The organism is Ketobacter sp. (assembly GCF_003671495.1).
Lineage (GTDB): Bacteria > Pseudomonadota > Gammaproteobacteria > Pseudomonadales > Ketobacteraceae > Ketobacter.
The window spans coordinates 57,672-173,014 of sequence record NZ_RCHN01000013.1; the positions used below are offsets into that span (position 1 = coordinate 57,672).

The window sequence follows — 115,343 nt, forward strand, 5'->3', positions numbered from 1 at the left end:
CAACAGCTCGGTGTCGCCGGGGCGGTCCTCGCCCGCGTGATCCAGAATCACCACCACCGGTTGTTCAGACAACAGCGGCAGGCGGCGATGATATTCGTTCCCATACCACCATTGCAATGACGGTTGCGCCTGGGCGGGTTCCACCGTCACCGCGGTTCCGGCCTGGTGTGCCATCCAACCCCACAGACGAACGACGTTATCAGCCCCGCCACCCTGCCAGTAACTGCGGGCCGTCAGCCAGGCCTGCTGTTGGGGATACTGCTTCAACAGCGGTGCCAGCCAGGCGCCGAGATCCTCATCCGCCCGCAAGGCCGAAAGGGTTTCCACCAACTCGCGGTCCTCAAACAAAAGTGCACCTTGATGACGGCTCAGGCGCACCAGCCGGTGGTCGCTGTTGAACACCAGCAGCGTGGTCGGCTGCACGCGCTGCACGTCGCTGGCAAACTCGCTGACGATGGCACCGAATAATCCCGCCGCCACAATCACCTGGGAACTGCTCATCAACTCACGACGCTGCTGCGCGGTCATGTCCAGCCATTGGGTATCGGTACGCGCCTGCAGCGCTATTCCCGGATACTGTTGCAGAAAGCGCTGGCTTGCCGCGGCGACGGTTTCCGCATTGCGCTGCGAAACCAGCATCAACAAGTGGCTATCGGCGGTTGCTGCCAACAGGCTGCTGGCGTGAAAGAGCATGCCGGCCAGCATACTGAGGTAGAAAAAAATGCGCATGGTTGTGCCTCAAGGAAACCAATTCAGACCTTAAGGGATTGCCGTACTGAAGCCGGAAGGGGGGAGTGCGAAAATTCGGCTGTCCAGTACCAGGTTTTCCCGCCCGGTGATGTAACAGTTATCGATCTGGCTCCAAGTATCTGGCTTATGCAGCGTTGACTCTGCAATAACAGTTGCGGGTACAGCCCCGGATTCACACCGGGTTCCTTGGTCGGGTCAGACAGTGATAGTCCAACCAGCCGAGATCGTGGACCACGTTATAGAGGTTTGCCGATGCGCTGTCAATGCATTAGCGGTTGGCCGGTATGGGTAGCAGGGGAAAGACTACGATGCACTAAAGCAGCGCTCGCACAAGCAATGCAGTTCAATCTGAGGTTGGGTGAGATGGTAACCGGCGCGCTCAATTTCGTCCGCCAGGGCAGCAATGATACTGGGTTCAATGCCAACCTCCTTAACATTCTGACAACGCTCACAAATCAGGAACTGAGGAACTTCATGTTGATGATCACAGGCTATGTGCTCACAGGCCGTGTATTTGTTGGCAGAATTCAGCTTATGCACCAGCGTTTCAGCCATCAAAAAGTCCAAAATACGATACACAGACATGGCCGGTATCGTTTCGCCGAAGGCACTCTGGTAATGTGTTGCCAGTTCATAGGCAGACAACGGCACCTCAGATTGCAATAACAACTGCAAAATGTGTTTGCGCTTTTCGGTAAATCGCGTCCCATGCTCCCGACAATGTTCTTCAGCACGATTCAGTGTTTTTTTTAACTTGGCCTTATTCATTCCTCATTCCCATCTACAAGCAGGGCTACCCATTGCGAGGATGCTCCAGTTCACGATATAGCGTATCGTTCATGGCGATAATATAGCTCACATCTGGGTGAAACGAAACTTTCCAGAAGCACTTGAACCGGCCTAAATAAGGCAATCCAACAACGCTCGCTCCCACTCCGCATCAAGCGTATCGTTGATGATTTCAACACGACTTTCGGTACACCCATCCAGCTGATGCTGAGACAGCGCGTCCAGAGTGAGATTGAAGCCAAACTGTCCTCTGTCAGTAATGAACACCGCCTTCATGCGCTCGACTTTCATTCCACTTAATAACAAGTATAACTTCTTGTAATCAAACCTAAGCTCCTGTGGGAAACGCCAACCGATGCTCCTATATCCCGCGCCTTCATTGATGGCAGAAGCGATTTGAAATGCCGGGAAGATCTTCTTGGGCAGAAGGTCATCCTCATTTCCTGCGTGCCTGGTACTCGGGCCAGGCTCAGCATGAAGATGAATTTCGGCGTTATGGCTGTGACCACAGGATGTCAACGACCTGGACGCGCGCCCCTCCAACCAGGACAGATCCATTACTCCCTGTTCAGTAAACAACACAGTTACGCCATGCTTTCCAACCTGCCTGGCGTATCGTTCCAATGCCGCCTCATCCTCAGGCTGATAGAGATCGCGCTTGTTGCCGACGATCAGGTCTGCGATGGAAATTTGCTGATTGAAGGTTTCATGCCCGGTGTAGCGCTCGTCCTTGAGCTTGCGTGCATCCACCAGAGTGACCACCTTCTGCAGGGCCAAGACCTCGTGATAATGATCCTCTGTAAGCACTTCAACCACCTCTGCCGGATGCCCCAATCCCGTAGGTTCAATCAGCAATCGATCCGGCCTGGCACGCGCCAGCAGCTGGTTGAGTACCACCTGCATGGGCACGCCCGCCGCGCAGCACATGCAACCGCCTGGCAACTCGCGAATAAATACACCGCCCTGCTCCGTGTACTGCCCCTGGAACAACTCACCATCGACCCCGATCTCACCAAATTCGTTAACCAACACGGCCCAACGTTCCGAGGCAGGTTTGTTTCTCAGCAAGTGAAGTATCGCGGAGGTTTTGCCAACCCCCAGAAAGCCGGTAATCACATGAGTGGGAACCCGCACGATCTGCGGGTTCCCGGTTGAACTTGTCATGGCTGGGGTGGCTCCTTTACTAACAATACTGCCTGGACACCTATGGTACCGCCAATAATTGAGTCAGTACATCATCGTAAAGGGTGAACAAATCCGTTGATGTTTCGCTACCGCCTACAGTAAAGGGCAAACTGACGACAGGAATCCCAGCACGATCACGTAGCCACAATGCACCTTTGTCGTCCTGGTAGTTAGCGATCAGCGTCATCATCGGAGCACTGTGCTTGTACGTGTTGAGTAACCTGGACAAGTGGGCACCGGTCGGGGGAATACCGGGTTTGGGTTCCAGGTCACCTACCGCCTCCACCTTGAGCCAATCCAACAGATAGCTCCAGTTTTTATGATGAACGAAGACCTTGACGCCTTGCAGAGATGCTGCCCTAGCCTCCCATCCGGTGATCGCATCGCTCCAGCGAGACGCAAACGCTTCGTAGCGACGCTGATAGTAATCGTCATTCTCAGGGTCGATCACTTGCAGGCGATCCCGGAATGCCACAGCGATCGTCAGCAAACGGTAAGGGTCCCAGTGCACATGTGGGTTACCGTCTGCATGCACGTCGCCCTGACTACGGTCAACACTGACAGGCTTTTCGATGAGGTCGACTTGCTCTGCCGCCAGAAAATAACCTGGTTGATCAGGTTGGATTTTTGCGTTGGTAGACTTCTGTAATAGCAGGGGCAGCCAACCCACCTCCAGTTCAGCGCCTGTACAGAACAACATATCCGCTCGGCGCGCCTTGACAATCAGGGACGGGCGCGCCTCGATATGGTGCGGGTCCTGAAACGCAGTGGTAGCCGATTCAGCCTTCACTTTATCACCCCCCAACGCCTGGGCCAATGCTGCCCATTCCGGTTCGCAGGCCAGCACCTCAACGTTGGCCGCAGCGGGGGCGACACCCAGCCAGGATATGAAAAACAACAGCACTGGCATTGCTTTAAAATTCATGAGCACCGTGCGCTCCTAATGACATTACATACTGTAGCGTGATGGCATCGTTGAGCTCATCGAACCCCTTGCCCTGTTGATTGGTGTATTGCAAACGAACCGTAGAGAAATGGGATGGCGACCACGCCAGCATCACGTTGCCCTCCTCCAATTGCTGATCATGAAAGTGATCTCCATGGACTTCTTTCAACTCCACATTGCCGTAGCGCACACCAGCGGACCATCGAGGATTGAAACGATACACCACCGACGCGTACCAACCTTCATTGAAATCATCATCGGTGGCATACTCATTCAAGTCATCCACATAAAAATATTCACCTGCCAAGATCAGTTGACCAAGTTGGGCATTGCCATGGGGCGCCCATTTCCAAACAGCATCGGCTATGAACATGTTCTCACCACTGTAGGCTGCGTCATGAGAGTGAGCGTGCCCGTCATGATCATGCCCATCCTCGCCGTCATCATGATCCTCGGCTTCTTCCACCGGATCGAGCCGGTTTTTGAGCCATGACACCCCCAACTGCCAACTGTTCGACCCCAAAAAATCTCCACCCCAACGTGAGTTAAGCGTATATACTCCGATGTCATCAGTGCTTTCGCCACCAGTCAACAGACGGCCATTGAACGCTTCCACACCCATACGCCAGTAGAACGGTGTCGGCAACAGCACGTTCATACGGACGCCATCATCAAAATAGTGCGCCCCCAGCAACGCTCGATACACCGCTGGTCGTTCGGTAAACAGATCACTATGGGTATGATGGGAATTCAGATAGCCAATCTGGGAGAGAAAACGACCAGCTCGAATATCCAGGCCCGCAGGCAATCCGATGGTATTGATATAGACTTCCTCCAACTCTACTTCTGTTGCGCCGGCATGACTTTCCAACACGGCGGATAAGCTCCCATAAAACTGATCATCCACTGCGCCCCGCATCGACAGCTCTGTATGACCGAGGCCAAAGCCACTTTCATACTCCGACAGCGCAGTATTTTCAGTTTTGTAGATGCCATCCAGAATCAGACTAATGTCCGGATTGAACGGGTTTGCGCATACACAACAAACCCACCCCGACAACAAAACGCCGGACAACCACCTCGTGTTTTGGCCCGACAAGGGCTTGCAAATTGTCATATCAATGCTGCTCAGGGAGCCCTAACCAGACCAGGTTTGAAGCTGTGAAATCCAGGGCCAGCGTTCTGATGGTAGCGCCGGTGACGCTGTTTACCTCAGCAACGGACTCGCCATGGGTGTTGAGCACATAGAGCCGGTTATCATTGAACGCTACGGCTACCACCGGGTTGATCACATCAGTGGTAACTGCCTCAGTCACCGCCACTGCTGGAGCAGCCGTCCAATCGGACTGGACGTCATACAGATAGAGATTGCCGTCGTTACCAAGAATGTAGAAAGCCGTTCCCGTCGCATTGAAGCCCTGGGACACACGCGAGACGCCGACCGGCAGCACCAATTCCTGATAGGGATCAGCCGCGTTAGTCATATCCATGACATAAAACTGGCTTCCGGCGACGCCGACAAACTCATCCACATCATGGTGTGAGTAGACTGAACCAATACGAGCGTCCGGCAACAAAGACGTGGGATTACCCAACTTACTGGCGGGATAACCCGGCTGAGACAGGTCCATCATCAACACACCATCACTGCAGCCAAAGACCACATAACGGTCGGTGGCAGCACTGCCGTGAAGCCCGGGACAGGGTTCTTCATAGCGCTGTTCATAACTGAAAACACCGCCAGCATACTGATACCGTTCCACAGCAGCAGGCAATGTAGTGTCAATTATGGAAGGATCACGATAGGTTACAAACAAGCGGTCTCCAACCAGCTTGGCCACACCGTGCATGTTATTCGTCAAACCCAGCTCTGCATCCATCTGACCTGCAGAGATGCCCGCCTCAGACAGCAACATAACGGACGACGCAAGGCCCGCTTGCGCATCGTTGAAAATCGCTGCATGGTCAGCGTGCACGGTGTAATGGGTGGGCCTGCTACCGTTAAGAGAAAAATTCAACATCGACGGGTCCTCTGCGTACTCATGCATATGGTCGCCGTGGTCTTCCACATAGAGTCCGCTGTCTAAAAAGGACACCAGCCCTTCTGTGCGCTGTAGAATAACAGCAAAACGCTGCCCCGGACTGGCGTAAAGCCGCGGCGCCTCCCCGGTTATCGGGTAACTGTCCAATACCCTGCCGCTGCTCAGATCCAGCACTTTGAGAGCAGCATTGTCTTGATCATAAAGCACCAGCCTTCCGGCGGACTCCACCTCGGTATCCGTATGCCGATGATCTGACCCTTCTCCGTTTGATGAAGAGCCGCCGCCGCAACCAGTGAGCAGCAGACCCGATGTTGATACCAGCAGGGCCATTTTCCCCAAGAATTTGTACTTACTCATATTTGGTCTCGCAATTGACATGAAAGTGTTGATTGACTTTGCTGATGCAGCATCAGGCCACGACTTTATTTAAGATATGTTATATTGTATCTTTTGCAAAAGTAAATACACTTATATCACTTACCTTGGTTTGCGAGTAGCCACTACTCAATGGAGTTCACCCCATGACTCAACTGCCTGTGACCGTGCTTTCCGGTTTTCTTGGCGCCGGAAAAACAACGGTTCTCAGCCATATCCTCAATAATCGACAGGGCAAACGGGTAGCGGTTATTGTTAACGATATGAGCGAAATCAATATCGATGCCGCCATTGTTCAGAACGAGGTTGCGTTAAGCCATAAAGAGGAAAAATTGGTGGAAATGAGCAATGGCTGCATCTGTTGTACCCTGCGCGAAGATCTACTGCTGGAGATCAACAAGCTGGCCAAAGACGGCAGGTTTGACTACCTGGTAATTGAATCGACGGGCATCTCTGAGCCCTTACCGGTTGCAGAGACCTTCACCTTTGCTGATGAAAACGGGGTATCACTCTCGGATGTGGCAACGCTGGACACCATGGTCACCGTGGTAGATGCCGTCAACTTCTTGCAGGATTACTACGGCGCCAAGCACTTGCGGGAAACCGGGGAATCTCTGGGTGAAGAAGACGAACGCAGTGTAGCGGACCTGCTGGTTGATCAGGTTGAGTTCGCGGATGTGCTTCTGATCAGTAAAACGGATTTGGTAGAAACGTCTGATATCGAGCACTTGATCGCCGTTCTCAAAACGCTCAACACCCATGCCGATATCATTCCCATCAGCCAGGGCAAAGTGGATGTTGACGATGTACTCAATACCGGCCGTTTCAATTTTGCTCGAGCGCAACAAGCCCCAGGATGGCTCAAAGAAATGCGTGGGGAACACGTGCCAGAAACCGAAGAATACGGAATTGGCAGTTTCAGTTACCTGGCCCGGCGCCCGTTCCATCCGGAAAAGTTCTATCAGTTTCTCCACAACACCCAGGCGTATGGAAAATTGATCCGCTCCAAGGGTTATTTTTGGCTGGCCTCGCGCCCGGAGTTCGCCGGCCAGTGGAGCCAGGCCGGAGGCATCGCACGCCATGGTTTCGCGGGTATGTTCTGGAAATCCGTTCCCAGAAAACACTGGCCGGCCGATGAAGAACACCTGGCCTCGATCCAAAAGCACTGGGTCGAGCCGTTTGGTGACATGCGGCAGGAATTGGTGTTCATCGGTCAGGGCCTGGATCGAGCGGCAATAACGCAAGCCCTTGATGATTGTCTATTATCAGAAAACGAGTTATTGAAAGGTAGGGATTATTGGGCAACCCTGAGTGATCCGTTTCCTCCATGGAATGATGCGACGTGATTTTGCACACCAGCCTCGGCATCAATCCGTTACCCTGACTGCCCCGGCGACCGGTACCAGGCAATCGAATCGAGCACGGCATTGAACGTAATGCGCCCCAGCACTTCACCAAAGAGAACGTGCTTGCCACAATAATGCACCCGCTCCTGGCCACGCCCGGACACCACGACCACCGCGTCCGTACCGGTACCGGTGGCCAGCGCCCCGGACACGGGACTGCTGATGCCCGCCGTCACCAGGGCGGCGGTTTTTGCCTCGGTGATCATCTGCACGGCCTCCACCATGGCGGAGGTGGACAAGGCAACAGAACACAGCAATATAGTATTAATGGTGCCGATTTCGATGCTGCCAACGCCATGCGGTTCAGCCGCCGTCAACATCGCGCGATGCTCAGCAGCGTCGCCAACCCGGCGCGCATTATCCAGACCACAGGTCACCAGCACCGCCAGTTCAACCCCTTGCACCACCTCCCGGCGGTAACGCATGGAATCCATGGACGCCGCCGTCATCATGCCCACCCACTGGCCACTGTCTCCGTTACTGTCACTGTCACCGCCAGCCAGCCTGGAAGCAACCCCGCGCAGGGTATCGGCCGGGGACTCATCACCTCCGAAATGGCGCGGCACCTTGAAGTTCAACACATGTTCCGCCTCAACCAGGCCTCCGTTCAGAACAGCGGAACTCAACACCCGGTGCCGGCCATCCAGCAGCTCCACCCACAGGTAGTCCGCAGTGTGGTTCACGCGATACCAGGTTGGTGGGTCGAATTCAGACATGAATACGCTATTCCTTATGTACAGCAAATCGGGGCATCGCTACGCCAACAATGAGCACGCGCAGGGTTAAGGTTCAAGAAAGGATAAAGCTTACCGGGAAAGGCCCGCGGAGTCTTGCGATACCTTCCCCGGTATTGATGCCCGTCAGAAGGAAGGGCCGGATTCGTACTGCAAGCCTTTGCTGCCGGCCTGGGAACGAATGGCTTCATAGATCTTGCCATCCAGGGATTGTGCCACGTCATCGGATTTCAATTGAGCCGCGATATAGGCCTGCCGCTGCTTGCCCAGCTCGGCGATTTCAGCCTGCAGCTGCTGACGTTTCTCTGCGGTTTGCTGCACCTGCTTTTTCCGTTCATCCTTATCCAACCCAAGCAGAGGCTCCGGCAGGGATTGCTCGGGCACTGCATCCAACTCCACCCGCCCGCTGGCAACATCCTCCACCAGTTCGCTGTCGGCAAACAGGTTGTCGGCGCCCGCGGCCTTGGTATTATACTCTGCCCGCTTGGCCTGCACTGACGCCGGAACCGAAGCGAACAGTTGCCGGGAGGCCTTCTCTTTTTCTTGCAGGCGCTGACGCTTTTCCTCGCTGCCGTAGAACAGTTTGGTAGCATCCAGCTCCCGTGACAGCCGGGCGATTTGCTCATCAAATGGGGTGGTCACAGCGATCGCGTTACCTCCCTGCTCCACCTGGAAGAATTCGCCCTGATTCAAACTGGCAATCTGCTGCCACACTTTGCGGGTATCGGCCTGATTCCCCGCCTGAATACAGTTCACCACGATGCCTTTGGCTCTGGCCTGCTCAATGATCGCCGGGTACTGGGGCTCGTCGGCGTAATCCATGTGGGGCGGCGCATCCCCCACCAGAAAAATCACTTTGTAGGTTTGTTCATCCTGGCTCCAGGCCATGTTGTTCACCGCCGCGTGCAGTGCCGCGTTCACACTTTCCGGGCCATCGCCACCGCCCTGGGCCTTGAAGTTGGACAGGGCAAGGTACATGGCGTCCAGATCCTGGGACAGATCCAATGCCCAGGTGACATACGCATCACCCCGGTCGCGAAACGCCACCAACCCCATCCGCATGTCCGGCTCGGGGTCGGCGGACGCCATGGAGGAGGCAATAGACCAGATGTTGTTTTTGGCGGCGTCGATAAGTCCGCTCATGCTGCTGGTGGTGTCCAGCACAAACACCACTTCCACCTGGGGCCGCTGGTTTGGGTGAAGGATGTGGCCATGGGGCTGGTGAACAGTAACCGGATCTGCCGGCAGTGACTGGGGCGGATTAGCCATCGGCGTATGAGGTATGGGCTCAACCACCAGGTTCATGGCGACGGCAGCCGCCGTGCCGAGCCCAAACAGACCGGCCAGAAGTAGAGGTTTCATGGTAATAGGCATGGTAATTCTCCTTGTATCGATTTCGAGTGAAGTGATTACGAGTGACGTGATTGCAGTTGACGCAGTGCCAGTTCCGCGTTGCCCCTGGCCAGGTCGAAGCGATTTACAGCCTGGGCACCGTGGCCAGGAGAACCCGCGGCGGGAACCAGGAACAACAGGGCCTGAATAAAGAAGTAGGTCCACAGGGTGAGGGCCAGGGAGTGGGTTTGTTGTGCAACCCACAGGGACAGCATCAGCGCTGCCAGACTGGTGCCACCGTCCAGCAGGGCTTTCACCACCCGATACGGCCCCTGGGAATAACGCAGACCGCTGCGGGTAAGCCACACCACCATCGTAAACGCCAGTGCTGCAGCCAGGGCTCCACCGCCCAACAGCAGCAACAACAGAGTGACGGCACTCCAACTCAGCACCACCCAGGCGATTCCGCGACGGCTGCCGTGGCAATACAGCAACCAAACCAGATAGCAACCCGCCAATACCACCAGCACCGCCAGCAATGCCATCCAGGACAATAGCCAGGTTGCGGCCAGATAGAACAGGCCGCATCCCAGGCCACTCATCAGGAGGGCGAACCCGATGTTCGCCAGAAGGCCATTGCGGTTCATTGGGCACCTTCCTGATCAGTTGTGTTTGAGTGGGGCTCATCAGGGTGCGACTGCGCGGCTCGCGTTTGGAATTGCGCTTTGGCCCGCAACAGTGCCACCTCCACCTCAGCGTCGGTGACGGTGTCCGAAGCCGTTGTCACACTCGGGCCCACTCCGCGTTTATTGACATCCAGTTGCTGCGCCTGTAGCCGAATCCGTTCCAGCTCCGAACGTTGTTGCTCAACCTGCGTGGCAACGCGTTGGTGCTGTTTCTGGTTGGCTTCCAGCTGCAGCACACCGTCTTCCAGGTTGCGCTGCAGCACCAGCTGTTTGCGCAACAGCGCTCGGGCCAGATCGTCATTGTGCTGGGCCAGGCACAACGCCAGATCATCCTGCAGTTGTGCCAATTCCTGTTGCTGCCGCTGCCTGGATTGCTGCAACCGGGCATTCTGCCGTTGCAGTGTGTCGGCCTGATCCATCAGCACCCGGTGTTCCGCCTCCATTTCCCGCAACGCCTGTTTCAACAACAGGTCCGGTTCTTCGATCTGATCCAACAGGCCATGCAGATCGGCTCTGAACAGTCTTGCCATCCGGCTTAATACGGTCATGTAAATTCTCCCTGCGCCAGTTTGTGTTGTTGAGATGTTGTGAGTTAAGTGTTTCGGCATAGAGACATCCTAGGCGTTGTCCAGCGCAGACATCAGGCACAGTTTGGTAAAACCTGTGGCCCGTGGGTTTACAAAAAGTTTACGTGCAGGCATCGGGCTGGCTTGCTAGGATGATGAGAAGATTTGCAATGGAGAACAGCAGTGCCGCACAAGCCCAGATTACTGGTGGTGGAGGACGAACCGGCCATCCGCACCGGGCTGGTGGACGTATTCACCTTTCATGGCTTTGACGTGGACTATGCCGAAGACGGTGACAGCGGTCTGCACAAAGCCTTGAGCGGAGCCTTTGACATGATCCTGCTGGACGTCATGCTGCCCAAACAGGACGGTTACAGCCTCTGCGCCGCCATTCGGGAACAGGACCGCAAACAGCCGGTGATCATGCTCACTGCCCGCAATACCGATGAAGACATTATCCATGGCCTGTCCCTGGGCGCGGATGACTATGTGGCCAAGCCCTTTTCCATCACACAGCTGGTGCTGCGAGTACAGGCGGTGTTGCGGCGTTCCGGCTTTGAAGAACAGACTGATCATTTAATTCATCTGGCCAACGGCACCACCATCGACAGCGTTAATTTGTGCTGCCAGCAGAACGATACCACCACCGCTTTCACCAAACGCGAAATGGAAATTCTGCAGTACCTGCATCGACACAATGAGCGGCCGGTGCCACGGGAGGAGTTACTGCACAAAGTCTGGGGCTACGATCAGACCCTCAACATTGAAACCCGCACGGTGGATATTCACATCGCCAAACTGCGGCGCAAACTGGAAGCCGAGCCCAAGCATCCGCAATGCCTGATCACCGTACGCGGCGGCGGTTATAAACTGCTGTCCACCACAGGTCCGGTTTAATGCCCAAACCCCGCGCCCATCCATTCCGGCACTGGAGTATCGGCCGCTTACGGTGGGTACTGGGCATCTCGTTTATTCTGTTGGTGATTCCCACCATTGTACTCAGTCTTAAAGCCCGTCAGCAGATCAAGTGGGAAGCCCTGTATCAACAACGGCAGTTGGCCGAGGAGCTGGCCCGCAGCATCGACGGTGCCCTGCAACGTTGGCTTCGAACCGAGCTGCAGAGAGCGGCGGATGAATACCAGTACCTGTTGGATCAAAAGCAAGCTGGCGCCACCCGCTACCTGCAACGCTCGCCCCTATCACAAACACCCCAGTCACAGTGGCCAGACGGCGACGCCGCCCCCGGATTGCTGGGCTATTTTCAGGTCAACAGCGAAGGCCAGCTCAGTACCCCTCTGTTACCTGACAGTGAGACCGAAGGGCTTTCCAGTGGCTTGACCCGGGAGGACCTGCAGCAACGCCAGCTGGTGAAACAGCGGATTGAATCCGTGCTGGGAGAAAACCACCTGGTAGCCCCCAGCGACAGCGATGCCCCGGCCCCACAACAGGCGGTTCCACCCGCATCCGCTGCAGCGCTTTATTCCCAAACGTATCAGTCCCAAGGAAGCAATTCCCAGACCCCATTTGACCAGCTGAATCAAAAACAGGATGCATCCCGCCAGGCTAAGACCCTGAGCAAACGCTCCAACCTGGGCAACATTGCTGAACTGGAGCTGGAGCGCGCTTTTGCAGACCAAGAGTCGGACGCCGTGCCCGCCCAACGGGCGCGCAAGAAAGCGTTGGCAGAGGAAACCAAAACCGAGTCACTATCCGAACCGCTATCGGCCAACGCCGATCTGGCGGAAGCCGTACCATCCGCAACGCCCATCACACTGTTCAACAACACCACCTCCAACTTCAATCTTGCCCTGCTGGAAAGCGGACACCTGATCCTGTTTCGCAACGCCTGGGTCAATAATCAACGTCTGATCCAGGGCCTGCTGATTGACCAGCAGGCGTTTATCCAGGCCGCTATTCAACAGGCCTTTGAACAAAGCCGGCTTTCTGACACCACCAACCTGGTGATCGCCTATCAGGGCACGGTGCTGAAAATTCTGTCGTCGGAGCAGTACCGTCGCCGCACTTTGAACTATACCTCTCTGGCGGCTCAGGATGTGAAAGGCACACTGCTGCTGCAGAGTGCACTGTCGGGCCCACTGGCGGAGCTGGAGCTGGTGTTCAGCGTCAACCGCTTACCGGATGGTCCAGGCGGCACCATCATCACCTGGGCCAGCCTGCTGCTGTTGGGTCTGCTGTGTGTGATTTTTGCATTGCTCCACCACTTTGGTGTGCGCCAGATTCGCCTGCTGCAACAGCAGCAGAATTTTATCGCCTCCGTCAGCCACGAACTTAAAACGCCGCTTACCTCCATCCGCATGTTCAGTGAGATGTTGCGGGAGGGATGGGCACCGGCGGAAAAACAGCAGGAATATTTCAGCTTCATCTCAGACGAAAGCGAGCGCCTCAGTCGCCTGATCAACAATGTTTTGCAACTGGCACGCATGGAGCGGCAGGAATTACAGCTGGACATCAAACCGGTTTCCGTAACTCAGGTGATCGACCTGTTGCGTTCACGCCTGCAATCTCAGGTGGCGGCCACGCCCTTCAGCCTTAACCTGCACACCCAAGCCATCACCGGGCAGACCCAGCTTGCCCTGGATATGGACGCCATGATGCAGATCATGATGAACCTGGTGGACAACAGCCTGAAGTTCTGCAAACACGCCGCCCACAAAAGTATCGACTTGACGGTGCGCCAACAACGCCAGGAGGTGATATTCGAAATCCGGGATTACGGGCCCGGCATTGCGGCTGCCGAGCAACACCGCATCTTTGACCTGTTCTACCGCATCGGCGATGAGCTGACCCGTTCGGCCCAGGGCACCGGCATTGGTCTGGCCCTGGTGCAGCAACTGGTGCAGGAAATGGGTGGCCGGATCACCTATTACCAACCGGAGCAGGGCGCCGGTTTCCGACTCAGTTTTCCCTGCCTGGCCGCTCATCCAATGCCATGAACCAATAAAAAAGCCCCGTACCATAACGGTACGGGGCCACGCCTAAACCACACACTGGTGGTTAAAAAACGCTAGGGCTCTAGGGTAGAGTATTGCCCAGCACTTCCCGGTTGTAGATCAGTTCGCCGTTGCTGTCGGTGCCAATGATGCGGTAGCGGATGGCAGTGGCTTCACACTCCGGCTCCAGGCAGTAAGCATCGTAGAAACCGCCAGTGATGGAGCCGCCGGTCAGATTCAGGCGCATCACGATGTAACCGGATTTGCCGTTGCACTGGAACTGGATGGGCGATCCGGTGTTGAGCGGGCCGGTGGCGCTGGAGTTCAACACGCCGGACGCCGAACCATTACCCAGGCAACCGTCCAGCACAGCATTGGTTGCGGTAAAGGTCATCAACGCGGTGGGCGGGAAGAAGGAATTCACGGTGGCTTTCCAATTGGCCGAGCCGGATTCCAGATCAGAATTGGCGGCATTGATGGTCCAGTTGAAGGTGCCATCCGGCTGCTGACAGCCGTTGAACTGGCACTGCATGATTTCCATCAATTGGTCCAGCAAATCCAGGTAATCGTGGAAGAAGCGGTCGGTCCCCACATACTCCGGATCATCACAGGCATCGCCTATGCCGTCGCCATCCGTGTCAGCCTGGTCTGCGTTGGCCACAGCAGGACAGTTGTCCACATCGTCTTCCACGCCATCGCCATCGGAGTCAAACAGCGAGTCGCAGGCATCACCGATGCCATCGCCATCACCGTCTGCCTGACCGGGATTAGGCGCAACGGGGCAATTATCCAGTTCGTTGTCCACACCGTCGTTGTCCAGATCCGGATCACAGGCGTCACCAACATCATCACCGTCGCCATCGGCCTGGTCGGTGTTGGCCACCGCCGGACAGTTGTCCACATCGTCTTCGATGCCATCGTTATCCAGGTCCACATCACACACATCGCCCTGGCCGTCGTCATCGCTGTCCGCCTGATCCGGGTTGTAATCCAGGGGGCAGTTATCATTCAGGTCCACCACGCCGTCACCGTCAGAATCGGCGCCGCCGGGGCCACCCTCACAATTGAGGAAGAACAGTGCATCACGATTATGCAGAGTGGCACCCCCCAAAGGGGACTCCTGCCATTCAAACGCCAGGCTCACCTGACGCAGCACTTCAGTGCCGCTTTCACCGTTCGCACAGGACAGATCAATGCTGCCGGAATAGGTTTGCGTGGTACCACCACTGCAGTCACCGCCGGCAAAACTGACTGCGCTGCCATCGGTGGTGTAACACACCGTGCGGCCGCCAAGTTTGCTCAAGGTAACGGAACCAGTGTCGCCTTCGAATTGTGTATTGGCCGGAGGATTAACAAAAATGTCTTCGTTGGTGGGCGCCTTTTCACAAGCCGCCATAAACACGGACACAAGCATTAAACCGGAAACGCGCAGCGCCCGGTTTCCCCCTAATCCTTCAGGAATTGGAAATTTCATTTGCAGATCCTTTCGTTGTGTAATCGTTAAAGTGTGAAATCGTCGAACTGGAAAAGTATTATGATTATGGTGACACCCCAAGGATGCGATTCGATTCTGGCACAGCCTTTCTGCCGGGCGTTACTACTTAAGTTGCATTGACACTGCGGCACCGGCTATGGTTTAAACACAGCTATAAAAGCCCTTTTAAATAGATAAATACACGTGACTGAAAATCTGACTTGCACCTTTCTGGTGATCGACGATCACCCGGTATTCCAGGATGGGATTGCCGTTATTCTGAGTACCCTGCGCCCGGATGCCACCATTGTTTCTGCCCTCAACGGGGCCGACGGTGTCCACCAGGCTGAACAGCGGCCGGATCTGGACTGGATTTTTGTCGACTATCAACTGCCGGATTGCGACGGCCTCAGTATTCTGGAGAAACTGAACCGCCTGATGGTGACCGCCCCCATTGTGATGATGTCCGGTGTCGATGACCTGGAACTGGTGGCCAAGGCTATGCAGCTGGGGGTAAGTGGTTTCATCCACAAGTCCGGCGGCAAGCAGGTGTTCAAGGATTGCCTGGAGACCATTGAGCAGGGCAAAGTGTATCTTCCCGCCGAAACTCAGGTGCGATTGGAACATTACCGGCATACGGTGGGGCGTCAGACCGAATCCATTCGTAAGCAACTGAGCAGCCGCCGCATGGATGTGTTGCTGTTGGTGGCGGAAGGCTATTCCAACCAGGAGATTGCCAACTCACTGTCCATCACCGAAGCCACGGTAAAATCCCACGTATCCGCATTGATGAGCATTCTCGATGCCGACAGCCGCTACCACTGTGTGGCGGAAGCGCGCAAGTTAGGCCTGATCAAATAGGCTAAGCGTGCAGCAGTTGCCGCATCACTTTGCGCAGGTGCACCGGTTTCACCGGCTTTTGCAGCAGAAACAGACTGTGTTCGCGAATGCGCTGAATCAGTTCCGGGCTGGTGTCACCGCTCATCAACAACGCCGGCACCGGTTGTTGCAGGCACTGCTGCACCGACCGGATCACCGACAGCCCGGTGCTGCCACCCAAATGGTAATCCGATAACACAATGTGCGGCGGCGCGCTGGCATCCACATGGGCCAGGGCCGCTTGCTCGCTGTCCGCCATCAGCACTTCACAACCCCACTCCCGCAGCAGACTGCAGGTGGCTTCCAGCAACGCGGGCTCGTCGTCCACCACCAGCACCCGGCACCCTTGCAGGGAAACACCGGACAACTCCTCTTTCTTCGGCAACGCCGCCGGGTTACCCCGCGGCACCACCAGGGTGAAGGTACTGCCCTGCTGCGGCACGGATTCCAGCTGCAAATCCAGATGCAGCAGCTCCACCAAGCGCTTGACCACCGCCAATCCCAGACCCACCCCCTGCTGACGCAAGCGGTGGCGGTTGGAAACCTGATGATACTCGTCAAAAATCCGGGCCTGCTCTTCCAGCGGAATGCCAACACCGGTGTCCTGTACCAGAATCATCACTTTGTCCTGCAGCAACTGCAGCCGCAGTTCAACGCTGCCAGTTTCCGTGAACTTGACCGCATTGGAAATCAAATTACGCAGAATCCGCCCCAGAATCAGCGGGTCGGTATGCACCACACAAGGGGCAGACTGCAGGTGCAGACCGATGCCTTTGGCTTCCGCCGCCGACTGAAACTCCCGCACCAGGGATTGCAGTATGTCGTTGAGTTCCACATGCCCCAGGCTCACATTCAGGTCATTGGCTTCCAGGCGTGACAAATCCATCAGTGAGTTGAACATATCACTCAGGGCGTCGTGGCAATGCACCCCCTGCTGAATCAGGCTTTGTTGCTCCGGCGCCTGCTGCCGGGCTTTCAGCTTCATGCTTTCCAGAATCAGGCCCAGCGCCTGCAGGGGTTGCCGCAAATCATGACTGGCCACCGCCAGGAAACGGGACTTGGCCCGATTGGCCGCCTCGGCTTTTTCCTTAGCCACCGTCACCTGCTCCAACAATTCCCGATTCTGGAAATCCATGGTGATGGACATGGAAATAATCTGGTTGATCTTGGCGCTGATCATCACAAACGCCGTCAGGCAGGCGACGCCGAGCAACGCCGTGGCATTCAACCCCAGCAGAAACAGTTTGACGATGAGCAGGGCCAGCGCCGGCACGATAAATGCCAGGTACGCCGGCAGATAGGCCGCCAGCGCCGGCAACGTGGAGGCACACATCCCGGCCAGGGCAATGGAGACAAAAATAACGGATTCGGTCTGGGGCTCATTCATAAACCAGATGGGCACCAGCCCCCAGAGTGCACCGGCATAGGCCATGCCCATCACCAGCAATGGTTTCATGCGGCGGTAGTCACCGTGTTGACGGGCCTGCATCCAGAGTCGGTCCAGGGTCACCAGGCGCACCCCGTGACTGAACAGCACAAGCGCCATCCAGGCCACCGAGAGCAGGGAGTGGGTGGCGAACCAGAGCACTCCGGTGGTCACCACCACAGCGGCCGTATGGGGCCAGGCGGTGACCCTCAACTGATCAAAGACGTAATCGATTTGCGCTTCTTTAACGGCGGATTTCGCGTACTGCATGGTTTTGCTGTTGGTGTATACCCCGGGAATGGGCCCATGCTAGCACGAAGCAGGGTTTATGTATCCAGCGGCTTCCGCTCCCGGCGCAACGCCTCCCGCTGACGGCGCAAACGGGGGTTATCCGGCTCGATTTCCATGGCGGTGGCAAGGATTTCCAACGCCTCCAGGTGACGCTGGTGTTTCCCCAGCGCTGTGGCCAGCGCCATCAGGGCCGCCACACAGCGGGGCTTGTGGGACAGGCAACGCTGGGCCGCCCGCGATAACATGACGTAGTCCTCCAACGCTTCACAGGCCTCGAACAACGCCAGCCAACCGTCCAGATAATCCGGCAATTGCTCCGTCAGCTGCTGGGTAATCACTTTCGCTACCGGCCACTGCTGTTGTTGACCCATCATCTTGGCGAATGCCACGGCCTGCAGCGCCGACATGACCTTGCTGCCGCGACCGGGGAGGCTGAATTCGATGGGCTTGCTGTCGTTTTTATCGTTACTGCTCACGGGTTTCACTTCGCTTATGGGTCTGGCTCAAGGGTCTGATGAGCCAGTATACCCCCAATATGAAACTAAGTGCGTTCGGCCTGCGTGACCGGAGCCGCTTGATTCAGCGCTCATATCCGATAAAATGCCCGCCCTTGGTCCGCTTACTTGACCAAAAACCCCAACACAACGCCCTGGATTTACGCTCCAGACAGCGAGGACAATATGAATCAAATCCCATCGGGCGCCACCATTGTGGTGTGCGCACTGTATAAATTCGTCACCCTGGAGCAGTTCGAGCAACTGCGCCAACCCCTGCTGGACGTCATGCTGGAACAGGATGTAAAAGGCACCCTGCTGCTGGCCAGTGAGGGCATCAACGGCACCATCGCCGGCACCCGCCAGGGCATTGATGCCGTATTGCAGCACCTGCGCAGCGACCCCCGGCTGCAGGACCTGGACACCAAGGAATCCTTTGACGAGGAACAACCGTTCTATCGCACCAAGGTGAAACTGAAGAAAGAAATCGTCACCATGGGTGTGGAGGGCATCGACCCCCAGCGCGTAGTGGGCACCTACGTCAAGCCCCGGGACTGGAACGCCCTCATCAGTGACCCGGACGTTCTGCTGGTGGATACCCGCAACGACTACGAAGTGGAAATCGGCACCTTCAAGGGCGCCATCGACCCGCACACCAAAACCTTCCGCGAGTTTCCCCAGTACGTGGCCGAGAACCTGGACCCCACCCGGCATAAAAAAGTCGCCATGTTCTGCACTGGCGGCATTCGCTGTGAAAAGTCCACCGCCTATCTGAAGGAACAGGGTTTTGACGAGGTCTATCACCTGGAAGGGGGCATCCTCAAATACCTGGAAGAGGTGCCCGAAGCCGAGTCCCTGTGGCAGGGTGAATGCTTCGTATTCGATAATCGCGTGACCGTGGATCACCAGTTACGCAAAGGCAACTTCGACCAGTGCCACGCCTGCCGTCGCCCCATTACCGAAGCAGACAAACTCTCCCGCTACTACCAGGCCGGGGTCAGCTGCCACCACTGCTATGACGAATACTCAGAAGAGCAGAAGCGTCGTTTTGCCCAGCGAGAAAAGCAGATCAAACTGGCGGAGAAACGGGGGCAGCAGCACATCGGTGGCGACCAGCGCTCCCTCATCGCGGAACGCCGGCAACAGAAGCTGGCAGAAAAAAATGCGCAACGGGAACTGGATCGCGAGCGGGATCAACCCTGAGCGCAGTGCCGGGCGATCCCGGCACGGTTAACGGATACGGGCCATCATGGAATCCGGCGGTACAAAATCGCCGGTCACCGGAAAATGCACAATGGCTTCCAGGCCGCCGCCGTCCCGGTTGCGCAATTGCACCCGGCCGTGGTGCATGTCCACGATCCGCTTCACGATGGCCAGGCCCAGGCCGGAGCCTTTGCTGGTCCGGCTTTGATCCCCACGGGCGAAGGGTTGGAATAATTCGTACATTTCTTTTTCTGTAAGCCCACGGCCGCGGTCCGCCACCACCACGCAGATCTCACCGTCCTCCATGCCGCTGCGCACTTCCACTTCACCACCACCATGACGGATCGCGTTGCCGATCAGGTTGGCGAACATGCGCTTCAGCGACAACCGTTTCAGGGAGATGCCCGGCAACTCATGCAACAGGGTCCGGATGGCACGGCCTTCTGATTCAAACTGCGACACCACCTCCACGATCACCTCGTTGAGGTCGCCCACTTCCGTTTGCTCATCACTGCCATCCCGCACGAACAGAATGAACTGGTCGAGGATGGCGTTCATGTCCTCAATGTCGCGCACCATGCCTTCGGTAAATTCCGATTCCCCCAACAATTCGGCCGTCAGGCGCATGCGGGTCAGGGGGGTGCGCAGGTCATGGGAAATGCCCGCCAGCAACAACGCCCGCTCCCGGTCCACCCGCTGCAGGTTGTCACTCATCTGCAGAAACGCCTTGTTCACCGCCCGAATCTCCCGCGAGGTGTTCTCCAGCAAATGGCTTTTCAACGGCTCACCACGACCAATACGCCGGGCTGCCGTTTCCAGGTTTTTCAGGGGGCGGTTCAACTGCCGCACAAAGAACGTGCCCAGCACAAAGGCCAGGGCCGGTGTGCCGATCAGCCAGGCCAGAAAGGCAATGGCCTCATAGCGCCCGACATTCTCCAATGGAAAGCGCACCCACAGGTCACCCAGCTGCTGGGTGCTCACCCACAGCCCGGGTGTGGGATCAAACCCCAACCGCACTTCACCGCCCTCACCGATGCGGCTGCGCATGGGGTCCACAAACAGGCGCCCGAACAGGCCTTCGCTCTCCGGTGGAATCAGCTCGGGATCGGCGGTTATGTCGATTTTATGCTGCTGTTGCAGCCGCTGCAGCAGTTCGATGCGGCGTTCACCATCCACCAGGTAACGGATGGTGTCCATCTCCAGGGCCACCAGTTTGGCGTTCTGCTTGATGCCCGGCAGGTACAGGTAATACACCGCAAACAGCAATGTGGAAATCTGGCTCAGCAGAATCACCAGCCACACCAGCCAGATGGTGCGCCAGAAGGAGGAACGGGGAATGAGTTTCATAGTGGACCCAGAATAATACCAGCAGGATATTATCCTGAATTCCCCCGCCTCTGACCAGTTTAGCGACCACGCAGAGATCAGAGACGCGCCACATTCAACGGCCGCAGGGTGGCGCGACGCTTGTGGTAATGCTGGTCCATGCGCGCCAGGATGTCCCGCAGCATGTGCACCGTTTCCACAATATAGGGACCTTTGTTGAGCATCACGCATTCCGCCAGCACCGCCATGGCGGCGTCGGTCACCTCCGCCCGGGACGGCATCCCCTTTTTGGCCATGGATTCCAGAATCTGGGTGGCCCAGATCACCGGCACATGGGCCGCCTCGCACAGCCAGAGAATTTCCTGCTGCACTTCGGACAAACGCTCAAACCCCATTTCCACCGCCAGGTCACCGCGGGCGATCATCACCCCCAGCGGCCGCCCCAGGCGCAGTCCGGTCAACAGGATGCGGGGCAGGTTCTCAAACGCCTGCCGGTTTTCGATCTTGAGGACGATGCCGGTCTCCGGCCGTTGCAAACGGTTCAGGGCCTGGTGCAGCGCGTCCAGATCCGCCGCCTGCCGTACGAACGACAGCGCCACAATGTCAGCAAACTCCGCCACCTGTTCCAGGTCCACCAGGTCCTTGTCGGTGAGCGCTGGAATGGTTAACTGGGTATCGGGAAAATTGATGCCTTTCTCTGAACGCAGTTTACTGCCCCGCGGGTCCGCCATGGTAATGCGCAGCTGCATCTCGGCCCCGTCACAGGCTTCCACCCGGGCGCCAATGCGGCCATCGTCAAACCACACCCGTTGCCCGGGCTGCACCTGATCAAAGGCTTGCTCCACCGTGCAGTGAATGCGGGCCGGGTGCAGCAGATCCCCCATTTGATCCCGCTGCTCCGGCTGGGCCGGTTGCGGTTCCCGAGTCAGGATCAGGCGGTCCCCCTGCAGCAGCAGAATGGGCAGCACCACGTCCTCCAGGCCCTGGGGGTAAGTGGACAGCACAGTGGCTTCACCCCGTTTCAGATCCAGCCGGGTATCGTCGGTGATGTAGGCGGTGTGTTTCAGTTCGGCAATACCACTGCCGGGTTGTACCTGCACAATATTGAGTTTGCGCCGCTGGCCGCGACTGTCCACCAGCTGAATCCGGTCCCCCACTTCGCAGGCGGCCAGAAATTCCGGCAGCACCTGCAACGGCCGGTGCAAACCGGGGGGCATCGTTTCGCCCGCGCCACTGTGCAGCCAGACCCGGCAGGGTTCCAGCACCAGGCCGTACAGATCCCGGCGCGGCTTCAGCTTCAGCAAGCGCCCGCTGCTGGGGATTTCGCCGGTACGCAATTTCGGGCCCGCCAGATCCACCTGCACCCGGCAGGGCACTCCCAACTCCGCCGATGCCGCCCGGGCATGCTCTGCCATGGCACGCCAGTCCTGGGCCCCATCATGGGCACAATTGATGCGCACCACATTCATTCCCGCCTGCAACAGATCCCGGGTGATGCCGGGCTCCCGGGCCGCTTCCGAGGGCATGGTCACCATGATGTGGGCCAGGGGCTGACGGGGAATCTCCCCCAACAGGCGTCGGGCATGCTCGTGCAGTAAATGGGGTCCGGTCAGGTAATCCACCGGCGGCTCCGGCGTCTCACACTGACGCCCGGTGAGGGCCTGCAGCAGGCTGATCACGGCGTTCAGGTGAGCCAGGGTGAAGGGTTCCAGGGCCGTCAGGGCCGAAAAGCCAAACCGGGACAGGGCATGCTGCAGGGGGCGGATGTCCCGCTGACGCACGCTGAGATAATGTAGCAGGTTGCGGGCGCTGCCCTGCAGTTCCGCATTGCAGTCGAGGATGTCCGCTTCATGGCGCTGGGCCATGGCCAGGGCCTCTTCCCGCAGCTGGATCAATTGTTCCTGCAGATCCAGCAACGCGTCCATATTGGATGCAATCACTCCTGTCTCCCCTCTGCACAACATTTCCAGAACAATACTTCCAGAACAACATTTCCAGAACAACACTTCCAGCACAGCGTCTGGCATGCAACCCGGTTGCAGAGGGACAGTTTACGACCGCTTTATGACCGTTTGGGGAACCCGGAGATCAACCGGCGCTGCCGTCCGGCACAAACACATAGCCCACGCCCCACACAGTCTGGATATAGCGGGAGTTGGAAGGGTCGTCCTCGATCAGGCGCCGCAGGCGGGACACCTGCACGTCAATGCTGCGCTCCATGGCACTCCATTCCCGCCCGCGGGCCAGGTTCATCAGCTTGTCCCGGGTCAGGGGCTCGCGGGGGTGCTGCACCAGCGCTTTCATGACCGCAAACTCGCCGGTGGTGAGGGACACCACCTGGCCGTCCTTGGTGAGGGTACGGGTGGACAGATCCAGGGAAAACGGGCCGAAGGTCACCACGGTCTCCTGCTGGGAAGGGGCCCCCGGCAACTCTTTCACCTGGCGCCGTAACACCGCTTTGACCCGGGCCAGCAACTCGCGGGGATTAAAGGGCTTGGGCAGGTAATCGTCGGCACCCGCCTCCAGGCCGTTGATGCGGTCCGCATCATCCCCTTTTGCTGTCAGCATGATGATGGGCAGGTTATTGTCGGAATCCCGCATCCGCTTGCAGATGGACATGCCATCCTCACCGGGCAACATCAGGTCCAGCACCATCAGGGAATAGATCTCCCGCGACAGGGCCCGATCCATCTGCTCGCCATCGGCCACGGCTTTCACCAGATAACCCTGCTCCTCCAGATAGCGCTGCAACAACGCCCGCAAGCGGGAGTCATCATCCACTACCAGAATCTTCTGTTGCTGTTCCTGTTCGCGGGGACTGTCTACCATGATGAATACCTGTGAATGACCGTTGCTTCGTTACTGCTGGGGAACCAATGGGGTTTGATTTGCCTCAAAGCCAGCATCATGCGTAACCGGTTAAGGTATCCGGAAGCCGCCCCAAAGTCATGCCCGGAATTTGTTACAAGCCATGACCCAGGCGCTAAGATGCTAAAATTGAACTAATTTCGGTCACATTCGCCCCTTGCATCCTGGTGGAGCTTACCCACATTATGCAGAAAACAATTCCAATAACTCCGATAACGCGTCCAATCACGCGACAACCTGGATGAACACATTGCGCGCAGCCCTTACTACCCTACGCACCAAGACGCCTTTGCCCCTGATCATCTTAGCCGGTACCATGCTGGTCATCACCCTGCTGGTGCTCAAACCCTCTGCCCCACCGAAAAAGCCGGCGCTGGACCTGCTGCCCCTGGTACAGACGCTGCCGGCGGCGCCCCAAGCCCATCGCCCCACGGTCACCCTTTATGGCCGTCTGGAATCCCCCCGGGAGTCGAACCTGTCCAGCACCATCAACGCCTACGTAGCCAGGGTGCTGGTGGAAGAAGGCCATTGGGTCCGGGCCGGGGACATCATCGTAGAACTGGAAGACAGCGATGTGCGCCTGATCTACCAACAACGGCAGGCGGAGCTGGAGGACCTGGAGGCCCAACTGGCCTCGGAACAGGCCCGCTACCAGACCGACATCAAAGCCCTGGAAGTGGAGCAGGAACTGGTGGCCCTGTCCCAGAAGTCCGCCGCCCGCTATGAAAAGCTGGTGGAACGCAACGTGGGCTCCGACCTGAACCGGGATGAAGCCCTGCAACAGGCCCGAGCCCAGGCCCTCAGCTTGTACAACCGGGAATACGCCGTGGCCGATCACCCCAACCGCCTTAAACGCCTGCAGGCGCAACTGGCGAGAGCCCAGGCCGTGCGGGATCAGGCAGCACTGGACCTGGCCCGCACCCGCATCACCGCACCCTTCGATGGCCGGGTTACCGCCATCAACGCCTCTCCCGGCAACCGGGTACGGCCGGGGGACGTGCTGGCATCCCTGTTCGACGCAGCGCATGTGGAGGTGCGCGCCCAGATTCCCTCCCGCTACCTGAACCAGGTGGAGGCAGCGCTGCAGCAGGGCATCGAACTGGACGCGGTCTTCGCCCTCAACGACAAGCGGGTTGCGCTGCGACTGGAGCGCCTGGCAGGGGCCATTGGGCTGGGGCAGGGGGGCGTGGATGGCTTGTTTGCCCTGCAGCAACCGGACCGCAACCTGACCCTGGGCCGCGCCGGGGAAGTGTATCTGCATATGCCGCCCATTGCCGACAGCATCGCCCTGCCCCCCACCGCCCTCTATGGCCAGCAACGGATTTACGCCGTGCGGGAAGGCCTGCTGCACACCATCATGATCCAGCGCCTGGGGGAAGTATTGCAGGCCAACGGCGAACGCTGGCAACTGGTGCAGGCAGCGGTGGAACCCGGGGAACCCATCCTCATCACCCAGCTTTCCAACGCTGTGGGGGGCTTGCGGGTCAAACTGGATACGGCCACCGCCGAGCCCGCTGCTGAGTCCTCCTCCCATGAGTGAGCACAAAGGCATCCTGGCCACCTTTGCCACCCACCGGGTGGCCTCCAACCTGCTGATGTTCCTGTTCATCCTGGCGGGACTGTGGGCGCTGAAAATGATCAACACCCAGTTCTTCCCCAGCTTTGAACTGGAATACATCACCATCTCCGTGCCCTGGAGCGGGGCCAGCGCCGAGGACGTGGAAAGCTCCATCATCATCCCCATGGAGCAGGAGCTGAAAACCCTCACCGAAGTGAAGAAAATGACCTCCACCGCCAATTCCGGGTCCGGCAGCATCACCCTGGAACTGGAGGAAGGGGTGGACGTGGGCAACGTGCTGGACCGGGTCAAGCAGCGGGTGGAATCCATCCGCAATCTGCCGGACGAAGCCGAACGCCCGGTGATTCAGCAGGTGGAAAGTTTCCAGCCGATCGCCAACATCGTCATCATGGGTTCCGAGTCACTGCCGGAACTGGCCCAACTGGCCCGTCAGTTCGAAAGTGAACTGCTGGCACGGGGCATCCGCAAAATCAATTTCGTCGGCATGCCGGCGGAGGAGATCGCCATTAAGGTGCCCTCCGCCACCCTCCATGAAACCGGCCTGTCCCTCAGCGGCATCGCCGCCCTGGTGGGCCAGAACAGCACCGACCTGCCCGCCGGCACCGCCGCCAAAGATGAAGTGTCAAAACAGGTGCGCAGCCTGAGCCAGCAACGCACAGTGCAGGGCTTCGAGCAGATGCCCCTGTTTACCGACAGCCGCGGCCGACTGCTGCGGGTGGGGGATATCGCCGAAGTGGAACGCCGCCCCCAGGAAGATGAACCCTACATCACCGTGGACGGCCAGCCCGCCATCGAGTTGCTGATGATGCGGACGGATTCGGAAGACACCCTGAAAACCGCCCGCATCTTCACCCAGTGGGTGGATGACGTACGCCCCCGCCTGCCGGAAGGGGTACACATCAAAGTTTACAACGAGCGCTGGAAACACCTGCGCGACCGTATTCAGCTGTTGCTGGAAAACGGCATCAGCGGACTGCTGCTGGTGATCGCCACCCTGTTCCTGTTCCTGAATGTGCGGGTGGCGTTCTGGGTGACCGTGGGCATCCCGGTGTCGTTCCTGGCCACCCTGGCGGTACTGCACCTGACTGGCGGCACCATCAACATGATCAGCCTGTTTGCCCTGATCATGGCACTGGGCATCATCGTGGACGACGCCATTGTGGTGGGGGAAGACACCCTCACCCACCTGGAGATGGGGGAATCCGCCGAGCGGGCCTCGGTGGGCGGCGCCCGGCGCATGTTCGCGCCGGTGCTGGCGTCCTCCATGACCACCATTGCCGCCTTCCTGCCCCTGGCATTGCTGCACGGCGTCATGGGCAAGATCGCCTTCGACCTGCCGGTGGTGATCATCTGTGTCATCATCGCCTCGGTGGTGGAATGTTTCCTGATCCTGCCGGGCCACCTCAACCACAGCCTGCGCAAGCAGAAGCCGGCCAAGACCACCGGTTTCAAAGCCAACTTTGACCGCAAGTTCGTGGCGTTTCGGGAACAGCGCCTGCGACCGGCGGTGGACGTGGCCATCCGCAACCGGGGCAGCGTGGTGGTGGGCGGCTTCTGCGCCTTCGCCCTGATGCTGAGCCTGGTATTCACCGGCGTCATCAAAACCACCTTTTTCCCCGCCGTGGACGGCAATGAGGTCCACGCCAATGTGGAATTCCATTTCGGCACGGCCCCCAAAACCGTTGATGCCTTCCTGCAGCACCTGGAGGACAGCCTGCAGCAAACCGCCGCTGAGGTCGAAGAGGAGTATGGCAACAACATCCTCAATGCCGTCATAACCTACCATGGCCGCTCGTTCTTCAACGCCATCGGCCGTGAAGTGGCCCCGGAACTGGGGGCCGTGCGCATCGACCTGGTCAGTGGCCAGCGCCCCATCAGCAATGCGGAGTTTATGGAACGCTGGCGCGAAAACATTCGCATGCCCCCGGGCATCAACCGCTTTGCCATGACCCAGCGGGACACGGGGCCCAGCGGCAAGCCCATCGCCATCCGCCTGATCGGGGCGGACGTCAACGTGCTCAAACAGGCCAGCACCGAGCTGCAGAAAGCCCTCTCCCAATACCGCGGGGTCAGCAACATTGACGATGACCTGCCCTGGGGCAAGGAGCAGCTGATCTATGACCTGACCCCCACCGGCCGCCAGCTGGGCCTGGACACCGTGGCCGTCGGTCGTCAGCTGCGGGCCGCCTTCGACGGCCACCTGGCCCAGATCTTCAACCAGAACGACGAGGAGATCGAAGTCCGGGTCACCCTGCCGGACCACGAACGCAACACCACCCAGACCCTGGAGTACTTCCCGGTGACCCTGGCCAACGGCACCACCGTGCCCCTGAGCGACGTGGTGCAGTTCCGCTCCCGCAAGGGCATCGAACGCCTCAACCACACCAACGGCCAGCTGAACGTGACCGTTTCCGCCGACCTGGATGACCGCATCGGCAACGCCAACGAGATCTTCGCCGATCTCAATGCTGGCCTGTTCCCGGAATTGAAACGCCGCTACGGGGTGGAAATGGGGCTGGAGGGCAAAGCCCAGGACCAGCAGGAAACCATCAGCGAAATGGGCATGGGCATGCTCATCGGCCTGGCCCTGATCTTCATCGTGCTGAGCTGGGTGTTCGCCTCCTATGTCTGGCCCATTGCAGTGATGACCGCCATTCCCCTGGGGCTGACCGGCTCCCTCATCGGCCATCTGCTGATGGGCAAAGACCTGTCCATGTTCTCCATGATGGGGCTGTTTGGTTTATCCGGCATTGTGGTCAACGACTCCATTGTCCTGATTACCTTCTTCGGGCAACTTCGGGCGCGGGGCATGGACGTCCACACCGCCATTGTGGAGGCGATCTGTGCCCGCTTCCGGGCCGTGGTGCTGACCTCTCTCACCACCGTGGCGGGACTGCTGCCGATCCTGTTTGAGACCTCCCTGCAGGCGCAGTTCCTCATCCCCATGGCCATTTCCATCGTCTTCGGACTGGCCTATGGCACCTTTCTGATCCTGTTTTTTGTGCCCGCCATGATCACCTACCTGGAAGGGGGCAAACGCTGGATCCGCCAGCTCATCGCTCGGATCCGCCCCCCACAGCCCACCTGAAGCGGTTGAAACTGTAGGCTTTTTAACCAGAATCATGCCGTCCAGAGGCGCCAAAAACCGGTCACCCATAAAACTAACAAGGTTCGTTGTTGCATTTTTCCAACACTTTTCCGTCAATTTGCGATGGAAAGGTTGTCCAGTTTTTGAAACAATCGACTGATTCACTTTTAAGTTTGAAACGCTTTTTCCCGGGTCTGACACTGCCAAATGGGGTTCAGGGATACGATGTCTCCTTCAGATCAGTCATCTTTTACCAATGGGTTCTCTGTGCATAACCAGCACAGTCGCGACCAGCAACGCTCGCTTCTGGTGACCGTCCAGAGCCGGGTGCTGGCGAACCTGTCTGATCTGCTCACCGAATTTTTCCACCAGATGGATGACGCTTTTTTCAGCCTGGCGGAACATGCCCCCACCAATAACGAACAGAACCAGTATTTTGAGGCCATGCGGGAACTGCGCCTGCACGCCCGCGACGTGGACAACCAGTTGCGCAAGGAACTGGCCTACCACTTCGACCTGCTGGAGAAGAAGCGCAAGGATGCGGTACCGGAAAAGCACGACGACGGCCTCTCCCTGGTGGACAAGGAACGCATGGAAGTGGATGTGGCCCTCACCAACATCCGCAACAAGATCCGCACCACGTACCCGGAACTGTTGCTGCAGTTCAGCCGCCGCCTGAACCGTTACCTGGAAACCGACTGGATTAACGAGGCCAACAACCCCCTGGGCTCCGACACCCTGGTCAACGCCTTCAGCAGCGCCGTGGACAAACTGGAACTGCCGCTCAAGGTCCGCCTCATCGTGTTGAAACACTTTGAGCGCCAGCTGGTGCAGAACCTGGGACACATCCTGCTGGAAGCCGACAAGATTCTGGAACAGGAAGGCGTAAGCGCCGACCGCAAGTCCGCCACCAAGCCGACCCCGAACAATCCAGCAGCGGGCGCCCAGCCGCCGGGAAGCGCGCATCCGGCGGCCGCTGCCAAAGCCGACGCGGCCATCGAACAGGCAGTGGAAGGCCTGCTGCCACCGCTGCAAAGCGCCGTTCGCAACCATTACGAAACCGTCGTGCCGTTTGAGCAGGTGCAGGCACTGATGGCCAATTTCTACCGGGACAGCCTCAACAACCGGCTGTTCGCGGTCAAGCAGGGGCAAAACGCACCGGAGCTGAAACGCAACGATCTGTTTGGCGTGTTGAACCGCCTGCAGACGGCGGAGCGGGATTCCCTGGCGGACGAAGACCCCGCCAACAACGAGCACGATCACCAGGATGTACGCCTGCTGCTGGAACACCAGTTGGCGCACACTGTACGCCAGCAGGGTGCCCGCAAGCTGAATCAGGACGACGACGATGTCATCAACCTGGTGAGCATGATCTTTGAGTCCATTCTGGAGGACGACAACATTCCGCCGGAAGTGGCCCTGCTGTTGGGTCGCCTGCAGATTCCCATGATCAAGATCGCCCTGGCGGACAAGCACCTGTTCAGCAACGCCCATCACCCCGCCCGCCGCCTGCTGAAACAGCTGTCTGAAGCGGCCATCGGCTGGGAAAAGGAATCGGTGTTGCAGCGGGACCTGCTGATGGAAGAGATCCGCAACGTAGTGACCCGGATTCTCAACGAATTTGACGAAGACAACCTGTTCCTGTTCTCGGAGCTGGAGAAAAGCTTTGACCGTTTCCTGTCGGAAGAAAAACGCAAATCCGACACCATCGAGAAACGGGTGCTGGAAACCGCCCAGGGCCAGGCCAAGATGGAGCAGGCCCGCAACACCATCAACCAATTGATCGGCGACCGCATGCAGGGCAAAACCCTGCCTTCGGTGGTCATCGACATGGTGGACGGCCCCTGGCGGGTGCTGATGCTGCAGAAACTGATGCGCCATGGCCGCGATTCCGACGAGTGGAAACAATGCCTGCGTTCAGTGGATGACCTGATCTGGAGCATCCAACCCGCCAACGCCGCTGCCGACCGACCACGCTGGGTCAAACTGATCCCCGGCCTGCTGAAAGAAATCTGCGCCGGCCTGGAAAGCATCAAGCACCCCGGCCTGGAAGTGGACAAGTTCCTCTCTGCCCTGTGGGAAATCCACGGCCAGATTCTGGAGACCCCGCCGGACCAGCAGCTGCCCAACAGTCGCACCGTGGATCACACCATCACCGAGCCCAAAGGCAGCCAGGCGGAAAAAGAACGTCTGCGGGCCCTGCAGCGCAAAGCCCTGCTGGACCCCAAAAACCGCGCCCTGGCCAATCTGCGCAAGGAACTGCTGATCATGAAAGAAGGTCAGTGGATCGAAATTCATACGCCGGAGGGCAAACACCGCCGCTGCAAGCTGGCCTGGCGCGACACCGGCAGCGACCTCTACATCTTCGTCTCCCGTCGCGGCAACAAAGTACTGGAAACCAACCTCGACAGCATGCTGCGTATGGCCAGCACCGGCGAACTGCGGATGCTGGAAAACGTCTCCATGTGGGACCGCGCACTCGCCACCGTCATGGGCCGCCTCAAGAAAGCCAGCGAACGCCCGCCGGAAGCCAACCCCATCGCCTGAGCCTGAGCCTGAGCCCGGCATTGGGCCTCCCTTCCTATCGATTTTCACACTCATAGGTTTATAATCCCCCTCCACCTCAGGTAGTGACCACGAGAAAGATTACAAAATGATCAACATCGCTGACATGATTGCCAACGAGCTTGGCGTCAACCCCCTCCAAGTTAAAGCTGCCGTCGCCCTGCTGGACGAAGGCGCCACCGTCCCCTTCATCGCCCGCTATCGGAAAGAAGCCACCGGCGGTCTGGACGACACCCAACTGCGTAACCTGGAAGAGCGCCTGCGCTACCTGCGGGAGATGGAAGAACGGCGTGAAGCCATCCTCAAGAGCATCGCCGAACAGGACAAACTGACACCGGAACTGGAACAGGCCATTAAAGCGGCGGACACCAAAACCCGCCTGGAAGACCTGTACCTGCCCTACAAGCCCAAACGTCGCACCAAAGGCCAGATCGCCATCGAAGCCGGCCTGGAACCCCTGGCCCTGGCCCTGCGTGCTGACCCCAGCCTGAGCCCGGAACAGGAAGCGGAAAAATTCATCGACGCCGACAAAGGCGTTGCCGACGTCAAAGCCGCCCTGGACGGGGCCAAGTACATTCTCATGGAGCAGTTCAGCGAAGACGCGGACCTGCTGGCCAAGCTGCGCAGCTTCCTGTTCCAGAACGGCGTGCTCACTTCCAAGATGGTGGACGGCAAGGAAGAGGAAGGGGCCAAGTTCCGCGATTATTTCGAGCACTCCGAGCCCCTGAAAAGCACACCGTCCCATCGCGCCCTGGCCATTTTTCGCGGTCGCAACGAAGGCATTCTGCAGGCCAGCATCATCATTGAGCAGGAAGAAGGCGCCGTTGGCCATCCCTGTGAGGACATGATCGCCCAGCATCTGGACATTCGCGACGAAGGCCGCGCCGCCGACAAGTGGCTGGGTGAGGTGGTGCGCTGGACCTGGCGTATCAAGCTGCTCACCCACCTGGAAACCGAACTGCTGGGCGACCTGCGGGAAAAGGCCGAAGAAGAAGCTATCAAAGTGTTTGCCCACAACCTGAAAGACCTGTTGATGGCGGCACCGGCCGGCCCCCGCGCCACCATGGGCCTGGACCCGGGCCTGCGCACCGGGGTGAAGGTGGCCATCGTCGACGCCACCGGTCAATTGGTGGAGCACGGCACGATCTTCCCCCATGCGCCGCGCAACCAGTGGGATGAATCCATCGCGGTGATCGCGGCCCTGTGCAAAAAATACAACGTGGAGCTGATCAGCATCGGCAACGGCACCGCCTCCCGGGAAACCGACAAGCTGGCCGCTGAGATGCTGAAGAAGCACCCGGACCTGAACGCCCAGAAAATCATGGTGAGCGAGGCCGGTGCCTCGGTGTATTCCGCCTCCGAATTTGCCGCCCGGGAATTCCCCAAACTGGACGTATCCTATCGCGGCGCCGTGTCCATCGCCCGCCGCCTGCAGGACCCGCTGGCAGAGCTGGTGAAAATCGAACCCAAGGCCATCGGCGTGGGCCAATACCAGCACGACGTGAGCCAAACCAAAATGGCCCGCAGCCTGGACGCCGTGGTGGAAGACTGTGTGAACGCCGTGGGGGTGGACGTGAACACTGCGTCTGAACCCCTGCTGGCGCGCATCTCCGGTCTGAACAAAACCATCGCCGGCAACATCGTCTCCTTCCGCAACCAGAACGGTGCCTTCAACAGCCGCGATGATCTGAAACAGGTGCCGCGCCTGGGGGACAAAACCTTCGAACAGGCCGCCGGATTCCTGCGCATCATGAACGGCACCAATCCCCTCGACCGCTCCGCCGTGCACCCGGAAGCCTATCCGGTGGTGATGAAAATCGCCGAGAAAAACAGTCGGGACATCGGCCAGATCGTAGGGGACAGCGGCTTCCTGAAAAAACTGGCGGCCAACGATTATGTGGATGACACCTTCGGCCTCCCCACCGTCACCGACATCATCAAAGAACTGGAAAAACCCGGCCGCGATCCCCGCCCGGAATTCAAGACGGCGGAGTTCAAGGAAGGGGTCGAAACCATGGATGACCTCAAGCCCGGCATGATCCTGGAAGGGGTGGTGACCAACGTCACCAACTTCGGCGCCTTTGTGGACATCGGCGTACATCAGGACGGTCTGGTACACATTTCGGTTTTGTCGAACACCTTTGTGTCCGACCCCCGCGAAGTGGTCAAAGCCGGCGACATCGTCAAGGTGAAAGTGGTGGAGATTGACCTGCCCCGCAAGCGCATCGGCCTCAGCATGAAACTGGACGAAGCCGCCGGGGAAAAGATCGATGGACCACGGGCGCCCAAAGGCAAGCATGGCGGCAAAAGCAAACCCCGCGCCGCCCAGCAACCCCAGCGCAGCAGCCGCGGCCCCAGTCAGGCCCCCGGCAAGACCGGCACCTTCGCCGACCTGTTCGCCAACGCGAAAAAACTGCGCTGAGCCAATGGGAGTGCTGTTATAGGAGCAGTGCTTTAGTCAAATGGTTAAACAACTGTCGTAAAAAATTCACTCCCCCATCAGCAGACTGACACTGGTCTCACGGAACATGCATCACAGCCATCGCGACGATGGCTGTTTTCTTTGACCAGGAGTTAGTCACAATGAATAACACAGAAAAGCTTCGAACCTGGCTTCCGTTGGCGCTGGGATTGGTGGTGCTGCCGACGCTGAACGCCAACGCGGCCTTTGTTATGAGCCTGGATGATTTGAGTGATGCCGCAGGCCCCACCATCATTTATGACGGCTCGGGGAGCGATTTCGGGGGTCCCCTGGGTGTCATTACCTATTCCGGCGCCATCGGCTCGTTCAACGTCAACGTCACCACCGGGGTGAGCAAGCCCATTGTCGGCCCCACCACGCTGGACCTCAACAGCATCAATGTCACCGGAGCCAGCGGCGGTACGCTGGTGGTCAAAATCACCGATACCGACTTTACCGGTGACTATGAGGCGCTGGCGGCGGCTTTCGGGGGCACCACCAATGGCGCCATCGACATCGACTTCCTGTACGACCTCAACAATGGCGAGTTCACTGGCACCTCCTTCGCTGGCGGTTCCCATGTGGCCTCCACCGGCAATCTGAGTTTCTCCAATGATCTGTGGGGAACGGTGTTGCCGGGTGAACCGTTCTCGCTCAGCATCGTCGCCACCATCCATCACAACAACGGCGGCGAGCTCACCAGTTTTGACGCCACCATTGCCCCGGTGCCGTTGCCCGCCAGCGCCTTGCTGTTTGGCTCGGCCCTGGCCGGGTTGGGGTTAGGCTGGGGTGCGAAAAAGCGTCGCCCCGGTCGCTGATCCATCGACGCCTGGCCTGGCCTTTCGGGATCGATTCAGTTCACCTGATCCAGAAAGGCCACCACATCCTGCAATGCCGTCTGCCATTTGGCTTCCAGCAGCACGGCATGGGGGCTGTCGTACACCACCATACGCTTGCGTACGCTGTCGATTTCATCGTAGACCTCCTGACTGGAGGACAGTGGTACCAGGATGTCGTCTTTGCCGTGCAACAGTAAAACCGGGACGGTCACGTGCCGCAGGCGGGGTTCAATAAAATCGATCGCCTTCAGGGTGGTGCTGAGATACGCACCGGGCAGCCAATCATGACAGACTTCAGGGTCGCTCATCAGGCGGTCCTGTAACTGCTGATCTTCCACCGCCATGCGCAAGCCGGTGTCCGACTCGACGGCGGGTACGCTGCCAAAGCCGGACCAGAACCATTTAACCGAACTCATCGTGATGTCGTTGACGAACTCCGGTGCCCGCACCCCCATCACTTTCAGGCTGGGCTTGTAGCCCACGCCACTGGTGATCACCCCGTCCAGCAGAAACTCAAACCGCACTGAGCCATACATGGCCACCGTGCCCCCCAGGCTCTCGCCCATGACATAGTTTTTCACGTCCGGATAACGCTGACGCAACAGCTGCAGCACCTGCTTGAGATCCTGGCCATAGTCATCAAAATCCGCCACATAGCCACAGCCTTTCAGGCCCTGGGAGTGCCCCCAGCTCTGCATATCAAATGCGAACACGCGATAGCCGTGGGCAGACAGATAGCGGGCCGGGTCCGCATAGACTCCGCCGTGCAGGGAGGTTCCGTGCAGAATCACCACATTGGCCTTGGCACTGCCCTGGGGCTCCCAGGTGCGGGCAAACAGTTGCAAACCCGCCTGGTTGGTAATCACCTCTTCAAAATAATCCGCCCGCTGCTCCAGTTGCTGCGGGGGCGCGCTGGGACGGGAACTGCAGCCCGCCAACCACAACAGACTCAGGGACAGCACGCCAACCAGGAAAACGCAAGCCATGGGACACCTCGATTTATTGTTCTTGGAATACATTGTGAAGCGACTATACGGGCCACCCCAACCCGAGTCAATTGCCGAAGTTTGTATCAATGCGCTGCCGGGGCCCGGCAATAATGGCCATTTCCTTGCGTCCACAATTCACGCATAATCACGCAAAACCGCACAGGAATTATGCGTGAAAAATACTCTACTGCACCGATTGGAATCGATCCTCGAAGTGCAACTCCACCAGAGCCTGACTCACATGCAACGGGGCCTGGAAAAAGAGAGCCTGCGGGTCACGCCGAAAGGTGAGCTGGCGCAAACCAAGCATCCCGAAGCCCTGGGCTCCGCCCTCACCCACCAGTGGATTACCACGGACTATTCCGAAGCCCTGCTGGAGTTCATCACGCCGGTGTTCCAGGACACCCGCCGGCCGCTGTCGTTTCTCACCGACCTGCACCGTTTCACTTACCAGCAGCTGGGGGACGAGTTGCTGTGGGTCAACAGCATGCCCTGCCTGATGGGGGATGAACTGTCTATCCCCATCGCGGAATACGGCAGCTCCAACGTCGGGTTAATGAAGCACTACTACCGCCATGGCCTGTGGCACCGCTACGGCCGCTATATGCAGACCATCGCCGGCATTCATTACAATGTTTCGATTCCGGAAAATTTCTGGTCTGTGTATCACCAGCTGGAGAACAGCAACGAGTCGTTGCAGGATTTCATCTCCGAATCCTATTTCGGGCTGATCCGGAATTTTCTGCGTAATGTGGGCCTGGTGGTGTACCTGTACGGCGCCTCGCCGGCGGTGTGTGCCTCCTTCCTGCAGGGGCGCGCCCATCAGCTGGAAACCTTCCGCGAGCACACCTGTTATATGCCCTATGGCACCTCTCTGCGGATGAGTGACCTGGGCTATCACAATGATGCCCAGGCGGGCCTCAACATTTCCTACAATTCGCTGGCGGAATACGTGCAATCCCTGCAGCACGCCATCCGCACCCCCTACGCGCCCTACGCCGCCATCGGGGTCAAGCCCAACGGCCAGTACCACCAGCTGAACACCAATATTCTGCAGATCGAAAACGAGTTCTACAGCAGCATCCGCCCCAAACGGGTCACCCAAAGCGGCGAACGCCCCACCTGTGCGCTGGCCGATCGCGGTGTGGAATACGTTGAATTGCGCTGTGTGGACCTGAACCCGTTCGATCCCATCGGCATCACCGAAGCCCAGATCCGCTTTATGGATGTGTTCGTGCTGTACTGCCTGCTGGAGGACAGCCCCCCCATCAGTGAACAGGAGCAGCAGTGCAACATCGAGAACCTGCAGTCCATTGTCACCCAGGGCCGGGACCCGGATCTGCGACTGACCTCCCGCTGCACCCAGGCCCCGTTCCGGCAGTGGGCACAGGCGCACCTGGACAAGATGCTGCAGGTGGCAGGGCTGTTTGACCGCGCCTACGGGCACCAGGCCCACTCCGAGGTGGTGAAAGCGCAGATGGAAAAGCTGGTGCATCCGGAGCGAACCCCATCGGCCCGGGTCATGGAGACCATTTTTGAAGGTGAACAGTCCTTTTTCGAGTTCGCCATGGCCAGCGCCGAGCACACCGCGAATCACTTCCGACAACACCCCCTCAGCGCGACTGAGGCCGCTGCCTTCCTGAAAGAGGCGCGCCGTTCCATTACCGCACAACACCGGATCGAAGCCGAAGACGACATTACTTTCGAGCAATATTTGAGCAATTTCTTCTCCCAGGATGCCTGTTGCTGATATTGCGTTACAATTTTTCAAGAACTTAGCATGACTTTCTAGAATTCACTGCTAATCTTGATCCTAGGTGCAGGATGTATGCGGCACTGCGTGCAGTAACACAAAACAGATGACAGCGCATAAGAGGCTCGGAGCCATGAGCATCAACGACATCGACCAGCAGAATTGGAGCATCGAAACCCTGAACAAAGCCTACCGCCAGGGCTACATGTTCGGTTTGAGCGGGGAACCCCAGCAAGCCTGCCCCTATCATTCTGATGTGATCGCCGCCGCCTGGGAGGCTGGCTGGACCGACGGGGCCGCCCAGGCCCAGCAGATCGGTTTCAAAACCCGGCAGCAGGCCATCGCCTGATGCGGACCCCGTAATCACCCACAGGGCCACCGGGGAACCAAGTACCGGGGCCCGGGTCGAAAGTCTCAGACTATTCTCCGGTTTTGCTTATAATCGGAGCGGGGCCTCTCCCCCACAGCAAACCAACAACTCACGTTGAAAGAGACCAAGACCTTGCCTTTCTATCAAATCCTGAGTGCGCGGCGACTGAACGCGCTGGGTGTCATCGGCGCCATCGTCTCCATCTGCTTTGCCTACTTCTACCTGCAGCAACACCTGGGTCTGGACGCCTGCCCCCTGTGCCTGATTGACCGGGGCATTGTGATCAGCATCGGCACGGTGTTCCTGCTGGCGTTTCTGCACAACCCCAAACCCCTGGGTCAGCGCATTTACGCCGCCATCGCCCTGTTGTTCAGCGCACTGGGCATCGCCGTGTGTTGGCGTCACCTTTGGTTACAGAACCTGCCCAAAGATCAGGTGCCGGAATGCAGCCCGGGCCTGGAATACATGCTGGAAACCTTTCCCATTGGTGAAACCATTCGCACCATTTTCAACAGTGCCGGTGAATGTGCCGAGATCCAGTGGACCTTTATGGGACTGTCCATTCCGGCCCAAACCATGCTGGTATTCATCGGTTTTGCGCTGTTGTCCCTGCTGCAAATTCTGCGTAAAAACGGCTAACGGACCGTTTTTACGCGGGTTTGTCCCACGGCAATTTAGATCGAGTTTTCATAAAAATTATTTGAACCATTACTGAACTTCGTTTTTTTAACGCAAATCCACACCAAGCCAAGAATCGTTTTTTGTCAACGTGATATTGCGGGTTTTTGGCCCCCCCTAAATGTCTTGCCCAGCCAATCCAATTTGCATATTCTCGATAGTCCGCGCTCAGGAAGAATGCTTGAACGCGGGAGATTTCCCAGTGGAATCAATGACAATTTGCTGCAACACCAATCGAGAGTTGGGCCATCTGAGCCCGCAAAAATAGGGAGCGTTTTTCAACGCTTCGTTGTGTAAAAGGGTAACAGTGCAAGTACGTCACGACCCGACACCAACCACCATGCGAATGGGGAGTACCAGAACATGCTGACCGAAGCAAAAAACACGACAGAACAATGGGGCAACATCGACCGGATGATCAGCCGCTGGCTGAAGGAACGACAGGAACTGATCGTTCTTTATTGCAAAGTGGATGGTCTCAAACAGTTTTCCACTCAGGACACACCCATCACCGTCCGCGTCCAGGCACTGTGTGATGTTCTGATTGACTACGTCTCGGCAGGCCACTTCGAAATCTATCAAGTGCTGATGAAAGAAGCCGAACAATTCAACGACGACTACCAACACACCATCGACCGCATCCTCCCCCTGATCCAACAATCCACCGAACTCGCCCTCGACTTCAACGACCAGTACAGCTCCGCTGAACTCTGCGCAAGCAATCTGGACAAGCTGGCCCGCGACCTGAACCAGCTCGGCGAAAAAATGGTGGAACGTTTCGATCTGGAAGACAAACTGATCGACAGCCTGCACACCTGTCATCGTGACATGGTCGCCTGATCGGGTGGCCTGATCCGCTGGCTTGATCAGTTCGCACAGGCGAATCGCCAGCGTCGAAAAAAAGAGAGCCCTTGGCTCTCTTTTTTCATTATTGTCTACACTGTTTTTATAACCCTTTTCTGTTGCGGATTGAAACGGATTCATGCGCGTTCTGTTGACCTGTCTGATAAGCCTGTCGCTGGCGGCCTGCGGTGACACCCCCACCCGTTATTGGGAAACCACTGCCAACGGTGCCTATTCCGCGTCGTTAAGCCCGAATGGGGAATTTGCGCTGGTGGGCTCCCTGGAACATGGCGGCAGCCTGTGGCGATTGAAGGACGGGGAACGCCTGTTCAACTGGAATCACGCCGCCGGGGAATACTCCAAGCTGGTGGCCACCACCTTTTCCACTGACAGCCAATTTGCACTGACGGCCGAATCCAAGCGTTTCGTGCTGTGGGATGTGGCCAGTGGCCGGGCCGCAGGGTTCTGGCCAGCGGCCGGCGGGGTGCTGGCCATGGCGTTGTCCGACCAGGGGCGCTACGCCCTCATCGGCCAGGAAAATTACAGTGCGCTCTATGTGGATACCGCCACCGGCTCAATCCTGAGCACCCTGTCCCACTCTGGCGACATCAACACCGTGGCCATCAGCGCCAATGGTCTGGTGGGGGTCACCGGGTCGGAAGACGGTATCATGAAAGTATGGGATCTGCCGGCGGGCAAGGAAACCTTCTCGTATCGCCTGGGGGATGACGTCAGCGCCGTGGCCATCAGCGGCGACGCCAGCCTGGTGTTCGCCAGTCTGTATTACGGCAAAGGCAAAATCTGGGAAGTGAAAACCGGCCGCGAGGTCAGCAGCATCGGCCATAACCGCACCACCATCACCTCCGCCCGCTTCAGTCAGGATAACCGGACCCTGCTCACCGGCTTCACTGCACGCCGGGTGGTGCTCTGGAACGTCAGTGACGGCAGCACCCTGCAAAGCTGGCGGGCAGTGGCGCCGCTGTTCTGGCGCCCCTCCGGGCTGGTGGTGAACGACGTGGCCTTCGGCCCCAGCCCCAATCAATACCTCAGCGTGTTTTCCAATGGCCTGGTGAATCAGTGGCAATAAACGCCCGCTACAGCAGGCTGCCCACCGCCACCACTCCGGCAAATCCCACACTGTAGGCCACCAGCAGATAGCCTGAATAGCGCAGGTACGTGCCAAAGGTCAGGCCCTCCACTTTGCTCATGGCCACCACCCCCGCCGCCGAGCCGATGGCCAGCAGGGAACCACCCACACCGACCGCGTAGGTGAGGGTCAACCATTCGCGCACGCTCATGCTGATACCGGATTTCAACAGCGCCGCCGTCAGCGGGACGTTGTCAAACAATGCCGACAACAACCCCACCACAAAATTGGCCGCCATGGCCGGCAGGTATTGGTACAGGTCAGGGAAATAGGCCAGCACACCCAGCTCCTTGAGCATGCCCACCAACAGCAGCACCCCGAGGAAGAACAACAGGGTGTCGAATTCAATGCGGCGCACATAATCCAGGATGGGCTCGTCGCGGTTCATAAACTGCACCACCATAAACATCAGGGACAGGCCGAACAGGAACGACAGCACCGGCGGAATGCCGAACGCCACATTGCCGCCGATGGTGGACACAATGGTGAGGAAGAACAATCCGCCGATTAACAGGTCGCCGCGATTGAACGGGGCCTCCTGTTTTTCGAAATGCAGTTCGGACTTCAACGGCAGGGACAGCATCCACGCCAACAGCAACACGGCGGACATCGCCGGCAACACCAGCAACAGCAAATGGGGAATGGCCACTTTACCGGCCAGGAAGATCATCAAGGTAGTCACATCACCGGTGATGAGGGCGGCACCACCGGCGTTGGTGGCAAACACCACCAGCACCACGTAACGCATCAACTTGTCGCGGGGCAGCTTCAGGCTCAGCAACACGGTGATGCACACCAGGGTACAGGTCACGTTGTCCGCCATGGACGAGAATACGAAGGCGAACAGGCCGGTGATCATCATCAACGAACGTTCACCCAGTTGGGCCGGCAACAGGCGGTTGACGATGCCGTCAATCAGGCCCTTGCTGGACAGGTAGGCCACAAAGGTCATGGCCGCCATCAGGAACAGCCACAGGGTGGCGATATCCAGCAGGTTTTCGTTCAGCGCCGCCATCAGCTCCGGGGTCTCCAGATGCCCCGGCGGCGCAATGAAAAACAGCACCCAAACCAACGACCCGAAAAACAGGGTGGTTTTGGCTTTATCAATATGGACGATATCTTCGATGACGATGGAAAGAAATCCCAGGGCCACCAGGACAAGCAAGACAGCTGACATGGCATATTCCTGATAGAGTGGAGAGGTGGAGACTGCGCGGATTCTATACCAAGCCAGCCCGCGAATCGAGCCGGCGCCGGTGTCCTTTTGCGAATGCTTGTGCCCTGGCTGCAGGGAGGAAAGGACTCATCCCCAAGATTTTTACACTATACTCAAGAATTCAATAGGTTATCCATTCTTGTCAGCCCAGGGGTCCAACCAGAACGATGCTGCGCTTTGTTTCGTCCGCCGTTATCCTCACCGTCCTGTTAGTGGTGTTTGTGGGGCGCTGTCACTACAACACCGTGTCGGTAGGCGCGCTGGGTTCAGTGTACGACGCCGTATCGACGGTGGCCCACGTCAAACAATTAATTGACCGCTACTACTACGATCACCAGCAACTGCCGGGCAGCAACCTGGAGCTGCGCCAGCCGGACCCGCTGCAGTTCGGTCGGCGTGCCGCGCTGCTGAAACAGGTGGAGGTATTGCCGGGGGGCATTCTTTACGCGGTGTTCACAGCGGAAAACAAAGAGCGCAACGTGGAGCTGGTATTCACCCCCGAAACCGACGGCAAATACCGCCTCAAGTGGCAGTGCACCAGTTATAACCTGACGGAGGCACTGCGGGAGGCCCTGTTGACGCCCTGCGCCGACAGCGATGCACCGTTCGACCGGGAACATTTCGCCCGCCAGGAAGCCATAGCCCGATCCGCCGATACCTATCTGGAGCAGGTCACCGCCGCCCAGCGCCAGATCACCCCCACTCAAGTGGAAACCGTGGATTGCTCGCCCCTGCAAACGGCGGCGGACGACTTCCTGCACATCACCGCAGACCAGCTGTCATACTGGACGCTGTCCCCACAGCCTGAACTGCAATACCAGTTGCCGCGGCCAGAAGGCAGCCCGGCCACCGCCTACTGGGCGGTGCGGGGTAAGCTGTACCTGTACCAAGGCAGCCGCCTGGCGCAATTTGACGCCGACCGCCCTGCCGGAATCAGCTCGCGGGTGAATCTGCTGCAGCCCCATCGCTTCCGGCGCCAGGGTGAATTGTTGCTGGCGGATTCCGGCATCGGCATCACCCGCATCGACCTGTGCCCACCCCAGCCCAAAATCCGCGACAACTATCTGCTGGAGCTGGGTGCCTACAACCAGATCCGGGATTTTATCTTGGACAACGGCCTGGTATATCTCACTGCCCAGGAGGCACAACGCACCGATGCCAGCGCCGCGCTGCAGGTGGTAAGCCTGCGTTCCAACCGCCCGCTGGGCTTTCTCAAACTGGAAGGCCAGGGCGGGGGCATCGCCCTCTCCGGACGTCGGGCCTTCGTGGCCAACGGCAGTCACGGCATCGCCCTGGTGGATGTGTTTGATCCCACCATTCCCCGGCTGCTGAAGCGGGTGGCCACCATGGATTTTGCCAGCGACCTGCTGCTGCATGAGCAGCACTTGCTGGTGGCGGATCGCCTGGCGGGGCTGCGCGTCTATCGTTTGACCGAAGACAGCCTGGTGGAAACCCAGGTGCTGACCACCGACGGCGCCGCCATTCAATTGCAGGAATTTGATCACAGTTACGTGGGCGTGCGCTTCAAGGACGGCACCAGCGCCCTGTACCAATGGCAGGATAACAAGGTGACCCCCGTTGCACTCCATCGCTAAACCCATTCAAATTGGCGCTGCCGTTATCCTGATTCTGCTGCTGGTGTGGTTTGTGATGGCCTACAGTCGCTACCAGGAAGGTCTTGAACAGGCGGCGGACATCTTGGGCGGCCTCAACAAGATGCGTCAGGAATACATCATCGCCTTTCAAAGCCAGGGCCACTTTCCGCGCAGCAATACCGAAGCCCGACTGCCGGCCCCGGAAGCGGCCCGCTTCGGCGCCATCGAAGCGGCCGTGGTCATGAAAGACGAGCGTCTGTACCTGCGCATCCTGGACCACACCGGCGCCCGCAGCCAGCTGTTCCTGACGCCAGAAATGAACTCCAATAATCAGTTCAGCTGGTTCTGCCGCTCCCCCGACCTGAGTGAATTCCTGCAGGAAAACCTGTTCCAGGGTTGCCAGCGCACCACCGAAACCCTCACGTTGGAACAGGCCGCCGCCTTGCAGGGCAAGCCCAGACCCAAACGCGGGCAGCCGCAACCGGCGAAACTGGACATCAAGCTGCCACCACCGCCCCCGGCTCCGGAACCCGAGCCCATCAAGCCCTGCGAGGTTTCCGCCCCGAGGGAGCTGCTGATCCACGACCACGGCATCGGGATCTGGGATTTCAGCGCCACACCGGTGCTGGAAGACTACATCCCCATCGAGCTGGCCAACCCCACGGCCATCGCCGCCCGCATCGGCAGTGTGCTGTTCATCGCCAAGGGCAACTACATTCACTACGCCGACACCCGCAAGCAGCCGGTTGCATTGCAAAAGAGCAGTGTCTGGATCAAACCCGGCACCCGCATTTACAGCGTCGGCCAGCAACTGCTATGGATCACACCGGAGAATCAACTGTTTGTGGGGGATGTCTGCTACCCGCCCAACATCCGCATCATCCACAACACCAAGCTGCGCATGTCCGGGCGGGATCTGGCCAGCCTGAAAGTGGCGGAGGGCAAACTGCACCTGTTGAGCCGCTACCCCTCCGACTGGTCCAACCGCAGCAAACTCGACATTTATGGCATCAAGAACAACGGCACCCTGGTGCACGCTTTCAGCTTCAGTTTCACCGGCTTTGCCAGCAGCATGTATCGGGAGGAACCGTACCTGCTCATTGCCAATGGGCGGGACGGGCTGTCCATCAAGCAACGCACCTCCGATTTCCGTTGGATGGAAACCGAAGCCATTTCCGCCATGGATTTTGTGATGGATGCGGTGATCAAGGACAACACCCTGTGGGTGGCGGACCGCAGCGCCGGTTTGATTATCTATCGCCGCCGCTCTGGCAAAGAACCCTGGGAACAGGTGGACCAGCGGGAGTTCGAGTTTCCCGCGTTCGAATTACGCTGGTTTGAACACGGTATTCTGGTGAGCAGCGCCACCCGTCACGCCTGGGTGGCCCATGACGGCAGCAAGGCGCTGCCGTTACAGCCGCCTAGCGCCCCGGAATCTCGCTGACCTTGTATTCCAGGTCGTAGAGTTCATCCTGGAACTGGTAGTAGCAATCTCGCCAGCGTTGCCACAGCACTTCGGTGCCGGGCTGGTTGGGGTCCCGATAGGGCTCACTGCCGCATTGCTTGTCGCGCTTGGCCTTGAGGCGGGCAATCTGCTGGTTCAGCTGGTTGGCTTCTTCCTGCAATGAGGAGCGGACCTTTTCCACCTCCCCGTTCTGCTTGTCCACCCATTGAATGGCACACTGCAGATCACGTTTGCGCTGCCCGGCTTCAGAGGGATCACGGGACAGGTTGTAGCGCCCCATGTACATGCGAAAGCGCACATTGTTCAGGTCTGTATCGCCTTCCATTTCACTCTGCCAGGCCTGGCGCAGATCCGGCAGTTCCAGATAGCCCTCCGGTTCCTTCGGGTTGAGGGAGGGCAGCATGATCTCACCACAATACTGCTTGTTGCCTACACTGCGCACCTGGGACGCGCTTTCACCACTAACGCTCATCTCATCCACTTTTACCCCCTGTTGCTCTTGCGCCGGCTGGGGCGGAGGAGGAAACTGGCTGTAAGTGACATTACCCTCTTCGTCGACAATTTTATAGAACTTGCCCGCCTGGGCCTGGAAAGATGCCAATAGAAACAAACAGATACACAGGATGAAACGCAGACTCATGCTAACCCTACCCCAAAACCAGCCAACTGAAAAAAACCCAATATGACCCCAAGTCTAGTTCAAAACCGCCTGGCCGTAGTGTTGATTAGGATGGTGTCGATTGGACTGGTGGCAATGGGAGTGACAGGCTGCAGCACCCGGCCGCCGCTGCCGGAAGCGCTCCAGGGCCAGTCGTTGATTGTGCTGGGGTTTACCACCAACCACGCCGAGCCGTATCAGGGTGGTACGCTCTACAAAGGCTTTGTGATGGAGGCCCTGGATGGCGCGCCGGCAGGCCCCCTGAGCCGCGATCAATACCTGTTGGTGGCACCGGGGGAACACCGGATCAGCGGCCATTGCTACTGGCGCTTGCGGGGTGTGCTCAGCTTTGACGAAGACGATTTCACCGAGCCGGGCACGCTGACGCTCATCACCCGGCCCGACACCCGCTACACGATTCAGTCGGACATCGATGAATACAAATACCAGTGCCGGCTGACGGTGGTGGAAACGGCCCATTGACGGGGGCCAGGTTTACCCCTCGCTGGACAACAGCTCAAACACGTAGCCGGGCAACTTGCTGTTGATTTCATCCCGCAAGCGCTGGGGCAACAGATTGGCTTCCGTGGAGGACACCTTCACCGGCCAGCGCTGCTTACCCAACACCTGGTTGCCATCCCGGAATACCAGTTCATAGGAACCGCGCAACCAGAACCAGCCCTGCTTCTGCTCCACCGGCGCTACGTCCAGGCTGCCCTGCAACTGCAGATTGGACTGTTCCGCCAACGGCACCCCCAGGGTGGCCAGGGCCTGTTCGATCTCCGCCCGCAGGGAGTCGTCTTCGGCACTGACCTGGACCCGGAGCGACGTCAGGGCATTGCGAATCAGGGTTTCCACCGCCGCAGTATCATACTGGCCCTGCAGGCCGCGGCCGTCGGCCACGATCATCAGATTCTGATTGGCCTGATCCCGCTGGATCTGCGCCAGGCGGGCGCGTTTCAGGGCATTGAGAGCCGCCAGCGGACTCTGCGCCTGTTCACTGGCGTAGTTGATCAGATCCCGCACTTCCCGGTCCAACGACTGAATACTGTGCTGAAAACGGGTGGCGGCCGGCTGCTTGGCCAGTATCGCCAGGGCATAAACCCGGCCCTGCTCCGTCTGCCACGATTCCACCACCTGGGCGCCGCTCAACACCTGGCGGGCCTCGGTGGTCACGGTACGGGTGATCTCGTGCTGGTTGCTGACCACCGGCTGACCCTGGGCCGCGCTCACGGTGGCACTGCTGAAATCCATACTGGAATCCTGCACCGCCACTTCAAAAATCTTGGCCAGATTGGCCGTGGCCCGGTCTGCCGCCGTGTTGCGGTCATCGGCCGATCCCACCGCCGTGAGGTGGGTGGCGGCGGGATAAGCGGATTCCGGTTGATCGATCCATTGCGGTTTGCCGCCGGTACTGCTGCAGCTCGCCAGCAGCCACAGTAAGGGCAGCGCCAGGCCGCAGGCTACAGCCCTGAGCGCGCGTGGCTGGCTGGAAACGGGGCGGGTGGTTTTATCATTGCGCAGCATGGGTTTCTCCTGATTCTGGGGGCTCCGGTAACGCGGGCCAGACATAGACCTGATCCGTCAGACTGCTGGCCAGCACCACAGCGCGACCGCGACGGCTGAATTCCGCCAGGGGCGGCAGCGCCTGCCCCTTTTCCAGTACCTGCACCGGGCCCTGCAGTGAGGTGGTGATGCGGGCCACCTGGATACTGGCGGGCAGCATGTTCCAACTGCGCACATCCGCCTGCTCCGACACCACAGTGGCAATGTTCATCAATATCCCGGAAAAATCATTCTTGCTCTGGGCTTCCTGCACCATTTTGTACTTGGCCACCGCGCGCACGGTGGCCGCCGCCAGAATCTTGGCCCGTTCTGCCTCCAGATCCTCCCGCGCCCGCACTTCCAGGTTCTCCAGAATGTTGCTGCGCTGGCGTTGCACCTCTCCCGCCAGGGTCAGCTCCCGGGGCAGATAGGTAGAATTGCGATAGTGTGGCATGACCACGCTCACCATGGTGTCCACCTCCGCATCAAACACCGAAATGCGGGTCTCGGTCTTGCTGCTCACCACCCCATCCAGATACACCAGGAACCATTCCCCTTCGTCGGCAGCGGGCAATTGTGCTTCGCGTCCGAATTGCTGGCTGAACTGCTGGTACTCCTGCTGGAAACCCTGCCGGCGGGTGAGGTTCAGCAGGCTGGTTTGCAGTGCCTGCGGAATGGGCTCGCCGCGGTCACGCAGAATGCTGTAACAGCGGCGATAACTGATCAGGGCATCGTCCCGTTCCCCGTTCAATTCGTAGATCAGCCCAGCCATAAAGCGGGCGCTCGCCAGTTGCCCGGCGGTGCTGTCTTCCTTGGCCAATTGCTGCATGGTGACATTGGCCTGCAACATTTCCACCCGGGCGCCGTCCAGATCACCCTCCAGCAGATACCCCAGGGCCAGCATTACATGCACTAACACCTGATCGGTGGGCGTGCCGTTGTAAGTGCGCAGGGTTTCGTTGGCCGTCAGCGCCGCCAGGTTCTCGGTAACGCTCACGGCCTGCGCAAACTGCAGGATGGATTTGGCCTCGTTCAGGTCCTGGCGACTGCCCTGCCAATCCCCCAGGTACAGTTTCAGTACCCCGGTGTTCAACCTGTACTGGGCCAGATCCCGGTCCGCCGGCACCAGGGTCTGCAGGCGATCCAATGTCGCCTGGGGGCCTGCCACCGCAAGGGAGGCCGCCGCCTGGTTCACCTGCCAGGCACTGCATCCCTGCAAAACCAAAACGGCGCTGCACAGCAGTGTCAGCGCCAGAGATTGCAACATCATCGACGGTGATCAGTAACGCAATTTGGCGTTCTTCACGTATTTCTTGATTTTCTTCTGACCCAGCCAGACTTTGCGGTTATCCGCCATGCTGATCAGGGTCAGGTCCACCTGGTAATACCGCACCTGTTCCTTGCCTTCCACGTCGATGATGGTATTGATCTGGCCCTGCATCATGAAATCAGCCCCCAGCTCCTGGCCGGCTGCGTTGCGGGTATCCTCCCGTGCGTTCAGATCCTGGTCCATGCGTTCATCACGAACTTCGCCGCGGTCGTCGCGGGAGGCTACAAAATCCACCCGGCCGGAATTGATCAGGGCCCGTTCCATGTCCGCCACAAAGGTTTTCACGTTGATGTGCTCGTGACTCAGGTTACGCACGGTGCCCACGATCACCACCGGCCGCTTGCCGGTGCGACCGGCGAACTCACCAATCCAGGGACGGGACAAGGCATCCTGGATCATTTCCTCCGCCACCAGGCGGGAATCGGTGTCGTTCCAGGCGCCACTCAGGTCGATGGTGCTGTCCGGTGCAACCCGCTCCACCGAAGTGGCACAGGCGGCAAGGAACAGGGCGGCACAGAGGAGAATCCAATGCTTCATTATTCGGTTTCCTTCATGAATCGGTCAAAGTTGGCGTTGGCTTTTTGCTGATAGTACTGCTTGAAATTCTGGGACAGTTTGCCGGCGGTGGTGATGGCATCATCCAGCGCTTTCATGTCCATTTCGGCAAAGGAGTAAATGTTGCCGGAGTTCTTGTCCTTCCAGCGGCCCTTGATCTTGGCGCCGTTCAGCACCGTCTGGGTGCTGCTGCTCAGGGTCTGCTGGATGCTGCTGGTGGCGGTGTCACCGGTGCTGGCGGCGTAATCATCCAGGGTATGATCAATGTAGGTGGACACCATACGTGCCACCTCGGCCCGGGCCCGGGTATCCGCCGTGGAGGTCTGCAGGGATTCGTCATTCAGGGGTGGTGCAAAGGCCACGCCGAAAACAAAGCGACCGTCGTCATTGTCCACGGCCTGGGTGCCTTCGTTGACCCAGTCCGGGGCGCCACTGATCCCGAGGTCACTTTCAATGGTGGGGGAGCTGCTGCAGGCAGCCAGAATCGAAACCAGCAACAGAGCGGACAAACCGCGGCATGCGCGCACCATGGTGATTACTCCTTAATCAAAGTCGTTATTATGATTCTAATACCTGTTCAAGCTTAATGGATTACGTCGCGCTAATCGAACAAGTTGCATAAAAGCGGACAAATATCACAAACCGTGGACCGACTTCACGCTATAGGTGCGACCGTCACCGTGGCACAGCTCACACTGCTCCAGCACCGAACCCAGGTCGGCCTCGCTGGTGGCAAAGTCGGCACCATTGCTTTCCATGTGGCTCTGGGCAACCGCATCATCATGGCAGGAGGCACACACCGCTGCCTGGGGGGACACCAGGGTGTCATCACTGCGATCCGCCAGATCCGCGCCGGAATCGACGCTGGTGGCCAGCACGCTGGCATGCAACGGTAATTCATAGCTGTTATTCACATGACAGGCGTTACAGTTATTAAGTTCCCCGGGGAAGTGCACGCTGCTCTCGTCATAAACGTGTTCGGTACCACCAAACCCCACCACCACCAATGGGCGGGCACGGAATCCCGCCCCATGGATGGCGTGGATCATGGTCTTGAAGTCAATGGACTCTTCTGTCTTGCCATCGCTGTATGGGGGCGCCGTGCGCCGCACCCGGTCGGTGTTCCTGGGGTTGTGACAGGTCACGCAACTGTCGATGCTGTCGGTACGGTTATCACCATGGAGCGACAAGCTGCCGTGACAGGCCAGGCAATTGTCCAGCGCCACCACCTGGCGGCGGGCGGCGGGACTGCTGTCGGTGATGGCAAACGCTTTCACCACGTTGGTAAGCGGCACACGCTGGATATCCGGGCTGCCGGCGCTGCCAATATCCACCGCCATGCGGCCCTCCAGCACCACCGAGCCACTGCCGGAGGCCGCTACATTGGGCGCCAGGCTGCCATCCGGAATGGCACTGCCAAAGGTCACGCTGAAGCTGCCGTCACCATTGGCCACCGCACTGCTGAGCCCGTTCACAGACAGGGTGCTGGCCACTCCGCTGCCACTGCCGGTATTGGTGTAGTCGGTGGTTGACCAGGCCAGTTTCAGGCTGAGACTGGCGCCGCTCTGGGTGAACGGCGGATCGGTCTGGATATGGTAGGGCGCATCCCCCTGCAACGGATTCACCACGGCAAAACGCACCGTAGGAAACTCCCCCTGGCCAGTGTTTTCCACCGCCAGGATTCGCCCCTCGAAGGCGGCCCTGGCCTGTTGCACCGGATCCACATGCACGCTGGCGATGCTGCCCGCCACACCAGACACCGAGTGACAACTCATGCAGTTGTCGTCGTTATCCTGCCCACCATAATGCTGACTGAAATCCAGGTCATCATGACAGGCGCCGCAGGTGTCCTGACCGGCGTATTCGTTCCAGTTGTCCCCCTGGTGGGTGAGGGTCTGGCCGGCAGCGCCGGTGGCCGAGCCGGCGTGGCAGAGGTGACAATCCCGGATGTCCCTGGGAAAGCGCACGGCCGAGTAATCGTGTGGGGTATCGCCAAAGCCATAGAGGGTGTAACTGCCCCCCGCCTGCACCGAGGGCAGATCGGCGCCCCGATGAATTTTGTGGATCATGACTTTGAAATCCACACTGTGCCCGCTGTTGGCGTCGGAGCTGCCGGGGTTATGACAGGTGACGCAATATTCCACCTCGGTGCGCCCTCCACCATGGAACGCCAGCGAACTGTGGCAACTATTGCAGTTCTCTGTGGCCACCACTCGGTAGTGCAAAATGTCCGTGCTCTTGCCGGTGGCGGGAACCCAGTCAAAATAGGGATTGGCGGGCACCCGGCCGTTATCGAACTGCAGCGCCACCCGATGGGTTCGCGCTGCCTCAAACACCAGGCTCAACCCTTGCCGCGCCGCCTGTGCCTGCACATCAGCGGGGGGCTGCGTCAGGCTGGCGGCCGTCACATATCGATAGGTGCCGTCCCCATTATTGGTGAAGCTGCCACTGGTGGCGCGCTCCGCCGTGGCCTGCAGGCGAGCTTCCAGGCCAGGCCCCACGCCGGGCTGTTCAATGCGGTTGATATAGGATTGCCAGTGGCCGGTGAGATTGCCAATGGGATTGCCCTGTAATTTCGCCACACTGAGCCTGAAGTCCGCAGCGGTCAGATCCAGGATTGCATTGTAATCCTCATCGGTGAGCTGGAAATCCACCACCAGTACACCTCCGTTGCCCAGACGGGCGCGGCTGATGATCGGTAACAGCGTCGGACTTTGGGCATAGAGCACCGGGGAGCCGGTGTTGGGCAAGGTCAACCCGCTGTTGTCCGGGGCACGGCTGCTGCTGGAACCGGACGAGCCGCCCCCACCGCCACAGGCAGCCAGGATCAGGGCCAGGGTGAGGGTGAGGAACCGCCCGGAAAGACAGTTTAACCACCGCGGCGCCGGTAATGTCATGATGTTACCCTTCATTGAGCGCACCCCTTCATTGACCGCCCCCTCATCGACTGTGCACCGCTTCCACATCCGCACTGGCGCCAGCGCCATGACAGACCGAGCAGGTTTCGGGGTTAGTGTTCATATCCGGCCGTGTCACCACATTGAATTGGGCTGCCCCCTGACTTTCCATATGAGCCCGGGCCAAGGCGGAATCGTGGCAGGAGCTGCACACCGCCGCCACCGGAGTGGTATAGGTTCCGCTGCTGTTGTCGGCGAGCACTGCCGCGCGCACCAGGGGCAGGGGCAGTCCGTAGCTGTCCTCTGTATGACAACGTTCACAATCACTCAGATCACCGGGGTACTGCAGGCGCTCACTGTCCCAGGTGCCTTTGAAGGGAGTCTCGCGGAAGCCCCCGGCATGCACCGCGTGCACGGTGACACTCAGGTCGTGGCTACTGGCAGTGGTACCCCGGTTCGGGTTGTGGCAGGCCGTGCACACCAGCGGATTGTTCACGCCCCGGGTGGGATGGGAATCGCTGATGTAGCGACCGTGGCACTGGTTGCAGCGCGCCACCTCCACAATGTCCCGGCGTGCCGTGGCCGCACCACCGGCCGTGGCCACGAACTGCACCACGCTGTCCAGATAAACCGTGTCTCCTGCGCATTCGGCACCACTGCCATCAGCCCCCGGATAACGGACATCAATCATCACCGCAAAACTGCTGATACCCGTGGGAATGACCGCGGTATTGCTGAAGGTGGCCGTATCGATGCGGAACACATTATCCCCCAGGGCCAGCAGGGCAGCCGGGGCTACCGCCTGACGGATGCGGGGGGAAGACGCGCCCACCGCGCTGTCGTTTTCATTGAGGAATTCCGTCGCCCCATCCCAGGGAATGCGCACATCCAATACGGCACTGTCACAGAACACTGCACTGTCTTTCAGATCCAGGGCCAGGCCATCCGCATCCCGCACGCTGATGTCCACCAGGGGCGTTTCACCGGCACTCACCTGGGTTACGTTTTCAATATTCAACGTCAGGCTGCGGCCTGCTTCCTGCAGCAGATCCCGATGGGCCTGATCGGCCTGCAGACCGCCCGGGTTGGCCGGATCCCCGGATTCGGCGTGACAGCCGGCGCAATTGGTGCCCTGGGTAAAGCTGCCGTGGTTGTAGCCAATGGGGTCCCCGTTCAGTTTGGTGCCCGCCAACAACCCTTCGTGACAGGACTCACACACCGCCAGGGTGGGATTGCTCACCCAGCTGTGCCCGTCGGCTGTGAGTTCCGCCTCCGGCGTCGGCAACCCCTGGGCTTCGGCAAAGGCCACGTCTTCCGCCCCGGCATGGCAACGGGTGCAGTTCAGCATCGACTGGGGATAGGTGGTGCCACTGTAATCATGGGCGGAATTGCGGTAACCCCAAATGGTGTACGCCCCGCCGGGCAGGTGGCGCCCGTTGTGGATCTTGTGCACCATGGTGGCCAGGTCCAGCACGTTGCCGCTGTTGGCGTCTGACGTGCCCGGGTTATGGCAGGTCACACAGTAATCCAGCTGGGTGCGGCCGCCACCGTGGATGGCCAGCTGATCGTGACAGGAATTGCAGGTGGCCTCGGTGGCAATGCGGCGGGCACTTTGGGTGTCGTAAAACAGCGGCGACAGTGAACTCCCCAGCGCCGCCGTGCTGCTGTCCGCCAGCAGGGCCGGCACAAAGTCCACACAGAGATTGTCCACCGGTGCATTGAGGGAAAACTGGATGCAGGCGCGATGCACTTCCGAGCGGGCACCGGGATCACCGATGTCAGTGCTGAATTCATAACGCCACACCCCCTCCGCCAGCGCGGTCAGGGTGCCATTGTTTTCGGTGGTGGCCTGGGCCAACGCCACCTTGCCCTGGGCCAGGGGATCACTGACTTTCAGATCCGACGCCAGGATATTGTCGGGGTCGGTTTCTGCGGTGAAGGTGGTGCACTGGTTCTGGCTGTTACTGACGTCCCCGGCACTGCGGCACACCGGGTCTTCATTGCGTTCAATGTAAGACACCCACTGCTGGCCCACGGCACTGCCGGTATTCGACGCCAACCGGGCCAGGCTGAAGCGCACCTCGGCGCTGGTGAGCCCGGCCACCGTCTGCACCTGATTTGCAGTGAGGGAAAATTCCAGCACCGGTGGCGAGTTCACGCTGATGGAATGCAAGGTAGCCAGTACCAGGTCGTCGGCCTCCAGGTCCGCGGCCGACACGCTATCCGCCGGTACCACCGGCGCCGGCGGGTCCACCGGCTGCCCCGGCTCCGTGGGCCCACTGGTGACTCCGGAGGCACGATCCCCCCCACCGCCGCCACAGGCCGCCAGCCCGAACAGCAGGAGCAGGATTATCGCCCACGGCAGCAGCCCCGGGTTGTCTGTTTTGCTTGCTGGCCATCCCATAACCTTCACCTCGCCCTTGCTCATGGCAGGTTGTAGTGCACCGTGACACCCACGGCATTGACGGATTCATTGGCGGATGCGATGCCGGTCCACAACACTTTATCCAGTGTATCCACCTGCAGATCGTCCACCGCCCAGTTGTCTTCCTGGAAACGGAAATACTGATAATTCAGTCCCAGCCTCAGATCCCGGTTCACCTGGTAATCCCCTTTCAGGATCAGGTGATGCTGGCGGGTGCGAAGGGTGGGCAGGTCTTCACTGCTCATGCCGGTGCCGCCGGCATCAAACAAACTGTGCTCGCCGCTGCCGTAGCTGAAGCGATAATCCAACGCCAGCGCCAGTACGTCCTTTTGCACCTGCCATTGGGCGGTGGCGCCCAGCGAGTGAACGGTATCCGTGGGCGATGCGCTCCAGTCCCGCTCCGGATCACTGGCCTGGGGGTAAGGTGGGATGGTCACGAACGCGTTTTTCTCCTGGCCGCCACGGAAGGCCCGACCCCGCTGCTGTAACTGCAGATAGTCGAACGCATAGTAGCCAGTGAACGAAAACGCGGCGGAGTGCAGATAGGTGGTGGATAACGTCAGATTGGAATGTTCCTCCCATTCCAACCCCAGCTCGGTGGCATCGTAATCGTCATCCCGCCACATAAGGTCCAGGTTGTATTGCCACTGCTGGAAACCACCCAACGCCATATTGAGCCTGGCTTCAGTGCGCTGGCGATTGGCCAGGTAGTATTGACTGAGCAGCGGATGATTGATGTAACGCTGGCTGGCGGGGGTCTGGTTGATCAACTCCGCATCCAGCAGGGAATAGTAGGATTGATCCCAGTGATAGGTGTCAGCGGCACGATCATGGTAGGCCAGGCTGAAGCCCAGCCCCAGTCCCCGCGCGCCCCCGTTTCTCACCTTGAGCATGAAGCGGTCTTCCTGGGTGGTTTCCACCGCCGCGTTATAACGATCCACCTGCTCGAATTCATAACCCAGGGTCATGCGGGTCCGGTTGGGAAAGCGATACTGTCCCTCCAGGGAAAAGGTGTTGCGGGTATGGCTGGTGGGGCGGTTATAAAGGGTGTATTCGCTGGCCGGTTGATCCCCGCTGTCGCCACGGACATAAAGGTAGCCGTCCCGGGGCGTTTGGTTGTCGCGATCCTCGTACCGATATTCACCCTGCAATGTGAAGCGCGCCGTCATCAGGTAACGCACCATGGCCTGCAAGGTTGTGGTATGCACCTCACCCTCCAGACTGTCCCGGGGCAGCGCCACCGGAACCTGCAAGGCATCGTTGACGGTGTAAGGCAGAAAGTCATCATCCTGCAGCGCCAGACTGTACGACGCGCTGCCCTGGGCGAGCCATTGCTCCGAGAACCGATAGTTGCCGGACACCTGCCACTGATGCATCTGATTATCCGGCGCCAGCGCCATCTGGCCATCACCGGCCGGATAGTCCACCGCCGGCCCGAACACGGCCCCATAGGGGTTCTGCCACTGCAATCCACGATCCCCGTTTTCGAAATGGGAATACAGGTAACGGAAGGCCAGGTTGCCCTGCTCTGCAGTCAGGTACGCCGCCAGATCCAATTCCCGCGTGGTGTAATCCAGATCCTGGGGCAACAGCGCAGCATGCGGATTGGACGCATCCAGGTAGAAGGCCGCACCCATGGTCTGGCGGCCGGTTTTTTGCTCGTTGCGGAACGCGGTTTCAAAGGACCACATTTCATCGAACCGTTTGCGGAACAGAAAATGGAAGCGATCCCGTTGCTTGTCCAGTTGCAGGTTATCGGTGGGCTGGAGGGCACTCATACTGCCGGTGTCCGGCCCGGCCACCCAGTTTGCAGGCAAGTGCAGTGCCGCACCATCGCCCCCGGCAAAGGGCGAATAGGCCAGGCCGTTATACTGATACAGTTGCTGGAAATCAAACTCGAACCGGTAATCGCCGCTCTGCCCCAGGAACAGGTTGAATTGGCGGGTTTTGAGCCCCAGATCGCGACCGGAGAATCCGAAGTAGCGGTCCCCTTCGGTGTCATCCCAACGCTGGTAATCCAGATCCAGATTGAAGTATCCACCGGCCTCGTCCATGCCGTTATAACGGCCAAACTGCTGATTGTCGGAACTCACATACCAGAATGACGGCGCCACGTAACCGTCGTACTCCAAAGCCTCGAAGGTGGCCTGGGGTAACGGCTCCTCCAGCAAGAACGCGAACGGGTCCGCTTCCGCCAGGGCCAGGGGCGAACTGAAACATAAGCTGGCGATCAGCCAAGGGCGCATGTCTGCCTCCTCACCGTGTCAGCCGTCCACCGGACGGATGATTGCTGCCGTGGACCTGGGAATGGCAATTCAGGCAATTCCCCCCCAACAGATTCATGTTGGCGCTGCCAGCGGGCAAACCACTGCCGTCCAGCAACTGGCTGGGGTGAAACGCCGCGGAATGACACTGCTGACACAGGAACGGGGTTCGATTGGTCAGCAGGTCACGATTGATCGAGCCATGGGGATCGTGGCACAGCCCGCAGTCCTCTGCCGCCGGGGCGTGCTCAAACAGGAATGGCCCGCGCTTTTCCGCATGGCAACCAAAGCAGGTGTCATTCAGGGTCACTCCGGTGAGGCTGGCGGGGGTGGGACTGCCGTGGGGATTGTGGCAGTCGCTGCACTGCATCTGGCCCGCCGCCGTGGGATGGGTGGAGGGCAACTGAGTTTTTGCCTGTACACTGCGATGGCAATCAAAGCAACGATCGGCCTGCTGCCCTGCCGCCAGCACCGGGTCCTGCACCGGGTGCAGACTGTGGCAACTGGCACAGGCAAGCTGTTCCTGCTCGTGGGCACTGCCTGACCAGGCCATGCGTTGCTGTCCTTTATGGCAATCAAGGCACACTTCATTCTGTTGATGCGGGGCCGATGCCTGCTCACCAAAGCGGATGTCCGGGGGGTGCTTGAGGGGGTCTCCACGATGGGCTGCACTGCCACCATGGCATTGACTGCAGAAGCCACTGTTACCGGCTTTACCGGCACCGTGGTGATTGGCAAAAATACCGTGCACCGCGGGGCTCACCTGCACCGTGTGGCACTGCAGGCAGGCCTGATCCGCGATGGCCTGATCCTGGGCCCAGGCCATCGGGCTCAGCAACAACCAACTCAACAGGAATATTTCCGCCAGAGCTTTCATAACCGTGCTGAAGGGCCTCAGGGTCATGCCTATCGCCCCTGCACCGGAAAGTCCACATCATCCATCTGCAGGCCGAAGGTCATCGGCAGTGAGACCCAGTGACCGGACTTTTCCTCGCCGGCACCATGGATGGCAATGCCGAAGGTGTATTCCTGTCCGGGACGGATGGCTTTTCCAGGTCCGTTCAGGGGTTTGCGGAACACCACCGTCCACTGGCCATCCTGATAGTCGGCGCTGGCCTGTACGATGGCTTGCGCGTCCGCCGCCCGGGCCGACAACACATGGTAAGTCTGGGTCTGGGCCAGTTTGCCGTTCTGCAGGCGGGCCCGCCACAGCTCCACATAGTGCCCCTGTTCCAGCATGGCTTCCAATGTGGCGTCATCGTGGTACACCGCGTAACGCCCGACACTGCGCTGCTGCTTGAGCGACGCTCCCAGGTATTTGGTGATGGCCTTGCCACGGTTCTTGTCCTGCCCCGGCAGATCATTGTGGCAGGCGGCCCAACACCCGGCCCGCTGGAACTGTTCATCACTGCCATCGTCCAGCATCAGTGCCACACTGTTGTCCTGTGGGGTGCCACGCCAGCGCACGGTGACCTGCAGTTGATTCTTCACCAGCGCCAGGGTCAGGCGTGCACCGATACTGGATTGAGTGCGGTTGGGCGCCAGGGTTTTGCCCATGGCAGCCTGCTCACCAGCGTGACACTGGGCGCAGTTTCGACCCTGCCGGAAAGGCTGCGCCCCCGGGTGATCGGTCCGGATCCAGTCAAAGTTCGCCGTTCCCGGGGCAAACAGGGTGATCAGGTCCGGGGCGTCCACCTGGGGTGGCTCTATCTGATCCAGAGCAACATGGGCCACCGACCGATGGCAGTCAATGCAGGTCCGGTCCAGGCTCGCCATGGCTTTATGGTAGGTTTTGGCCTTCTCTGACACATTGGCACTGGACTGCATGGCTTTCAGATCATGGCAGCTACGGCAGCCTTCCGAGCGATTGGCCAGCAGGGTCACCACCGGCTTGGGATTATCATGGGGGTTGTGACAACTGGAACAGGCCACCTCCTGCACGGCGCCTTTGGACTTGTGCTGCGCCTTGGCCTGGCCAAGATGATGAATGCCATCCCGTTGTGGACGATGACACTGGGTGCAGGTGGCCGTCTGCTGCGCGGCCGTCATGGCAGTGGCTTCGGTATGCAGGTTATGACAGGTGACGCAGCTCAGGTTTTCCCGGGCATGCAGGCCACTGCTCCAGTGGCGGGTGGCATTGCTCTCGTGGCAGGCCTGGCACACCTGATTCTGCTGGGCCACAGAGTCGCTCCAGGTGGGGCCAAAACTCACCTCCGGTTTATTGCGGGTGGGGGATTGGGCATGCTGCTGGCTGGGGCCATGGCACTGGGCACAGCCCTTCTGCCCCATGGGAGAATCCGGTGACGGTTTGCCGTGAACACTGTTCAGCATGGCATGAACCGGAGAATCCTCACCCAGCTGGTGACAGCTGGAGCACAGCGCACTCCCATTCGATGAGTCCCCGGATACCGCATCACCGGTCTTGGGTGCCGCCCAGGTGGCCAACGGCAGACCGATCAACAGCATCAGCAAGAGCCAACGCTTCCCACTTGCAGCCATAATCCCCTCTCCCTTTTTATACCCTGTGCGCATGCGCGCCTATTCGATGTGCAATGTGCCGGTGACGTTGTGACCACCGGCTTACGGCCCGCCGCTGAATCAGTGCTCCGCGGCCACCTCGGCCAGGGGTTCCTGCCCACTCGCCGGCACAGTGCCCGGATACTGGTGGGCAATTCCCTGGTGGCAATCAATGCAGGTCTTGCCCTGTTCCGCCATGGCGCTGTGATAGAAACGGGCCTTCTCCCCCTGCGCGCTGAAATCCATCCGCGCCACATCGTGACAACTGCGGCAGCCGGCAGAGTCATTACTGCGCATGCGGGCAATCTCCCGCGCCTTCATCTGCTCCAGGTGCGCCATGTACTTTTCAGGGGTATCAATCATACCGGTGATGCTGCCCCAGACTTCCCGGGCGGCTTCAATCTTGCGGATCATCTTGGGGACAAATTCGTGGGGAACGTGGCAATCGGAACAGGTGGGGCGGACCCCGGAGGCGTTATTGTAGTGAGTGGTCTGCTGCACCGTCTGGAAGGGCTGGGCATACATTTCATGGCAACTGGTGCAAAAGGCCTCTGTGTTGGTGGCATGCAGGCTCAGGTTGAATCCCACGACCCCGACACTGCCCAGCACAATGCCCACCACCAATAAGGTCAGTACAGACCAGCGTGTGGACGGGCGTCGCAACAGCCCCCACCAATGTCGAACCATGCCTAGCATCGGGCACCCCCTCTCCCTCTCATTGCTCCAATACTAAAGCTAACTTATGCCCGGGATATGACCGATGTCAAAAAAAAGGGGCCCGTTTGCTCAGGGGCCCCTTTTTCTGTGTATATAAAGGCTGTGTTTATTCCACCTTTTCCACGCCCAACAGCTCAACATCGAACACCAGCACCTGGTTGGGGCCGATTTTCGGGCCGGCACCACGGGCACCGTAGGCCAGGTCGGAAGGAATGAACAGCTTCCACTTGTCACCCACTTTCATCAGCTGCAGCGCTTCGGTCCAGCCTTTGATGACGCCATTCACGGGGAAGGAGATGGGTTCGCCCCGCTCCACCGAGCTGTCGAAAACAGTTCCATCCGGCAGCGTGCCGTGATAGTGGACATTCACTTTATCGTTGGCATCCGGAGTTTCGCCGTCACCTTTGGTGATCACTTCATATTGCAGACCACTCTCGGTCACGATCACGCCGTCGCGCTTCTTGTTCTCTTCCAGGAACGTGTCTCCGGCCACTTTGTTCTCCTCCAGCGCCTTACTCTGGGCTGCCTGCTGCTCCTGCATCTTACGCGCCTGCAGTGCATTCATGGCGGCCACCATTTCCTCCTGGGTCATCTTGGATTCGTTACCACTGAAGCCATCATCGAACCCTTGATAGAACGCTTTCACATCCAGCTCATCTTTCAGATCCCGACCCATACCCTCGCCAAATTTCAGACCAATGGCGTAGCTGGCCTTCTGATCTTCGGTTTGCAGTGCCACCGCCGGTTCGCTTTTGGCCGCGGCTCCCTCACTGCCCGCTTCACCTTTACAGGCCACCAGGGCAGCCACGGCAGTCGCCACGATTATATATTTCTTCATGCTTTCTCCTGTCTCCAATGAATACCCGGGATGCGGTGGAATGCGTATCGAAAAAACAGGCACCAGGGCCCATAAAGCTCAATCACTTCGCCCCCTGATCACTCCGGATTGTATTGTTATCGTTTGGGGTCGCTCCCGATGGTAACAGAAAGCCCCTGCATCTGAACCATAGGGCGGAAATATTTTGCGTTCCAGGGGCTATGTGCTATCACATGAAAGGTAGATATTGTTTAGACAACCCGTATAATTGCTAACGACTGCGTCACCAATCACAGCTGAGGAACTTTGATTATGGCAGCAAAAAAAACCACGGCGAAGCGAAGCGCCGCGAAAGCAAAAAAAGATCCGGTGGTTGAGCTCTCAGCCCAGATCACAAAACTGGAAGCTCAACTGGACGCGGCCCGTAAAAAAGCCGTGGACCAATCCACCAAAGCCGTCATCGCTGCCAAGAAAGCCATGGTGAAAGCGCAGGCTGCTGCGAAGAAAGCCAGCGCTAAAACTGCGGACAAGGCCAAAGCCAAACTGGCCGAGACCAAAGTGACGCTGGCCAACGCTCAGGCGGCCCAGGCGGCAGCCAAGAAAGAAGCCGCCAGCGCGGCCAAAGTGAAGAAAGCCGTCGCTGCGGTTACCAAGCAACTGGCCGCTGAAGCCAAGGCGGAAGCCAAGAAGGCCGCCGACAAAGCCAAGGCGCTGGCCATGAAAGAGGCCGCTGCCAGGAAGAAAGCAGAAGCCAAGGCCAAAGCGGCGGCCAAGAAGAAGGCCGTAGCAGCCAAAAAGGCCGCTGCCAAAAAGGCCGCAGTGAAGAAAACCGCTGCTAAAAAGGCACCGACCAAGAAAGTGGCCGTGAAGAAGACGTCCGCTAAAAAGGCACCCGCCAAGAAAGTGGCCGTCAAAAAAGCAGCCGCCCCCAAGAAAGCCGCCGTAAAGAAAACCGCTGCCAAGAAAGCAGTGGCTCCCAAGAAGGCTGCAGCCAAAAAGGCACCGGTGAAAAAAGCGGTTGCTCCGAAGAAGGCAGCGCCAAAAAAGGCCGCCCCCAAGAAAGCGGCTCCCGCCAAACCGGCCGCCGCAAAAAAAGCAGCACCGGTAAAAAAGGCGGCCGCGAAAAAACCCGCAGCCCCCAAGGCCCCGGCCGCACCGAAGGTTGAAGCGCCCAAAGCAGCAGCACCCAAGCCTACTGCGCCTAAACCTGCAGCAGCGGCCAAGCCCGCCGCGGCAAAACCGGCCACGCCCAAAGCCCCCAAGGCTGAAGCACCCAAACCGGTGGCCCCCAAAGCGCCAGCGCCAATGGCCGCCAAACCGGTAGCCGCTCCGGCGCCCAAGCCGGTTGAGCCGGAGCCACCCAAAGCGGAAGAAAAGCCGTTTGAACTGAAGCCGGTGGATGCACCCACGGCTCCGGATCGCAGCATTTTCAATCCGGAAAAAGACGCCTAATTCTATTAAGCGTTAATGCAAAGAGGGCTGTTTCCCCACGGGAACAGCCCTTTTTTCATGGCCACGAATTGGGTATCCTGCCCACCCCCACTTCACGCGGCCACACACCATGATCCAACTGCAATCGGTCTCCCTTTATCGCGGCAATAAATGTTTATTGCAGGACGCATCCTTTACCGCCTATCCGGGGTGGCATATCGCGTTGGTGGGCCATAACGGCTGTGGCAAATCCTCTTTGTTCTCCCTGCTGCTGGGCCAGGCCGGTGCCGATGCCGGGCAGGTCCACATTCCCGCGGGCAGCCGCATCGCCCACATGGCCCAGGAAGTGGAAGCACTGGACCGCTCCGCCATCGATTATGTGATTGACGGCGACCAAGCCCTGCGCCATCTGCAACAGCAACTGGCCCAGGCGGAAGCGGAGAACGACGCCCATCGCATCGCGCAATATCACCAGCAGTTGGATGACATCGACGCCTACAGCGCAGAATCCCGTGCGGCCAAGCTGCTCACCGGCCTGGGCTTCCAGCAAGCGCAATTCGGTAATACGGTGAAATCGTTCTCCGGTGGTTGGCGCATGCGCCTCAACCTGGCGCAGACCCTGATGTGCCCTTCCGACATCATGCTGCTGGACGAGCCCACTAACCACCTGGACCTGGACGCCATTCTCTGGTTGGAGGCCTGGCTCAAGGCCTATCCCGGCACCCTGATCCTGATTTCCCACGATCGTGAGTTCATCGACGAAATCACTGAACATGTGCTGCACATCGAGCACCAACGGCTGAACTATTACAGTGGTAACTACTCCGGGTTTGAGATTCAGCGCGCCGCCCGCATGGCCAACCAACAGTCTGCGTTTGAAAAGCAGCAACGGGAAATCGCCCACCTGCAGACATTCATCACCCGCTTCAAGGCCAAGGCCACCAAAGCCAAGCAAGCCCAAAGCCGGGTGAAAGCGCTGGAGCGAATGGAAAAAATCGCCCCGGCCCATGTGGACTCCCCATTTCACTTCAGTATTCCTGCCGCCAGCAAGATGTCCGACCCCTTGTTGGACATCAAAGCCGGAGAGCTGGGTTATCAGGGCCAGGCCGTATTGCATCAGGTGGCCCTGCAGCTGGGCCCCGCCACCCGCATCGGCCTCATCGGCCCCAACGGGGCGGGCAAATCCACCCTGATTAAAACCCTGGCCGGCACCCTGCAGCTGGTGGCGGGCGACAAAACACTGGGGGAACACACCAAAATCGGTTACTTCGCCCAGCACCAGCTGGATCAACTGGACGTATCCGCCACCCCACTGCTGACCCTGCAACGGGAGGCGCCGAAAACCGACGAGCTGACCCTGCGCAAATACCTGGGCAGTTTCGGCTTTCATGGCGATGCGGTGCTGGACAACATCGGGCGCTTCTCCGGAGGTGAGAAAGCCCGCCTGGCCCTGGCCCTGATCATCTGGCACAAGCCCAACCTGTTGCTGCTGGATGAACCCACCAACCACCTGGACCTGGAAATGCGCCTGGCGCTGACCCTGGCGTTGCAGGATTACGAAGGTGGTTTGGTGCTGGTTTCCCACGACCGCCACCTGCTGCGTTCCACCACGGATGAGCTCTATCTGGTGGCCCACCGGTCGGTGCAGCCCTTCCAGGGAGACCTGGAGGACTACAGTCGCTGGCTGCTGGAATACCGCCAGGCGCAACAGAATGCAGCCAGCTCAGATGACGGCGAGCGGGAGGAGAAACGGGATCGCAAAGCGGAACGCCAGAAAGCGGCGGAGATTCGCAATCAGCTGCGCCCGTTGAAGAATCAGCTCAGCACACTGGAGAAAACCCTGGCGCAACTGGAAGCAGAGAAGCAAGCGATCGAAACAGAACTGGCGGCAGAAGACCTGTACACAGCGGCCAACAAGGACAAACTGACGGAGTTGTTACAACGTCAGGGCAGCATCCGTGCCCAACTGGAAGAAACGGAGCTGGCCTGGCTGGAGGCTTCGGAAACCCTGCAAACCCTGGAACAGTCGCTGCAAGGCTGACTATTCCCGTTCCTGCTGGAAGTTGGCCGCATCACCCAGATTGATATTGTGTTGGGTGAACTCCGCCAGATCCAGGCCATATGACCCATCCATCAACACCGTCTTGACGCGATGCTGTGCCTCGGCAGAGGCCTCCCGCTGGGCTTTCAGATCGACAATTTTCTGCGGCATGGGCTGCTTGTCGGCATCCAGCAACAGGGCCACTTTGGGCAGCAGCCGGTTGGTGGGCTCCACCGACAACACCACCCCCACCTCACCGGAGGCCATCTCCACCAGCGCACCCGGCGGGTAAATGCCAATGCACTCGATGAATTTAACCACCAGCTTGGGATCGAACTGGCTGCCGCTGTTTTCGTAGAGAATTTTCAGCGCCGTGGCGGAGGTGTTGCCTTTGCTGTAACAACGCTGACTGGTGATGGCGTCATAGGCATCGACGATGGTCACCACCTTGGTGTAAAAGTTGAGGGCGCTGGCATCCATCCCCAGCGGATAGCCTTTGCCATCCAGTCGTTCATGGTGATTGTAGGCGGCACCGATGACTTCGTTGGGCAGGGTTTTGTCCTCCACCAGAATCTCGCGGCCGAACACCACATGCAGCTTCATGTGTTCGAACTCTTTATCCGTCAAGCGGGAGGGTTTGTTGAGGATGGTCTGATCCACCTTCATTTTGCCCACATCGTGCAACATGCCGCACAAGCCCAACAGCTCCATGTGTTTGCGGCCCACCCCCACATGACGGCCCAGGGCGATGGCCAGAATACCGACGTTGAGACAGTGTTCCGCGGTGTACTTGTCCACATTCTTGATGCGGGTGAGCCACATCATGGCGGAGGGATTGCGCTCAATGGAATCCACGCACTCCTTGATCAGCTTACGGATTTCCGTGGTGTCGATGCGCCCGTCGCGATACGCGCTGTCGAGGATATTTTCCACTTCACCATAGGCTTTCTGGTAATGCTTGTTGGCCTGCTGGATTTCCTTTTCCACCGGCGTGGTGATGGTGTACTGCTTGGGTTTATTGCGCCCCAGCATCGCACTGCGGACATCCGGCGTCATCCCGGATTTTAGAACGTCGATGTAGACGAATTCACAAATATTCTTGAGGGCAAGCAGGTCATCCTCATCGTGAACCGGAAAGCCCTGGAACACAAACGGAGCGTCCAGCCACGGCCGATCCAACTCGGACACATGCATGCCCAGTTTCAGCTGGTCGGTGGGAACTTTAACGGTCTCCCGCGAACGGGTCACTTTTCTCTTCATTCAGGTGTAAACGACTCGTACCACTACTCCTATAACTGTAGCCCAGGATTTCCCTGTCGACCCGGCAAACAACAAATATTCACGTTTTTTAGCCATCCGCCTACACGCCTGCGCACACATAAAACTCCCCGCCAAATCAGGCACATAAAACAGTTTAGGACAGATGATTGATGAATTTGCCGCGCCGGAGAGCCCACCTTTTTGGCGGTTTTCGTCCTGTCGCTGATCGGCACCAGCCCGTAGAATGGGCGCCCGTTTATCTGGCAACCCTCAGACCACTCGCCAAACCATTCTTCAGACAGGGCCAGCACCATGCCACCACCCCCACTGATACAATTTGTCCTAATGGCCTGCATCATCAGCATCGGCATGGGGCAGTTTATTGTGTTTGCGGTGCTGGCGCCCCTGATTCGCAGCGTGGGGTTGCAGGAAATCCACGGCGGCCTGATCCTGTCGTTTTCCTCGGTGATCTATGCATTGAGCAGCGGAGTCTGGGGGCGGGTGAGCAGCGTATTCGGGCGCCGAAAAGTGATTCTGGTGGGCCTGCTGGGGTACTGCCTGGGCACCCTGATGTTCGCCGCCGTGTTCTTTGCGGGGCTGCAACTCTGGTTGCAGGGCACACTGCTGTTTGTGTGCCTGTGTGTTGCCCGCATGCTGCAGTCGGTGTTGATGGGTGCCACCGCGCCGGCCGCCACCGCCTACATGGCGGACATCACCACCCCGGAGCAACGGGTGAAAGGCATGGGCTTATTGGGTTCCGCCCACAGCCTGGGGACCATATTGGGCCCAGCACTGGCGGCTCCCCTGATTCTGCTGCATTTACTGGCGCCGCTGCTGGCCGCCAGCGCCATTACCCTGTTGATGGCCGTGGTGGTGTGGCGAGCGCTGGCGGCACCGCCAGTCACCCAGCCAACCAGGGTGCACATCGGCCAAGAGATCCTGAATACGGTCAAATCCTATTTCGATGCCCGTTACGCCGACATCTTGTTGATCGGGGTATTGATGTTCATGGCCTATGCCATGTGCCAGCAGACGGTGGGTTACCTGATCCAGGACCGGCTCCACATCAGCCCTGCGGAAACCGCCACCATTGTGGCTCATGCATTCATCTGCTCTGCGGTGTTTTCGTTAATTGCCCAGTTCGTGGTGGTGGCGAAGTTGAAGCTGGAATCCAACACCCTGCTGCTGATCGGGCTGCCGTTGATGCTGGTGGGTTACCTGGTGCTGCTGCAATTGCAGATGGAGCGCGATGCCCTGCTGGCCTTCTCATTCATCGGTTTTGGCTTTGGTCTGGCCATGCCGGGATTTTCCGCCAGCGCCTCACTCTCGGTGTCTGCAGAGGAACAGGGCGCGGTGGCCGGTGTGATCGCGGGTGCTCCGGCCTTGGGGTTTATTCTGGGGCCCACCCTCGGCGCCATGTTCTACGAGGCCCACGTGATGGCACCCTACGCAGCGGCGGCGCTGCTCAACGGACTGTTGGCCCTGGCGGTGCTGCGCCGACACTGGACGCGCAACGCCGCCTGACCACCACGTTCTAGGCCCGTGCCAGCACCGCCTCCACCAGTTTGCTGATGCCGGCAGAGGCTTCACTGATGCGCCCGGCCAACATGTAAGCGGGTGTGGTCACCAGTTTGCGCGTTTCATCGATGCTGATTTCATCCACCGCACAGGATTCGTGACTGGCCCCCATGGCCACCACGGCTTTGGCGGCGTCATCCTCATCGCTGCCCAGGGTACACTTGACCCCTTCACCGAACAGCTTGGGAGCCAACGCCGGCGCGATGCACACCAGGCCAACGGGTTTGCCCTGTTGATTCATGGCCTGGATAAAGTTCACCAGATCCTCGTTCACACTCATGCCGGTGCCGTCCACCGCAAAGCTGGACAGGTTCTTGGCCACCCCGAACCCACCGGGTACGATCACGGCGTCATAGTCCTCTGCACGGGCCTCGGCCAGATCAATGATGTTGCCGCGGCAGAGGCGGGCGGATTCCACCAGCACATTGCGGGTTTCCGGCATTTCCTCGCCCGTCATGTGATTCAGTACATGCATCTGGCTGACGTTGGGAGCCATGCACTGGAATTCCACTCCAGCCTCGTCCAGCCGCAGCTGCACCAGGGTGGCCTCGTAGATCTCGGCGCCATCAAACACACCACATCCAGACAGGATTACCGCTACTTTCTTTGCCATTGTTTGCCTCCGTTTCAGATCGGGTTGTTACTGCCGCCGCTCAGGATTCCTGGCTCAGGTGCGCCAGCGTATGGGCGCCCTGCTCCCAGTTCTGCCCGTCAAAGGATTCGATGGTTAACTGCGCCGGTCTGGTATCCAGGCAACGCACATTAACATCCACCCCATCGGGATTGGAGCGGGGAATATAAAAGGATTTTATCCCACAGGTTTTACAAAACTGATGTTTCGCCACCCCGGTATTGAAGGTGTAAGTGGTTAGGTTGTCTGCTCCGCTGAGCAGGGTGAACTTTGACTTGGGCACGATCAGGTGCAAAAAACCGGCTTTGGCACAAATGGAGCAATTGCAGTCCTGACTGACCACCGGCTCCGGTACTTCGATTTCGAACCGCACTGCACCGCAGTGACAGCCTCCTTGATAATGCATTACTGCCTCACATCATGACACTTCAGAATCCAGATCACCTATTGTAACGTTCTCATTCTGCAACCGGGAAGGGGGATTCAACCCCGCCATGAATCCGTACACCGCCTGCAGGAATGGCTCCGGCAGCTCGGCAAACGCCACATGGCCACAGGGCAGAATCACACGTTCGGCATGGGGCAGCAGCTGCAATGCCCGCTCGCCATCCAGCTGGGCCCGGATCACCGGGTCCTCTGCCCCGAACACCAACAGACAGGGCGCCCGCACCTTGGGCGCAATCTCGGTAAGATCGTTCTCCGGTTGCCCGAAGCTGCGCCACAGGGCCCGCCCGAGAGCCACCGGCTCCGCTGCAGACTGTTCATCGTGGGCGCGGGCGAGCATGGCGCTGCTGACGGCGGTTTTGCGCTTTATGTAGAACCGGGCAAAACGATAGGGCGAAAGCGACAGCGCACTGCCCTGCAGACGACAAAAACCCTGCGTCAACCAATTGCGGGGCGTAAAGCCACCCGGGGCCACCAACACCAGCCCCCGCACCCAGTGAGGGTGCCGCGCCGCCAGCTTCACCGCCGCATTGCCGCCCAGGGAGTTGCCCACCAGCACCAAATCCCGCAGCCCCAGGGTGGCCACGAATTCCTCGAGCACCCGATAAAAATCCTCCACCGTCACCCATTGCCCGGCCACCATGGGCGGTGACTGCCCAAAGCCGGGCCAATCCAGGGCGATCACCCGCCCCAGCCGGGTCAAGGGTTCCATCACCGCGGCAAAATCCCGCCGCTCCCCCGGGTTGGCATGCAGCAGGAGAATGGGGGCGCCCTGCCCCTGCTCAGAATAGTTCACCACTGCCGAAGGCAAAGTCACGCTTGGCATCACCGTATCATCCTTGAGAACTGTGTTCGTACCAAAGTATCAGGCTGCGAGCCCCGCTACCAGCACTGATCAACACCCCCGTTCAGTTCTTGTACACCTCTGAAATTCAAGGACTTTTGAACTCCCCTGAAAAGGCGTCTTGAACTGCATCGGCAAACCCTCTAGAGTATACAGCGTATACTTAAAGTGGACTCACTCCACCCGACAACAAAAACAAGGCAGAGAGAAACGGCACATGACGGCAGCGAACACGGAACCCAAGCTTCCCCCCGTTCCCAAGGGCGGCAAAATCAAACACGCAATGAGTCTTGGCATCGACATCTGGAACAACCTGGATCGCTACCAGGAGGAATACGGCGACTCCTTCACCCTCACCTTACCGGGTCAGGGCCCGATGGTGTGGACCGGCGATCCGGAGGTGGTACGGGACACGTTCGCGCTCAAGCCGGAGCAATATGATCCGTTCTCGGTGCAGATCCCCATCGATGTGGGCGAGGAATGCGTGTTGTTTGAAAACTTCAAAAAGCATCAGGATTCCCGCAAACGCATCATTCCCTCCCTGGCCACGGCGCAACTGAAAAACCGCGCTGGTGTCATGCACGACATCATCAGTGAGCACATCGATTCCTGGACCGTGGGCGAGGCATTCAATTTCCCCAGGATCGTCGGCGACATGACCCTCGATATTATTTGCTACACCTTATTCGGCCTGCGCGAAGGGGAACGCAAGGAACGCTACAAGGAACTCATCCTGGGCTGGCTCACTACATCCACCAACGACACCATGTTCACCATCGGCCAACTCTACGGCGCCCGTAAATTCCGCGCCAAGCTCAATGCCAAATATCGCCAGCGCACCCAAGAAGGCAAAATGGGCAATCTGAAGAAGGGGCTGCTGCCCTGGAAACAGCCGCTGGACTACAAGGTGCAACTGGCCCAGATGATCCGCGAAGATGCCGAGGGCATCCGCGCCCGCATGGACGAGAACGAAGCCCACATGCTGTCGGTGTTTGCCCGCGCCAAATACGATGACGGCGAATTCCTGGAGATGGAGAAGGTCATTTCCGAGTGCATCGCCATGATGGTGGCCGGCCATGAAACCAGCGCCGCCACCTCGTCCTGGATGCTGATCTGGTTGTTGAAAAATCCCCAGGTCATGGCCAAAGTACGACAGGAAATCGCAGACTCGGTGGCCAAGGTGGGGGAATACGATCCGCTGGTGATCAGCGAACTGCCTTACATCACCGCCTGTCTGAATGAATCCCAACGCCTGTCCCCTTCGGCGCCGGCCACCGTGCGCTGGCTGACGGACGACACCCAGCTGGGCAAGTGGCTGATGCCCAAGGGCACCTGTGTTTCACCCTGTATGTACCTGACCCAGCGCCGCAAGGACATCTACGGTGAAGACGCCCATCAGTATCGCCCCGAGCGCTGGCTGGACGGCAGCTGCAAACCCAAGCCGTGGGAATTCTTTCCCTTTGGCGGCGGTCGCCGGGCCTGCGCCGGCATGGCCCAGGCCCGACAGCAACTGCGGATTATTCTGGCGGAGATCGTGCGCCGGGTGACGTTTGAGTCCAACGAGGAATATGTACATACCGATGCCCTGCCTACGCCGCGTTTGGTGGGCGGGCAGACCGAACCGAAGGATGGCGTCTGGGTTACAGTGAAAGCGGTACTGCCAAAAGAAACCGGCATTACTCAGTTCAAGCAAAGTGCGTAAGCCGATGCAACCGGCAGGGTGGCAGCCATTGCCTCCCTGCCATTAAAACTGCACCGGCTTTTCCCAGATACCCAATGCGATGCAACCTTCCACAGAGAGGATGTCATGCCCGGTCCCCGGGCGGTGAATCACCAGGTCACCCACCCCGTAAGTCACAGCCCCATCCTGCTGGCTGCCGTGCAGAATCAGGATGTGTTCAAAACCCCGATGCAGATGATTGGCCACCCGCGCCCCGGGCAGGTAATGCAGAAGCGCGGCGCGGGGCCCCTCTTCTCCGCTGGCATACAGGGTTGCGATAAACACCCCTTCCGCCAAAGGCTCCCATTGATGCCGCGCCAGCAAAGCCTCCTGCTCCAGCATCACATTGACCACCAGCGACTTGTCAAAATCATCCATTGACGGCTCCCGGATTCAATTTCACTTCAGTCTAGCCGATCACGTCCAGTAATGCGGAGGACGTGCTGGTGGCACCGAACACGCCGCCCTGCATTTTGATCATTTCGATGGCCGCCAGGTGGTTACTGTAGTCGGTGGCGCCGCAGCAATCTTCCAGCAGCAAACACTCAAAACCCCGGTCATTGGCTTCACGCATGGTGGTATGCACGCAGACATCGGTGGTAATCCCGGTGAGCACCAGATTCTGGATGCCCCAGGTGTGCAGAATCAGTTCCAGATCCGTCGCGCAGAACGAGCCTTTCCCGGGTTTATCAATGATGGGCTCCCCTGGCTGCGGATAGAGTTCCGGAATGATGTCCCACCCCGGCTCCCCGCGCACCAGAATGCGTCCGCAGGGGCCAGGGTCACCGATTCCGGCACCCATACACCGCGAGCGCCAACGTTTGTTGGCGGGCAGATCGCTGAGATCCGGCCGATGCCCCTCCCGGGTGTGCAGAATGTGAAATCCCTGGGCGCGGAAGGCCGACAGCACCCGGCCAATGGGCTCGATGGGCGCACGGGTCAGGGAAAGGTCGTACCCCATGCTGTCCACATAACCACCCTTGCCACAAAAGTCCGTTTGCATGTCAATGATGATCAGCGCAGTGTTGTCCGGCCGCAGCTCACCGTTGTAGGGCCAGGGATAAGGATTGGCGGCCACCGTTTTGTCATGCATCACTTTGCTCCTGATGGTTTCACTGTGGTTATGCAGGCTGTGGTTGTACGGGCATTCCCTATGACGCCAGTGCATGGCTTTTGGTGCAGTCTCTTTCAAGTGGAGACTTCGGTGGTGTTGTGCAGATCCGGCACCGGCGCCGAGGCATCGGCAAAGCGATGACACCCCAGCAGGAGCACGGTCACCATCAAATAGGCGGCGGAGACCAGCGGGCTCTCACCAATGCCAATGGATTCGCCGTGCATGAAACCAAAGAAGGTAAGCAGGCATCCGGCCAGGGAGAACGCCGCCGCCTTCAGAAAATCCCGTTCGATGACAAAGGTGGCAATGGCACCCAGCACCAATCCACCGAGGATGGCGCCACCCCCCAACACCGCCAGCCCCTCATACAGGATTCCCACCTGCCCCATGGCCTCGTAGCCCACCGTGGCGGCGTTGGTGCCGGCTGCTCCCAGGGCGTTGTCGATCATCAATTTGCCCCAGGCTGCCAGGTGCGGCATCAACGCCAACACGATGGCCGGCGCATGGGATTTGGGGGATTCCTGGAAAGCCTGGGAGCCAATCAACATGCCGATATAAAGCAGAATCGGCGCAATGGCCACCACCGGTATCAGGGCCGAGATAATCGACAGAATACCCAACCAGGCCAATACCAGAATACAAATACCGGTGGCGGCGGAATAACCCAAACCACCGCCCATGGCTTTCCAGCCGGGATGACCGATGTACACCGCGTTGATGAACGGATTCCCCATCAGACACCCCACCAGGCTCACCGCGCCGTCGGCGGTCAGTACCTTGGTGGTGGGGAACTCATCGCCGGCCACCGCCGCACTTTCCACGTTGTCCATGGCCTCCACCAGATCATAGATGCCGAAGGGAATGGCCGTGACCAGTATGATGCCGATGAATTCAAAACCACTGAACACATGGCCCACGGCCGGGATAGGCACACTGAAACCGAAATTACTGAAGGCTGCTCCCAGGTTTTCCACACTCATACCGCCGTAGTTCAAGCCCGCGGCAGTGGATATCCAGGCGATGGCTGTGCCTACCGCAATGGCCACCAGGCCGGCGGGAATGCCTTTGAAATAACGCACGCCCCCAAACCAGGACAGCAGGATGATGGCAAAGCAGGTGATACCGATCACCGGTGTCATGAACATTTCCAGCGCCGGACGTAACGATATAAAGGCGATGGAAACTCCGGCCAGGGTACCCAACAACGCCGCCCGCGGTGTTATTTTGCGAATCACCGGGGCGATGAACGCACCGATCATCAGCACAAAACTCTGCACAAACACCCAGGTCAGGCCCGCCTCCCAGCCTTTGACGGGATCACCGGTGGTGCCGGCAATGGGCAGCATGATCACAAACACCACCACAAACATGTGGGGCACACTGATGCCGGACGGCAACGCGCACACATCGTTGCGCCCGGTTTTCTTCGCCAGCCGATGGGCCAGCCAGGCGTAATAGGTGGTACTCAAAAACAACATCAATCCGGTGGCCGGCAATATGCGGCCGAACACCAGCTCATCCGGCATCTGCAACACAAACCGCAGCAACCCGGTAAGCACCAGCATGTTCACCAGAATATTGGTGCCGAATCCGAATAATGCATTCCAATCTCCGGGTCGCCACAGTGACGGTTTAAACTCGTTCATGGTTGGTTCCTCCCCTTGCCCAGTCTCTTGATGCGGAGTTCAGGCGGTGATGGTTTCAATGATGGCAGCTGAGTCGGTTACCCAACCAAAGATGCCCCCCTGCGCTGTAATCATGCGTAAGCCTGTCTGATGGAATTCGTCGAAATACGACGCGCAACAATCGGATACTGCAACACAGCGATACCCACGATCATTGCCTTCGCGGATGGTGGTGTGCACACAGACCTCAGTGGTGACACCGCACACCAGCAATGTGGTGATGCCGTGGGTAGTGAGCAGCAATTCCAGGTCGGTTTGATAGAACGCGCCCTTGCCGGGTTTATCGATCACCACCTCCCCCGCCAGCGGATACAACTCCGGAATGATGTCGTGACCCGGCTCCCCTCGAATCAGTATCCGGCCCATGGGACCATCGGCACCGATGCGGGTGGCGGGATGACCCCGCATGACCTTGGCGGGATGCGCATCGGATAAATCCGCCCGGTGGCCCTCCCGCGTATGGATCACCATCAGGCCCTGAGCCCGGGCGGCTGCCAGCAACCCCTGACAGGGAACAATGGCCCGGCGCAGTTTGCTGACATCGTTGCCCAGGCTGCTGCCAAAGCCACCGGGCTCGATAAAGTCCCGCTGCATATCAATGATCACCAGCGCCGTACGGGGCCACTCCAGCTCGATGGATTCCGGTTCCGCTTTAATTGTCACTGCCATGGGGTGTCTCCTGTCGCAACCGGTGTTCGCCTACCAGATCCACTTCACCATGGCCTGGGCCACGTCTTCGTCGATGCCGTCGATGCCGTATTTGTTGCGCCAGATCTGATACTCCACCCCAGCCTGCAACACCCCGGGTGCACCCCAGGTTTTACCCACATCCACCAGCAGGCGCGGGGCAGTAATCAGGTTGTCCTCGGAGGGGTCCAAGCCGAAGGCGTAATCCAGGAAGCCTTCAAACGCAAAGTCCAGGGAGCCGATGGCAAAGGGTTTGAACCAGACCAGGGTGATCTGGTTACCGGTGTCCGTATTGGCTTCATTACGGGCGTAAAAATTTATTTGAAACACCGGCATGCCCGGGACATTCAGGTCCAACCCGAGGCCGTAGAGGTAATTGTGAAAACCGTCACCCACCTCCATGGTGGCGCTCAGCAGTACATCCTTGATGAAGCCAAAGCTGAGATCCGCACCGGTCATCTTGCCGAAGCTCAGGCGCGGGGAGTATTCGCTGTAAAAACTGGTTTCGATTTCACCGCCGCTGCGATCCGGGTTTACCAGGTCCACAAAGAAAAAGTTGTCCCCGTATTTCCAGCCGTTGACGTGTTCCACCGTGATCACCGAGCCGGACACCGCATTGGAGTCCAGCTGACCGGTTTCGGTGTTGAAAAAAATGGCTTCATAAGAATCGCCATACAGATACTGGATATTGGTGGCGCTCCATTGGGCGGCACCGGCCCAGGCGCCTACGGCATAGCCGAGACCACCGAGCACGGCCACCGCCTGGAGCAAGAATGGCTTAGCCCACTTTCCAAACGCGCTTTGAACTGGATACATACTCTGAACTCCTGCTTGGCCTTATCACCCGCTTCGGGGTACCATTTAGTTAGTGCACTTTGTTGTTCAATTCGTTGTATACAACAGAAAGCAAGCCACATACCAAACCGGTCGGGACGTCGGGTTTATTTTTAATTGGATCTAGTTTTCAATCGGTTATGGCAGCAGGCGTGGCACTGTGACGGCCCCAGGGGGATGCCGGCGCTGCCTCAAAGATGGGCACGGCACAGGGCGTCGGCGCACAGTTTGTGCTCCACCGCACCCTTACAGGCAATCAAGAGAGTGGCAATAGAGGAAAGTGGCAATCAAGCGTAGTAAAGACATGGACCAGAAGCCCAATCCACAGGAAATCTACGGCACGTTACGGGAGATGATCATCGCCCTGCGCATCGCTCCCGGCTCCCGGGTGACGGAATCACAGTTGGCGGATTATTTCTGCGTCAGCCGCACCCCTGTGCGCGCGGCCCTGCAACGGCTGGAAAGCGAGGGCTTTCTCACTATCAAATCCAAGCAGGGTTGCTTTATCCGCAACATCGACATGCTGGAGATCAGCCAGTACTACGATGTGCGGGTGGCCCTGGAAAATCAGGCGCTGGAGGAAATATCCAAGCTGTCAGACCACCGCGCCCTGGCGGCATTGGCTGAACGCTGGCATCCGGAGCAGCTGAATTTCGGGCTGGAGATCAACGACGCGTTAAAAGAGGCGGAGGAGCAGTTCCACCTGGAGCTGGCCACCCTGTCGCGCAATAAGGTGCTGCTGCAATATCTGGCGGATGTGAACGACCACATTCGCGCCATGCGACGCCTGGGCTGGCCCGACAGCAAAAGCGTCACCGACACATATGAGGAGCACTACCGTATCTGTCACCGGCTGCTGGCAGGGGACCTGGCTGAAGCCCAGGCGGAAATGACCCATCACATCCGCAAGAGCCAGGACCAGGCCAGCCGCATCACCCTGCACCAGCTCTACGGCAATCGGGATGTGATCAGTTTCGAGTGAGGCGACGGCCGCCTTAGCGCCGTCGCCAGTTCTGGTATTTTTCCACCCAGCGCAGCAACCATTCCGGCTTATGGGCTTTTTTCCATTCACCAGCGGCGTACTTGTTGGCTTCGTTCATGGTGGGGTAAATGTGTATGGTGCCGAGGATCTTGTTCAAGCCCAACCCGTGCTTCATGGCCAGCACATATTCTGCAATCAGATCCCCGGCATGCTGCCCCACAATGGTGACCCCCAGGATTTTATCCTTGCCCGGCGGGGTCAACACCTTCACAAAACCATAGGCCTCTTCGTCGGTAATGGCGCGGTCCAGATCGTCGATGCCATAGCAGGCCACTTCGTAGGGAATGTTCTGCTGGCGGGCTTCCAGTTCATTCAAGCCCACCCGCGCCACTTCCGGCTGGGTGAACGTGGCCCAGGGAATCACCGAGTAATCCGCCTTGAATTTTTTCAGGTGCCCGAACAGGCCGTTGACCGAGGCATACCAGGCCTGATGGGCGGCGGTGTGAGTAAACTGGTACGGCCCCGCCACATCGCCACAGGCCAGGATGTGCTTGTAATTGGGCACCCGCAGATAGGCATCGGTCTTGATGGTGCGGTTGGGATTCAGGGCAATGCCCAGCTCCTCCAGGCCCAGCCCGTCGGTGTTGGCGGTACGCCCCACCGCCACCAGGATTTGATCGCAATGCACCGCCACCTTCTTGCCCTTGTGCTCACAGATCACCACTTTGTCCCGGGCGTATTGATCCACACCCACCACCTTGTGATTGGTGAGCACCTTGATGCCTTCCTGGGTGAAATTGGCCGTCACCAGGGCGGACACCTCCTCGTCCTCCCGCATCATGATGCGGGGCAGCATCTCGATCTGGGTCACCTCCACCCCCAAACGGCTGAAGGCCTGGGACAGCTCGCAACCGATGGGCCCACCCCCCAGCACCGCCAGACGCTTGGGTTTCTCCCGCAATTCCCAAAGGGTGTCCGAGGTTAAAAAACCGGTGTTGGCCAGGCCGGGAATGGGTGGAATCGCCGGCCGCGCGCCGGTGGCAATCACAATGCTGCGGGCGGTGAGGGTTTTGCCGTTCACCTCCACAGCCCAGGGGCTTTTGAGGCGGGCATAACCCTGGATGCACTCCACCCCCAAATCGGTATAGCGCTGCACCGAGTCATGGGGCTCAATGGCGCGAATGTTACGCTGCACCCGTTCCATCACCTCGGCAAAGTCGAATTCCGCCGCCACCGGCTTGAGGCCGAATTCCCGGGCCCGGGTCATGTCGTGCAGCACCCCGGCAGTCCGCAGCAGGCTCTTGCTGGGCACGCAACCGGTGTTGAGGCAGTCGCCCCCCATACGGTGCCCTTCAATCAGGGTCACCTTGGCTTTCACCATGGCAGCGATGTAGGACGTCACCAGGCCGGCGGCACCGGCACCGATCACGATCATATTGCGGTCAAAGGATTTGGGTTTCTTGCAATTCGTCATATCACTGCTGTCGTTACTGTTCATGCGGTCCGCCTTGCCCGGATACCATTCACTACTTTCTTTGCCACCAGCGGCAGCAAACCCAACGCCACAAAGGACAGAATCAGATCCAGGGACAAAATACCCTGCATGGACTCCAGCTGGCTGAGCTGGGTGCCCGCGTTCACATACACAACGGTGCCCGCCAGCATACCCAGCTGGCTGATCCAGTAAAACTGCCACACTTTAATGGGCGTGAGCGCCATGACGATATTGATCAGGAAGAACGGAAACGCCGGGATCAGGCGCAGGCTGAACAGGTAGAAGCCCCCTTCCTCCTCGATGCCTTTGTTGATGGTTCCGAGCTGCTCGGCAAAACGCTGTTGCACCCAATCCCGGGCAAGATAACGGGAGATGATAAACGCCAGGGTGGCGCCGATGGTGCTGGCGAAAGACACCAGCACAGTGCCATAGACCACCCCCAACAAGGCCCCGGCGGCCAGCGTCATCACCGCTGCCCCCGGCAACGACAAGGCAGTGACCAGCACATAGACGGCAAAGAAGATCACCGACACCAGCAGAGGGTTGTCCTGAACCGCCTGCTGCCAGGCCGCCTGCTGGGACTGGATGTAGTAGAACGAAAAATACTGGTTCAGGTCGAACGCAAACCAGGCTGCAGTGACGCCCACCACCAGCGCCAGCAGAATGACAACTTTCTTAAGCATATTTCCCTCAAATTACTCAATAAATGAATCAGTCAAAACATCACAATGATAAAAATGCCCGCCCTGCACCCGAACACACCCCGGGCCCGGCGCCTTATTCTGACGAACCCGGGATAAAGCGGTATCATAATGACTCAGCAAATGGGAGAACATTACAACATGACAGGCAAAACTCTCAATCGGGGCCCGTTTCCGGCCACGCGCATGCGTCGGATGCGACGCCAGGACTTCAGCCGCCGGTTGATGCGGGAAACCACCCTCACCCCCGCCGATCTGATCTACCCCATGTTTGTACTGGAGGGCCGCGGGCAACGGGAGAGCATTCCCTCCATGCCCGGGGTGGAGCGGGTCTCCCTGGATCTGCTGCAGGAGGAGGCCAGACACCTGGCCAGCCTGGGGGTCCCGGCCATTGCCCTGTTCCCGGTCACCGAACAGGACCGAAAATCCCTCGACGCCAAGGAAGCCTACAATCCCAACGGCCTGGCCCAGCGTGCCATCAAAGCCATCAAGGACGCTGCCCCGGAAATGGGCGTGATCACCGATGTGGCACTGGATCCGTTCACCACTCATGGCCAGGACGGCATTATCGACGCCGAGGGCTATGTACTCAATGACATCACCATGGAAACCCTGATCAAGCAGGCGCAGTCCCATGCGGAGGCTGGGGCCGACGTGGTGGCCCCCTCGGACATGATGGACGGCCGCATCGGCGCCATCCGCCAGCAACTGGAGTCTGCCGGTCATATAAATGTCTGCATTTTGGCCTATTCTGCTAAATATGCCTCCAGTTACTACGGGCCGTTTCGGGATGCGGTGGGTTCTGCGTCCAACCTCAAGGGCGGTAACAAATTCACCTATCAGATGGACCCGGCCAATCGCCAGGAAGCCCTGCACGAGGTGGCACTGGATCTGCAGGAAGGGGCGGACATGGTGATGATCAAACCCGGCATGCCCTATCTGGACATCGTGCGGGAGGTGAAAGATCAATTCGGCGCACCCACCTTCGTGTATCAGGTGAGCGGCGAATACGCCATGCACATGGCCGCATTCCAGAATGGCTGGCTCAGTCATGAAGCTGTCACGCTGGAGTCATTAAACTGTATTAAACGGGCAGGGGCCGACGGCATCCTCACATACTTTGCCAAATACGCGGCCGAACTACTCAACCGCTGAGCGGCCAGCCATCGCCGCACCCATCCATCACTGATCGCAGAATCGTTGACAACGCCATGACCACGCAACCGCCGGTATCCACGGATACCACCGATGAGAACACCGAAGCCCTGACGCTCCAGATCGACCTGGGGGACAGTGCCTATTACACCAACCGCTATATCAGCCTGCTGGAGTTCAACCTGCGGGTGCTGGCCCAGGCGGAGGATGTGACCCTGCCATTGATGGAGAGGCTCAAGTTCCTGCTGATCTTCAGCAGCAATATGGACGAGTTTTTCGAAGTGCGTTTGGCCGGCCTGCAACGGGATATCGCCTTCAACCAGGCGCGGCCGGAAGCGGACGGCATGCACCCCAAAGACGTATTGCGGGTCATCTCGGACAAATGTCACGCCGCCATTGAGCGCCAGTACAAACTGCTGAACGAAGACCTGCTGCCCCTGCTGGCCCAGGAAAACATCCACTTCATCGCCCGGGACAGCTGGACCGCGCCCCAGGTGCAATGGATCAAGCACTACTTCCGCCAGCAAGTGGCCCCGGTGCTGACACCCATCGGCCTGGACCTGGCTCACCCCTTTCCCCGCCTGGTGAACAAAAGCCTCAACTTCCTGGTGACCCTGGAAGGCAACGACGCCTTCGGTCGCAAGCTGGGCATGGCGGTGGTGCCGGCCCCCAAATCCCTGCCCCGCATAATCCGCCTGCCGGATGACGTGTGCGAAGGGGGCGACAACTTTATTTTCCTGTCCTCCATCATCCATTATCACGCCGGCTATCTGTTCCCCGGCATGAAATCCACCGGCTGTTACCAGTTCCGCCTGACCCGCAACTCCGACCTGTTCCTGGACGAGGAAAAGGTGGAGGACCTGTCCACCGCGCTGCGGGGTGAGTTGTACTCCCGCCGCTACGGGGAGGAAGTGCGCCTGGAGGTGGCGGACAACATGCCGGAAGAGCTGATCGAGTTTTTGCTCAACAAGTTCGGCCTGGACCAGACCCAGCTGTACCGGGTTAACGGCCCGGTGAACCTGACCCGGATGATGTCGGTGCTGGACGTGGCCAAACCCCAGCACGAGTTCTCCTCGTTCAAGCCCAAGCTGCCCGGCGACCTGCAGCGCAGCGACCGCATGTTTGCCGCCATCACCAGCGGCGACATTCTGCTGAACCACCCCTACCAGTCGTTCCAGCCGGTGATTTATTTCCTCAAGCAGGCGGCCCGCGACCCGGATGTGGTGGCCATCAAGCAAACCCTGTATCGCACCGGCACCAATTCCGAAATTCTGGATTTACTGGTGGAAGCCGCCCGTAACGGCAAAGAAGTCACCGCCGTGGTGGAGCTGCGGGCCCGCTTTGACGAAGAAAGCAACCTGGAAATCGCTGCCCGCCTGCAGGAAGCCGGGGTAGTGGTGGTGTACGGCATCGTGGGCCACAAAACCCACGCCAAAATGATGCTGGTGGTGCGCCGCGAAGGGGCCAAACTGAAGCGCTATGTGCACCTGGGCACCGGCAACTACCACGCCGGCAACGCCCGCCTCTATTCCGACTACAGCCTGCTCACCTGCAATGAGGAGCTGGCGGAAGACGTGCACAAGATTTTCCAGGAACTGACCGGCATGGGCCGCCCCGCCAAGTTGCGGCACCTGTACCACTCCCCCTTCACCCTGCAGCAGGAACTGCTGGTGCAGCACATCCGGCAGGAACGGGATAACGCCTTGAACGGCCTGCCCGCCAAGATCATCTTCAAATGCAACTCCCTCACTGACAAGGAGATCATCGAGGAATTGTACCGGGCCTCCCAGGCCGGGGTGGAAATCCGCCTGATCGTGCGCGGCATCTGCTGCCTGCTGCCGGGCATTCCCGGGGTGTCGGAGAACATCGAGGTGCGCTCCATCGTCGGCCGCTTCCTGGAACACACCCGGGTGTATTACTTCCATCGCAATGGTGACTACGCCATCTATCTGGCCAGCGCCGACCTGATGGAACGCAACCTCTACCGCCGGGTAGAGATCAGCTTCCCCATCATTGATGAGAAACTGCGGGCCCGGGCCTACAAGGAAGGCCTGGAGATCTACCTGAAGGACAACTGCCAGGCCTGGATCATGAACCCCGACGGCACCTACACCCGCCAACAACCCCAGGACGGCGAGGAGCGGCTATCCGCACAGGCCTATCTGGTGGAAAAACTGGGCTAACGCCAAGACCGAACCGGGCGCCCAGTAACCCTGTTGAACATTGACCTGGGTAAGGTTCCTTGTGCGCCATCGGCACTACAATGCTGAGCAATAACATCAAAAACAGGCGCTCTATAAAAAAGGAATGCCCAATGAAAACCATCATCAGCATCAGCCTGGAAGGCCCGGATCACGATTACGAATTCCAGACGCCCTTCCTGGGAGAAGAATTCCATATCCGGCGAATCGGTGTGGACAAGGACACCAAACGGGCTGAAGCGCTGATCCGGGAATGGCAGACGAAAGCGGATGCCATCGCCCTGGAAGGCCTGCGGGATCACCAACGGGTGGGCACCTTCGAGCTGCAGCAAAAGCTGATCAAACGTCTGGAGGGAATGAGCCGGGCAACCCCGGTGACCAGCGGTACCCGCCTGCGGGAAATCCTGCAGGAATGGGCGGTGCGACATACCCAGAATACCCAAAAAGGCTTCTTCAACAACAGCAACGTGTTGCTGTTCAGCGGCATGAATCACTATCGCACCGCGCGGGTGTTGACGGAGTTCACCGACAACCTGCGCTTTGCCGATCCGGTTCTGCAACTGGGTATTCCCAAATTCCTCTCCTCATTTGATGCCCTGGAGCTGTTTGCCAAAGGCACCCACCAGATTCTGCGCTGGTCTCCGCCCCACGTGCTGTCCCCCAGCGTGGCCCCTGTCCAGGAGTGGAATCATTACATCCTGCGCAAAGCCATGCACAAAGCCGACGTGGTCGTGGCCTTTTATGAAGAGCTGGAACGCTTTGGCCTGGAAGAGCTGGCCGGCAAAACCATCATCACCTCGTCCATCTCCGAGGCCCGGCTGCAGGACTTGCGGGATAAAGGCGTGGATATGGTGCTGGATTATTCGCCGCAACCGTTTCAGGATCACACCATCAGCATTGTGGTACTGGAAGCCATGATCATGGCGGCCACGGGCCATCATCACCAGCAGGTGACCGACGATGATCTGCTGGAAATCATCTCTGACCTGGGGCTGGAGCCACGCACCCTGTATCCCCATGGCTTCTCACGCACCAGCCGTTTCGCCTTTGTCATTCACCCGCTTTCACAGCAGTATTTCCGCAACGCCAAACCCCTGGACCTGGTATCCAAAGTGTCGCCGCCGCTGGTGATGAACACCCTGGAGCGCATCATCGCCTATGCCCCTCCATTCGTGTATTCCCGGGTTACCGGCGTGGAATCCCCCACCGGGGCCCGGGCGGAAGGCTGGCTCATCACCGTGGGCGGCACGCCCAAGGAGATCATGGCCCACAGTCCGGAGTTCACCTATCGCCGCCTGCTGGCCGCCGCCGACATGGCCAAAAAACTGGGCGCCCAGATCATGGGGCTGGGTGCCTTTACCAAGGTGGTGGGTGACGCCGGCGTCACCGTGGCCAAGCGGGCTCCCCTGCCCATCACCACCGGCAACAGCTACAGTGCCTCCGGCGCACTCTGGGCAGCGCATGACGCAGTGAAAAAACTGGGCCTGGTGCAAATCGGCCCCAGTGGCAAAATGGCGGGCAAAGCCATGGTGGTGGGCGCCACCGGCGCCATCGGTTCGGTGTGTGCCAGGCTGCTGGCCAAAGCCGCCGACGAGATCTATCTGGTGGCACCGGAGCCGGCCAAGCTGTTGGCCCTGAAAGAAGACATTGAGCAGGAAACACCGGGGGCTCAGGTCCACGTCACCGCCAAAACCGACAAACACCTGGCGGACATGGACATGATCGTCACCGCCACCTCCGGTGCCGGGAAAAAAATTCTCGACATCCAGCAGGTCAAACCCGGTTGCGTCATCACCGATGTGGCCCGCCCCCTGGACATACCCCCGGAGGACGTGGCCAAGCGGCCGGACGTGCTGGTGATTGAATCCGGCGAAATCCGCTTGCCGGGTCAGGTCCGCATGAAAGACATCGGATTACCCAAAAACGTGGTCTACGCCTGCCTGGCAGAAACCATCGTGCTGGCCCTGGAAGGCCGCTACGAAAACTTCACCCTGGGGCGCAACATCGAGTGGAAAAAAGTGCGGGAGATCTATCAGTTGGGCCTGAAGCACGGCATGCAGCTGGCTTCCATTTCCGGGGTCAATGGTGTGTACAGCGATGAGGACCTGGCGCGAGTGCGCAACCTGGCCCTGGCACAACGTCCGGAGCTTGCAGCAGGCACGCAGAAAACGCCCTTGCATTGATTCATCGACCGCCTATTCGAAGGTCAGGGCGCAGCCTATTTTCTTCCAGGTGTCCTGCTCCTGCTGCAAATCCGCCAACAGCAGGGATTGGTGATTGATCCAGTCCGGCTCGAAATGCAGATGCACCTGATCGCCCTTTACCGTGATCACGAAATCCGGCAGTGGGGCATCCCGGCGTGAACGATGGAATACCACCGCCAGCCGCAGCAGCAGCACCAGACGCCGCACTTTCTCCTGCAAATGGGGCAGCACTTCATCCAGCATGTTGCTGCGCAGCTTGCGCCGCTGGCAGCCCACCAGCGTGGCCATGATTTTCTGGTCCTGGCGGGTAAAGCCCGGCAAATCGGAGTAGGTCAGAAGATACGCGCCATGGCGATGATAGCCGGAATGGGACACCACCAGCCCGATTTCATGACACAGCGCAGACCAGCTTAACCAGTCCTGGCAATACTCCCCCAGATCCCAATCCTGCTCCACCCGGTGCATCAGATCCAGGGCGGTACGCTGCACCCGTTGGGCCTGTTGTTCATCCACGCTGTAGCGTTTCATCATCGCCATCACCGTACGTTCACGCACGTCTTCCGGGGCGTGGCGGCCCAGCATGTCATAGAGGATGCCTTCGCGCATGGCACCTTCGGAGAAGAAGGCTTTTTCCACCCCCAACTGCTCATAGATTCCCACCAGGATGGCGAGCCCGCTGGGCAACACCGTGCGCCGGTCCGCCTTGATGCCAGCAATGTCGATGTCGTCGAGCTTTTCGAAACCCAGCACCTTGTCCCGCAGCTTGTACAAACCTTCCAGGTCGATGCCGTCTTTGTACCAGCCGTTTTCAATGAGCGCGTTCTTGATGGCCTTGACCGTACCGGATGCCCCGACCGCTGCAGTCCAGCCCGCATCCCGGTAACTGCGTTCAATGGACGTAAGTTCCAGGCGGGCCCGGATCACCGCTTTGCGAAAGCCCTGCTCGGTGATGTTGCCCTCGGCAAAAAATCGCTCCCGATAGGAGACGCAGCCCATGTGCAGGCTTTCAGTGAGAATGGGTTCAAAACCGTTGCCGATGATGAACTCGGTGGAGCCCCCGCCAATGTCGAACACCAGCCGATTGCCGTCTTCATGGGCCAGGGAGTGGGACACCCCCAGGTAGATCAGTCGCGCCTCTTCCCGGCCATTGACCACTTCCACCGGGCAATTGAGGAGTTTGCGGGCCTCCCGCAGAAACGCATTGCCGTTGCTGGCCTTGCGCAAGGTGTTGGTGCCAACACAGCGAACAAATTTGGGATCAATGCCATCCAGGCACTGGGAGAATCGGCCGAGGCAGGCGAGCCCTCGCTCAATCGCGTCGGCATCCAGGCTGTTATCTGCCTGCAGCCCGGTGGCCAGCATGACTTTTTCGGCAATCTTCTGAACCGGACGGATCTCACCGGATTCGGTGCGCGCGATCACCATGTGGAAACTGTTGGAGCCCATGTCGATGGCGGCCATCAGCGGGCTTTCTGATTCGGGTGTGGCAGTCTGTTCAGTCAAGACGTGGCTTCCACTCTCAGTGCAGATAATGTCTACTGCAAAAACAGGATTGATGTCGTAAGCTAGATCAACTCAGGTTGGATCATGATGGTTAAGCGGGGATGATACCACCATAATGCGGCTGGGAGCAGTGACAATTGCTGCGCCCCTGAGATTGAAACTCCCCACCACGAGTCGTACAATTTGCCCCAATAAGTTTGGTATTGGGTCCAGATCTGGTCGGAACTGACCCGGATGTGGCACAACTGGAGAGACTAATGAGCAACATCGTAAACGTAACTGACGGCACCTTTGATGCTGAAGTACTTCAATCGGATAGTCCGGTGCTGGTGGATTACTGGGCCGAATGGTGTGGCCCCTGCAAAATGATTGCCCCCATTCTGGACGAGATCTCCGGCGAATATGACGGCAAACTGAAAATCGCCAAACTGAACATCGATGAGAACCCGGACACCCCGCCCAAGTACGGAATCCGCGGTATCCCGACCCTGATGCTGTTCAAGGGCGGCAATGTGGAAGCCACCAAAGTGGGCGCTCTGTCAAAATCGCAATTGACAGCGTTCCTTGACAGTAATATATAATACCCCCAGCCCTGACCTTCGCCGGTCGGGGCTCCTTATAAGTGTTTGTGTCTTCGACTTCATAACAAGCTGGAAACGCAACGCGGAGAGCGGTCCCTGGCATTTCGCAGATTCCTCACCTCTTTTAGCTCCATTGTATAGAACCACCGTACACCAAAAGCGTGTGATGAATCCTTTCGACCGGTTTGCTATCGATATGCTGGACGCCTCGGCAAGCGAGTGCTAGATTGACTTTATCGCTCCTGAATTGTGGAGCAGCAATTCCTTAATCTGAAACCATTAAGAGTCTCTTTTTAGCGCCCAAGCTCGCTGTGCCTATGCCGGGTAAAGGCTCTCCTTACCTTTAACAATCAATTATGACCTCCACGGAAATGAATCTCACCGAACTTAAAACAAAACCAATTGCTGAACTCGTTAACGTCGCCAACGAAATGGGCCTGGAAAACATGGCTCGCACCCGTAAGCAGGACGTGATCTTCAGCATTCTAAAAAAGCACGCCAAAAGCGGCGAAGACATCTTCGGCGACGGCGTGTTGGAAATCCTGCAGGATGGTTTTGGCTTCCTCCGCTCCGCCGAAGGTTCCTACCTGGCCGGCCCTGACGATATCTACGTATCCCCCAGCCAAATCCGCCGTTTCAACCTCCGCACCGGCGACACCATTTCCGGGAAAATTCGCCCACCGAAAGAAGGTGAGCGCTATTTTGCGCTGTTGAAGGTCAACGAGATCAACCTGGATCGACCGGAAAACGCCAAGAACAAGATTCTGTTTGAAAACCTGACGCCCCTGTTCCCCCAGGAGCGCCTGATCATGGAAATCGGCAACGGCAGTACTGAAGACATTACCGCCCGCACCATCGACCTGGTGGCGCCCATCGGTAAAGGCCAGCGCGGTCTGATCGTGTCTCCGCCGAAGGCCGGTAAGACCCTGATGCTGCAGAACATCGCTCACTCCATTGCCCGCAACACCCCCGAATGCACCCTTATCGTATTGCTCATCGACGAACGCCCTGAAGAGGTGACCGAGATGCGCCGCACGGTGCGCGGTGAAGTGGTGGCATCCACCTTTGATGAACCGCCGGCCCGTCACGTGCAGGTGGCAGAGATGGTGTTGGAAAAAGCCAAGCGCCTGGTTGAGCACAAGCAGGACGTAGTGATTCTGCTGGATTCCATCACCCGTCTGGCCCGTGCCTACAACACGGTGATCCCATCCTCCGGTAAAGTGTTGACCGGTGGTGTGGACGCCCATGCCCTGGAGCGTCCCAAGCGCTTCTTCGGTGCGGCCCGTAACATCGAGGAAGGCGGCAGCCTGACCATCCTGGCGACGGCCCTGGTGGACACCGGCTCGAAAATGGACGAGGTTATCTTCGAGGAGTTCAAGGGAACCGGTAACCAGGAACTGCACCTGGATCGCCGCATTGCCGAAAAGCGTGTGTTCCCCGCCATCAACATCAATAAATCCGGTACCCGTCGTGAGGACTTACTGACCTCTGAAGACGAGCTGAAAAAGATGTGGATCCTGCGCAAAATCCTCCACCCCATGGATGAGATCGCCGCCATGGAATTCCTCATCGACAAAATGCGCGACACCAAGACCAACGAAGAATTCTTCGAGTCCATGAAGCGCAAGTAGCGTCTCTGTCATGGCCGGTAAGCTCAATGCCTGCCGGCCATGTTCATCATGAAACATCAGATTACCTTTTTCCCCAGCCAGCTCAGTCTGACAGTGGACGCGTCCGAGACGGTTTTGGAATCCGCCCGGCGCCAGGGCTTCCACGTGCCCAGGGCGTGCGATGCCGGTGTCTGTCACCTGTGCCAGGCCCGCCTGCTGTCCGGACAGGCCCGGCACAAGCACAGCAATCTGACGCTGGATGCTTCCGCAGGCGCCCATGAGCCGGTATTCTGTTGCTTACTGTATCCACTGTCGGACCTGCACCTGGAGATTGAACGCGTGTTAGCACCGGGACAACTACCTAGCCAAGAAGTCACAGCGAAAATCCACGCCATCGAACAGGCCGCGCCAGATGTGAAAATCGTGCAGCTACTGCTGCCCGCCGGCAAGAAGATCGAATACTACGGCGGACAGTACCTGCAAATACTGCTGGATTCCGAAAACGTGGCGGCCTTTTCCATTGCCAATGCACCCCGCAACGACCGCACCGTAGAACTGCACATTCGTGAAGCACCGGACAGTGATTCCTACACCCTGCTGGCAAAGCGCCTGCAAGTGGGCGAACTGTTGCGGGTCAGCCTGCCCCACGGGGAGACCACCCGCTTCAGGTGGCAGGGTGCCGAGAAACTGCTGTTCATCGCCGCCAGCACCGGATACTCCCAGTTCAAAGCCATTCTGGAAGAGATGGCGGCCCTGGGCGATGAGCGGCCGGTGACGCTTTACTGGGGCGCCCGCACCGCCCGGGATCTGTACCGGCACGACGCCATCAAATCCTTCGCCTTCCTGCACCCCCACCTGAAATACATTCCGGTGGTATCGGATCAACCGGAATGGCCCGCCCGCAAGGGCCTGGTGCACCAGCAGGTGATCAAAGACCTGAACGGTGATTTCAGTGGCTGGACCCTGGTCTGCGGCGGATCCCCTGCCATGGTGTACACCACCTTCGATGATTTCGTGGCGGCGGGTATGCAGCCGGAACAAATGATCTCCGACGTGTTTGACTACGCGCCCCGTGATCCCGGCTGATCACATCTATTGACCTGGCTCCAACCTTGGCCCTGGATTCGGTATACATTAGAGGGATCGGATAAAGGAGATCAATGGTGAGTGAGAACAATCAGTTCAGCATCAGCCTGGAATTAGTGGAAGACTACCTGTTCAAGATCGACTTTGGTGAGTTCGGTGACGTGCTCACCGACGAGCCCCCACCACTGGGTTCCGGGGAAGGCCCCAACCCATCAAGACTGGTGGCGGCGGCGGTGGGCAACTGCCTTTGCGCCAGCCTGTTGTTTGCACTGCGTAAACACAAGGATTCCCCCGGCCAGGTACGGGCCACCGTGCAGGGGGAACTGGAACGCCAGGATGGCCGCTGGCGCATCGGCAAACTGGAGGTGGTGATGCAGGTGGAAAACCCAGACGCTCTGCCCCATCTGCCTCAGGCGCTGGCATCCTTTGAGGACTTTTGCGTGGTCACCCAGAGCATCCGCAGTGGCATTCCGGTGCACGTGAAGGTGCAGGATACCCAGGGAAATGCACTGAACTGATCAGGAAGGATCGGCCGCAATGTCGGCTGTTGCGCTGGGGGTAACGTTGGGCATCGGCAGATCCGGCAGGCGCTCAGCAATCAACGCCAAACCCGACTGGAAATGCTCGTTGCTGGCCTGGTGCTCACCCAGGTGACTGAGCAGGCGCCCCAGCTCACCATAGGCCTGGGCGCTTTTCCGGGAACGCAGGCTGGCCTCGAAATAACCGCGGGCACGCTCCCAATCTTTGCGCTGCAGGCTCAGGCGCCCCATGGTCAACAGCAGCATGGGGTTATTGGGCCGCTCTTTAAGCCAGTTTTCGCACCACAGGAACTGCTTCTCCACATCACCGCCGGTGATGCGACCGTACACCTGCACCAGGCCGTCATCCCAGTTCTTGCGCAGCAGATCCGTGATGACCCGCTCGGCATCCACCGCGGCGTTCACCGCCACCAGGGCGTCGGCGTATATCCGCACCAGGGATGGCTCAGTGTGGAATTTCTTCGGGATCTGATGCCAGGCCTCTTTCAGGTGTCGGCGTTTTTCCTCGTCGTCATCGCCACGCACTGCCCGCTTCAGCTTGCCTTCGTAGCAGGCCTGGGCCAGGCGCCCGAACTCTTCCACGCTGACCACTTTGTGCTTCTTCAGGGCCGGCAGCAGTTCCCGCAGGCTTTCCCAGTCCTCCAGCTCCAGATACACCTTGGAGAGCATTTTCACCACATAGGGATAGCTGGGGGATTTGGGTTCGCGGGACAGTTTCATCAGCGTGGCCAGGCATTCTTCCCAATGCCCGCTCTGATATTGCAGGCGGGCCTTGGTCAGGCTGACCGCCGCATCGGCCCCCTTGGTGGATTCGTGTGCCAGGCGCAGATACTGGTCGCGCTCATCGGACTTACCCTGCTCATGGGCCGCCTGGGCGGCGGTGAGGTAATTGATCAGGGGCACGTCATTACCCCGGGCAGCCCGCGCCAGCAGCTTTTCGGCATTGGCCCAGTCGCCCTGGGCCAGGGCAATCAGACCGTCGGTGGTGAGGCGGCTGTGATTACTGCGGAACCACTGCAGGCTGATCAGGCGCCGCCCAATCACCACCAACCAGTACCCCACAAAACTCACCAGCAGCACCACCAGCACCCCCACCAGCAGACTGGTTTCGAAGGTATGTTTGCCATGGGCCAGTAGAATGTAGCCCGGGTCCTTGGCCACGGCCTTGAAAAACAGTGCACCCACCAGACTGCCCATCACCAGGAACATGATGGTGGAGCCCTTGATTCGCAACAGATTCAGTACCGAACTCACTGGGCGTTCTCCTGCCGGGATCGCTGCTCCAGCTTTTGCACCTGCTGCTCGCGGATCAGTTTCTCCTTGTTCCAGTAATCCCGGAACACCCGCACGCCGCGAATGGATTCTTCGATGGTGGGCATGGGCGGACGCAGTTTGACCTGCAACAGTTCGCTGATCTCGGTCACGAAGAAGCGGGTCTCCCCGGTTTGCTGGTGAATGTACATTTCCACCCGTTCACGGGCGCCGGTGAGGCTCACCCGATAGGCCTCGCTGTCCCCCCGCAGCAACGCCAACTGGGCCTGCTGCAGCAGCATGATGACGTTACGGGCCAGAAATTCGCGGTCTTCGGTGAGCGTGATCGGGCGCCCTTTGGGGTGTTTCTGATAATCGTAGAGCGAACCGAGGAATTTCTTGAAGCGATACCAGAACAGGGCCATGCCCTCCTCCGGCAACGCTTCCCCCGGCGCCGGTTCCAGTGGCTCCTGCTTGAGTTCGAAACTGGGAATGCCCAGCTTCACCACCCGGTCACTGAGGTCACTCAGGCGCAGGAAGATCCCTTCCACGTCGATATTGGTCTCTGCTGCCAGTTTGAGTTTGTGGATATCCCGCACCAGGGCCTCCCGCAGGGGACGGGCTCCGGGCTCCTGCATGGCACGCACGATGTCATCGGCTTCCTGCAACAGGGCCAGGGCGCCGGCGGCATCCCCCAGCAGGGTCAGGCGTTGTTCGGCCACGGTGATAAAGTGTTCCACTTCCCGCAGCATCCAGTCGATACGGTGGGCACCGCTGATGGCGGCAATGTCTTTCTCCAGCACTGCAATGCGCGATTGCAGCAGCTCCCGGCTCTGGTTGGCGCTCTTGAGGGCTTCCCGCTCCTGCTTGAGCTGATTGGTGAGCTGGGTCAGGCCGCTTTCCAGCTGTTCCAAGCGGTGGGCGCGGGCCTGCAAGGTGCGGTTCAACTCTTCGCGATCCGCCAGAATCTGCAGTTTCTCCTGCTGGGTAACGTAGAACTGGTAGCCCACCAGCCCCGCCGCCGCGGCCGCCAACAGCAGGCTCAGCAGCAACAGGCTGCGCGCGCCCCAGCCCAGTCTGGCCTTGGCCGGCGCCGGTTTTTCCGCGCGTTTGATTTTTTCCTGAACGGAGGGGGGAGCAGTGGAGGCCACCGCTGAGGTGGCTGTGTCAGGCTGGTTGTTCTCGTTCTGCTTGTTTTCGTCCTGGTTCTGTTCGGTCATGGAATTCCTGTAAGCCCTATGATTCCTGTTGCTGAATGGCACCAATGGCCTTGATCATATCAGAGGCAGCCGGGCTCTGCGCCTGCGTCACATCATGAAAGCCCTGCTGTCGTGCAAACTCCGCCAGGCGCCCGCTGACCACCACCAATGGGCAGGCCTGCAACCGGGGCAACTGGGCCCCCACCATGGTCATGAGATTACGTAATCCGTCTCCGCTTGTCACGGTCAGAATCACCGCACCGGGCTGCTGCAACGCCACCAGCAACGGTGCCGGATCTTCCGCGGGGGCCGTACGCCGGTACAGCTCCAGATAATCCACACTGGCGCCCCGCTGCCGCAGGGTATCCGCCAGGGTTTCCCGCCCCCCTTCCCCCCGCAGGATCAGGATTTTGTGGTCACGCAGTTCCTGCAATTCCGGCCAGTCCAGCAGCGTTTCACTGGTGGCACCCTGCTGGGCCACTTTCAGGTCCAACCCCCAGTCCGCCATGGCCGCGCCGGTGGCGGGCCCCACCGCAAACCACTGTTGCTGCACCGGCCACTGGGGCCAATAATCCGCCAGCGCCTCCAATCCCAGGCGGGCCGCATTAGGGGACACGCAGATAACAAACCGATAGCGGTCCAGGTCCAGGATCAGGTTACGCTGCAGGGCCGTAATGGGAATGGGTTCGATGGAGAGGGTCGGCAGCAGGATCACCCGGGCCCCCGCCTGCTGCAGGGCCTCACAAAGCTCTGAGGACTGTTCCCGGGGGCGGGTGACCAGGACGGTGGCGCCGGCCAAGGCGGTCACGACTGCGCGCTGTGGTAAAGCCGGTCCAGGATTTCCCGGGCGCCCTGGCGCAGCAGAACCTCCGCCAACTCCCGGCCCAATTGCTCCCCGTGATCCCGGGGTCCACGGACCTCATGCCGTACAATGGTGGAGCCATCCGGTTCCCCCACCAGCCCACGCAACCAGATCTGGTCGCCTTCGAGCACTGAGTATCCAGCGATCGGCACCTGGCAGCCCCCTTCCAGGCGGTTATTCATGGCCCGCTCCGCCAGCACCCGGGTGGTGGTGTCGTCGTGCTTCAGGCATTGCAACAAGTCGATGGTGCGCTCGTCGTCCAGGCGGCACTCAATGCCCACCGCCCCCTGCCCTACCGCCGGCAGGCTTTCTTCGGCGGGCATGGCACGGCGAATCCGCGCATCAAAACCCAGCCGTTTGAGGCCCGCCGCCGCCAGGATGATGGCATCGAACTGGCCGTCGTCCAGCTTGGCCAGGCGCGAGTTGACGTTACCGCGCAGGTCCACAATCTTGAGGTCCGGCCGCCGCTCCCGGATCTGGGCCTGGCGCCGCAGGCTGCAGGTGCCCAGCACCGCCCCCTGGGGCAGGTCGTCAACCGAATCGTATTGGTTGGAAACAAAGGCATCGCGGGGGTCTTCCCGCTCACAGATCACCACCAGCCCCAGACCTGCGGGGAATTCCACCGGCACGTCCTTCATGGAATGGACGGCGATGTCGGCCCGCTTTTCCAGCATGGCTACTTCCAGTTCTTTCACGAACAGGCCTTTGCCGCCCACTTTGGCCAGGGGGGTATCCAGGATCACATCGCCCCGGGTCTTCATGCCCAGCAGTTCCACCGTTAGCCCAGGATGGGCCTGTTCCAGTCGGGCTTTGACGTATTCGGCCTGCCACAGGGCCAGAGGACTTTGTCGGGTGGCTATACGCAGCACGTTGCGAGAGGTGTTATCTGTCATGGGTTACCGCCTTGTTTTTACTGGCAGCAACCCTATCACATCAAAGGCTTTGAAGCAGCTTCTTCACGGCAGAGGCGTGGCGCCGGCTGACGGTGAGCCGCTCCTCGATACCCTGAATACGCAGCTGGTACTGGTTGCCCCGGTGTTCCATGCCCTCGATGTAATTCAGGGCCACCAGGGCGTTACGGTGAATGCGCAAAAAGCGGTCACCGAACTCGGTTTCCAGGTCCTTGAGGGTTTCATCCAGCAGGGTTTCACCCTGGCTGTGGCGAACAGTGACGTACTTCTGGTCCGCCAGGAAATAGCGCACATCCGCCACCGGAATCAGCTCGATACCGCGGCGGCTGCGGGCACTGATGTATTCCCGCTCGCCACTCTCGGCGGGGGCATCCTCCCCCAGTTCCCGGCGCACCGCGTTCATCTGCGCTTTGTTGATGCGGCTGGCTTTATGGAGGGCGGCTTCCAGGTCCTCCTGCCGCACCGGTTTCATCAGGTAATCCACCGCATTCACCTTGAAGGCTTCAATGGCGTGTTCATCATAGGCGGTACAGAAAATAATGGCCGGTGGACTGTCGCCGTCGCTGAGCCGGGAGGCGGCTTGCAGGCCGTCCATACCGGGCATACGAATATCCAGCAGAATCAGGTCGGGGTGGGCCTGGGGCACCATTTCCAGCAGCTCCTGGCCGTGTTCGGCTTCGCCCACACACAGGGTCGCAGGCACTTTCTCCAGCATGCGCCGCAGGCGGTCCCGCGCCAACGGTTCATCATCGCATATCAACACTCGAATCATCGGGCCACACTTCTCTTATTGTTGTCATTGTCGGTGGACGACTCAGGTGAGTTAATCGTCATACTCTTAACCTTAGCATGGATACGGAGCCAAAATAGAGCGCCAATTCAACCTTTTCGGCTAATTTGTATACTTTGGGGTCCACAAGTAGCTATTTTACCGGATAGGGATAGGACAACCGGGTGATGTAGCGGTTGCCTTCCACATAGCCGGTGAGCTTGGCCCGCTCGCCATACAGGGCCGCCAGCCGGTTACGGGTGTTCTCCAGGGCCATACGGTTGCCCTGGGACTCTACGCCGCCGGCCTTCTCCGCATAAGGGTTGGTGATGGAGAGTTCAAACACCCCGTGGGAATAACTGGCTACGATTTCCACAATTCCACCTTTGGGCAGGGGCTGGACCCCATGCAACACCGCATTTTCCAGCAAGGGCTGCAGGGTCAGCAGGGGGATCTTCACCTGCTCGGGCACCGAACGAATTTCCCACTGCACGTCCAAACGCTTGCCCAGGCGCAGCTTTTCGATGTTCAGGTACTTGTTGCAGAGGTCGATTTCCTCCTGCAGGGGCACCTGGTTGCCCACGTGATTGAGGCTGGCACGGAACAGGGCCGAGAGATCCATCACCACGTCCTCGGCGGTGCGCGGATCGGTTTCGATCAGGCTGGCAATGATGTTCATGCTGTTGAAGAGAAAATGGGGGCGGATGCGGGACTGCAGGGCCTGAATGCGGTGCAGCAGCTCGGACTGGCGCCGGGCGATGAGCATGGCCTGCAGGTAAAAATAGCGAATCACCAACCCGCCGATGATGGCGGCGATGGCCACGTGGGTAAGTACCGGATTGGAGAAGAAAATGGCCAGCACACTCTGGTTGGGATTGAAACTGAAGCTGATCTGGCTGAGCCCGCTCATGATCCAGGTGTTGGCAGGGATCAGCAGGTAACTGATGATCACCGCCCGCTGCTGCGGCAGGGTGCGCAGATAGCCCCGTAACTTGCACAGCATCCCGGCGCTGGACAGGGCCACCCATTGCACAAAGAGGGACACCAGCCCCAGTTGCATCCAGTCGAAGCCCCACAGGCTGCTGTCCACCAGCACAATCACCAGGGAAAACAGCTCGGCAATCAGCACCAGAAAGAACACCGACTGGCGATCGCACAGGTCCGGCAGAAAGAAGGCTTCCTCCTGTTCGACGGGCGGCTTGCTGACTCGACTCATCCGGGGCTGGGTCCTTGGGGTTGGTGGGTGATGGGTGGATGACTGCTGAATCAGTATAAGCCAAACACACTTTGGCATTGGGAGAAATTGGCGTCGGATAAAACGGGCGACGGAAGAAATGACCCGCCGCCAGAAACAAGAAAGCCGGCTGGCGCCGGCTTTCTGTTACCGCGTGGAGAGATGGATCAAGGGGCAGGCACGATTTCGGTGGTCGTGAAGCTCACCACCGGACAGGTTTCCTCGGCCTCTTCCTTCATCAGGGAGCTGCGCGCGCACACCTTCACTGTGTGATCCCCGGCCAGGAAGCTGTCCACCACGACATTGGTGCGCTCCATCCAGGCACTCCAGCTGCCACCGTCAACCTGGTAGCGGTACTGCAGGCCGCCGAATTCGGGGTTGGGGTTATTGCCAGAGATGGCGATGTCCACCGCACCGTTTTCCAGGTCAATGCTGGTCACGGTGACGGTACCGTTATTGACCGACTCCATCTCGACGGTGGTCTGCGAATAGGTCACCGTGCCAATGTAGGTGGTGGGAGCCGCCGCGTTCAGGGCCGTTTCCTCATGGATCAACCGTCCAGCGAGCGCCAGGGTGTGGTTCTGCCCGTTGCCGCTGTTATCCACCCAGAATTGCTCCATAAACAGTACATGTCCCAGGATACTTGGCAGGGGAATCGCTTGCAGGGCATCACCCAGCATCGGCAGCGCCAGGGGTACAGCGAACTCGACGATGCTGTTGATAAAGCCGGGCGGCAAAGGCAGAAGGCCGCTGGCATCGGTTTGCGTCACTTCAATCACGGGCACCTGGTCAAACGCCAGTCCCAGATTGCCGCCAAAGGTGGAATCCACAATGAAGGGCACGTCGATGTTAAGGGTAGCACCGAAGACCGTGCGATAGTCGTCCCAACCTTCAACGTACATATCCAGGGCGAACTCCACATCATACCAATGCAGGGTACCTGCAGCGCCCGCGCCGGCATCGCCCAGGGTCATGTAAGGGGCAGATTTCGGCATCAGACGAATGCCGATCAGCGTGCCTTCCGGCAGGTCAGTCAGGGTCTGGGTACCGTCCACCAGAGAGGGATAGAAACCCGGTGCCAACTGGATGGTGGTCAGCCCGGAATCGTGGGCCGCCGCCAGGATCTGGTTGAGCACATTGGTGGAAAGGCCCACACCAAAATCATAGCCAGAACCATCCGGCGTCAGGCCGGTCATGATGGGAGCCGTGCCACCGATGTGCAGGGAACCCAGTGTGGCCGGTACAAAGGTGGCCGGCGTGGGGGCCTTGGCGTTGGTGGCCAGGCGCACCGTCAAACCATTCGCATCGTTATTGAGGGTGTCCGGCACAGCGTTCACCGCCAGAGGTGTCACCGGGCCTTCTTCGCCGTCCACATCCACATTCAGACCGATACCGATTTCGTTCAGCACCGCCGACATCAACCAGTCCACCATGTAGTCCACGATGGTCAGCAGCAGCGTGTCGAACCACCGCAGCAGAATATCGACCACCACATCCGCGATCGCCGACAGCACATTGGACAACAGGCCGCCGTTGTCGAGCCAGACGATGGCCACGTCCAGATCGGAAGTCGCCAGCGTGGTACCGGAAGTATCCAGGCTCACATTGCGATCCACCACATCCAGATCCACCAGGGTGGACGCCTGAATGTAACCGGGGTTACCGTCAGTGGTGACGGTTACGTCGGCCTTGAGGGGAATCGTCACCCACATACCCAGTGTCACCAGGGACTTGTAGCTGACGCTGTCCAGAGTCAGGCCCACTTCCAGGTTTTCTGCGTAAAGCTTGCTCAGGTCCAGGCCGTCATCCACCAGGCTGAGATCCAGGTCCAGGTTGTCCATCCCGAGTTCATTGACGGTCATGGTCGCCCGGAAGTCCCCCAGCAGCACAATGGGGACATCAATGTTGATGGGGCCCAGAGCGCCCAGGATTGGCGTCAGATCCTGTTCGGACAGAACCTGTTCCAAGGTTGGGATAATAAACTGCAGTCCGGCGTCGCTCAGGTAGGCAGACAGGCCGGTGTACTCGGTATCATTGCGGGAAAAGGTGGTGGTGCTGGTGTGGTTAAAGCCATCGGTGGCTACGAACACATTGCGCGGCTGATCGTTGTAGGGTACGTCAGTAAAATGATTACTGGCATCCAGTGTAACCGCGGCGTCATCCAGGAACACGCTGGTGACACCGCCCGGATCGTACACGTAACCGGAAACCGTCCTGGCGTCGCGGTCGGTCCCGGTGATGCGAATCTGGGGGCCGGTGGTGTCATAGTAGAACACCACCTGCTTCAGGGTGGTGCCCGCGGTCATACGGAACACGTTGCGGCCAGACACGATGCAGTCGCCCGCGTATTCTGCCGCACAAAAGGTTTCCACGTCATCGCTGGAAGCCGTCATGCTGGCACCGTCGTCGGCCGCAGTGAAGGCATTCTTCACATCTTTGCCGTTAATCTCCAGTTGCAGGGGAGACGGTACGTCACCATTGGTGAAGTTCACGATAAAGTATTCAGGTTTGACGATCTGCGAAGAATTATTCGTCGGTGCGACGATGCTGGCCTGATCACAGGCAGCCAGTCCTAGAGCTGCAGTCAGAAGCAGGATTTTGGATATTACGTTCAAAATAGCGCCCTCAAAAAAATTAAAGCAAACTTAATTTGGTAACCTGGTTTTTAATAGAGTTGGTTTCTTCTTGGTCTTCTTGAGCCCGTCCATTGTGTACTTTCATCATCGGCACGACCGGAAAATACACAATGGACTAACTGGTCATAATACCTGTTCTGGTGAAAATTCATACGCCCATTTTGTGACAAGGACGACATTCATGTATTGGATTACGACAGAATGTTACGGCATGTAAACAGATGCCTCACCCTATGTGTATCGCAGGTAACACAAACGATCACCACTTATAAGCCCATCAGGAACAGGCATTCGTTGCCGGCTTTGGCTAACAGCCAGGGTGGTCAGGGTCTGGTTTGCCAGGGGCTGCGTGATATACTCGCGGCTTTGAATTTCGGGGCTTTGCCCGTTGGCGGGAGATGAGCTTGTAGCGTACCTCAACTCCCCGTCACGGCTCCCGCCTCAGATCATACAGAGCACCACCCTTCAGCATCAGCCGTACAGGAAGCAGCATGTCAGACTCGTCCAACACCAAGCCCACCCAGAACATCCAATGGGGTGGCCGCTTCACCGAAGCCACCGACGCCTTCGTACAGGTGTTTACCGCCTCCGTGGACTTTGACCAAAAAATGGCAGAGCAGGACATCAATGGCTCCATCGCCCATGCCACCATGTTGGCCGAGGTGGGCGTGCTGACCGCCGACGAGAAAACCCAGATCATCGACGGCCTGGAAGCCATCCGCCAGGAAATCCGCAACGGCGAATTTGAATGGTCGGTGGCGCTGGAAGACGTGCACATGAACATCGAGGCGCGCCTGACCCAGCGCATCGGCATCACCGGTAAGAAACTGCATACCGGCCGTTCCCGCAACGATCAGGTGGCCACCGACATCCGCCTGTACCTGCGCGACGCCATCGACGCCATTCTGAGCGAAGTCACCCGCCTGCAAACAGGCCTGGTGGACCTGGCCGAACGCGAAGCCGACACCATCATGCCCGGCTTCACCCACTTGCAAACCGCACAACCGGTGACCTTTGGCCACCACATGCTGGCCTGGAACGAAATGCTGTTCCGCGACTACGAGCGCTTGGTGGATTGCCGCAAACGGGTCAACCGCATGCCTCTGGGCTCCGCCGCGCTGGCGGGCACCACCTACCCCATCGACCGTACCATCACGGCCAGACTGCTGGGCTTTGAGGGCATCTGTGAAAACTCCCTGGACGGCGTCAGCGACCGCGACTTCGCCATCGAATTCTGTGCCGCCGCGTCCTTGTGCATGACGCACCTGTCCCGCTTCTCGGAAGAGCTGGTACTGTGGGCCTCGGCCCAATTCAATTTTGTGGATCTGCCGGATCGCTTCTGCACCGGTTCCTCCATCATGCCGCAGAAGAAGAACCCCGACGTGCCCGAGCTGGTGCGCGGCAAAACCGGCCGCGTCAACGGTCATCTGATCTCATTGCTCACCCTGATGAAATCCCAGTGTCTGGCCTATAACAAGGACAACCAGGAAGACAAAGAACCCCTGTTCGACACCGTGGACACCCTGTTCAACTGCCTGCGTGCCTACGCCGACATGATGCCCGCCCTGCAGGTGAAAAAAGACAGCATGCGCGAAGCGGCCCGCCGCGGCTTTTCCACGGCCACCGATCTGGCCGACTACCTGGTGAAGAAAGGCATGCCGTTCCGCGATTCCCATGAAGTGGTGGGTAAGGCTGTGGGCTATGGCGTAGCCAACCAGAAAGACCTGGCGGATATGTCCCTGGATGAGCTGCAGCAGTTCAGCGATATCATCCGTGAAGACGTATACGATGTCCTGACCCTGGAAGGTTCGGTGAACGCCCGCAACCATCTGGGAGGCACCGCACCGGTGCAAGTGAGGGCCGCTGCGGCCAGAGCCCGCGCCCAACTGGCTGCGCGTTAAGCGCGCCGCACACGGCCGGGGGAGAACACATCCAGATGGGTTGGCAAGCCTGGTTTACCATTGGTCTCCTGGTGGTGGTGCTGGTCACGCTGATCCGCACGAAACTGCCCACCCATCTGGTGATGATGGGGGCACTGACTCTGCTCAGCGTCAGCGGCATACTGAGCCCCCAGGACGCCCTCAGTGGATTCAGCAACCCGGGCCTGATCACAGTGGCGGCGATGTTCGTGATCGCCGCCGGCATGCAGGCCTCCGGAGCCATCCACAGCATTGAAAGCCGCATCCTGGGTCGACCCACGTCCGTGGCCGGCGCCATCCTGCGCCTGTGCGCCCCCACCGTGCTGCTGAGTGCCTTACTCAACAACACCCCGGTGGTGGCCACCCTGATTCCCGCCGTACGCAGCTGGGCAAGCAAGATCGATATCCCGGCTTCCAAGCTGCTGATCCCCCTCAGTTACGCCTCCATTCTGGGGGGTACCATGACCCTGATCGGCACCAGCACCAACCTCATTGTCAGCAGCCAATACGCCAGCCTCACCGGCAAGCCGGAATTCGGCCTGTTTGCCATTTCCATCATCGGGGTGCCGGTGGGCCTGTTCGGCCTGGGCCTGCTGATCCTGTTGTTGCCGCGACTGCTGCCCAGCCACAAACAGCGACAGGCGTTTTCCAAGCTGCGGGAGTTTACCCTGGACGTGATCGTCGATCCCGCCGGACCGTTGGTGGGCAAAACCATTCCCGAAGCGGGGCTGCGTAACCTGAAACGGGTGTTCCTGGCGGAAATCGAGCGCGACGGCAGCCTGCTCACCGCCGTCTCGCCCCTGGAAAAGCTGAAAGGCGGCGACCGCCTCACCTTCGCCGGCGACACCGACGCCCTGTCGGACCTGCTCGCCATCCGCGGCATTCTGCCCTCCAACCACCAGGATGAAGTCCCCCTTGAGATCAACCGCCCGGAGCGCTGCCTGGTGGAAGCGGTACTGTCACCCCATTCCGCGGTACTGGGGCTCAGCATCAAGGACAGCCAGTTCCGCGACCGTTATGGGGCGGTGGTGCTGGCGGTGGCCCGTAACGGCGAGCGGGTGGCACAGAACCTTGGGTCCATCCGCCTGCGGGCGGGGGATACCCTGCTGTTGGAAGCGCGCCCCAATTTCGTCCGCCAGCAACGCCTGAACCGGGATTTCCTGCTGGTGAATGACCTGGAACGGGAGTCGGTGCGGCACCACAAAACCCTGTTGGCCTGGATCATCCTGGCGGCGGTGGTGATCAGTGCCGCCAGCGGCCTGCTGTCGATTCTGAATGCAGGCCTGCTGGGGGCGGCTGCCATGCTGGTTCTGCGCTGTTGTTCCATTGCCCAGGCCCAGCGCAGTCTGGACCTGACGGTGCTGATCACCATCGGCGCCTCCTTTGCCCTGGGTAATGCCCTGCACAACACCGGCGCCGCCCAGTGGCTGGGCCTGCAGATCATCGACCTCAGTGGCCACAGCCCGGTCCTGCTGTTGATTGCGTTGTACCTCATCATTTCGATACTGACGGAGTTCATCACCAACAACAGTGCGGCGATCCTGATGGTGCCCATCGTGCTGCAGATCTGCAACCAGCTGGGACTGGACCCGGAACCCTACCTGTTTGCCATCATGATGGCAGCCTCCGCCAGCTTTGCCACGCCCCTGGGCTACCACACCAACCTGATGGTGTATGGCCCCGGCAATTACAGCTTCGGGGATTTCCTCAAGGTGGGCGTGCCCATGAACATCCTCATCGGCGCGGCCACCATCCTGGTGCTTACCCTGACTTACGGTCTGCTGTAAGCCCTGGGCGCGGCATTACCACCCGGCGTTAACGCAGCACGCTGAGCCGGGAGGCGGAATTCAGGGCGTCCGGCAAGTGCCGCTTGAGTTTTTGCGGCAGAGACCGGATCATGGAGGGAACTATTCGACCCTGAAGTTCTGCCATGATCCCGCGAATCCTGTTCAGTTTGTTAAGTCTCGCCGGCGCCCTTAGCCTGGCTGCCTGCGCCACCCACTACTCAGTGTCCACCGACTACGATGACCAGTACGGCTTTGCCGGCAAAACCCGTTATGCCCTCATCACGCCGGAGGCCATCCAGACCACCCGCAATGACCTGTTGCGTAACCGCATCGAAAGCGCCCTGCACCAGCAGTTGGCTGCACGGGGATTCCAACGCACGGACAAGGCCCAGGCGGACATCTGGATCAGTTATTTCGCCACCGCGGAACAACAGCAGGATATTCGCACCTACCAGAGTTACAACACCTACTACGGTTATGCCCGCTGTTATCGCTGCCTGTACCCGGCCATGCCGGTCACCACCGATGTGCAGGTCATCCATTACACCGAAGCCACCCTGATGATCGACATCATCGATCCCAGCAGCAACACCCTGAAGTGGCGCGGCGCCACCAGCAGCAAAGTCACCACATCCCAGGCGGACAGCATGACCGTGGCGGAGCGCACCGAGAAGGTCAACCAGGCCATTGCCGCCATCCTGGAACGCTACCCACCCGGCACAGCGGCCCCCTGACTCCGAATATCCGCCACTGATCTATACTGACAGCTATTCCGCTCTTCAGTCATGGGAACCCGCGCTTCAAGATGGATCGGCAGTGGCAACGCCTAAAGCACTTTATCGGCTTGATTCTGTTGTGCATCAGTGGCCCATGCTGGGCCCTGATCACCCTCCACGACCATTCCCCGCCCCTGAACATCGGCAAACAGATCGACACCCTGGAGGACCCGGCCGGTAACCTCACCCTTGAGGACGTCATGGTTTCTGACCGCTTCCAGCCCTCACAGGCCAGCCGCCCGTCCTTTGGCTTTACCAAATCGGTGTACTGGGTGCGGTTTCGCCTGGCCAGCCTGAGCAATGTGCCGGACTGGTATCTCCAGGTACGTTATCCCCTGCTGGATTATGTGGACTTCTATGCCCCAGCGCCGGCAGCAACACAAGGCTACCAACGTTTTTCCGCCGGCGATCTGCGACGCCCGGAAAACGGCAAACGCACCCGCACCTATGCCCAGTTCCCCCTGATCAACGATGCCAAGGTGCGCACCTATTACCTGCGCGTCGACACCCAGAGTTCGATGATTTTGGACCTGCGGATTCTGAACGGCAGACAGCTGGCAGAACAAACCAACCACGAGCAGTATTTCCAGGGCGCCTATTTCGGGTTGATGTCGGTGATGGCGCTCTACAACTTTTTCGTGTTCCTGGTCATCCGGGATCGCAGTTACTTGTATTACACCGGTTTCATTGCCAGCACCGCGGTATTTCAAATTGCGCTGCACGGTTACGCCCATGTGCATTTCTGGCCGCAAAGCCTGTGGTGGAACAACATCAGCAACCTGTTTGCCGCCTGTCTGTCGGTGGCATTCTGCGGCAAGTTCGCCCAATCCTTTATTCAACTCAGACAGTTTCAACCGACCCTCGACCGGGTGCTCACCTGGCTGTCGACCTTTGCCTTTCTCATCAGCGGGCTGAGCCTGATGATCAACTACCAGCTGGCGGTGCTGCTGATCGCCAGCACCGGTCTGGCGGTGGTTCCCCTCAGCATCCTGGCCGCCGCCATCGCCTGGCGCAAGGGCTCCCGGCCCGCCGGCTTTTTCCTGATCGCCTGGCTGGTGCTGTTGATCTTTGCGCTGCTGCACATCCTCTGCATCCTGGGCATTCTGCCCAGCTATCCCGCACTGGAAAATTCCGTGCAGATCGGGGGTGCGGTGGAAGCCGTGCTCTTGTCCATGGGCCTGGCAGACCGGATCAACCGTTCGCAGCATGAAGCACTGAAGGCAGCCAACCGCGCCAATCGAACTCAGGATGAATTCATGTCCACGTTATCCAGAGAACTGATGGGCCCGCTCAACCGAATCCGCAGCGACCTGGGTAAGATCACAGGCCAGCCCGGAGCTGAGGAGGCCAACGCCCTGAAAAGCGTGACCGACTCCAGCGCTTATTTGCAGAGCCTGGTTGAATCCATGGGCCACTTTGTTGCCCTGCGGCAGGGGAGCGCCAGAATGGAGGCCGGCCAGGTGGATCTGAAAGGCATACTGACGCAACTCTACGACTACTTCCACGCCGCCAATGACAATGCCAGCGTGCAGGTGAGTTTTGCCTGGGATGCGGACATTCCCGACACCGTTCCCGGGGATGCGCCCAAGCTCACCTCGGTGCTCCTGGAGCTGATCAAGAATGCCTTTGCGTTTACCCAGCAGGGCTATGTGTCGATTGCGGCGGAAAGCCTGCCGGATGCCCAGATCCGAATCACGGTGACCGACACCGGTGCCGGCATCAGCCAGGAACGACTCAAGCGCATTGTGGAAGGATTCCGCACGAGTAATCAGGCCTCAGTCCGGGATGGCTTTGGTGCGGGGATCGGGCTCGCCATGGCCAACGACATTCTGATGCTGATGGGCAGCCGGCTGGAGATTCAGTCCGAACCCGACCGGGGCACCCGTGTGTGGTTCCACCTGCCGCGCTCAACAGACTGAGTCAAAGCTGCGACTCAATGGGAAACAACCCCAGGAACCAGACCGAGGCCCGACGCCACCAGGGCACTTTCGGGTCGGAGGTATAGACCACCGGCGCATCCAGCCCGGACTCCTCGCTGAGCCATTGCAGATTGCCCGCTGCATCCAGTTGCAGGCGATAGGCATCCTGCGGCAACGCCTGCACAATCGTGGCGTGGGCGAGCTCGGTAAAAACCGGACTCTCCAGCAACACCCCGATTTCGGTATTGATCAGAAATGAACGGGGGTCCAGGTTCATGGAACCCACAAAGGTGGAGTGGCGGTCGATGAAAAAAGCCTTGGCATGCAGACTGGCTTTGGAGGAACTGCCTACTTTGGGGGCTTTATTAGGTGCCTTGCTGTCGTCACTCTGGGCATCCAGTGCCGCCTGCCGCGCCAGGTCCGGCCGCATTTCATAGAGTTCAACCCCGGCACGCAACAATGCCTTACGGTATTTGGCATAGCCACTGTGTACCATGCCCACATCGGTGGCTGCCAGCGAGTTGGTGACGATGGTCACGTCCACTCCCTGCGCTTCCAGGTCGGCAAAGTACTGCACCCCGGCTTTGCCTGGCACAAAATAGGGTGAGACCAGCAACAGTTCAGTGCGCACTTCAGCAAAGGTGCCCGACAACTGCGTGCTCAACAGTTTGGCGTCGTCCATATCCGCATCCAGGGCTTTGTCCGGGTGGTCGTAGAGCACCTGGGCCCGCCCCGCAAACCAACCCTCGGGATCGCTGTCGCTGCCTGGATGCCAGGCCAACAGCTGCCCGAAAAACTCACGCTGATGCGCCCTGTCCGCATAATCGTCCAGTGCCTGGCGGCGGCCTTCAAACCGATTCACCGCGTCCCCGGCAGCGGCCAATTGATCCATGGCGTAGCTCGCCGGATGATTCCAATACAGATCAAAGCCATCGGATACCTGATCCACCACCGGCCCGGTAATGGCCACATCCAGGTCAGCGAAGGCAACTTCGTTGTGCGCCGCAAAGTATTCATTACCGATGTTACGGCCGCCCACCATGGCAACGCTGTTATCCGCCGTCAGTGATTTGTTGTGCATGCGGCGATTGACCCGGGAGAAGTCGGTGAGCATGGCCAGCCCCCGGCTAGAGCGATAATGCAGAGGATTGAACAAGCGGATCTCGATGTTGGGGTGCATATGCAGGGTCAGCAAGGTGTCGTCCCCCAAAGGTGCACCCATATCGTCCAGCAACAGACGCACCCGCACCCCTCGATCTGCGGCCCGGATCAGCAGGGCTGCCAGCATCCGCCCGGACGCATCCCGATGCCAGATGTAGTACTGCAGATCCAGGGTTTTCTCAGCGGCTTCCACCAGCTCCAGCCTGGCACTGAGTGCATCCGCCCCGGAGGACAGAGGATAGAAGGCACTGATGGGAACCTGGTCAGCCGTCGTTGCCAGACCGGCCAGAAATCGGGCGGCGCTTTGGGATAGCGGGGTATCCTGCACATCGGTGCGTTTGAACGACGTCAAGCGGTCACGACTATCGGGCAGGCTTTGGCAGCCAAATAACATACTCATCAACAGCATCAATACCGGGAAATTGGATTTTTTCATGATTCGTCTTTCTGGTTTCCACCCATCTGGCATCAAGCAGAGGGAACGATTAAACTGGCCTTATGAACAATAATAACAAATTGCTTTGGGGCAGCGTGTTGCTGGCACCGTTTTTGGTATTGTGTGCCTGGCTGGCAGCCGGTTTGCCCATGGAACTCCAGTATCATCCCAAGACCCGCACCATATTGCTGATCATTTTGCTGATTCCCCTCTGTGAGGAGATCGTGTTCCGTGGGCTGTTGCAGAATGAACTGGCCAGCTACGGACGATTGCGGCGCACCCTGCTGGGGCTGAGCTGGGACAACCTGATCAGCAGCACCCTGTTCACCCTGGTACACGTGTTTTATTTCGACAGCGCCCTGTTACTGGTCATCGAGCTGCCGGCCCTGCTGTTTGGTTATTTCTACAGCCAGTATCGGCGCCTGATTTTTCCGGTGCTGCTGCACATCTGGTACAACGCCCACGCGCTGCTGGTGTATTGCCTGGTTTCTCACTGAGCCGGTCGTGGCGCCAACCCCAGCACCAGTTCCTGTGCCGGGCACACCCCTTTCAGACCTCCGGCCACCGCCACGCTGTCCAACAACTCGATCCGGTAATGGGCCGCATAATGGTGCTGCACCTCGTCCTGGTTGACGCAGAAGGGCGGCCCCGGCATACACTGCTGGTCATAGTCAAAGCTGATCAACAATTGCGGTGCCGTGCCACTGATGCGCATCAGGTGCCGGGTGTAATCCGCGCGCATGGTGTGGGGCAATGCCACCAACGCCGCCCGATCGTATACGGCATCCACCGGCCCCAGCAATTCAGCGGACACCAGGAACACATCACCCACGAACACCTCCAACCCGGGGCATTGATCACCCGGGGCCACACGGTAGTGGAGCAGCGCTTCGTATTCCGTCACCTGGGGCACCAGTCCCAGCTCGGTAAAGAGCTGATCCACCGCGAGCACACTCAACTCGGCTGCCACCACGGGATGTCCCTGGGCCAGCAACCAGGCGATGTCCAGAGTCTTGCCGCACAGCGGCACAAACACCCGCTGCCCCGGCCCCAGGCGCAACCACTGGAAATGGGCCGTCAACAGGGGATTGACCGCCTGCAGATGAAATCCGATTTCTCGACTTTGCCATTTTTTGTGCCAGAACTCCGCTTCCATCATCCACCTGCCATTCAATATTTCCAAAACGCCGGCAACAACAACGCCAACACGGTGAAGTACTCCAACCGCCCCAGTATCATGGCGACGGACAACACCCAGATGCCCGCATCGGACACCGGCTGAAAATTGCTGCCCAATGATCCCAGCCCCGGACCCAACACATTGAGGCAGGCCGCCACCCCGGACAGGGACGACCAGAAATCCAGCCCGGTGGCCATCAACAGTAGCGTCAATACCAGGGTACTGGCGGCCGCCACGTTCATAAACGCCACGGTGGCGGACAGAATACTGGAATCCACCGGCTGGCCCTGGTACTTCACGTTAAACACCGCCCGTGGATGAATCAGCCGCTTCACCTCCAGATTGATCAGCTTGAAACTGAGGATAATGCGGATGATTTTATTGCCCCCGGCGGTGGAGCCGGCACACCCACCCAGATAGCCGGCGATCACCAGCATCAGCAACACCACATTGGGCCAGGCCGTGAACTCCGCTGCACCGTAACCGGTACTGGTCATGAAGGAAATCAGATGGAATACCGACTGATTGAGCGCAGTGAGTGAGTCGAGATAGAGCGCCTGGGACAGCAGAATTAAAGCGATCAGGAGGGACAGCAACAGCACCATGGCCAAAAAGGTTCGGGTCTCTTCATCGCGCAGGTAGACCAGCAGGTTGCGCGAGCGTATTACCTTGAAATGCAGGGCGAAGCTGACCGCACCCAACACCATGAAGACATCGGCAATCAGCAGCAGGGACGGGCTTTGAAAATACCCCATGCTGGCATCGTGCGTGGAGAAACCACCGGTGGACACGGTGGTGAAGCTGTGACAGATGGCATCAAAGGCATCCATGCCCCCCAGAAAATAACAGAGCGCACAGAGCAGGGTAAGCGACACATACACCAACCACAGGTACTGCGTGGTAAGGGCAATCCGCGGCGACAGTTTGTCATCCTTGATCGGCCCCGGGGTTTCGGCTTTCAGCAGTTTCATGCCCCCCACATTCAACATGGGCAGGATCGCCACCACAAAGATCACCACCCCCAAGCCCCCCAGCCATTGCAAAAACTGCCGATACATAAGAAAGGATTTGGGCATGGAATCCAGGCCACTCAGCACGGTGGCGCCGGTGGTGGTGAGGGCGCTCACGGACTCGAACACGCCGTCGGTGAACGACACACCGGTGATGTAAATAATGGGCACCGCACCCAATACACCACAGATCACCCAGGTCAGGGTGGCAAACAGGAGGGCATCACGATATTTGATGCTGGCGGGATCAAAGCGCCGCCCCACCCACAGAAACAGGCCGGTGGTGAACAGCATCAACAGGGCGGGGGTCAGAAACTGGGTCTGGTGATGGTCGTCGAAAACCCACAGGGACAACCAGGCAAAGAACGCCTGCACCAACCCCATGAGCCCAATCGGAAAGGCCAAAAGATATAAAGTGGCTTGAATGTTTATCATGTCTCAGGGCAAACCCAACCGACGCGGCATGACGACTGTCGGAACATGATACACCCAAACCCGATTCACCCACATCCGCAAATTTGGGCACTGATGGCCCGCAGATGTGCCCGCAAGCTCAGCAAGGCCTGCCCTGGACATCGAAATTCAAACGCTGGATCTCGCCCTCATCATCCAGGATCTCTGCCCAGTGCAATGCCCCACCGGGGTGATAACCGTAGCGGTGTTCCAGCTCAATTTCACCGTACACCACTTTGTGGATAAGAATTTCCCGCCCCTGCTCATCCCGGCGCACACCAAAAAACGTATTCCGGTTTTCGATCTCGGCGGCCGCCAGAGGGCGCACCAGTTTCAATGGCAGGCTCACACCACTGTAACTCAGGAAGTAACCGTCGTAGGCCAAGGTTTCCGACATTCCCTGCTCCCGAGCTTAAAAATATTCGGTGGCGCTGAGCACCAGGTTGCTGCGCCAGGTGGGCATCTCCCAACCTTCGTGGCCGACCGTTGGCAACATCAGTTTGCGCCGCAGAATATCCCACTCCTGATCGAAACGACGCCCCACCCGAATGCTCCAGCCCCATGCCACCGGCGCACACACCGGTACCCAGATGGACTGCTCCGGCGCCGACATCACCTGCTGCATGAAGTAACTGGAAAAACGCTCCAGCACGGTCACGCTGCTGACCTCCACCCCGTTCACCTGTTCCGGTATTCGCTGGCTGACGCTTTCACAAAAAAAGTATTCCCGATCGGTGCCCTGCAGTTGCAAATCCGTTTCCTGGCGCAGAATCACCTGGTCCTCCTTGTGCTGCAGATAGAGCACCGGGGCACCCACCTCCTGGGTATCACTGATGATAAGGCTGTCACCGTTTTTCAGGGTGATGAACCGTTCCGATTCCACCAACCGGATTTCCCCCAGACGGGCGGAGTGGGTGGCGGTGTTAAAACGGACGTGAAACTCCGGCTGCATGACCAGATAAGACTCACCGGCAATGCGCTCAACAGCAGGACGATTCAGGGTGGCCGCCTCCAGCTGGAATTCATTCTCGAATACCGGAGTATGCAGGGGGCTGTCGTTATCCCAGATGTAATAAGCCCCATCGGTGTCCGTCAACGGCACCACGGCGCCCTGCTCCAGGGAAATCCGATAGTCACCGATCACACCGCTGACATCCCGCAGGCTGGCAGCGTCCAGTTCCCCCAGGGGCAACCGCTGTCCCCGGGCGACCGACACCGGCCGGGTGATCACTTTGGACGAAGTACCAAAAACGCGCAGTGACACAGACTGATTCATGAGCAAAACTTCACACTGATAACCAACTTGATATTCATTCACGGCAGGCTGTTCCTGACACAGACCTTCATTGCAGCCTCTGCCACAAGCCCTATCACAAACCATGCCAGCTTGTTTTGCAGCAACGCGCCCGGCCCCAGCCCCCGCGGAATCCCGGGGCCAGGAAACTTGATCATTCTGCGCACTGTTACTTATGTGACAAAACAGTTCACCCGGTGCGGTCGGGGCACCGAATTTGTCGGAAAGCATTCACAGCTGGTCAGCCAGCGGCTCGCGGTGGTGGAGGGTGTGGTAGGCCGACGGCGACACGCCAAACCATTTACGAAAGGCGCGGGAAAAGTTGGAGGGATCTTCATAGCCCAGTTCCAGCGCCACCTGGGTGACCGACATCCCCTGCCGCAGCCGCTGAAAGGCTTCCTGCTTCTTCAGATCAGACACAATGGCCTTGTAGGAAGTGTTTTCTTCCTTGAGCCGGTAGCGTAACTTGCGCGACGAAATATGCAGCTCGCGGGCTACGGTTTCCTGATCGGGAAATCCCTCCCCCCGGGTTTGCAGATGCTCGACCACACGCTCCCGCATGCTGCGCTCCGGCACGCTCAGGTCGCGGGCCTGCTGCAGGGTTTTCATGAGCATCAGATGGCTGGCGTGATTGGCATCCGGCATGGCCACCGCCAGATGTTTGCGCTGGAAGCGGGCACCGGTGAAAGTACTGTCAAAGGTCACCTCTCGCCCCAACAGCTGGTGATACTGATCGCCATAGGCCGGCGCCGGATAGGCGCAATGAACTTCCAGATCAGACGCATCCTGCAGGGCATACTGAAGGTTGATGGCTTCCGCCACCACAATGTATTCCAGATGAAAAGGCAGGTTGTCCGCAATGGCGGGCGTGCCTTTCATCTCCATCACCACGTGTTCGTTTTCTTCACGAAAATCGAATACAAAGAAGGGCAACTCCAGTTCCACGTATTGCTTGAACAACAGGATGGCATCCAACAGGGTGGGGCTGGTCATCACCGCCAGGCCCCAGGTGCCATGGGCGGGCAGTACCAGATGTTTACCAAAGCAGATCGCCACCTCGGTGGAGCCACACAGTCGGATGGCGTTGTGGCACAGGGTGCGAAAACCCTGGAAGTCGATGAAGTAATCCTGCTCATGGAGATGGGATTCGGGAATACCGGTATTGCGCAACAGTTCGTGGCCGGGCACACCATAATGCTGAATTGAACTGAACAACAAACCGGCGTACCGGATGGGGATATGGATGTCCCCGGCTGTGACCTGCGAATGCGCCTCAGCAACCCTCATCTGCGTCTCCCTGCTGATTCTTGTTCTGATGGGCAAGGATGCTAGGGAACATATTTGTCGAGAACAAGACTGCCCGGTCCAGCTGGCGCCTATTACCTAAACCTTGACACCAAATACGAGAAAAAGGGACCTATTTCAATATAGCGAACATCAGAACACCAGCTTGCCGGCGTAATTCTCTCGCAACAGACGGAACAACACCCGGTTGGAGGCTTCCGCATCCTGATAGCAGCTGCTGACACCGTAATAGTCACACAACAATTCCAGCTCGTAGTGACAATGCTGCACCCCGATCTGGTAAGCCCCCAGGGCATCGGCGCCACCCTCCAGTGCCCGCTCCCAGGATTGATTCAAACAACCTTCGTAGTGATCGTACAACGGGCCTGAATTTCCCACCCGTTCCGCTTCGGCCCTGGCCGCGTCCGCCTGCCGCTGCTGGTATTGTTCCTGCATCGAAGCGCAGGCGCCCAAACATATTGAGATGAGAAGCAGCGTGGTTGATCGTATGACGGTTGATCGCATGATGGTGACCCGGTCCTGGTGTCGGCACTCCCAAACCACGAGTGCCTATTCTGAAAACCCTTACTCCCATACTAGTATGGGGGGCGGTGTTATTAAAGGCGCGGCACAGTGCACATGCTTTTTTGCCGATAGCCGTTATACTCTCCCGCCTGGACTCTGCCTGGGAAACCCATGATACAAGCCATCCTTTTTCTTTGCGTCGTTGCCGCCATGTGTGTTGCCGGTTTCTGGCCACCGAACGCGGAACACTACCGGGCCCCCTATTGGTCCGCAGCGGAACAGGGGCTGGTGTTCAATGGTCACTCCCAGGCCTACACCGAACGTTTCTTTGCTCCTGACCCCGAAGCCAGCGCCGTGACCATCGAGATGGCCATCAAACCCCAGTTCCAGCCCCCCATCCGCTATCGGGTTTTGTTGCACATTTATGACCTGGAGAACGATACCCAGATTGTGGTGGGCCAGTGGCGACAGCGGCTGATGGTGCTGCAGAGCGAGGACTACAGCAACCGGCAGCGGCTGCCCAAGATTTACGCCGACCTGGACTCCAACCAGCACCTCAACCGCATTCGCCTGGAGTCCGGCCCCCAGGGCACCCGGGTCTACGTCAACGATCAACTGCAGGGCAGCAATCGCCATCTGGTACTGACCCTGCCTGCCCACCCCGCCCGTTCACACTTGATCCTGGGCAGTGATGCCAGCGCCTCCTATCCCTGGATGGGCAGCATCCAATCCCTGGCGCTCCATGCCCACCGTCCGGATACACCGGCCAGCAGCGGGACCGGATTGCAATACCGGTTCAGCGCGCAGGACACCGAGCAGGTAGCCGATGCCTCCGACCACGGCATCGCTTTGCTGCTGCCGGCCACACCGGTGATTCTGAAAAAGAAACTGCTGCAGTTGCCCACCCGCCGGGACTTGACCACCAGATGGCTGTGGCGGGATTCGCTGATCAATTTTTTCGGCTTCATTCCCTTCGGCCTGTTATTGAGCCGCATGCTGCTGGCCCGGCAGCAACCACGCAACCCGCTAACGCACTCCGGCCGCTGGCAGAGCATCATCCTGCCCAGCACCCTCGCCGCGTTCCTGTTCAGCCTCAGCATTGAGATCACGCAGATCACGATTCCGGAGCGCACCTCCTATTTGCTCGACCTGATCCTGAATACCGCCGGCGGCTTCACTGGCGCCCTGGTGGCCTGGTATCTGCCACGCTGGCGCCGCAGCTGAGGCTTACAGCATATCCGTCAGCAGAATGCCAACGCCCAGCCGCTCAGTACGGTGGTTATAATCAATCAGGCTTTCACCATAGCCGTTGAAGTACTGCACCACGCCTCGCAGCCGCCCCCACAGGGGAAAACTGGCATCCAGTTGCACCGCACCATAATTGGGGTGTTTGAGATTGTTGCGCAGCAGTAACGAAAATTCGTAATCATTCTGTTCCCAGGTGCCCATCAGCTCGAAATAGCCCATATAGGTGGATATATCCGGGTTGTCATCACCGCTGGCGTCCGCGGCATCGTCCTTTTCATCTTCCGGAATGCGATACCAGGGTCGAAAGGAAAGCAGGTAGTTGTCCCGGGCGTAATAGTAATTGAGGAAAATCCGGTTCCAGCTGCGACTCAGGATCTGGCTGCGACCATTGGACTCATGTTCAAAGCCGAATGCCAACGCGGTGTCCGCCTCCACCAGATTGCTGGTGATGGGCATCAGGTAATAAATTTCCGGGCGATAGTTGGTTTCGCGGAACGGGGCCGAAATATCGTGATTGTAAACCTGCCAGAACGCCTTCAGGGTAAAGGCAAAGTACACTGCGTCGTTGGCCACCAGCAGGTCATCCTGATTCAGGGGCACTTTCAGGCTGATCTGCAGTTTCGCCTCCGCATTGTCCAGCTCCTCATCGGTGTAGACCTCATCATAAGGCTCCTGATTGGGGTCCTTGGCGTAGGTATAGGGCAGGATATAGTTGGCGTAATGGGGGGTGATGACGAACGGGTTCCACTTGGTGCGCTGCTCCATGGCCATGCGCTCGCGGGCCGCGGAATACTCCGGCTGCGGGATCTCCCCTAACTGTATTCGGCATTGTTCTTCCAGCTCGCCGATGGTGAGGGTAATGGCCACATTGTCCATGGACTGGTGCATGCAGTCCCGCACCGCCTGTTGCCGCGCCTCCTCGGTCATTGGCTCGTCGGTAACCGCCTCGCTGCTGACCGCCTCCTGGGCCCAGCTCAGACCACTGGCCAGCGCCAGCAACGTCCCCTGCACGATTCCCCTGACAGACATCCGGTGCTCCTAATATTTTTCGTTGACTGGTCACGCAGTATCCCGCACCAAGGGGACATTTCAAGCAGAATCTGAAACTCACCCTATACTGAAAGGTATGACGCAACCGAGAGAAATTGCGCCGGATCTCCAGGATGGCATTGACCGTAAGCTACTGAAAAAACTGAAGGAACGGTTTCTTGAGGTCAATCGTGGTCGACTGGAGCGAATGCTGTCCACCCTCAGCAGCCGCCACCGGATGTTCCTGGATTCCCTGCCGCTGCTACTGCACATCAATCACCCTTCATTGCCGGGCTACATGTCCGGGGCGACCCCTTGCGGTGTCAGCGGGTTTAGCCCGGACAAAGACAACCTGCGGGCGGCCCAGGCCATATCCCGCTCCTTTGCCTATCGCAAAAAAGCCCATGCCCAGGATCGCATCTTCAGCATCTTCCTGATGGGCAGCACCGGCACCGTGGCTCATTCGGACACCAGCGATATGGACATCTGGGTGTGCTACGACCCGGGCCTGTTACCGGAAGCCATCGACGAACTGCAGGACAAACTCACCGGCATTGAACAATGGGCGGACAGCATCGGCCTGGAAGTGCATTTCTTCCTGATGGACCCCATCAAGTTCCGCAACGGGGTACGCAGCAACTTGTCCGGGGAGGACTGCGGCAGTGCCCAGCATTATCTGTTGCTGGACGAGTTCTACCGTACCAGCATCATGGTGGCGGGCCGTTACCCTCTGTGGTGGATGATTCCCAGTTACGATGAACAGCGCTACCGCACCATTGCCGACAACCTGCTGCAGAAACGTTTCTTGAAAAAAGAGGACTGCGTGGATTTCGGCGGCATCTCCGATTTTCCCGCCGGGGAGTTTATCGGCGCCGGCATGTGGCAGCTCTACAAGGGGATCGACTCCCCCTATAAATCCGTAATCAAGATCGTGCTCACCGAGGTGTACGCCAGCGAATACCCCAAGGTGGAAAGCCTGAGCATCGTGTACAAAAAAGCCGTGTACAGCGGTCAACTGGATCTGGATGAGCTGGACCCATACGTGATGCTCTATCGCAAGATCGAAGCCTATCTGTTAAAGCGCAATGAGCACAAACGACTGGAATTGATCCGTCACTGTTTTTATTTCAAGGTGAATGAAAGCCTGAGCCGCAGCCTGCGTTCCGGCGAGGCCAGCTGGCGGCGCAAACTGATGCTGCGCCTGGTGATGGAATGGGGCTGGAATGAGTCCTACCTGAAACAACTGGACAACCGCAAGTTCTGGAAAGTGAACCGGGTACGGGAAGAACGCCAGGAGCTGGTACAGGAGCTGAACCACAGTTACCGGTTTCTCTCCAGCTTTGCCCGCGACAACAACATCGAAGCCCTGATCAAGCAGGAGGACATGAATATCCTCGGCCGCAAACTCTATGCGGCGTTTGAACGCAAGGGCGGCAAAATTGAGTTGGTGAACCCCGGCATCACCGCCTCCCTGGTGGAAGACCATCTATCCTTCCACTACATTCGCGACACCGAACACGGCATCAACAATTATTGGGCTGTGTACCCGGGCTACCTGAAAACCAAAGAGGCGAAGGGGCGCGAACCCATCCGTAAAAACCGCAGCGTGGTGGAGCTGATCGCCTGGTGTTATTTCAACGGCCTGCTGGACCAGGAAACCCGGCTCTCGGTGGAAGCCAACGACACAGACCTGACGGAATACGAATTGACGCAAACGGTGCAGTCGTTCTTTCAGATCAGTCCGGAGGGTGTGCCCTATGCGGCGCAACAGAACTTCGAGCATTCCGCCTACCCCACCAAGATCACCCTCTACATCAACGCCGGTGTCGACCCCATGCGGCCGATGACGCAAAAAGGCATTCATCGCCTGTCGGACCAGAGTGATGCCCTCAGCTACAGCGCCTTTCACCACAACCTGGCCATCACCGTGGATCAGGTCACGTTCAACAGCTGGGGGGAAATCATCTGCGGATTGTACTCGGGCGAGAATGCACTGATCGATTGCCTGGTGCATTACATGCGGCAGATTCCACCGGACGGCTCAATTCCACTGCCGCGGCTGGAAATCCGCTGTTTTTGCCCCAGCCGGGCCGCCTCC

The 115,343-nt window shown here is 58.8% G+C and carries 94 protein-coding genes and 1 riboswitch (2 of these 95 cut by a window edge); of the genes, 37 read left to right on the top strand and 57 right to left on the bottom strand.

The genetic code is table 11. The features are described 5' to 3' along the window. From D9N14_RS05170 to D9N14_RS05195, 6 genes are all read right to left on the bottom strand, one after another. Positions 1-729, bottom strand: partial view of a cobaltochelatase subunit CobN gene (locus D9N14_RS05170; RefSeq protein WP_290577647.1) — the 5' portion only. Its footprint begins 3,567 nt before the window's first position; 729 of the gene's 4,296 nt are visible here — the first part of the coding sequence; it begins with the start codon at positions 727-729; its stop codon lies beyond the left edge, outside the window. A gap of 110 nt (positions 730-839) precedes the next feature. After that, positions 840-984: riboswitch (cobalamin riboswitch) on the bottom strand. 69 nt (positions 985-1,053) lie between these two features. After that, the gene (locus D9N14_RS05175; RefSeq protein ID WP_290577649.1) at positions 1,054-1,518 is read right to left on the bottom strand and encodes a Fur family transcriptional regulator; all 465 of its coding nucleotides are present in this window, start codon (positions 1,516-1,518) and stop codon (positions 1,054-1,056) included. Between the two features lie 132 nt (positions 1,519-1,650). After that, positions 1,651-2,703, bottom strand: a complete 1,053-nt coding sequence (locus D9N14_RS05180) for a CobW family GTP-binding protein (RefSeq protein ID WP_290577651.1) — start codon at positions 2,701-2,703, stop codon at positions 1,651-1,653. 40 nt (positions 2,704-2,743) lie between these two features. Continuing rightward, positions 2,744-3,649 (bottom strand): metal ABC transporter substrate-binding protein, encoded by a 906-nt coding sequence (locus D9N14_RS05185; protein ID WP_290577653.1) that lies wholly within the window; start codon positions 3,647-3,649, stop codon positions 2,744-2,746. Beyond that, positions 3,639-4,787, bottom strand: coding sequence for a hypothetical protein (locus D9N14_RS05190; RefSeq protein WP_290577655.1), 1,149 nt, complete (start codon positions 4,785-4,787; stop codon positions 3,639-3,641). The genes D9N14_RS05185 and D9N14_RS05190 overlap by 11 nt, the downstream gene beginning before the upstream one ends. 1 nt (position 4,788) lies before the next feature. Next, on the bottom strand, positions 4,789-6,069 hold the full coding sequence (locus D9N14_RS05195; RefSeq protein ID WP_290577657.1) for a hypothetical protein: 1,281 nt from the start codon (positions 6,067-6,069) through the stop codon (positions 4,789-4,791). A 164-nt stretch (positions 6,070-6,233) separates the two neighbouring features. On the opposite strand from D9N14_RS05195, the gene zigA reads away from it, so the two are divergent. Beyond that, complete coding sequence (gene zigA / locus D9N14_RS05200) at positions 6,234-7,433, top strand: zinc metallochaperone GTPase ZigA (protein ID WP_290577659.1); 1,200 nt, start codon at positions 6,234-6,236, stop codon at positions 7,431-7,433. A gap of 29 nt (positions 7,434-7,462) precedes the next feature. On the opposite strand, the gene D9N14_RS05205 is transcribed toward zigA, so the two are convergent. The 4 genes from D9N14_RS05205 to D9N14_RS05220 form a co-directional block, all read right to left on the bottom strand. Beyond that, positions 7,463-8,209 carry an adenosylcobinamide amidohydrolase gene (locus tag D9N14_RS05205; protein ID WP_290577661.1) on the bottom strand — a complete coding sequence of 249 codons (747 nt, stop codon included), beginning with the start codon at positions 8,207-8,209 and terminating at the stop codon, positions 7,463-7,465. A 144-nt stretch (positions 8,210-8,353) separates the two neighbouring features. Then, positions 8,354-9,601, bottom strand: a complete 1,248-nt coding sequence (locus D9N14_RS05210; RefSeq protein WP_290577663.1) for a vWA domain-containing protein — start codon at positions 9,599-9,601, stop codon at positions 8,354-8,356. A 35-nt stretch (positions 9,602-9,636) separates the two neighbouring features. Then, positions 9,637-10,206, bottom strand: coding sequence for a hypothetical protein (locus tag D9N14_RS05215; protein ID WP_290577665.1), 570 nt, complete (start codon positions 10,204-10,206; stop codon positions 9,637-9,639). Next, positions 10,203-10,793, bottom strand: a complete 591-nt coding sequence (locus D9N14_RS05220; protein ID WP_290577667.1) for a PspA/IM30 family protein — start codon at positions 10,791-10,793, stop codon at positions 10,203-10,205. Before D9N14_RS05220 ends, D9N14_RS05215 begins: the two co-directional genes overlap by 4 nt. A gap of 201 nt (positions 10,794-10,994) precedes the next feature. Between D9N14_RS05220 and D9N14_RS05225 the strand changes: the two genes are divergently transcribed. Next, positions 10,995-11,708, top strand: coding sequence for a response regulator transcription factor (locus tag D9N14_RS05225; protein ID WP_290577669.1), 714 nt, complete (start codon positions 10,995-10,997; stop codon positions 11,706-11,708). Beyond that, positions 11,708-13,765, top strand: a complete 2,058-nt coding sequence (locus D9N14_RS05230) for a sensor histidine kinase (RefSeq protein WP_290577671.1) — start codon at positions 11,708-11,710, stop codon at positions 13,763-13,765. Before D9N14_RS05225 ends, D9N14_RS05230 begins: the two co-directional genes overlap by 1 nt. Positions 13,766-13,844: 79 nt before the next feature. Here D9N14_RS05230 and D9N14_RS05235 read toward each other — a convergent pair whose 3' ends face one another. Then, positions 13,845-15,236 carry a thrombospondin type 3 repeat-containing protein gene (locus D9N14_RS05235; RefSeq protein WP_290577673.1) on the bottom strand — a complete coding sequence of 464 codons (1,392 nt, stop codon included), beginning with the start codon at positions 15,234-15,236 and terminating at the stop codon, positions 13,845-13,847. 204 nt (positions 15,237-15,440) lie between these two features. Between D9N14_RS05235 and D9N14_RS05240 the strand changes: the two genes are divergently transcribed. Further along, positions 15,441-16,097 carry a response regulator gene (locus D9N14_RS05240; RefSeq protein ID WP_290577675.1) on the top strand — a complete coding sequence of 219 codons (657 nt, stop codon included), beginning with the start codon at positions 15,441-15,443 and terminating at the stop codon, positions 16,095-16,097. A gap of 1 nt (position 16,098) precedes the next feature. On the opposite strand, the gene D9N14_RS05245 is transcribed toward D9N14_RS05240, so the two are convergent. After that, on the bottom strand, positions 16,099-17,811 hold the full coding sequence (locus tag D9N14_RS05245) for an ATP-binding protein (protein WP_290577677.1): 1,713 nt from the start codon (positions 17,809-17,811) through the stop codon (positions 16,099-16,101). A 56-nt stretch (positions 17,812-17,867) separates the two neighbouring features. Further along, positions 17,868-18,308 (bottom strand): hypothetical protein, encoded by a 441-nt coding sequence (locus D9N14_RS05250; protein WP_290577679.1) that lies wholly within the window; start codon positions 18,306-18,308, stop codon positions 17,868-17,870. 204 nt (positions 18,309-18,512) lie between these two features. Here D9N14_RS05250 and D9N14_RS05255 point away from each other — a divergent pair, with 204 nt between their 5' ends. Further along, positions 18,513-19,529 (top strand): rhodanese-related sulfurtransferase, encoded by a 1,017-nt coding sequence (locus D9N14_RS05255; RefSeq protein WP_290577681.1) that lies wholly within the window; start codon positions 18,513-18,515, stop codon positions 19,527-19,529. Positions 19,530-19,556: 27 nt separating this feature from the next. On the opposite strand, the gene D9N14_RS05260 is transcribed toward D9N14_RS05255, so the two are convergent. The 3 genes from D9N14_RS05260 to ompR all read right to left on the bottom strand — a co-directional run bounded on the left by D9N14_RS05260 (position 19,557) and on the right by ompR (position 23,684). Further along, positions 19,557-20,876 (bottom strand): ATP-binding protein, encoded by a 1,320-nt coding sequence (locus D9N14_RS05260; protein ID WP_290577683.1) that lies wholly within the window; start codon positions 20,874-20,876, stop codon positions 19,557-19,559. Between the two features lie 77 nt (positions 20,877-20,953). Beyond that, complete coding sequence (locus D9N14_RS05265; protein WP_290577685.1) at positions 20,954-22,795, bottom strand: pyruvate kinase; 1,842 nt, start codon at positions 22,793-22,795, stop codon at positions 20,954-20,956. A gap of 148 nt (positions 22,796-22,943) precedes the next feature. Next, positions 22,944-23,684, bottom strand: coding sequence for a two-component system response regulator OmpR (gene ompR / locus D9N14_RS05270; protein WP_290577696.1), 741 nt, complete (start codon positions 23,682-23,684; stop codon positions 22,944-22,946). A 328-nt stretch (positions 23,685-24,012) separates the two neighbouring features. Between ompR and D9N14_RS05275 the strand changes: the two genes are divergently transcribed. The 5 genes from D9N14_RS05275 (at position 24,013) to D9N14_RS05295 (ending at position 34,234) form a co-directional block, all read left to right on the top strand. Then, positions 24,013-25,263, top strand: a complete 1,251-nt coding sequence (locus tag D9N14_RS05275; protein WP_290577698.1) for an efflux RND transporter periplasmic adaptor subunit — start codon at positions 24,013-24,015, stop codon at positions 25,261-25,263. Then, positions 25,256-28,390, top strand: a complete 3,135-nt coding sequence (locus D9N14_RS05280) for an efflux RND transporter permease subunit (RefSeq protein ID WP_290577700.1) — start codon at positions 25,256-25,258, stop codon at positions 28,388-28,390. Before D9N14_RS05275 ends, D9N14_RS05280 begins: the two co-directional genes overlap by 8 nt. 267 nt (positions 28,391-28,657) lie before the next feature. Beyond that, positions 28,658-30,937: a DUF1631 domain-containing protein gene (locus D9N14_RS05285; protein WP_290577702.1), complete on the top strand. Its 2,280-nt coding sequence runs from the start codon at positions 28,658-28,660 to the stop codon at positions 30,935-30,937. Positions 30,938-31,043: 106 nt separating this feature from the next. Then, positions 31,044-33,377 (top strand): Tex family protein, encoded by a 2,334-nt coding sequence (locus D9N14_RS05290; RefSeq protein WP_290577704.1) that lies wholly within the window; start codon positions 31,044-31,046, stop codon positions 33,375-33,377. A gap of 161 nt (positions 33,378-33,538) precedes the next feature. Beyond that, a complete protein-coding gene (locus tag D9N14_RS05295; protein WP_290577706.1) occupies positions 33,539-34,234 on the top strand; it encodes a hypothetical protein in 696 nt (231 codons plus the stop codon). A 35-nt stretch (positions 34,235-34,269) separates the two neighbouring features. Here D9N14_RS05295 and D9N14_RS05300 read toward each other — a convergent pair whose 3' ends face one another. Beyond that, positions 34,270-35,241, bottom strand: coding sequence for an alpha/beta fold hydrolase (locus tag D9N14_RS05300; RefSeq protein ID WP_290577708.1), 972 nt, complete (start codon positions 35,239-35,241; stop codon positions 34,270-34,272). Between the two features lie 175 nt (positions 35,242-35,416). On the opposite strand from D9N14_RS05300, the gene gshA reads away from it, so the two are divergent. The 5 genes from gshA (at position 35,417) to D9N14_RS05325 (ending at position 39,975) form a co-directional block, all read left to right on the top strand. Further along, positions 35,417-36,994, top strand: coding sequence for a glutamate--cysteine ligase (gene gshA / locus D9N14_RS05305; RefSeq protein ID WP_290577710.1), 1,578 nt, complete (start codon positions 35,417-35,419; stop codon positions 36,992-36,994). A 136-nt stretch (positions 36,995-37,130) separates the two neighbouring features. Next, positions 37,131-37,346 (top strand): ribosome modulation factor, encoded by a 216-nt coding sequence (rmf, locus tag D9N14_RS05310; protein ID WP_290577712.1) that lies wholly within the window; start codon positions 37,131-37,133, stop codon positions 37,344-37,346. 153 nt (positions 37,347-37,499) lie between these two features. Beyond that, complete coding sequence (locus D9N14_RS05315) at positions 37,500-38,006, top strand: disulfide bond formation protein B (protein ID WP_290577714.1); 507 nt, start codon at positions 37,500-37,502, stop codon at positions 38,004-38,006. Between the two features lie 402 nt (positions 38,007-38,408). Continuing rightward, entirely contained in the window at positions 38,409-38,885 is a 477-nt protein-coding gene (rsd, locus tag D9N14_RS05320) for a sigma D regulator (RefSeq protein ID WP_290577716.1), read from the top strand. Positions 38,886-39,027: 142 nt separating this feature from the next. Next, positions 39,028-39,975, top strand: coding sequence for a WD40 repeat domain-containing protein (locus tag D9N14_RS05325; RefSeq protein ID WP_290577718.1), 948 nt, complete (start codon positions 39,028-39,030; stop codon positions 39,973-39,975). A 7-nt stretch (positions 39,976-39,982) separates the two neighbouring features. On the opposite strand, the gene nhaD is transcribed toward D9N14_RS05325, so the two are convergent. Beyond that, positions 39,983-41,212, bottom strand: a complete 1,230-nt coding sequence (gene nhaD / locus D9N14_RS05330; RefSeq protein WP_290577720.1) for a sodium:proton antiporter NhaD — start codon at positions 41,210-41,212, stop codon at positions 39,983-39,985. A gap of 206 nt (positions 41,213-41,418) precedes the next feature. On the opposite strand from nhaD, the gene D9N14_RS05335 reads away from it, so the two are divergent. Beyond that, the gene (locus D9N14_RS05335) at positions 41,419-42,846 is read left to right on the top strand and encodes a hypothetical protein (protein ID WP_290577722.1); all 1,428 of its coding nucleotides are present in this window, start codon (positions 41,419-41,421) and stop codon (positions 42,844-42,846) included. Continuing rightward, a complete protein-coding gene (locus D9N14_RS05340; RefSeq protein ID WP_290577724.1) occupies positions 42,830-44,290 on the top strand; it encodes a hypothetical protein in 1,461 nt (486 codons plus the stop codon). Before D9N14_RS05335 ends, D9N14_RS05340 begins: the two co-directional genes overlap by 17 nt. On the opposite strand, the gene D9N14_RS05345 is transcribed toward D9N14_RS05340, so the two are convergent. Beyond that, complete coding sequence (locus D9N14_RS05345; RefSeq protein ID WP_290577726.1) at positions 44,268-44,951, bottom strand: DUF4124 domain-containing protein; 684 nt, start codon at positions 44,949-44,951, stop codon at positions 44,268-44,270. The genes D9N14_RS05340 and D9N14_RS05345 overlap by 23 nt on opposite strands. A 114-nt stretch (positions 44,952-45,065) precedes the next feature. Here D9N14_RS05345 and D9N14_RS05350 point away from each other — a divergent pair, with 114 nt between their 5' ends. Then, positions 45,066-45,452 carry a hypothetical protein gene (locus D9N14_RS05350; RefSeq protein ID WP_290577731.1) on the top strand — a complete coding sequence of 129 codons (387 nt, stop codon included), beginning with the start codon at positions 45,066-45,068 and terminating at the stop codon, positions 45,450-45,452. A 12-nt stretch (positions 45,453-45,464) separates the two neighbouring features. On the opposite strand, the gene D9N14_RS05355 is transcribed toward D9N14_RS05350, so the two are convergent. The 11 genes from D9N14_RS05355 to D9N14_RS05405 all read right to left on the bottom strand — a co-directional run bounded on the left by D9N14_RS05355 (position 45,465) and on the right by D9N14_RS05405 (position 60,057). Continuing rightward, positions 45,465-46,496, bottom strand: a complete 1,032-nt coding sequence (locus D9N14_RS05355; protein ID WP_290577736.1) for an LPP20 family lipoprotein — start codon at positions 46,494-46,496, stop codon at positions 45,465-45,467. Further along, entirely contained in the window at positions 46,483-47,784 is a 1,302-nt protein-coding gene (locus D9N14_RS05360) for a hypothetical protein (RefSeq protein WP_290577738.1), read from the bottom strand. The genes D9N14_RS05355 and D9N14_RS05360 overlap by 14 nt, the downstream gene beginning before the upstream one ends. A gap of 9 nt (positions 47,785-47,793) precedes the next feature. Continuing rightward, positions 47,794-48,381, bottom strand: coding sequence for a penicillin-binding protein activator LpoB (locus D9N14_RS05365; protein WP_290577740.1), 588 nt, complete (start codon positions 48,379-48,381; stop codon positions 47,794-47,796). Further along, complete coding sequence (locus tag D9N14_RS05370; protein WP_290577742.1) at positions 48,381-48,929, bottom strand: hypothetical protein; 549 nt, start codon at positions 48,927-48,929, stop codon at positions 48,381-48,383. The genes D9N14_RS05365 and D9N14_RS05370 overlap by 1 nt, the downstream gene beginning before the upstream one ends. 105 nt (positions 48,930-49,034) lie before the next feature. Continuing rightward, entirely contained in the window at positions 49,035-51,311 is a 2,277-nt protein-coding gene (locus tag D9N14_RS05375; protein ID WP_290577744.1) for an OmcA/MtrC family decaheme c-type cytochrome, read from the bottom strand. A 28-nt stretch (positions 51,312-51,339) separates the two neighbouring features. Then, entirely contained in the window at positions 51,340-53,700 is a 2,361-nt protein-coding gene (locus D9N14_RS05380; RefSeq protein WP_290577746.1) for an OmcA/MtrC family decaheme c-type cytochrome, read from the bottom strand. 20 nt (positions 53,701-53,720) lie between these two features. Beyond that, the gene (locus D9N14_RS05385) at positions 53,721-55,967 is read right to left on the bottom strand and encodes an MtrB/PioB family decaheme-associated outer membrane protein (protein WP_290577748.1); all 2,247 of its coding nucleotides are present in this window, start codon (positions 55,965-55,967) and stop codon (positions 53,721-53,723) included. Positions 55,968-55,977: 10 nt separating this feature from the next. Continuing rightward, positions 55,978-56,889, bottom strand: coding sequence for a DmsE family decaheme c-type cytochrome (locus D9N14_RS05390; protein ID WP_290577750.1), 912 nt, complete (start codon positions 56,887-56,889; stop codon positions 55,978-55,980). Positions 56,890-56,891: 2 nt separating this feature from the next. Beyond that, positions 56,892-58,484, bottom strand: a complete 1,593-nt coding sequence (locus D9N14_RS05395; RefSeq protein ID WP_290577752.1) for a cytochrome c3 family protein — start codon at positions 58,482-58,484, stop codon at positions 56,892-56,894. Between the two features lie 99 nt (positions 58,485-58,583). Then, complete coding sequence (locus D9N14_RS05400) at positions 58,584-59,198, bottom strand: NapC/NirT family cytochrome c (protein WP_290577754.1); 615 nt, start codon at positions 59,196-59,198, stop codon at positions 58,584-58,586. 127 nt (positions 59,199-59,325) lie between these two features. Then, the gene (locus tag D9N14_RS05405; protein WP_290577756.1) at positions 59,326-60,057 is read right to left on the bottom strand and encodes an FKBP-type peptidyl-prolyl cis-trans isomerase; all 732 of its coding nucleotides are present in this window, start codon (positions 60,055-60,057) and stop codon (positions 59,326-59,328) included. Between the two features lie 291 nt (positions 60,058-60,348). Here D9N14_RS05405 and D9N14_RS05410 point away from each other — a divergent pair, with 291 nt between their 5' ends. Continuing rightward, entirely contained in the window at positions 60,349-61,488 is a 1,140-nt protein-coding gene (locus tag D9N14_RS05410; protein ID WP_290577758.1) for a hypothetical protein, read from the top strand. A gap of 109 nt (positions 61,489-61,597) precedes the next feature. After that, complete coding sequence (locus D9N14_RS05415; RefSeq protein WP_290577763.1) at positions 61,598-63,508, top strand: ATP-binding cassette domain-containing protein; 1,911 nt, start codon at positions 61,598-61,600, stop codon at positions 63,506-63,508. Here the strand turns inward: D9N14_RS05415 and D9N14_RS05420 are convergent, their stop codons facing one another. Then, a complete protein-coding gene (locus tag D9N14_RS05420; RefSeq protein ID WP_290577765.1) occupies positions 63,509-64,768 on the bottom strand; it encodes an HD-GYP domain-containing protein in 1,260 nt (419 codons plus the stop codon). 312 nt (positions 64,769-65,080) lie between these two features. Between D9N14_RS05420 and D9N14_RS05425 the strand changes: the two genes are divergently transcribed. Continuing rightward, on the top strand, positions 65,081-66,292 hold the full coding sequence (locus D9N14_RS05425; RefSeq protein WP_290577767.1) for an MFS transporter: 1,212 nt from the start codon (positions 65,081-65,083) through the stop codon (positions 66,290-66,292). A gap of 10 nt (positions 66,293-66,302) precedes the next feature. On the opposite strand, the gene elbB is transcribed toward D9N14_RS05425, so the two are convergent. Genes elbB through D9N14_RS05440 form a run of 3 tightly spaced genes read right to left on the bottom strand, consistent with a single transcriptional unit; the run spans position 66,303 to position 68,247 of the window. Continuing rightward, positions 66,303-66,959: an isoprenoid biosynthesis glyoxalase ElbB gene (gene elbB, locus D9N14_RS05430; protein WP_290577769.1), complete on the bottom strand. Its 657-nt coding sequence runs from the start codon at positions 66,957-66,959 to the stop codon at positions 66,303-66,305. A gap of 40 nt (positions 66,960-66,999) precedes the next feature. After that, entirely contained in the window at positions 67,000-67,383 is a 384-nt protein-coding gene (locus D9N14_RS05435; RefSeq protein WP_290577772.1) for a GFA family protein, read from the bottom strand. A gap of 12 nt (positions 67,384-67,395) precedes the next feature. Then, a complete protein-coding gene (locus D9N14_RS05440) occupies positions 67,396-68,247 on the bottom strand; it encodes an alpha/beta fold hydrolase (RefSeq protein WP_290577774.1) in 852 nt (283 codons plus the stop codon). 235 nt (positions 68,248-68,482) lie between these two features. Between D9N14_RS05440 and D9N14_RS05445 the strand changes: the two genes are divergently transcribed. Then, on the top strand, positions 68,483-69,967 hold the full coding sequence (locus D9N14_RS05445; protein WP_290577776.1) for a cytochrome P450: 1,485 nt from the start codon (positions 68,483-68,485) through the stop codon (positions 69,965-69,967). A 42-nt stretch (positions 69,968-70,009) separates the two neighbouring features. Here D9N14_RS05445 and D9N14_RS05450 read toward each other — a convergent pair whose 3' ends face one another. The 5 genes from D9N14_RS05450 to D9N14_RS05470 form a co-directional block, all read right to left on the bottom strand. Next, positions 70,010-70,363 carry a cupin domain-containing protein gene (locus D9N14_RS05450; protein WP_290577778.1) on the bottom strand — a complete coding sequence of 118 codons (354 nt, stop codon included), beginning with the start codon at positions 70,361-70,363 and terminating at the stop codon, positions 70,010-70,012. A 31-nt stretch (positions 70,364-70,394) separates the two neighbouring features. Then, positions 70,395-71,078 carry a cysteine hydrolase family protein gene (locus D9N14_RS05455; protein WP_290577780.1) on the bottom strand — a complete coding sequence of 228 codons (684 nt, stop codon included), beginning with the start codon at positions 71,076-71,078 and terminating at the stop codon, positions 70,395-70,397. 95 nt (positions 71,079-71,173) lie between these two features. Continuing rightward, on the bottom strand, positions 71,174-72,745 hold the full coding sequence (locus D9N14_RS05460; protein ID WP_290577782.1) for a hypothetical protein: 1,572 nt from the start codon (positions 72,743-72,745) through the stop codon (positions 71,174-71,176). 39 nt (positions 72,746-72,784) lie between these two features. Beyond that, positions 72,785-73,453 (bottom strand): cysteine hydrolase family protein, encoded by a 669-nt coding sequence (locus D9N14_RS05465; protein ID WP_290577784.1) that lies wholly within the window; start codon positions 73,451-73,453, stop codon positions 72,785-72,787. Between the two features lie 30 nt (positions 73,454-73,483). Beyond that, the gene (locus D9N14_RS05470; protein ID WP_290577786.1) at positions 73,484-74,287 is read right to left on the bottom strand and encodes an outer membrane protein OmpK; all 804 of its coding nucleotides are present in this window, start codon (positions 74,285-74,287) and stop codon (positions 73,484-73,486) included. 298 nt (positions 74,288-74,585) lie between these two features. On the opposite strand from D9N14_RS05470, the gene D9N14_RS05475 reads away from it, so the two are divergent. After that, entirely contained in the window at positions 74,586-75,287 is a 702-nt protein-coding gene (locus tag D9N14_RS05475; RefSeq protein ID WP_290577788.1) for a GntR family transcriptional regulator, read from the top strand. A gap of 13 nt (positions 75,288-75,300) precedes the next feature. On the opposite strand, the gene D9N14_RS05480 is transcribed toward D9N14_RS05475, so the two are convergent. After that, on the bottom strand, positions 75,301-76,785 hold the full coding sequence (locus D9N14_RS05480) for a mercuric reductase (RefSeq protein WP_317622576.1): 1,485 nt from the start codon (positions 76,783-76,785) through the stop codon (positions 75,301-75,303). After that, positions 76,782-77,465, bottom strand: a complete 684-nt coding sequence (locus D9N14_RS22670; protein ID WP_317622577.1) for a TVP38/TMEM64 family protein — start codon at positions 77,463-77,465, stop codon at positions 76,782-76,784. Before D9N14_RS22670 ends, D9N14_RS05480 begins: the two co-directional genes overlap by 4 nt. A 159-nt stretch (positions 77,466-77,624) precedes the next feature. Here D9N14_RS22670 and hemB point away from each other — a divergent pair, with 159 nt between their 5' ends. The 3 genes from hemB (at position 77,625) to D9N14_RS05495 (ending at position 83,022) form a co-directional block, all read left to right on the top strand. After that, a complete protein-coding gene (hemB, locus tag D9N14_RS05485) occupies positions 77,625-78,638 on the top strand; it encodes a porphobilinogen synthase (RefSeq protein WP_290577790.1) in 1,014 nt (337 codons plus the stop codon). A 56-nt stretch (positions 78,639-78,694) separates the two neighbouring features. Next, positions 78,695-80,821: a polyphosphate kinase 1 gene (ppk1, locus tag D9N14_RS05490; protein ID WP_290577792.1), complete on the top strand. Its 2,127-nt coding sequence runs from the start codon at positions 78,695-78,697 to the stop codon at positions 80,819-80,821. 131 nt (positions 80,822-80,952) lie between these two features. After that, entirely contained in the window at positions 80,953-83,022 is a 2,070-nt protein-coding gene (locus tag D9N14_RS05495; protein ID WP_290577794.1) for a dehydrogenase, read from the top strand. A 12-nt stretch (positions 83,023-83,034) separates the two neighbouring features. On the opposite strand, the gene D9N14_RS05500 is transcribed toward D9N14_RS05495, so the two are convergent. Further along, positions 83,035-84,546 (bottom strand): Ppx/GppA phosphatase family protein, encoded by a 1,512-nt coding sequence (locus tag D9N14_RS05500; protein WP_290577796.1) that lies wholly within the window; start codon positions 84,544-84,546, stop codon positions 83,035-83,037. A 257-nt stretch (positions 84,547-84,803) separates the two neighbouring features. Here D9N14_RS05500 and trxA point away from each other — a divergent pair, with 257 nt between their 5' ends. The 4 genes from trxA to D9N14_RS05520 all read left to right on the top strand — a co-directional run bounded on the left by trxA (position 84,804) and on the right by D9N14_RS05520 (position 88,341). Then, positions 84,804-85,127, top strand: coding sequence for a thioredoxin TrxA (gene trxA / locus D9N14_RS05505; RefSeq protein WP_290577798.1), 324 nt, complete (start codon positions 84,804-84,806; stop codon positions 85,125-85,127). A gap of 371 nt (positions 85,128-85,498) precedes the next feature. Continuing rightward, positions 85,499-86,758 carry a transcription termination factor Rho gene (rho, locus tag D9N14_RS05510; protein ID WP_290578049.1) on the top strand — a complete coding sequence of 420 codons (1,260 nt, stop codon included), beginning with the start codon at positions 85,499-85,501 and terminating at the stop codon, positions 86,756-86,758. 48 nt (positions 86,759-86,806) lie between these two features. Then, positions 86,807-87,823 (top strand): 2Fe-2S iron-sulfur cluster-binding protein, encoded by a 1,017-nt coding sequence (locus D9N14_RS05515; protein ID WP_290577800.1) that lies wholly within the window; start codon positions 86,807-86,809, stop codon positions 87,821-87,823. 77 nt (positions 87,824-87,900) lie between these two features. Next, positions 87,901-88,341 (top strand): OsmC family protein, encoded by a 441-nt coding sequence (locus tag D9N14_RS05520; protein ID WP_290577802.1) that lies wholly within the window; start codon positions 87,901-87,903, stop codon positions 88,339-88,341. Here the strand turns inward: D9N14_RS05520 and D9N14_RS05525 are convergent, their stop codons facing one another. The 7 genes from D9N14_RS05525 to D9N14_RS05555 all read right to left on the bottom strand — a co-directional run bounded on the left by D9N14_RS05525 (position 88,342) and on the right by D9N14_RS05555 (position 97,203). Continuing rightward, complete coding sequence (locus tag D9N14_RS05525) at positions 88,342-89,616, bottom strand: heme biosynthesis protein HemY (protein WP_290577804.1); 1,275 nt, start codon at positions 89,614-89,616, stop codon at positions 88,342-88,344. Beyond that, positions 89,613-90,833, bottom strand: coding sequence for a uroporphyrinogen-III C-methyltransferase (locus tag D9N14_RS05530; RefSeq protein WP_290577805.1), 1,221 nt, complete (start codon positions 90,831-90,833; stop codon positions 89,613-89,615). The genes D9N14_RS05525 and D9N14_RS05530 overlap by 4 nt, the downstream gene beginning before the upstream one ends. Positions 90,834-90,849: 16 nt before the next feature. Beyond that, complete coding sequence (locus D9N14_RS05535; RefSeq protein WP_290577806.1) at positions 90,850-91,620, bottom strand: uroporphyrinogen-III synthase; 771 nt, start codon at positions 91,618-91,620, stop codon at positions 90,850-90,852. Beyond that, positions 91,617-92,567: a hydroxymethylbilane synthase gene (gene hemC, locus D9N14_RS05540; RefSeq protein WP_290577808.1), complete on the bottom strand. Its 951-nt coding sequence runs from the start codon at positions 92,565-92,567 to the stop codon at positions 91,617-91,619. Before hemC ends, D9N14_RS05535 begins: the two co-directional genes overlap by 4 nt. A 40-nt stretch (positions 92,568-92,607) precedes the next feature. Then, a complete protein-coding gene (locus tag D9N14_RS05545; protein WP_317622581.1) occupies positions 92,608-93,354 on the bottom strand; it encodes a LytR/AlgR family response regulator transcription factor in 747 nt (248 codons plus the stop codon). Positions 93,355-93,508: 154 nt separating this feature from the next. Next, positions 93,509-94,570 carry a sensor histidine kinase gene (locus D9N14_RS05550; protein WP_290577812.1) on the bottom strand — a complete coding sequence of 354 codons (1,062 nt, stop codon included), beginning with the start codon at positions 94,568-94,570 and terminating at the stop codon, positions 93,509-93,511. A 185-nt stretch (positions 94,571-94,755) separates the two neighbouring features. Next, positions 94,756-97,203 (bottom strand): hypothetical protein, encoded by a 2,448-nt coding sequence (locus D9N14_RS05555; RefSeq protein ID WP_290577814.1) that lies wholly within the window; start codon positions 97,201-97,203, stop codon positions 94,756-94,758. A 512-nt stretch (positions 97,204-97,715) separates the two neighbouring features. On the opposite strand from D9N14_RS05555, the gene argH reads away from it, so the two are divergent. From argH to D9N14_RS05575, 4 genes are all read left to right on the top strand, one after another. Continuing rightward, positions 97,716-99,125, top strand: coding sequence for an argininosuccinate lyase (argH, locus tag D9N14_RS05560; RefSeq protein WP_290577816.1), 1,410 nt, complete (start codon positions 97,716-97,718; stop codon positions 99,123-99,125). A 35-nt stretch (positions 99,126-99,160) separates the two neighbouring features. Next, positions 99,161-100,930: an SLC13 family permease gene (locus tag D9N14_RS05565; RefSeq protein ID WP_290577818.1), complete on the top strand. Its 1,770-nt coding sequence runs from the start codon at positions 99,161-99,163 to the stop codon at positions 100,928-100,930. A gap of 143 nt (positions 100,931-101,073) precedes the next feature. Continuing rightward, the gene (locus tag D9N14_RS05570; RefSeq protein ID WP_290577820.1) at positions 101,074-101,664 is read left to right on the top strand and encodes a DUF4136 domain-containing protein; all 591 of its coding nucleotides are present in this window, start codon (positions 101,074-101,076) and stop codon (positions 101,662-101,664) included. A gap of 71 nt (positions 101,665-101,735) precedes the next feature. Next, positions 101,736-103,625, top strand: a complete 1,890-nt coding sequence (locus D9N14_RS05575; protein WP_290577822.1) for a sensor histidine kinase — start codon at positions 101,736-101,738, stop codon at positions 103,623-103,625. 1 nt (position 103,626) lies between these two features. Here D9N14_RS05575 and D9N14_RS05580 read toward each other — a convergent pair whose 3' ends face one another. Further along, complete coding sequence (locus D9N14_RS05580; RefSeq protein ID WP_290577824.1) at positions 103,627-105,222, bottom strand: phospholipase D family protein; 1,596 nt, start codon at positions 105,220-105,222, stop codon at positions 103,627-103,629. Between the two features lie 62 nt (positions 105,223-105,284). Here D9N14_RS05580 and mrtJ point away from each other — a divergent pair, with 62 nt between their 5' ends. After that, entirely contained in the window at positions 105,285-105,719 is a 435-nt protein-coding gene (mrtJ, locus tag D9N14_RS05585; RefSeq protein ID WP_290577829.1) for a JDVT-CTERM system glutamic-type intramembrane protease MrtJ, read from the top strand. Here mrtJ and tmpT read toward each other — a convergent pair. The 6 genes from tmpT to D9N14_RS05615 form a co-directional block, all read right to left on the bottom strand. Continuing rightward, complete coding sequence (tmpT, locus tag D9N14_RS05590; protein WP_290577831.1) at positions 105,713-106,381, bottom strand: thiopurine S-methyltransferase; 669 nt, start codon at positions 106,379-106,381, stop codon at positions 105,713-105,715. The genes mrtJ and tmpT overlap by 7 nt on opposite strands. An 11-nt stretch (positions 106,382-106,392) precedes the next feature. Then, the gene (locus D9N14_RS05595) at positions 106,393-107,796 is read right to left on the bottom strand and encodes a TrkH family potassium uptake protein (protein ID WP_290577833.1); all 1,404 of its coding nucleotides are present in this window, start codon (positions 107,794-107,796) and stop codon (positions 106,393-106,395) included. Positions 107,797-107,965: 169 nt separating this feature from the next. Then, positions 107,966-108,262 (bottom strand): DUF6156 family protein, encoded by a 297-nt coding sequence (locus D9N14_RS05600; RefSeq protein WP_290577834.1) that lies wholly within the window; start codon positions 108,260-108,262, stop codon positions 107,966-107,968. A gap of 15 nt (positions 108,263-108,277) precedes the next feature. Continuing rightward, positions 108,278-109,141, bottom strand: coding sequence for a hypothetical protein (locus D9N14_RS05605; protein ID WP_290577836.1), 864 nt, complete (start codon positions 109,139-109,141; stop codon positions 108,278-108,280). A gap of 249 nt (positions 109,142-109,390) precedes the next feature. Next, on the bottom strand, positions 109,391-110,446 hold the full coding sequence (locus D9N14_RS05610) for an AraC family transcriptional regulator (protein WP_290577838.1): 1,056 nt from the start codon (positions 110,444-110,446) through the stop codon (positions 109,391-109,393). 150 nt (positions 110,447-110,596) lie between these two features. Then, positions 110,597-110,899 carry a hypothetical protein gene (locus D9N14_RS05615; protein WP_290577840.1) on the bottom strand — a complete coding sequence of 101 codons (303 nt, stop codon included), beginning with the start codon at positions 110,897-110,899 and terminating at the stop codon, positions 110,597-110,599. 240 nt (positions 110,900-111,139) lie between these two features. Here D9N14_RS05615 and D9N14_RS05620 point away from each other — a divergent pair, with 240 nt between their 5' ends. Beyond that, entirely contained in the window at positions 111,140-112,192 is a 1,053-nt protein-coding gene (locus D9N14_RS05620; protein ID WP_290577842.1) for a VanZ family protein, read from the top strand. A 3-nt stretch (positions 112,193-112,195) separates the two neighbouring features. Here D9N14_RS05620 and D9N14_RS05625 read toward each other — a convergent pair whose 3' ends face one another. After that, positions 112,196-113,245, bottom strand: coding sequence for a phospholipase A (locus D9N14_RS05625; protein WP_290577844.1), 1,050 nt, complete (start codon positions 113,243-113,245; stop codon positions 112,196-112,198). A gap of 97 nt (positions 113,246-113,342) precedes the next feature. Between D9N14_RS05625 and D9N14_RS05630 the strand changes: the two genes are divergently transcribed. Beyond that, positions 113,343-115,343 carry the 5' portion of a class I adenylate cyclase gene (locus D9N14_RS05630; RefSeq protein ID WP_290577846.1) on the top strand. The gene runs 852 nt beyond the window's last position, so the window shows 2,001 of its 2,853 coding nt (coding positions 1-2,001); the start codon lies at positions 113,343-113,345; its stop codon lies off the right edge, out of view.

Coding starts and splice junctions, on each gene's coding strand:
- D9N14_RS05175 (WP_290577649.1), bottom strand. CDS start 1,518: ATGAATAAGGCCAAGTTAAAAAAAACACTGAATCGTGCTGAAGAACAT.
- D9N14_RS05180 (WP_290577651.1), bottom strand. CDS start 2,703: ATGACAAGTTCAACCGGGAACCCGCAGATCGTGCGGGTTCCCACTCAT.
- D9N14_RS05185 (WP_290577653.1), bottom strand. CDS start 3,649: ATGAATTTTAAAGCAATGCCAGTGCTGTTGTTTTTCATATCCTGGCTG.
- D9N14_RS05190 (WP_290577655.1), bottom strand. CDS start 4,787: ATGACAATTTGCAAGCCCTTGTCGGGCCAAAACACGAGGTGGTTGTCC.
- D9N14_RS05195 (WP_290577657.1), bottom strand. CDS start 6,069: ATGAGTAAGTACAAATTCTTGGGGAAAATGGCCCTGCTGGTATCAACA.
- zigA (WP_290577659.1), top strand. CDS start 6,234: ATGACTCAACTGCCTGTGACCGTGCTTTCCGGTTTTCTTGGCGCCGGA.
- D9N14_RS05205 (WP_290577661.1), bottom strand. CDS start 8,209: ATGTCTGAATTCGACCCACCAACCTGGTATCGCGTGAACCACACTGCG.
- D9N14_RS05210 (WP_290577663.1), bottom strand. CDS start 9,601: ATGCCTATTACCATGAAACCTCTACTTCTGGCCGGTCTGTTTGGGCTC.
- D9N14_RS05215 (WP_290577665.1), bottom strand. CDS start 10,206: ATGAACCGCAATGGCCTTCTGGCGAACATCGGGTTCGCCCTCCTGATG.
- D9N14_RS05220 (WP_290577667.1), bottom strand. CDS start 10,793: ATGACCGTATTAAGCCGGATGGCAAGACTGTTCAGAGCCGATCTGCAT.
- D9N14_RS05230 (WP_290577671.1), top strand. CDS start 11,708: ATGCCCAAACCCCGCGCCCATCCATTCCGGCACTGGAGTATCGGCCGC.
- D9N14_RS05235 (WP_290577673.1), bottom strand. CDS start 15,236: ATGAAATTTCCAATTCCTGAAGGATTAGGGGGAAACCGGGCGCTGCGC.
- D9N14_RS05245 (WP_290577677.1), bottom strand. CDS start 17,811: ATGCAGTACGCGAAATCCGCCGTTAAAGAAGCGCAAATCGATTACGTC.
- D9N14_RS05255 (WP_290577681.1), top strand. CDS start 18,513: ATGAATCAAATCCCATCGGGCGCCACCATTGTGGTGTGCGCACTGTAT.
- D9N14_RS05260 (WP_290577683.1), bottom strand. CDS start 20,876: ATGAAACTCATTCCCCGTTCCTCCTTCTGGCGCACCATCTGGCTGGTG.
- ompR (WP_290577696.1), bottom strand. CDS start 23,684: ATGGTAGACAGTCCCCGCGAACAGGAACAGCAACAGAAGATTCTGGTA.
- D9N14_RS05280 (WP_290577700.1), top strand. CDS start 25,256: ATGAGTGAGCACAAAGGCATCCTGGCCACCTTTGCCACCCACCGGGTG.
- D9N14_RS05290 (WP_290577704.1), top strand. CDS start 31,044: ATGATCAACATCGCTGACATGATTGCCAACGAGCTTGGCGTCAACCCC.
- D9N14_RS05295 (WP_290577706.1), top strand. CDS start 33,539: ATGAATAACACAGAAAAGCTTCGAACCTGGCTTCCGTTGGCGCTGGGA.
- D9N14_RS05300 (WP_290577708.1), bottom strand. CDS start 35,241: ATGGCTTGCGTTTTCCTGGTTGGCGTGCTGTCCCTGAGTCTGTTGTGG.
- rmf (WP_290577712.1), top strand. CDS start 37,131: ATGAGCATCAACGACATCGACCAGCAGAATTGGAGCATCGAAACCCTG.
- rsd (WP_290577716.1), top strand. CDS start 38,409: ATGCTGACCGAAGCAAAAAACACGACAGAACAATGGGGCAACATCGAC.
- D9N14_RS05325 (WP_290577718.1), top strand. CDS start 39,028: ATGCGCGTTCTGTTGACCTGTCTGATAAGCCTGTCGCTGGCGGCCTGC.
- nhaD (WP_290577720.1), bottom strand. CDS start 41,212: ATGTCAGCTGTCTTGCTTGTCCTGGTGGCCCTGGGATTTCTTTCCATC.
- D9N14_RS05335 (WP_290577722.1), top strand. CDS start 41,419: ATGCTGCGCTTTGTTTCGTCCGCCGTTATCCTCACCGTCCTGTTAGTG.
- D9N14_RS05345 (WP_290577726.1), bottom strand. CDS start 44,951: ATGAGTCTGCGTTTCATCCTGTGTATCTGTTTGTTTCTATTGGCATCT.
- D9N14_RS05350 (WP_290577731.1), top strand. CDS start 45,066: ATGGGAGTGACAGGCTGCAGCACCCGGCCGCCGCTGCCGGAAGCGCTC.
- D9N14_RS05355 (WP_290577736.1), bottom strand. CDS start 46,496: ATGCTGCGCAATGATAAAACCACCCGCCCCGTTTCCAGCCAGCCACGC.
- D9N14_RS05360 (WP_290577738.1), bottom strand. CDS start 47,784: ATGATGTTGCAATCTCTGGCGCTGACACTGCTGTGCAGCGCCGTTTTG.
- D9N14_RS05365 (WP_290577740.1), bottom strand. CDS start 48,381: ATGAAGCATTGGATTCTCCTCTGTGCCGCCCTGTTCCTTGCCGCCTGT.
- D9N14_RS05370 (WP_290577742.1), bottom strand. CDS start 48,929: ATGGTGCGCGCATGCCGCGGTTTGTCCGCTCTGTTGCTGGTTTCGATT.
- D9N14_RS05375 (WP_290577744.1), bottom strand. CDS start 51,311: ATGAAGGGTAACATCATGACATTACCGGCGCCGCGGTGGTTAAACTGT.
- D9N14_RS05380 (WP_290577746.1), bottom strand. CDS start 53,700: ATGGGATGGCCAGCAAGCAAAACAGACAACCCGGGGCTGCTGCCGTGG.
- D9N14_RS05385 (WP_290577748.1), bottom strand. CDS start 55,967: ATGCGCCCTTGGCTGATCGCCAGCTTATGTTTCAGTTCGCCCCTGGCC.
- D9N14_RS05390 (WP_290577750.1), bottom strand. CDS start 56,889: ATGACCCTGAGGCCCTTCAGCACGGTTATGAAAGCTCTGGCGGAAATA.
- D9N14_RS05395 (WP_290577752.1), bottom strand. CDS start 58,484: ATGGCTGCAAGTGGGAAGCGTTGGCTCTTGCTGATGCTGTTGATCGGT.
- D9N14_RS05400 (WP_290577754.1), bottom strand. CDS start 59,198: ATGCTAGGCATGGTTCGACATTGGTGGGGGCTGTTGCGACGCCCGTCC.
- D9N14_RS05405 (WP_290577756.1), bottom strand. CDS start 60,057: ATGAAGAAATATATAATCGTGGCGACTGCCGTGGCTGCCCTGGTGGCC.
- D9N14_RS05410 (WP_290577758.1), top strand. CDS start 60,349: ATGGCAGCAAAAAAAACCACGGCGAAGCGAAGCGCCGCGAAAGCAAAA.
- D9N14_RS05415 (WP_290577763.1), top strand. CDS start 61,598: ATGATCCAACTGCAATCGGTCTCCCTTTATCGCGGCAATAAATGTTTA.
- D9N14_RS05420 (WP_290577765.1), bottom strand. CDS start 64,768: ATGAAGAGAAAAGTGACCCGTTCGCGGGAGACCGTTAAAGTTCCCACC.
- D9N14_RS05425 (WP_290577767.1), top strand. CDS start 65,081: ATGCCACCACCCCCACTGATACAATTTGTCCTAATGGCCTGCATCATC.
- elbB (WP_290577769.1), bottom strand. CDS start 66,959: ATGGCAAAGAAAGTAGCGGTAATCCTGTCTGGATGTGGTGTGTTTGAT.
- D9N14_RS05435 (WP_290577772.1), bottom strand. CDS start 67,383: ATGCATTATCAAGGAGGCTGTCACTGCGGTGCAGTGCGGTTCGAAATC.
- D9N14_RS05440 (WP_290577774.1), bottom strand. CDS start 68,247: ATGCCAAGCGTGACTTTGCCTTCGGCAGTGGTGAACTATTCTGAGCAG.
- D9N14_RS05445 (WP_290577776.1), top strand. CDS start 68,483: ATGACGGCAGCGAACACGGAACCCAAGCTTCCCCCCGTTCCCAAGGGC.
- D9N14_RS05450 (WP_290577778.1), bottom strand. CDS start 70,363: ATGGATGATTTTGACAAGTCGCTGGTGGTCAATGTGATGCTGGAGCAG.
- D9N14_RS05455 (WP_290577780.1), bottom strand. CDS start 71,078: ATGCATGACAAAACGGTGGCCGCCAATCCTTATCCCTGGCCCTACAAC.
- D9N14_RS05460 (WP_290577782.1), bottom strand. CDS start 72,745: ATGAACGAGTTTAAACCGTCACTGTGGCGACCCGGAGATTGGAATGCA.
- D9N14_RS05465 (WP_290577784.1), bottom strand. CDS start 73,453: ATGGCAGTGACAATTAAAGCGGAACCGGAATCCATCGAGCTGGAGTGG.
- D9N14_RS05470 (WP_290577786.1), bottom strand. CDS start 74,287: ATGTATCCAGTTCAAAGCGCGTTTGGAAAGTGGGCTAAGCCATTCTTG.
- D9N14_RS05480 (WP_317622576.1), bottom strand. CDS start 76,785: ATGAACAGTAACGACAGCAGTGATATGACGAATTGCAAGAAACCCAAA.
- D9N14_RS22670 (WP_317622577.1), bottom strand. CDS start 77,465: ATGCTTAAGAAAGTTGTCATTCTGCTGGCGCTGGTGGTGGGCGTCACT.
- hemB (WP_290577790.1), top strand. CDS start 77,625: ATGACAGGCAAAACTCTCAATCGGGGCCCGTTTCCGGCCACGCGCATG.
- ppk1 (WP_290577792.1), top strand. CDS start 78,695: ATGACCACGCAACCGCCGGTATCCACGGATACCACCGATGAGAACACC.
- D9N14_RS05495 (WP_290577794.1), top strand. CDS start 80,953: ATGAAAACCATCATCAGCATCAGCCTGGAAGGCCCGGATCACGATTAC.
- trxA (WP_290577798.1), top strand. CDS start 84,804: ATGAGCAACATCGTAAACGTAACTGACGGCACCTTTGATGCTGAAGTA.
- rho (WP_290578049.1), top strand. CDS start 85,499: ATGAATCTCACCGAACTTAAAACAAAACCAATTGCTGAACTCGTTAAC.
- D9N14_RS05515 (WP_290577800.1), top strand. CDS start 86,807: ATGAAACATCAGATTACCTTTTTCCCCAGCCAGCTCAGTCTGACAGTG.
- D9N14_RS05530 (WP_290577805.1), bottom strand. CDS start 90,833: ATGACCGAACAGAACCAGGACGAAAACAAGCAGAACGAGAACAACCAG.
- hemC (WP_290577808.1), bottom strand. CDS start 92,567: ATGACAGATAACACCTCTCGCAACGTGCTGCGTATAGCCACCCGACAA.
- D9N14_RS05550 (WP_290577812.1), bottom strand. CDS start 94,570: ATGAGTCGAGTCAGCAAGCCGCCCGTCGAACAGGAGGAAGCCTTCTTT.
- argH (WP_290577816.1), top strand. CDS start 97,716: ATGTCAGACTCGTCCAACACCAAGCCCACCCAGAACATCCAATGGGGT.
- D9N14_RS05565 (WP_290577818.1), top strand. CDS start 99,161: ATGGGTTGGCAAGCCTGGTTTACCATTGGTCTCCTGGTGGTGGTGCTG.
- D9N14_RS05570 (WP_290577820.1), top strand. CDS start 101,074: ATGATCCCGCGAATCCTGTTCAGTTTGTTAAGTCTCGCCGGCGCCCTT.
- D9N14_RS05575 (WP_290577822.1), top strand. CDS start 101,736: ATGGATCGGCAGTGGCAACGCCTAAAGCACTTTATCGGCTTGATTCTG.
- D9N14_RS05580 (WP_290577824.1), bottom strand. CDS start 105,222: ATGAAAAAATCCAATTTCCCGGTATTGATGCTGTTGATGAGTATGTTA.
- mrtJ (WP_290577829.1), top strand. CDS start 105,285: ATGAACAATAATAACAAATTGCTTTGGGGCAGCGTGTTGCTGGCACCG.
- tmpT (WP_290577831.1), bottom strand. CDS start 106,381: ATGATGGAAGCGGAGTTCTGGCACAAAAAATGGCAAAGTCGAGAAATC.
- D9N14_RS05595 (WP_290577833.1), bottom strand. CDS start 107,796: ATGGGGTTGGTGCAGGCGTTCTTTGCCTGGTTGTCCCTGTGGGTTTTC.
- D9N14_RS05600 (WP_290577834.1), bottom strand. CDS start 108,262: ATGTCGGAAACCTTGGCCTACGACGGTTACTTCCTGAGTTACAGTGGT.
- D9N14_RS05605 (WP_290577836.1), bottom strand. CDS start 109,141: ATGAATCAGTCTGTGTCACTGCGCGTTTTTGGTACTTCGTCCAAAGTG.
- D9N14_RS05610 (WP_290577838.1), bottom strand. CDS start 110,446: ATGAGGGTTGCTGAGGCGCATTCGCAGGTCACAGCCGGGGACATCCAT.
- D9N14_RS05615 (WP_290577840.1), bottom strand. CDS start 110,899: ATGCAGGAACAATACCAGCAGCGGCAGGCGGACGCGGCCAGGGCCGAA.
- D9N14_RS05620 (WP_290577842.1), top strand. CDS start 111,140: ATGATACAAGCCATCCTTTTTCTTTGCGTCGTTGCCGCCATGTGTGTT.
- D9N14_RS05625 (WP_290577844.1), bottom strand. CDS start 113,245: ATGTCTGTCAGGGGAATCGTGCAGGGGACGTTGCTGGCGCTGGCCAGT.